96 protein-coding genes, 1 tRNA gene and 3 pseudogenes (2 of these 100 cut by a window edge) are annotated in these 115,343 nt (G+C 71.7%); 13 read left to right on the top strand and 87 right to left on the bottom strand.

From position 1 onward, the window contains the following. Positions 1 to 1,352, bottom strand: partial view of an excinuclease ABC subunit UvrB gene (uvrB, locus tag WFH25_RS00790; RefSeq protein ID WP_070419051.1) — the 5' portion only. Its footprint begins 721 nt before the window's first position; only the first 1,352 of its 2,073 coding nucleotides appear in the window; it begins with the start codon at positions 1,350 to 1,352; its stop codon lies beyond the left edge, outside the window. Positions 1,353 to 1,522: 170 nt separating this feature from the next. Between uvrB and WFH25_RS00795 the strand changes: the two genes are divergently transcribed. Further along, entirely contained in the window at positions 1,523 to 2,851 is a 1,329-nt protein-coding gene (locus WFH25_RS00795; protein ID WP_229084952.1) for an MFS transporter, read from the top strand. Between the two features lie 161 nt (positions 2,852 to 3,012). On the opposite strand, the gene WFH25_RS00800 is transcribed toward WFH25_RS00795, so the two are convergent. The 9 genes from WFH25_RS00800 to polA all read right to left on the bottom strand — a co-directional run bounded on the left by WFH25_RS00800 (position 3,013) and on the right by polA (position 16,054). Further along, positions 3,013 to 4,365 carry an acyltransferase gene (locus WFH25_RS00800; protein WP_336696510.1) on the bottom strand — a complete coding sequence of 451 codons (1,353 nt, stop codon included), beginning with the start codon at positions 4,363 to 4,365 and terminating at the stop codon, positions 3,013 to 3,015. Then, on the bottom strand, positions 4,362 to 5,858 hold the full coding sequence (locus WFH25_RS00805) for a class I adenylate-forming enzyme family protein (RefSeq protein ID WP_336696511.1): 1,497 nt from the start codon (positions 5,856 to 5,858) through the stop codon (positions 4,362 to 4,364). The genes WFH25_RS00800 and WFH25_RS00805 overlap by 4 nt, the downstream gene beginning before the upstream one ends. Positions 5,859 to 5,880: 22 nt before the next feature. Then, positions 5,881 to 6,912: a BPSS1187 family protein gene (locus WFH25_RS00810; protein ID WP_336696512.1), complete on the bottom strand. Its 1,032-nt coding sequence runs from the start codon at positions 6,910 to 6,912 to the stop codon at positions 5,881 to 5,883. After that, positions 6,909 to 7,511: a dephospho-CoA kinase gene (coaE, locus tag WFH25_RS00815; protein ID WP_336696513.1), complete on the bottom strand. Its 603-nt coding sequence runs from the start codon at positions 7,509 to 7,511 to the stop codon at positions 6,909 to 6,911. The genes WFH25_RS00810 and coaE overlap by 4 nt, the downstream gene beginning before the upstream one ends. A gap of 9 nt (positions 7,512 to 7,520) precedes the next feature. After that, positions 7,521 to 8,651 (bottom strand): acyltransferase family protein, encoded by a 1,131-nt coding sequence (locus WFH25_RS00820; RefSeq protein WP_336696515.1) that lies wholly within the window; start codon positions 8,649 to 8,651, stop codon positions 7,521 to 7,523. A 42-nt stretch (positions 8,652 to 8,693) separates the two neighbouring features. Next, a complete protein-coding gene (locus WFH25_RS00825; protein ID WP_336696516.1) occupies positions 8,694 to 9,791 on the bottom strand; it encodes an acyltransferase family protein in 1,098 nt (365 codons plus the stop codon). Positions 9,792 to 9,941: 150 nt separating this feature from the next. Then, positions 9,942 to 11,411 carry a 30S ribosomal protein S1 gene (gene rpsA, locus WFH25_RS00830; protein ID WP_070416219.1) on the bottom strand — a complete coding sequence of 490 codons (1,470 nt, stop codon included), beginning with the start codon at positions 11,409 to 11,411 and terminating at the stop codon, positions 9,942 to 9,944. A gap of 189 nt (positions 11,412 to 11,600) precedes the next feature. Continuing rightward, positions 11,601 to 13,280, bottom strand: a complete 1,680-nt coding sequence (locus WFH25_RS00835; RefSeq protein WP_336696517.1) for a DUF885 domain-containing protein — start codon at positions 13,278 to 13,280, stop codon at positions 11,601 to 11,603. 101 nt (positions 13,281 to 13,381) lie between these two features. After that, complete coding sequence (gene polA, locus WFH25_RS00840; protein ID WP_229084965.1) at positions 13,382 to 16,054, bottom strand: DNA polymerase I; 2,673 nt, start codon at positions 16,052 to 16,054, stop codon at positions 13,382 to 13,384. Positions 16,055 to 16,154: 100 nt separating this feature from the next. Between polA and WFH25_RS00845 the strand changes: the two genes are divergently transcribed. Then, positions 16,155 to 16,523, top strand: coding sequence for a PaaI family thioesterase (locus tag WFH25_RS00845; RefSeq protein WP_071296366.1), 369 nt, complete (start codon positions 16,155 to 16,157; stop codon positions 16,521 to 16,523). A 29-nt stretch (positions 16,524 to 16,552) separates the two neighbouring features. After that, complete coding sequence (locus tag WFH25_RS00850) at positions 16,553 to 16,936, top strand: VOC family protein (RefSeq protein ID WP_336696519.1); 384 nt, start codon at positions 16,553 to 16,555, stop codon at positions 16,934 to 16,936. Positions 16,937 to 16,940: 4 nt separating this feature from the next. Here WFH25_RS00850 and WFH25_RS00855 read toward each other — a convergent pair whose 3' ends face one another. The 5 genes from WFH25_RS00855 to WFH25_RS00875 form a co-directional block, all read right to left on the bottom strand. After that, a complete protein-coding gene (locus WFH25_RS00855) occupies positions 16,941 to 17,411 on the bottom strand; it encodes a GNAT family N-acetyltransferase (protein ID WP_336696521.1) in 471 nt (156 codons plus the stop codon). A 44-nt stretch (positions 17,412 to 17,455) separates the two neighbouring features. Continuing rightward, positions 17,456 to 18,061 carry an ANTAR domain-containing response regulator gene (locus tag WFH25_RS00860; protein WP_022905562.1) on the bottom strand — a complete coding sequence of 202 codons (606 nt, stop codon included), beginning with the start codon at positions 18,059 to 18,061 and terminating at the stop codon, positions 17,456 to 17,458. A gap of 58 nt (positions 18,062 to 18,119) precedes the next feature. After that, a tRNA-Leu gene (locus WFH25_RS00865) sits at positions 18,120 to 18,200 on the bottom strand. Between the two features lie 8 nt (positions 18,201 to 18,208). Then, positions 18,209 to 19,699: a HAMP domain-containing sensor histidine kinase gene (locus tag WFH25_RS00870; protein WP_336696523.1), complete on the bottom strand. Its 1,491-nt coding sequence runs from the start codon at positions 19,697 to 19,699 to the stop codon at positions 18,209 to 18,211. Continuing rightward, positions 19,699 to 20,382 (bottom strand): response regulator transcription factor, encoded by a 684-nt coding sequence (locus WFH25_RS00875; RefSeq protein WP_071296365.1) that lies wholly within the window; start codon positions 20,380 to 20,382, stop codon positions 19,699 to 19,701. Before WFH25_RS00875 ends, WFH25_RS00870 begins: the two co-directional genes overlap by 1 nt. 159 nt (positions 20,383 to 20,541) lie before the next feature. On the opposite strand from WFH25_RS00875, the gene WFH25_RS00880 reads away from it, so the two are divergent. Continuing rightward, a complete protein-coding gene (locus WFH25_RS00880; protein ID WP_336696524.1) occupies positions 20,542 to 20,997 on the top strand; it encodes a hypothetical protein in 456 nt (151 codons plus the stop codon). A gap of 86 nt (positions 20,998 to 21,083) precedes the next feature. On the opposite strand, the gene WFH25_RS00885 is transcribed toward WFH25_RS00880, so the two are convergent. Genes WFH25_RS00885 through exaC form a run of 3 tightly spaced genes read right to left on the bottom strand, consistent with a single transcriptional unit; the run spans position 21,084 to position 24,283 of the window. Then, positions 21,084 to 22,259: a GAF domain-containing protein gene (locus WFH25_RS00885; RefSeq protein ID WP_336696525.1), complete on the bottom strand. Its 1,176-nt coding sequence runs from the start codon at positions 22,257 to 22,259 to the stop codon at positions 21,084 to 21,086. Between the two features lie 45 nt (positions 22,260 to 22,304). After that, positions 22,305 to 22,742: a DUF779 domain-containing protein gene (locus WFH25_RS00890; protein WP_070416227.1), complete on the bottom strand. Its 438-nt coding sequence runs from the start codon at positions 22,740 to 22,742 to the stop codon at positions 22,305 to 22,307. Next, the gene (gene exaC / locus WFH25_RS00895; protein WP_071296289.1) at positions 22,742 to 24,283 is read right to left on the bottom strand and encodes an acetaldehyde dehydrogenase ExaC; all 1,542 of its coding nucleotides are present in this window, start codon (positions 24,281 to 24,283) and stop codon (positions 22,742 to 22,744) included. The genes WFH25_RS00890 and exaC overlap by 1 nt, the downstream gene beginning before the upstream one ends. Before the next feature lie 178 nt (positions 24,284 to 24,461). Here exaC and WFH25_RS00900 point away from each other — a divergent pair, with 178 nt between their 5' ends. Beyond that, a complete protein-coding gene (locus WFH25_RS00900; RefSeq protein ID WP_070416229.1) occupies positions 24,462 to 25,001 on the top strand; it encodes an HdeD family acid-resistance protein in 540 nt (179 codons plus the stop codon). A 22-nt stretch (positions 25,002 to 25,023) separates the two neighbouring features. On the opposite strand, the gene WFH25_RS00905 is transcribed toward WFH25_RS00900, so the two are convergent. The 17 genes and pseudogenes from WFH25_RS00905 to WFH25_RS00985 form a co-directional block, all read right to left on the bottom strand. Further along, positions 25,024 to 26,103, bottom strand: a complete 1,080-nt coding sequence (locus WFH25_RS00905; RefSeq protein ID WP_336696526.1) for a VIT1/CCC1 transporter family protein — start codon at positions 26,101 to 26,103, stop codon at positions 25,024 to 25,026. Positions 26,104 to 26,230: 127 nt separating this feature from the next. Beyond that, a complete protein-coding gene (gene pyk / locus WFH25_RS00910) occupies positions 26,231 to 27,676 on the bottom strand; it encodes a pyruvate kinase (RefSeq protein WP_070416231.1) in 1,446 nt (481 codons plus the stop codon). A 140-nt stretch (positions 27,677 to 27,816) separates the two neighbouring features. Continuing rightward, positions 27,817 to 29,274: a glutamate synthase subunit beta gene (locus WFH25_RS00915; RefSeq protein ID WP_092387017.1), complete on the bottom strand. Its 1,458-nt coding sequence runs from the start codon at positions 29,272 to 29,274 to the stop codon at positions 27,817 to 27,819. Then, positions 29,267 to 33,784, bottom strand: a complete 4,518-nt coding sequence (gene gltB / locus WFH25_RS00920; RefSeq protein WP_336696702.1) for a glutamate synthase large subunit — start codon at positions 33,782 to 33,784, stop codon at positions 29,267 to 29,269. Before gltB ends, WFH25_RS00915 begins: the two co-directional genes overlap by 8 nt. A gap of 287 nt (positions 33,785 to 34,071) precedes the next feature. Beyond that, complete coding sequence (lgt, locus tag WFH25_RS00925) at positions 34,072 to 35,070, bottom strand: prolipoprotein diacylglyceryl transferase (RefSeq protein WP_336696527.1); 999 nt, start codon at positions 35,068 to 35,070, stop codon at positions 34,072 to 34,074. 216 nt (positions 35,071 to 35,286) lie between these two features. Then, positions 35,287 to 36,081 carry a tryptophan synthase subunit alpha gene (gene trpA, locus WFH25_RS00930; RefSeq protein ID WP_070416233.1) on the bottom strand — a complete coding sequence of 265 codons (795 nt, stop codon included), beginning with the start codon at positions 36,079 to 36,081 and terminating at the stop codon, positions 35,287 to 35,289. After that, positions 36,078 to 37,292 (bottom strand): tryptophan synthase subunit beta, encoded by a 1,215-nt coding sequence (gene trpB, locus WFH25_RS00935; protein ID WP_261646525.1) that lies wholly within the window; start codon positions 37,290 to 37,292, stop codon positions 36,078 to 36,080. The genes trpA and trpB overlap by 4 nt, the downstream gene beginning before the upstream one ends. A gap of 56 nt (positions 37,293 to 37,348) precedes the next feature. After that, on the bottom strand, positions 37,349 to 38,134 hold the full coding sequence (gene trpC, locus WFH25_RS00940) for an indole-3-glycerol phosphate synthase TrpC (protein ID WP_336696703.1): 786 nt from the start codon (positions 38,132 to 38,134) through the stop codon (positions 37,349 to 37,351). A 16-nt stretch (positions 38,135 to 38,150) separates the two neighbouring features. Beyond that, positions 38,151 to 38,390, bottom strand: a complete 240-nt coding sequence (locus tag WFH25_RS00945) for an HGxxPAAW family protein (RefSeq protein WP_070416235.1) — start codon at positions 38,388 to 38,390, stop codon at positions 38,151 to 38,153. After that, a complete protein-coding gene (locus tag WFH25_RS00950) occupies positions 38,387 to 39,157 on the bottom strand; it encodes a Trp biosynthesis-associated membrane protein (RefSeq protein WP_336696528.1) in 771 nt (256 codons plus the stop codon). Before WFH25_RS00950 ends, WFH25_RS00945 begins: the two co-directional genes overlap by 4 nt. Further along, positions 39,154 to 40,698 (bottom strand): anthranilate synthase component I, encoded by a 1,545-nt coding sequence (locus WFH25_RS00955; protein WP_071296284.1) that lies wholly within the window; start codon positions 40,696 to 40,698, stop codon positions 39,154 to 39,156. Before WFH25_RS00955 ends, WFH25_RS00950 begins: the two co-directional genes overlap by 4 nt. A gap of 110 nt (positions 40,699 to 40,808) precedes the next feature. Then, positions 40,809 to 41,177 (bottom strand): annotated as a pseudogene (gene hisI, locus WFH25_RS00960) (phosphoribosyl-AMP cyclohydrolase); the annotation flags it as partial. A gap of 25 nt (positions 41,178 to 41,202) precedes the next feature. Then, on the bottom strand, positions 41,203 to 41,967 hold the full coding sequence (gene hisF / locus WFH25_RS00965) for an imidazole glycerol phosphate synthase subunit HisF (RefSeq protein WP_336696529.1): 765 nt from the start codon (positions 41,965 to 41,967) through the stop codon (positions 41,203 to 41,205). Continuing rightward, positions 41,964 to 42,803: an ATP phosphoribosyltransferase gene (gene hisG, locus WFH25_RS00970; RefSeq protein WP_022906699.1), complete on the bottom strand. Its 840-nt coding sequence runs from the start codon at positions 42,801 to 42,803 to the stop codon at positions 41,964 to 41,966. The genes hisF and hisG overlap by 4 nt, the downstream gene beginning before the upstream one ends. A gap of 45 nt (positions 42,804 to 42,848) precedes the next feature. Continuing rightward, complete coding sequence (locus WFH25_RS00975) at positions 42,849 to 43,112, bottom strand: phosphoribosyl-ATP diphosphatase (RefSeq protein ID WP_031259753.1); 264 nt, start codon at positions 43,110 to 43,112, stop codon at positions 42,849 to 42,851. A 101-nt stretch (positions 43,113 to 43,213) separates the two neighbouring features. After that, the gene (gene rpe / locus WFH25_RS00980) at positions 43,214 to 43,873 is read right to left on the bottom strand and encodes a ribulose-phosphate 3-epimerase (protein WP_070416239.1); all 660 of its coding nucleotides are present in this window, start codon (positions 43,871 to 43,873) and stop codon (positions 43,214 to 43,216) included. A gap of 47 nt (positions 43,874 to 43,920) precedes the next feature. Next, positions 43,921 to 44,523 carry a TetR/AcrR family transcriptional regulator gene (locus WFH25_RS00985; RefSeq protein ID WP_336696530.1) on the bottom strand — a complete coding sequence of 201 codons (603 nt, stop codon included), beginning with the start codon at positions 44,521 to 44,523 and terminating at the stop codon, positions 43,921 to 43,923. A 62-nt stretch (positions 44,524 to 44,585) separates the two neighbouring features. On the opposite strand from WFH25_RS00985, the gene WFH25_RS00990 reads away from it, so the two are divergent. Next, positions 44,586 to 45,239, top strand: a complete 654-nt coding sequence (locus tag WFH25_RS00990; RefSeq protein WP_336696531.1) for an NAD(P)-dependent oxidoreductase — start codon at positions 44,586 to 44,588, stop codon at positions 45,237 to 45,239. A gap of 28 nt (positions 45,240 to 45,267) precedes the next feature. On the opposite strand, the gene WFH25_RS00995 is transcribed toward WFH25_RS00990, so the two are convergent. Genes WFH25_RS00995 through WFH25_RS01005 form a run of 3 tightly spaced genes read right to left on the bottom strand, consistent with a single transcriptional unit; the run spans position 45,268 to position 50,748 of the window. Further along, a complete protein-coding gene (locus WFH25_RS00995) occupies positions 45,268 to 46,761 on the bottom strand; it encodes an RsmB/NOP family class I SAM-dependent RNA methyltransferase (protein WP_336696532.1) in 1,494 nt (497 codons plus the stop codon). After that, positions 46,758 to 47,693: a methionyl-tRNA formyltransferase gene (gene fmt, locus WFH25_RS01000; protein ID WP_336696533.1), complete on the bottom strand. Its 936-nt coding sequence runs from the start codon at positions 47,691 to 47,693 to the stop codon at positions 46,758 to 46,760. Before fmt ends, WFH25_RS00995 begins: the two co-directional genes overlap by 4 nt. 58 nt (positions 47,694 to 47,751) lie before the next feature. Further along, on the bottom strand, positions 47,752 to 50,748 hold the full coding sequence (locus WFH25_RS01005) for a hypothetical protein (RefSeq protein WP_336696534.1): 2,997 nt from the start codon (positions 50,746 to 50,748) through the stop codon (positions 47,752 to 47,754). A 54-nt stretch (positions 50,749 to 50,802) separates the two neighbouring features. Here WFH25_RS01005 and WFH25_RS01010 point away from each other — a divergent pair, with 54 nt between their 5' ends. After that, positions 50,803 to 51,261, top strand: coding sequence for a DUF4383 domain-containing protein (locus WFH25_RS01010; RefSeq protein WP_336696535.1), 459 nt, complete (start codon positions 50,803 to 50,805; stop codon positions 51,259 to 51,261). Here WFH25_RS01010 and WFH25_RS01015 read toward each other — a convergent pair. From WFH25_RS01015 to WFH25_RS01090, 16 genes and pseudogenes are all read right to left on the bottom strand, one after another. Next, positions 51,248 to 52,451, bottom strand: a pseudogene (locus WFH25_RS01015) (glycine C-acetyltransferase). The gene WFH25_RS01010 and the pseudogene WFH25_RS01015 overlap by 14 nt on opposite strands. Beyond that, the gene (tdh, locus tag WFH25_RS01020) at positions 52,451 to 53,500 is read right to left on the bottom strand and encodes an L-threonine 3-dehydrogenase (RefSeq protein WP_070419059.1); all 1,050 of its coding nucleotides are present in this window, start codon (positions 53,498 to 53,500) and stop codon (positions 52,451 to 52,453) included. The pseudogene WFH25_RS01015 and the gene tdh overlap by 1 nt, the downstream one beginning before the upstream one ends. Positions 53,501 to 53,873: 373 nt before the next feature. Then, complete coding sequence (locus WFH25_RS01025) at positions 53,874 to 55,856, bottom strand: primosomal protein N' (RefSeq protein WP_336696536.1); 1,983 nt, start codon at positions 55,854 to 55,856, stop codon at positions 53,874 to 53,876. A 9-nt stretch (positions 55,857 to 55,865) separates the two neighbouring features. Further along, a complete protein-coding gene (gene metK, locus WFH25_RS01030; RefSeq protein ID WP_070416247.1) occupies positions 55,866 to 57,080 on the bottom strand; it encodes a methionine adenosyltransferase in 1,215 nt (404 codons plus the stop codon). A 5-nt stretch (positions 57,081 to 57,085) separates the two neighbouring features. Next, positions 57,086 to 57,349, bottom strand: coding sequence for a DNA-directed RNA polymerase subunit omega (gene rpoZ, locus WFH25_RS01035; RefSeq protein WP_022906709.1), 264 nt, complete (start codon positions 57,347 to 57,349; stop codon positions 57,086 to 57,088). Positions 57,350 to 57,384: 35 nt separating this feature from the next. Continuing rightward, on the bottom strand, positions 57,385 to 58,299 hold the full coding sequence (gene gmk / locus WFH25_RS01040; protein ID WP_070416248.1) for a guanylate kinase: 915 nt from the start codon (positions 58,297 to 58,299) through the stop codon (positions 57,385 to 57,387). Next, positions 58,296 to 59,180: an orotidine-5'-phosphate decarboxylase gene (gene pyrF, locus WFH25_RS01045; RefSeq protein ID WP_336696537.1), complete on the bottom strand. Its 885-nt coding sequence runs from the start codon at positions 59,178 to 59,180 to the stop codon at positions 58,296 to 58,298. The genes gmk and pyrF overlap by 4 nt, the downstream gene beginning before the upstream one ends. Next, positions 59,177 to 62,455, bottom strand: coding sequence for a carbamoyl-phosphate synthase large subunit (carB, locus tag WFH25_RS01050; protein WP_336696538.1), 3,279 nt, complete (start codon positions 62,453 to 62,455; stop codon positions 59,177 to 59,179). The genes pyrF and carB overlap by 4 nt, the downstream gene beginning before the upstream one ends. Then, a complete protein-coding gene (carA, locus tag WFH25_RS01055) occupies positions 62,455 to 63,654 on the bottom strand; it encodes a glutamine-hydrolyzing carbamoyl-phosphate synthase small subunit (RefSeq protein ID WP_336696539.1) in 1,200 nt (399 codons plus the stop codon). Before carA ends, carB begins: the two co-directional genes overlap by 1 nt. Then, positions 63,654 to 64,196 carry a PH-like domain-containing protein gene (locus WFH25_RS01060; RefSeq protein WP_336696540.1) on the bottom strand — a complete coding sequence of 181 codons (543 nt, stop codon included), beginning with the start codon at positions 64,194 to 64,196 and terminating at the stop codon, positions 63,654 to 63,656. The genes carA and WFH25_RS01060 overlap by 1 nt, the downstream gene beginning before the upstream one ends. Next, positions 64,193 to 65,551, bottom strand: coding sequence for a dihydroorotase (locus WFH25_RS01065; protein WP_336696541.1), 1,359 nt, complete (start codon positions 65,549 to 65,551; stop codon positions 64,193 to 64,195). Before WFH25_RS01065 ends, WFH25_RS01060 begins: the two co-directional genes overlap by 4 nt. Beyond that, complete coding sequence (locus WFH25_RS01070) at positions 65,548 to 66,519, bottom strand: aspartate carbamoyltransferase catalytic subunit (RefSeq protein WP_071296272.1); 972 nt, start codon at positions 66,517 to 66,519, stop codon at positions 65,548 to 65,550. Before WFH25_RS01070 ends, WFH25_RS01065 begins: the two co-directional genes overlap by 4 nt. Further along, positions 66,516 to 67,160, bottom strand: coding sequence for a bifunctional pyr operon transcriptional regulator/uracil phosphoribosyltransferase PyrR (gene pyrR / locus WFH25_RS01075; RefSeq protein ID WP_336696542.1), 645 nt, complete (start codon positions 67,158 to 67,160; stop codon positions 66,516 to 66,518). Before pyrR ends, WFH25_RS01070 begins: the two co-directional genes overlap by 4 nt. A gap of 24 nt (positions 67,161 to 67,184) precedes the next feature. Then, complete coding sequence (gene nusB, locus WFH25_RS01080; RefSeq protein ID WP_336696543.1) at positions 67,185 to 67,661, bottom strand: transcription antitermination factor NusB; 477 nt, start codon at positions 67,659 to 67,661, stop codon at positions 67,185 to 67,187. A gap of 11 nt (positions 67,662 to 67,672) precedes the next feature. Further along, positions 67,673 to 68,236 (bottom strand): elongation factor P, encoded by a 564-nt coding sequence (efp, locus tag WFH25_RS01085; protein WP_022906721.1) that lies wholly within the window; start codon positions 68,234 to 68,236, stop codon positions 67,673 to 67,675. Positions 68,237 to 68,344: 108 nt separating this feature from the next. Continuing rightward, positions 68,345 to 70,036 carry an ABC1 kinase family protein gene (locus tag WFH25_RS01090; protein WP_336696544.1) on the bottom strand — a complete coding sequence of 564 codons (1,692 nt, stop codon included), beginning with the start codon at positions 70,034 to 70,036 and terminating at the stop codon, positions 68,345 to 68,347. A gap of 122 nt (positions 70,037 to 70,158) precedes the next feature. Between WFH25_RS01090 and WFH25_RS01095 the strand changes: the two genes are divergently transcribed. After that, positions 70,159 to 70,461: a hypothetical protein gene (locus tag WFH25_RS01095; RefSeq protein ID WP_092386990.1), complete on the top strand. Its 303-nt coding sequence runs from the start codon at positions 70,159 to 70,161 to the stop codon at positions 70,459 to 70,461. Continuing rightward, positions 70,461 to 70,640 (top strand): hypothetical protein, encoded by a 180-nt coding sequence (locus tag WFH25_RS01100; protein WP_071296268.1) that lies wholly within the window; start codon positions 70,461 to 70,463, stop codon positions 70,638 to 70,640. Before WFH25_RS01095 ends, WFH25_RS01100 begins: the two co-directional genes overlap by 1 nt. Position 70,641: 1 nt before the next feature. On the opposite strand, the gene aroB is transcribed toward WFH25_RS01100, so the two are convergent. The 9 genes from aroB to WFH25_RS01145 form a co-directional block, all read right to left on the bottom strand. Beyond that, positions 70,642 to 71,748 (bottom strand): 3-dehydroquinate synthase, encoded by a 1,107-nt coding sequence (gene aroB / locus WFH25_RS01105; RefSeq protein WP_336696545.1) that lies wholly within the window; start codon positions 71,746 to 71,748, stop codon positions 70,642 to 70,644. Next, positions 71,745 to 72,332, bottom strand: coding sequence for a shikimate kinase (locus WFH25_RS01110; protein WP_336696546.1), 588 nt, complete (start codon positions 72,330 to 72,332; stop codon positions 71,745 to 71,747). Before WFH25_RS01110 ends, aroB begins: the two co-directional genes overlap by 4 nt. Next, positions 72,329 to 73,549 carry a chorismate synthase gene (aroC, locus tag WFH25_RS01115; RefSeq protein WP_071296356.1) on the bottom strand — a complete coding sequence of 407 codons (1,221 nt, stop codon included), beginning with the start codon at positions 73,547 to 73,549 and terminating at the stop codon, positions 72,329 to 72,331. Before aroC ends, WFH25_RS01110 begins: the two co-directional genes overlap by 4 nt. 45 nt (positions 73,550 to 73,594) lie before the next feature. Next, positions 73,595 to 75,241 (bottom strand): endolytic transglycosylase MltG, encoded by a 1,647-nt coding sequence (mltG, locus tag WFH25_RS01120; RefSeq protein WP_336696547.1) that lies wholly within the window; start codon positions 75,239 to 75,241, stop codon positions 73,595 to 73,597. Positions 75,242 to 75,341: 100 nt separating this feature from the next. Then, positions 75,342 to 75,794, bottom strand: coding sequence for a Holliday junction resolvase RuvX (gene ruvX, locus WFH25_RS01125; RefSeq protein WP_092386988.1), 453 nt, complete (start codon positions 75,792 to 75,794; stop codon positions 75,342 to 75,344). Beyond that, on the bottom strand, positions 75,794 to 78,451 hold the full coding sequence (gene alaS, locus WFH25_RS01130; RefSeq protein ID WP_336696548.1) for an alanine--tRNA ligase: 2,658 nt from the start codon (positions 78,449 to 78,451) through the stop codon (positions 75,794 to 75,796). Before alaS ends, ruvX begins: the two co-directional genes overlap by 1 nt. Positions 78,452 to 78,495: 44 nt before the next feature. Next, a complete protein-coding gene (locus tag WFH25_RS01135) occupies positions 78,496 to 78,678 on the bottom strand; it encodes a hypothetical protein (RefSeq protein ID WP_070416260.1) in 183 nt (60 codons plus the stop codon). A gap of 130 nt (positions 78,679 to 78,808) precedes the next feature. Continuing rightward, positions 78,809 to 79,438, bottom strand: coding sequence for a 30S ribosomal protein S4 (gene rpsD / locus WFH25_RS01140; RefSeq protein WP_058726527.1), 630 nt, complete (start codon positions 79,436 to 79,438; stop codon positions 78,809 to 78,811). 241 nt (positions 79,439 to 79,679) lie between these two features. Continuing rightward, entirely contained in the window at positions 79,680 to 81,056 is a 1,377-nt protein-coding gene (locus WFH25_RS01145) for a replication-associated recombination protein A (RefSeq protein ID WP_031261054.1), read from the bottom strand. 128 nt (positions 81,057 to 81,184) lie between these two features. Between WFH25_RS01145 and WFH25_RS01150 the strand changes: the two genes are divergently transcribed. Beyond that, positions 81,185 to 82,000: a peptidylprolyl isomerase gene (locus WFH25_RS01150; RefSeq protein WP_336696549.1), complete on the top strand. Its 816-nt coding sequence runs from the start codon at positions 81,185 to 81,187 to the stop codon at positions 81,998 to 82,000. A 113-nt stretch (positions 82,001 to 82,113) separates the two neighbouring features. Then, complete coding sequence (locus tag WFH25_RS01155; protein ID WP_261647014.1) at positions 82,114 to 83,346, top strand: DUF349 domain-containing protein; 1,233 nt, start codon at positions 82,114 to 82,116, stop codon at positions 83,344 to 83,346. Positions 83,347 to 83,505: 159 nt separating this feature from the next. Here the strand turns inward: WFH25_RS01155 and WFH25_RS01160 are convergent, their stop codons facing one another. The 5 genes from WFH25_RS01160 to WFH25_RS01180 all read right to left on the bottom strand — a co-directional run bounded on the left by WFH25_RS01160 (position 83,506) and on the right by WFH25_RS01180 (position 86,778). Continuing rightward, entirely contained in the window at positions 83,506 to 84,468 is a 963-nt protein-coding gene (locus WFH25_RS01160; protein ID WP_336696550.1) for a bifunctional riboflavin kinase/FAD synthetase, read from the bottom strand. Positions 84,469 to 84,476: 8 nt separating this feature from the next. After that, a complete protein-coding gene (locus tag WFH25_RS01165; RefSeq protein ID WP_070416263.1) occupies positions 84,477 to 84,920 on the bottom strand; it encodes a hypothetical protein in 444 nt (147 codons plus the stop codon). A gap of 79 nt (positions 84,921 to 84,999) precedes the next feature. Continuing rightward, positions 85,000 to 85,365, bottom strand: a complete 366-nt coding sequence (locus tag WFH25_RS01170; RefSeq protein ID WP_261647015.1) for a hypothetical protein — start codon at positions 85,363 to 85,365, stop codon at positions 85,000 to 85,002. Beyond that, positions 85,362 to 86,303: a tRNA pseudouridine(55) synthase TruB gene (gene truB / locus WFH25_RS01175; protein ID WP_071296262.1), complete on the bottom strand. Its 942-nt coding sequence runs from the start codon at positions 86,301 to 86,303 to the stop codon at positions 85,362 to 85,364. Before truB ends, WFH25_RS01170 begins: the two co-directional genes overlap by 4 nt. 28 nt (positions 86,304 to 86,331) lie before the next feature. Continuing rightward, a complete protein-coding gene (locus tag WFH25_RS01180; RefSeq protein ID WP_092386977.1) occupies positions 86,332 to 86,778 on the bottom strand; it encodes a hypothetical protein in 447 nt (148 codons plus the stop codon). A gap of 52 nt (positions 86,779 to 86,830) precedes the next feature. On the opposite strand from WFH25_RS01180, the gene WFH25_RS01185 reads away from it, so the two are divergent. Continuing rightward, entirely contained in the window at positions 86,831 to 87,742 is a 912-nt protein-coding gene (locus WFH25_RS01185; RefSeq protein WP_229085017.1) for an A/G-specific adenine glycosylase, read from the top strand. Positions 87,743 to 87,751: 9 nt separating this feature from the next. Here WFH25_RS01185 and rbfA read toward each other — a convergent pair whose 3' ends face one another. From rbfA to WFH25_RS01245, 12 genes are all read right to left on the bottom strand, one after another. After that, positions 87,752 to 88,207, bottom strand: coding sequence for a 30S ribosome-binding factor RbfA (rbfA, locus tag WFH25_RS01190; RefSeq protein ID WP_071303737.1), 456 nt, complete (start codon positions 88,205 to 88,207; stop codon positions 87,752 to 87,754). A gap of 89 nt (positions 88,208 to 88,296) precedes the next feature. Next, positions 88,297 to 91,134: a translation initiation factor IF-2 gene (infB, locus tag WFH25_RS01195; protein WP_336696551.1), complete on the bottom strand. Its 2,838-nt coding sequence runs from the start codon at positions 91,132 to 91,134 to the stop codon at positions 88,297 to 88,299. A 75-nt stretch (positions 91,135 to 91,209) separates the two neighbouring features. After that, positions 91,210 to 91,527, bottom strand: a complete 318-nt coding sequence (locus WFH25_RS01200; protein WP_083294949.1) for a YlxR family protein — start codon at positions 91,525 to 91,527, stop codon at positions 91,210 to 91,212. A gap of 66 nt (positions 91,528 to 91,593) precedes the next feature. Continuing rightward, positions 91,594 to 92,589 (bottom strand): transcription termination factor NusA, encoded by a 996-nt coding sequence (gene nusA, locus WFH25_RS01205; protein ID WP_070416270.1) that lies wholly within the window; start codon positions 92,587 to 92,589, stop codon positions 91,594 to 91,596. Positions 92,590 to 92,747: 158 nt separating this feature from the next. Next, a complete protein-coding gene (locus WFH25_RS01210; protein ID WP_336696552.1) occupies positions 92,748 to 94,499 on the bottom strand; it encodes a proline--tRNA ligase in 1,752 nt (583 codons plus the stop codon). Positions 94,500 to 94,702: 203 nt separating this feature from the next. Further along, positions 94,703 to 95,833 (bottom strand): flavodoxin-dependent (E)-4-hydroxy-3-methylbut-2-enyl-diphosphate synthase, encoded by a 1,131-nt coding sequence (gene ispG / locus WFH25_RS01215; RefSeq protein ID WP_070419067.1) that lies wholly within the window; start codon positions 95,831 to 95,833, stop codon positions 94,703 to 94,705. A gap of 74 nt (positions 95,834 to 95,907) precedes the next feature. Next, positions 95,908 to 96,468: a cysteine hydrolase family protein gene (locus tag WFH25_RS01220; protein WP_070416272.1), complete on the bottom strand. Its 561-nt coding sequence runs from the start codon at positions 96,466 to 96,468 to the stop codon at positions 95,908 to 95,910. Further along, positions 96,465 to 97,910: a purine-cytosine permease family protein gene (locus WFH25_RS01225; RefSeq protein WP_336696553.1), complete on the bottom strand. Its 1,446-nt coding sequence runs from the start codon at positions 97,908 to 97,910 to the stop codon at positions 96,465 to 96,467. The genes WFH25_RS01220 and WFH25_RS01225 overlap by 4 nt, the downstream gene beginning before the upstream one ends. A gap of 35 nt (positions 97,911 to 97,945) precedes the next feature. Beyond that, positions 97,946 to 99,280, bottom strand: a complete 1,335-nt coding sequence (locus WFH25_RS01230; RefSeq protein ID WP_336696554.1) for a M50 family metallopeptidase — start codon at positions 99,278 to 99,280, stop codon at positions 97,946 to 97,948. 127 nt (positions 99,281 to 99,407) lie between these two features. Further along, positions 99,408 to 100,493, bottom strand: a complete 1,086-nt coding sequence (gene dxr / locus WFH25_RS01235; protein ID WP_336696555.1) for a 1-deoxy-D-xylulose-5-phosphate reductoisomerase — start codon at positions 100,491 to 100,493, stop codon at positions 99,408 to 99,410. Positions 100,494 to 100,495: 2 nt separating this feature from the next. Continuing rightward, the gene (locus WFH25_RS01240) at positions 100,496 to 101,467 is read right to left on the bottom strand and encodes an FKBP-type peptidyl-prolyl cis-trans isomerase (RefSeq protein WP_336696556.1); all 972 of its coding nucleotides are present in this window, start codon (positions 101,465 to 101,467) and stop codon (positions 100,496 to 100,498) included. 6 nt (positions 101,468 to 101,473) lie between these two features. Continuing rightward, positions 101,474 to 101,950 (bottom strand): OsmC family protein, encoded by a 477-nt coding sequence (locus tag WFH25_RS01245; protein WP_070419068.1) that lies wholly within the window; start codon positions 101,948 to 101,950, stop codon positions 101,474 to 101,476. Between the two features lie 33 nt (positions 101,951 to 101,983). On the opposite strand from WFH25_RS01245, the gene WFH25_RS01250 reads away from it, so the two are divergent. Continuing rightward, complete coding sequence (locus WFH25_RS01250) at positions 101,984 to 102,976, top strand: asparaginase (RefSeq protein WP_336696557.1); 993 nt, start codon at positions 101,984 to 101,986, stop codon at positions 102,974 to 102,976. A 32-nt stretch (positions 102,977 to 103,008) separates the two neighbouring features. On the opposite strand, the gene WFH25_RS01255 is transcribed toward WFH25_RS01250, so the two are convergent. From WFH25_RS01255 to WFH25_RS01280, 7 genes and pseudogenes are all read right to left on the bottom strand, one after another. Next, entirely contained in the window at positions 103,009 to 103,788 is a 780-nt protein-coding gene (locus WFH25_RS01255; protein WP_336696558.1) for a hypothetical protein, read from the bottom strand. Between the two features lie 98 nt (positions 103,789 to 103,886). After that, positions 103,887 to 105,671 (bottom strand): FHA domain-containing protein, encoded by a 1,785-nt coding sequence (locus WFH25_RS01260; RefSeq protein ID WP_336696559.1) that lies wholly within the window; start codon positions 105,669 to 105,671, stop codon positions 103,887 to 103,889. A 3-nt stretch (positions 105,672 to 105,674) separates the two neighbouring features. Beyond that, positions 105,675 to 105,743 (bottom strand): annotated as a pseudogene (locus tag WFH25_RS19340) (zinc-ribbon domain-containing protein); the annotation flags it as partial. Continuing rightward, positions 105,740 to 108,238, bottom strand: coding sequence for a transglutaminaseTgpA domain-containing protein (locus WFH25_RS01265; RefSeq protein WP_336696560.1), 2,499 nt, complete (start codon positions 108,236 to 108,238; stop codon positions 105,740 to 105,742). The gene WFH25_RS01265 and the pseudogene WFH25_RS19340, both read right to left, overlap by 4 nt. Beyond that, entirely contained in the window at positions 108,235 to 109,650 is a 1,416-nt protein-coding gene (locus WFH25_RS01270; RefSeq protein WP_336696561.1) for a DUF58 domain-containing protein, read from the bottom strand. The genes WFH25_RS01265 and WFH25_RS01270 overlap by 4 nt, the downstream gene beginning before the upstream one ends. Further along, the gene (locus WFH25_RS01275; protein ID WP_070416281.1) at positions 109,647 to 110,618 is read right to left on the bottom strand and encodes an AAA family ATPase; all 972 of its coding nucleotides are present in this window, start codon (positions 110,616 to 110,618) and stop codon (positions 109,647 to 109,649) included. The genes WFH25_RS01270 and WFH25_RS01275 overlap by 4 nt, the downstream gene beginning before the upstream one ends. 98 nt (positions 110,619 to 110,716) lie before the next feature. Beyond that, positions 110,717 to 115,343, bottom strand: the 3' portion of a protein-coding gene (locus WFH25_RS01280; RefSeq protein ID WP_336696562.1) for an Ig-like domain-containing protein. The gene runs 1,226 nt beyond the window's last position; 4,627 of the gene's 5,853 nt are visible here — the last part of the coding sequence; its start codon lies off the right edge, out of view; the stop codon is at positions 110,717 to 110,719.

Below are 115,343 nucleotides of genomic sequence, written 5' to 3' on the forward strand. Positions count from 1 at the left end.
CGCTCGTCCTTCTCGACGCGCTGGTTGATCTCCTCGAGCAGGTCGTCGATCTGGCCGTCACTCGGCTTCACGACGATCTCGGGGTCGACCAGGCCCGTCGGGCGGATGATCTGCTCGACGACGCTGTCGGTCACGCCGAGTTCGTACCGGCCCGGGGTCGCCGACAGGTAGACCTTCTGGCCGGAGCGCTCGAGGAACTCTTCCCAGGTGAGCGGTCGGTTGTCGAGGGCGCTCGGCAGCCGGAACCCGTGCTCGACCAGCGTGCGCTTGCGGGAGGCGTCCCCTTCGTACATCGCGCCGATCTGGGGCACGGTGACGTGCGACTCGTCGATCACGATGAGGAGGTCGTCCGGGAAGAAGTCGAGCAGGCAGTGCGGCGGTTCCCCCGCGGCACGGCCGTCCATGTGGCGCGAGTAGTTCTCGATGCCGGAGCAGAAGCCGATCTGCTCCATCATCTCGATGTCGAACGTGGTGCGCATCCGGAGCCGCTGGGCCTCGAGCAGCTTGCCCTGCCCCTCGAGCTCGGCCAGGCGCTCGGCGAGTTCGTCCTTGATCGTGGCGATCGCCCGGTGCATGACCTCGGTGTCGGCGACGTAGTGCGACGCCGGGAAGATCGACACGGCGGGCATGTCCTCGATCACGTTGCCGGTGAGCGGGTGCAGGTACGACAGCGCCTCGACCTCGTCGCCGAACATCTCGATGCGGATCGCGTGCTCTTCGTACATCGGGATGATCTCGAGTGTGTCGCCGCGGACCCGGAAGGTCCCTCGTGCGAAGTCGACGTCGTTCCGCTGGTACTGCATCGCGACGAACTTGCGGACGAGCTGGTCGCGGGAGATGGTCTGGCCGACGTGCAGCGCGACCGAGGCGTTCATGTACTGCTCCGGCGTCCCCAGTCCGTAGATGCAGGACACCGTCGAGACCACCACGACGTCGCGCCGGCTGAGCAGCGAGTTCGTCGTCGAGTGCCGGAGCCGCTCGACCTCGGCGTTGACCGAGGAGTCCTTCTCGATGAAGGTGTCCGTCTGCGGGACGTAGGCCTCGGGCTGGTAGTAGTCGTAGTACGAGACGAAGTACTCGACGGCGTTGTTCGGCAGCAGGCTCCGGAACTCGTTCGCGAGCTGGGCCGCCAGGGTCTTGTTGTGCGCGAGCACGAGCGTCGGCCGCTGCACCTGTTCGATGAGCCACGCCGTCGTCGCCGACTTGCCCGTACCGGTCGCACCGAGCAGCACGACGTCGGTCTCACCGGCGTTGATGCGACCGGCCAGTTCGGCGATCGCCGCGGGCTGGTCGCCGCTCGGCGAGTACTCGCTGATGACCTCGAACGGGCGGACCGCGCGCGTGGGCTCGATTGACACTGCCATGCCCACCACGGTAGTCGGCACCCCTGACACCGGAGCCGTCTGCTCGCCCTCGGCGTATCGTCCACGCCAAGCACGCTCCGAGACCGCTGATAGGGACCCGGCATAGCCTCCGATCCGTTCAGCAACCCGACTCGCTCTCACTCCCCGAAGAGGCCCCCATGACGACGGCGACCCCCGCCGCACCGACGAAGGGCACCCCGTTCCGCGGACGCATCCGCGGACGAGTGCTCATCCTGCTGTGCTGCATGTACGCGATCTCGTACATCGACCGCACCAACATCTCCACGGCGCTCCCCCACATCACCGAGGACTTCGGCTTCAACGAGACGACCGCCGGGCTCATCGTCTCCGCCTTCGCACTCCCCTACGCCCTGCTGCAGGTCTTCGGCGGCACGATCGCCGAGAAGTTCGGTCCCCGGAAGGCCCTGTTCGTCATCACCGTGATCTGGGGTGTCGCCACCCTGTGGACCGGGTTCTCGGTCGGCTTCTGGACGCTCTTCGCCGCCCGCGCGCTCCTCGGCCTGAGCGAGGCCGCCGCGTTCCCCGCCGCCACCCAGGCCATGAGCCGCTGGATCCCCCGCGACCGCAACGGCTTCGCACAGGGCGTCGTGCACTCCGCGGCGCGTCTCGGCAACGCCCTCGCACCGCTCCTCGTCGCCTGGGTCATCGGTGCGACCGGCAGCTGGCGGTGGGCCTTCTTCGCGACGGCCGTCCTGTCGATCGCGTGGGCGATCGTCTGGTTCGTCTGGTTCCGCGACAAGCCCGAGGACACCGCCGGCATCCAGCAGGTCGAGCTCGACGAGCTCCCGCCCGTCGAGACCCGCGCCACCCGGCCGCCCGTCCCGTGGCGCACGCTGGCCCGGCAGATCTCCCCGGTGACCTTCGTCGACTTCGGGTACGGCTGGGTGCTCTGGGTGTTCCTCACCTGGATCCCGACGTTCCTCAGCGACACCTACGGCCTGCCGATCAGCCAGTTCGCCCTCTTCACCACGCTCGTGCTCCTCGCCGGTGTCGTCGGCGACACCGTCGGCGGGATGCTCAGCGACCGGATCATCCACCGCGGCGGCGACAGCCGGAACGCCCGGAGGATCGTCCTCGTCATCGGCCTCGGTGGCTCCCTCGTCTGTCTCGTCCCCCTCGTGATCGGGCAGGGCCTGGTCGTCGCGACGATCTCGCTCGCCCTCTCGTTCTTCTTCCTGGAGCTCTGCAACGCCAACCTCTGGGCCATCCCGATGGACGTCGCCCCGCAGTGGTCCGGCACCGCGTCGGGGTTCATGAACACCGGCTTCGGCATCGCCGGCGTGATCTCGCCGATCGTGTTCGGCGCGCTGATCGACGCCTCCGGCTGGCAGCTGCCCTTCGCCCTCTCCTGCGTGCTGCTCGCCGCTGCGGCCGTGGTCGCGTGGTTCATGAAGCCGAAGCGGCTCACGATGACGGACGGCGTCCTCGAGATCGGCGTCCCGAAGGCCGAGCAGCACGCCGGCTGATCCGCGTCGCGACGACCGCTGCACGCTGCGGACGGGAGGCGCGGTGCCAGGCCGACCCGCGCCTCCCGTCCGACACTGCGCACGACGGGAGGCGCGGTGCCAGCCCGACCCGTGCCTCCAGTCCCCACGCGGTGCGGGCGACGCCCCATCGACGGACGCGCTCAGCGCGTCGACCGCGGCCCGACGTCGTCCGTCTCCCCCACGAGCGCATCGTCCGGCTCGACCGGCTCGACCGGCTCGACCCGCGGTTCCGGGGCGACCACCGGCAGGGCACCAGCACCCGCACCCCGAGCAGCCGCCTCCCGCTTCCGCGCCCGCGCCGCCCGCTGCCCACGCGACGACAACGACGGCCGCCCCGTGAGCGGCACGCTCAACGGCGTCCACCGGAACAGCTCCGTCACGGCCACCGACAGCACGAGCACGAGCACGTAGGTGACCAGCGTGAGCCAGGGCTGGGGCACGACCCGTTCGAGCCAGCTGTCGCCGTACAGCAGGATCCAGATCGCGAACGGGTGGCTGAGGAAGATGCCGAACGACCGGTCCGAGCCGTAATCGACGACGCGGGCGAGCGCGCTCCCGGGCCGGCGCCGATCCGCCCAGCGCGCGCCGATCGCCAGGAACCCGACGAACACGGCGCTGCTCCAGAGCACCTGGACGGGCTGCAGGGGCGTGCCGGCGGCGTAGAGCGACTGCCCGAGACCGACCTGCAGCCACCACACGCCGAGGGTGAGCGCGCCGACGCCCGCGAAGCCCCAGAGGACGGCGCGGCGGTGCACCCGGATGAACCGGAGGAAGGCATCCGCGTGGTCGGCGGCGATCGCACCGGAGACGATGAAGAACACGTACGAGAAGAAGAACTGCTTCTGGTAGCCGTGCATCCACGCGTCGCTGGCGGGGAAGTACTTGTACCCGGCGAAGACCACGAGCTGGAACACGAGCGTCACGGCGAGGACCGCGACGTGGTGGCCGCGCGTCCTCCGCACTAGCCACGCGATGACCGGCAGGAGCAGGTACACCTGCATCGTCACGAGCAGGAAGTAGAGGTGGTACCAGGAGACGCCGGTGACGATGCCCTCGGCGTAGGTGCGCACGAGGTCGGGCACGTCGCCCCGGCGAGTGGCGCTGAGGAGCCAGGACGACGCCACGTAGACGAGGGACCACGCCAGGTAGGGCACGCCGACGAGCAGGAAGCGCTTCGGCCAGAACTGGGCCATCGGCCGCGGTCGGAGCGTGTAGCTGTAGACGAGCACGAAGGCCGTCAGCGAGAAGAAGACCAGGCGGGTGAAGTGGAGCAGGCCGAGCAGGGCGTTCAGCGGGACGTCGTCGGCGGCGACCGTGTGGCTGGTGGTGTGCACGCCGATGACGCAGGCGAAGGTCAGGATGCGGAGGACGTCGACCTCGTAAAGGTGCCGCGGCTTCCCCTCGGCGGTGCGGGTCGGCGTCTGCACCCGACGGTCGGCAGCGCCGGCGGTGGGCGTGGCGGCGTCGGCGGTGGGCGTGGCGGCGTCGGTCACGGGTGTTCGGCCATCGTCCGCACCTTCGCCCGCTGCACCTTGCCGGTCGGCGCGCGCGGCAGGTCGGGCACGACGACGATCTCGACCGGACGGCGGAACCGTGTGAGGTGCGCCTCGGCCCGCGCGGTGAGGTCGGCGACCAGGGCCTCGGCGTCCACGGCCTCGTCCGGCTGCGGGATCACGTAGGCGATCGGCACCGCGCCGAGGACCTCGTGCGGCCGCCCGACGACCACGGCCTCGAGCACGCGGTCGTCGCCGAGCAGCACGTCCTCCACCTCGGAGGGGTACACCTTCTCGCCGCCCCGGTTGATGACGTCGTCCGAGCGACCGGCGAGCGACACCCAGCCGTCCGCCGAGACCGATCCGACGTCGCCCGTGCTCAACCAGCCGTCCGCGTCGAACCGCTCGGCTGCGCGACCGAAGAGGTAGCGGTGGACGATGCCCTCGCCGCGGATCCAGAGGGCACCGACCTCGTCGGTGGGCAGCACCGTGCCGTCCTCGCCCCGGACCTGCACCTCGGACCCGACCGGTACGCCGACGGTCCCGACGCGTGCGGGTGCACCGAGCGGCGTGGCGGTGATCTGCGATGCCCCCTCGGTCATCCCCCAGCTGACGACGAGCGGGATGTCGCCGAGCGCCTGCCGCACCGGATCGGGCAGCGGAGCGGAGGCGCTGCGGACGAACCGGAGCCCCTCGGGGAAGTCGAGCGGACCGGTCTTCGCGAGGACCGCGAGGATCGCCGGGACCGCGTTCAGCCAGGTGATCCGGCGCTCGGCGAGCAGCTCCCAGAAGCCGGTGCGACGGAACCGCCGGTCGAGCACGAGGGTCCCGCCGGCCACGAGGGTCGCGAGCAACCCGACGACCTCGGCGTTCACGTGGAAGAGCGGGAGGGAGTTGAACCCGCGGTCCTCCGGCGCGAGGCGGTTGTGCTGCGCCACGGCCCGGGCCACGAACAGCAGCTGCGACTCGGGCAGCTCGACGCCCTTCGGGGTGCCGGTGGAGCCGGAGGTGAAGAGCACGACGGACCCCTCGCCGGGGGCGTCCGGGTTCTCCGACGGCAGGTCGCCGTCGCGGACGGCTGCCGGGAGGAACGTGGCCGCGTCGATCCCGCTCGCCGGCGCCCCGGGGACGGTCGCGTCCACGGCGCGGTCCGACACCACGAGCGAGGCGCCGCCGATCAGGTCGGCGAGACGGCCGGGTTCCGAGGTCGGCTGTCCGGTGTCGACGGGGATCGCCCGCCGACCGGTCGCGAGGGCGGCGAGGTGCACGACCGCGAACGAGAGCGGGTCGGCGAGGTCGACCAGGACCGCCCCGGACGGCGCGACCCCGATCGCGTCGAAGGTCGACGACCACGCCGACACCGCGTCCTCGAGCGCACGGTAGGTCAGGACGCGGTCACTGCGCGCGTCCTCGAGGTAGCTGCGCTCCCCGTCCTGCGCCGCGCGGGCACGGATGGTCGAGCGCAGGTCGGGTCGTTCGCCTGCTTGCTGCACGGACTCAGAGTATTGCGGGATCCTATGACCGGTCCGAGGGGAAGCGGTGGAGCAGCCACTGCCAGAGCGCCTCCATCCGCGGGAGCCCGTCGCGGCCGATCGGGGTCGTGTCCTTGATCGTGCGCGAGTGCGACTCGGCCGGCGACCCCACCGCGATGTCGGTGAGGATCGCGTGCGGGTCCTCGTCGGGTCCGGGCGGCGCGGTGTCGGTCCGGAACGGCCCGTCGGGACCGTCGAGCCCGAGCACCTTCCAGGAGCCGCGGATCCGGGGGCCGAAGACGTCGCGCACGTCGTCGATCGCGTACATCCGGGCGACCGGTGTCCGCCCCGGGCGGTCCATCCAGGCCGCGTGCTCGCTGCCCAACGACTCGACGGGCGAGGAGAACATCAGCGCGCCCTGCACCGGCCGGATGTGCGCGATGTACGCAGCTTCTCCACCGCCCTGCGAGTGCCCGGCCACCACGATGTCGTGCCAGGCGATGTCCGAGTCGCCCTGGACGAACCGTCCCCACCCGCCGTCCGGGTCGTGGTCGTCGAGGTAGGCGATCGCGTCGCGGAACCGCGAGACGATCGAGCCGGCCGGCTGCACCGAGCTGAACCGTGACGGCCGGGTGCCGTCGAACCGGTTCCGCTGCACCTGCCCGTAGCAGTGCGGATCCGCCTCGCACGTCCCCGACAGCGTCTTGCCGAGGTTCCAGTAGTCGAGCCCGAGCACGTGGTACCCGTCGCGCAGCGCCGCGGACAGGAACAGCTGGTAGTCGGCGGGCCGGGCTCGGGTCGCCGGCAGGAACAGCAGCAGCGGGCCGCCGGAGTCGGTGCGTGCCGCGAAGTCGTCACGGTTCGGCTCGAGGCGCTGCCCGTTGATCGTGCCGAGGCGGAAGCGGTGGAACTCCCCCACCGGACCGTGCTCGTCGCCGCGCGGTCGGTCGGCTGCGGACACCCGGCCGTGCTCCGCCACCCGATCGCCACCGAGGACGTTCGCCGCGACGAGCGACGCGGCGCCGATCGCCACGAGGAGGACGGCCGCGAGGACCAGGAGCACCCGGTGCTTCATCGGCCGATGCGCTCCCAGACCTCGTCGGCGGATCGGATCGTGTCGGCGAGGGTGCCGGTGGCGTCGACCACGTGGTCGGCCAGCGCCAGTCGGTCGGCGTCGCTCGCCTGGGCGGCGACGCGGCGCTCGGCTTCGTCGCGGGGCATGCCGCGGTGCTCCACGAGCCGTTCGATCCGCTGGGCAGCGGGAGCATCGACCACCACGACCGCGTCGAACCGCAGCGGCCGGCTCCCCCGGGCTTCGGCGAGGAGCGGCACGTCGTAGACCACGACGGCGTCCGGGTCCGCTGCCTCGGCTGCGTCGAACGCCGCCTGGGCGAGACGCCAGACCTCGGGGTGGGTGATCCCCTCGAGGTCCTTCCGCGCCGCGGCGTCGGCGAACACGATCGCGCCGAGTGCCGGCCGGTCGAGCGAACCGTCGGGGGCGATGACGCCGGGGCCGAACCGCTCGGCGACCTGCGCGAGGCCCGGGCTGCCGGGAGCGACGGCGTCGCGCGCCAGCCGGTCGGCGTCCACCACGACCGCACCGTGCTCGGCCCAACGTCCGGAGACGGTGGACTTGCCCGCGGAGATGCCGCCCGTGAGACCGATGATGCGCACACCGACAGGCTACCGACCCGCACCGGCGAGACCCCCGACGACCGTGCTCGGCACCGGGTCGAGACGGTGCTGCGGGCGCCGACGCTTCCGTGGTCGTCCGGTCAGCACCCAACTGAGCGGCGTCCACCGGAGCGCACTGACGAGCAGGACGGTCACGACGACCGTGGCCGTCCACCCCACGACGATGCCGAGCTCGAGGCCCACCGCCGGGAGCACGCCCGCGGTGAGTTCGACGACCGCACGGAGGACGAGGGCGTGCGCGAGGTACAACCCGAACCCGAGGTCCTGCATCGACCGCCCGATCCGGGCGACGACGCCGGAGGTCGGGTTCGTGCGGGTGGCCACCACGCAGACGCACAGCGACAGCAGCGACACCGTGATCACCCACACCTGACGGAGGACCAGCGGGACGAGCTCGGCGCCGCCCGACAGCGCACCGGACCTCGACTGGAACGCGGCCACGGCGAAGCCGATGCCGACGACCCCGGCAGCCAGGCCGACGAGTGGGAGGGCGCGCACCGCCCACCGACGGGCCAGCGCGATCCTCGGTGCGAGCACGGCGGCGCCGACGATGTAGAGCGGGTACCCGAGGACCGTCTTGTAGAGCAGCGTCCGCCCGAGACCGCCGTGGTGCTCGGGCACGACCGTCGCGATCTGCGCGAGCACCGCGGCGAGGAGGAGCGGCAACACGAACCGTCCCGGCGTCCGGGCGAGCGCACGGATGATCGGCGCACCGATCGTCAGCTGCACCGTGACCAGGACGAAGTAGAGGTGCGGTGCGGCGCTGCCCGAGGCGAGGCGCCAGAGCAGCTCCCCGACCGATTCGTCCGGCAGCGCACCGACGACCGCGTCGACACCGACCGTGATGACCGACCACGCGACGAACGGCGTCAGGATCACCACCAACCGGCGCGAGAGCGAGGAGGACGACACCGACCGAGCGATGAGGACGACGGCGATCGTCACGAAGAGGTAGCGGCCGTTCGGGGCCAGAGCGAGCAGGGCGGACTGCAGCGTGCCGGGCGGGACGACGTCGGAGACTGCTTCGCCCGTGTGGTCGAACACGATGCAGGCGAACATGATCGCTCGCGCTGCGTTCAGGAAGGCGAGGCGAGCAGACTGCTGTTTCACACGTGGCATTCCACCGTTATACATGACGGCGCGCGCTCCTGCGAGCAGTCTTCATGCACGGGTGACGAACGCCGGCACCCGGGTCACGCGCCGTTGCATCGGCCGACCGGTCAGGCTCCAGCTCAACGGCGTCCGCCGGACGGCGACCACGAACCCGAGCGTCGCGACGACCACACCGACCGAGAGCACGAGGGTGAGCAGGGCGAACGGCACGGGTCCGGAGACCGGAGCGAGCGCGGTGGCCAGCCCGTGCAGGAACAGCTCGTGTGCGAGGAAGAGACCGTACCCGAGATCCTGCATGCGTTCGCCAGCACGCTTCGCCATCTCGGACCATCGCCCGGTCGACGCGACCAGCTGCATGCACGTCGCGACGACGGCGAGACCGAAGAGCACGTTCCACACGGACCGGAGCTCGCGGAGCAGGAGGTCGGTGCCGAAGGCCCCTGGATCCTCCGTCGAGGTCGCGATGCCGATGTACCCGGCACCGAACACCGCGAGCCCCACGATCAGGTGCACGACGTGCGCGCGGAACCACGTCGTCGCCAGCTCGAGGTTGGCCGCGAGGACCGCGCCGCCGATCACCCAGAGCGGGTACGCGACGCAGAGCCAGCCCACCGGGAAACCCGTCGGCGCAATCACCAGATCGAGTGCGACGACAGCGAGCTGCGCCACAGCGGCGAGCACGACGAGCACGGCCTGCGCGCGTCGCCCCAGGCGTGCGAGGAACTGGATGAGTGGCGCCAGGAGCGTCAACTGGATCGTGACGATCACGAAGTACAGGTGTGGCGCCGCCGAGCCGGTCAGGATCGACAGCACGACGCTACCGACCCCACCCACACCGGGACCGTTCGCCACGACCTCGACGCCGGTGTACAGCACAGACCAGACCAGGAACGGCCACGCGATGACGATCACACGCTTGACCGCCGACGACGATGACGCCGACCGCGCGATCAGGAACGCGGTGATGGTGATGAACAGGAAGCGCCCCTCCGGCGAGAGGGAGAGGACGACCTCGGCGAACGGGTCATCGGCCGTGCGCACTCGGGCGAACGCCTCGGCGTGGTTCCAGACCACCGTCAGGAACATGACGATGCGAAGTGGCGAGAGGAAGTGGACGCGCGGCTTGCTGCTCGTCGATGCACGCACGTCGCGCCCCCGTCACCGTCTGTGCGCATGGCACAACCCGTCAATGTACAGAATACAATATACCAAAGGTACGACGATGGTCCGGAACGGCCGGAAGCCCGGCACCCCTTCTCAGGGATGCCGGGCTTCCGGTACGGCTGCGCCGCTCGATCAGTTGGTCGAGCTGAGCTTCTCGCGGAGCGCTGCGAGCGAAGCGTCGTCGGCCAGGGTGCCCTGACCGTTCGACTCGGTCGCGAACGTCGAGGACGACGACGACGAAGCGGTCGCCGGGAGGTCGAAGCCACCCTGCGCCTCGTCGGCGATGGTCTTCGCGACCTGCGCCTTGTGGGCTTCCCAACGCGACTGGGCGGCAGCGTACTGACGCTCCCACTCCTCGCGCTGGGTGTCGAAGCCCTCGAGCCACTCGTTCGTCTCCGGGTCGAAGCCGTCCGGGTACTTGTAGTCGCCCTTGTCGTCGTACTCGGTCGGCATGCCGTAGAGCGCCGGGTCGAACTCGGAGCCTTCCGGGTCCACGCCCTCGTTCGCCTGCTTGAGGCTGAGCGAGATGCGACGACGGTCGAGGTCGATGTCGATGATCTTGACGAAGACCTCGTCGTTGACCGAGACGACCTGCTCGGCGAGCTCGACGTGCTTGTTCGAGAGCTCCGAGATGTGCACGAGGCCCTCGATGCCGTCGGCAACGCGGACGAAGGCACCGAACGGCACGAGCTTCGTGACCTTGCCCGGTGCGATCTGGCCGATCGCGTGGGTGCGGGCGAAGACCTGCCACGGGTCTTCCTGCGTGGCCTTGAGCGAGAGCGACACGCGCTCGCGGTCCAGGTCCACCTCGAGGATCTCGACGGTGACTTCCTGACCGACCTCGACGACCTCGCTGGCGTGCTCGATGTGCTTCCAGCTGAGCTCGGAGACGTGGACGAGACCGTCGACGCCGCCGAGGTCGACGAACGCACCGAAGTTGACGATCGACGACACGATGCCCTTGCGGACCTGGCCCTTGTGGAGGTTGTTGAGGAACGTGGTCCGGGACTCGGACTGCGTCTGCTCGAGCAGCGCGCGGCGCGAGAGGACGACGTTGTTCCGGTTCTTGTCGAGTTCGAGGATCTTCGCCTCGAGCTCCTGACCGAGGTACGGCGTGAGGTCGCGGACGCGACGCAGCTCGATGAGCGACGCCGGGAGGAAGCCGCGGAGGCCGATGTCGACGATCAGACCGCCCTTGACGACCTCGATGACCGTACCGGTCACGACGCCGTCGGACTCCTTGATCTTCTCGACGTCGCCCCAGGCGCGCTCGTACTGCGCACGCTTCTTCGACAGGATGAGGCGACCTTCCTTGTCCTCCTTCTGGAGAACCAGGGCCTCGACCTCGTCGCCGACCTCGACGACCTCGTTGGGGTCGACGTCGTGCTTGATGGAGAGTTCGCGCGAGGGGATGACACCCTCGGTCTTGTAACCGACGTCGAGGAGGACCTCGTCGCGGTCGATCTTCACGACGGTGCCGGAGATGAGGTCTCCGTCGTTGAAGAACTTCAGGGTCTTCTCGACCTCGGCCAGGAAGTCATCAGCCGAGCCGATGTCGTTGATGGCGACCTGCTTGGGAGCCTTGGTCGTGGTGGTTGTCATGTAGAGATTGCTCCGAACGGACATGAGTCGGGCCGAGACGGCGAGGGAGCGACCCCCTGGTCCGAACCGGATGCCGGTTCGAGCCGTCCTGGCGATGTGTTTGGTGAGCGCGGATTGCGCCGCACAAGTCTAACCGCAGCGAGCGAGCGCCCACAACCGGGCGTGTCGGATCGTGTCGGCCCCGATCGATCAGCCGAGCAGGGCGCTGCGGAGCGTGTCCAGACCGATGCTGCCGAGCGCGAGGGCCCGGTGGTGGAACGCCTTGAGGTCGAACGACGCACCCTCGCGGGCGGCCACCTCGTCGCGGATGGACTCCCAGACGCGCTGACCGACCTTGTACGACGGCGCCTGCCCGGGCCAGCCGAAGTAGCGCGCCACCTCGAACTGGACGAACTCGTCGGACATGTTCACGTTCTGGCGCATGAAGTCGAGGGCGTACTCCCACGTCCAGGCGCCACCGTCGGGGTTCGTCTTCTGCAGGTGGACGCCGATGTCGAGCACCACCCGGGCAGCACGCATGCGCTGCCCGTCGAGCATGCCGAGCCGGTCCCCGTCGTCGTCGAGGAAGCCGAGCTGCTCCATGAGGCGCTCGGCGTAGAGCGCCCAGCCCTCGACGTGCCCCGAGGACCCGGACAGCTGCCGACGCCAGGTGTTCAGCTCGCCGCGGTTGTAGACGCCCTGGCTGATCTGGAGGTGGTGGCCGGGGACACCCTCGTGGTAGACCGTCGTCTTCTCGCGCCAGGTGCCGAACTCGGTGACGCCCTGCGGCACGGACCACCACATGCGGCCGGCGCGCGAGAAGTCGTCGGACGGGCCGGTGTAGTAGATCCCGCCCTCTTGTGTGGGGGCGATCCGGCACTCGAGGCGCTTGATCGGGTCGGCGATGTCGAAGTACTTGCCGTCCATCGCCCGGATCGACTCGTCGCTCGTCTCCTGCATCCACCGCTGCAGGGCGTCGGTGCCGTGCAGCACCCGCGCCGGGTCGGCGTCGAGGACCTCGATCGCCCGGGCGACGCTCGCACCGGACTCGATGCGGTCGGCGATGCGCTCCTGCTCGTCACGCATCCGCGCGAGTTCCTCGATCCCCCACTGGTACGTCTCGTCGAGGTCGACGACCGCACCGAGGAACCGCCGGGAGTGCAGCTCGTACGCATCGCGCCCGACGGCGTCGACCGGCGTCGCGAGCGGCATCAGCTCGTGCTCGAGGAACTGCCCGAACGACCGGTACGCAGCAGCGGCGACCTCGGCCCCGCGGGCGAGCTCGGCCCGGAGCGGCTCGGGCACCGGACCACCGTCGTCGAACGCGGCGCCGTCGACCAGCTGCCGGAAGACGCCGTCCGCCGCACCGGTGCGGGTGGCCTGCTCGGCGATGAGCGCGACCTGGCGACGAGCGGGCGTGACGTCCTCGCGCGTTCCCTCGAGCAGGGTCTCGCGGATGCCCTCGATCGCGTCGGGGAGCGCGTGCAGCCGACTCGCGATGTCCTGCCAGTCGGACTCGGTCGCGGTCGGCATGAGGTCGAGGACGTCGCGCACGGACTGCGCCGGGCTGGCGATGACGTTGAGGTCGCGGAGGTGGAGCTTGCGGTCGAAGGACTCCTGGACGAGGTCGAGCTCGGCACCGAGGTCGGTCTTCGTCACCTCGTCGACGGCGTCCACCGCGTCGACGGCGTCCAGCGCACGCTTCGCGGCGCGCGCCGCGTCCGCCATGGCCGCCGCACCGGCGGGCGACGTGTCGCCGTACTCCCCCGTCCGCCCCGGGACGCCGATGTACGTGGCGACGGTCGGGTCGAGGTCGACGAGGGTGGACACCCAGTCCTCGGCGACGCGGTCGACGGCGGAGGGCTGGCGGACAGGACGGTCATCGGTCATGCTCACGACCCTATCCACGACCGCTCACGACGTGGGACCCGCGGGACTGGAGGCGCGGTGCGGGCCCGCACCGTGCCTCCAGTCCCGCGAGCGGTCGCGCCTCAGTGCGCAGCGGCTTCCCAGTTCGGGCCGACGCCCACGGACACGTCCAGCGGGACGGTCAGCTCGGCCGCGCCGCCCATGCGGGTGCGGAGGATCTCCTCGACCCGCTCCTGCTCGCCGGGCGCGACCTCGAGGATGAGCTCGTCGTGCACCTGCAGCAGCAGGTGCGACGCGAGCCCGCCGTCGCGGAGGTCGGCGGCGACGCCGAGCATCGCGATCTTCATGATGTCGGCCGCCGAGCCCTGGATCGGCGCGTTCAGCGCCGCGCGCTCGGCGTTCTCGCGGAGGACGCGGTTCGGGCTCTTCAGGTCGGGGAACGGGCGACGGCGGCCGAAGATGGTCTCGGTGTAGCCGTCCTCGCGCGCCTGCTCGACGACACCGCGCAGGTAGTCGCGCACCGCGCCGAACCGGGCGAAGTACTCGTTCATGAGGGTGCGCGCCTCGGACTGCTCGATGCGGAGCTGCTTCGACAGGCCGAACGGGCTGAGGCCGTAGGCGAGGCCGTACGACATCGCCTTGACCTTCGTGCGCATCTCGGGCGTGACGTCGGCCGGCTCGACCGAGAACACCCGGGCGCCGACGAACCGGTGCAGGTCCTCGCCCTCGTTGAAGGCCTGGATCAGACCCGGGTCACCGGACAGGTGCGCCATGATGCGCATCTCGATCTGCGAGTAGTCGGCCGTGATGAGCGTCGTGTAGGGCTCGGCGACGGCGAACGCCGACCGGACCCGGCGCCCCACCGCGGTCTTCACCGGGATGTTCTGCAGGTTCGGGTCGGTCGAGGAGATGCGGCCGGTGCTGCTGCCGGTCTGCTCGTACCGGGTGTGGATGCGTCCGTCGACGATCGCGGCGTCGAGCGTGTCCACGATCTGCCGGAGCTTCGTGGCGTCGCGGTGCTGGAGCAGCAGCCCGAGGAACGGGTGCGGGTGCTGTTCCTGCAGGTCGGCGAGGCTCGCGGCGTCGGTCGAGAACCCGGTCTTCGTCTTGCGGGTCTTCGGCATCGCGAGCTCGGTGAAGAGGACCTCTTGCAGCTGCTTCGGCGACCCGAGGTTCACCTCGTGCCCGATCTCGGCGAAGGCCTGCTGCGCGAGTTCGGCCGCGCGCTCCCCTAGGTCGTGCGACAGCCCGGTGAGCACCGGACGGTCGATCGCGACACCCGTGGTCTCCATGCCGGCGAGGACCGGGACGAGCGGGAGCTCGATGTCGTCGAGGACGGTGAGCGAGGACTCGTCGAGACGCGCACGCAGCGCGGTGGTGACCCGGAGCACGAACCACGCGTGCACGCCGACGTTCACCGGGTCGGTCTCGGGGACGAGCTGGTTCGGGTCGGCCGTGGGGAGCTCTTCGCCGAGTTCCTGGTAGACGAGGTCGGCGAGGGGCTGCCCCTGCTTGCCCGGCTGCGCGAGCCACCCGGTCAGGCGGGCGTCGCCGGCGATGCCGTTCACCTCGAAGCCGACCGTGGCGAGTGCCTTGATCGCGGTCTTGGCGTCGTGGAAGTGCTTCGGGGCGTCGGAGGCGAACCACGCCGACAGCTGCTCGTAGTCCTTCGCGCCGCTGCCGCCCGGGACGAGGACGGCGTCGTCGTGCGTGGCGATGCCGATCGCGCTGAGGCGGCCGTCGATGACCTCGACCGCGACGCCGTAGCCGTTCGCCGCCTCGGCCGCGTTGCGCCGCTCGAGCCAGTAGCCGAGCTCCTCGTCGATGAGGGTCTTGACCGCGGGCGGCGTCGGCGCACCGCTGTCGACCGAGCCCTCGACCGCGCTGGACTCCGACGGCTCGCCGGAGCCCGCGACCTTGAACACGCGGTCGAGCAGCGTGCGGAACTGCAGCTTCGCGAAGAGCTCGCGCACCGCGGCCTCGTCGAGGGGACGGAGTGCGACGTCAGCCGGCCCGACGGGCAGTTCCACGTCGTTCACGAGCCGGTTGAGCTTCCGGTTGCGGATCGCCCGGTCCTTCTGCTCGCGCAGGTTGTTGCCGACGACGCCCTTGATCTCGTCGGCGTGCTCGAGGACACCGTCGAGGGAGCCGTACGCCGTGATCCACTTCACCGCGGTCTTCTCGCCGACCTTGTCGATGCCGATGAGGTTGTCGCTGGTCTCGCCGACGAGCGCCGCGATGTCGGGGTACTGGTGCGGCTCGATGCCGTACCGCTCGTACACCTTGTCGCGGTCGTACCGGGTGAGCTCGGAGACGCCACGGACCGACGGGTACAGCAGCGTGACGTCGTCGTTCACGAGCTGGATCGAGTCACGGTCGCCGGACACCACGTAGACCTGGTAGCCCTGTTCGGAACCCTGGCGGGCGAAGGTGGCGAGGATGTCGTCGGCCTCGTAGTCCTCCTTCGTGACGGTGGTGATGCCCATCGCCTCGAGCGCCTGCTGGAGGAGCGGGATCTGGCCCTTGAACTCGGCCGGGGTCTCGGAGCGGGTGCCCTTGTAGTCCTCGTACTCACGCGTGCGGAACGAGAAGCGCGAGATGTCGAACGCGACCGCGAGGTGGGTCGGCTTCTCGCGCTGGAGGAGCATGAGCAGCATCGAGATGAAGCCGTGGATGGCGTTCGTGTGCTGCCCGTCACGGTTCACGAAACTGTCGACCGGCAGCGCGTAGAAGGCCCGGAAGGCGAGCGAGTGGCCGTCGATGACCATGAGGGTAGGCTTTGCGGAGTCCGACACCCGGACAGCCTACCGACGCCATCCGACACGGGAGTCCGCCAGCGTGACCGACCGAGCTGCCACCACCGGGACCGTCGACGAGCGCCTCGCCGACCGTGGGATGGGCGAGCTCGCCGAGAAGATGGGCATGGTCATCACGGAGCTCACGGCCGAGCGCGCGGTGGGCACGATCCCGGTCGAGGGCAACCGTCAGCCCGTCGGACTCCTGCACGGCGGCGCCTACGTCGTCCTGGCCGAGAGTCTCGGGTCGATGGCCGCGAACGTGCACGCCGGTCCCGGCCGGTACGCGGTCGGCATCGAGCTGAACGCCTCGCACTCCCGGAGCGCCACGAGCGGCCTGGTCACCGGTACCTGCACGGCACTGCACCTGGGCAACACGCTCACCACGCACGAGATCGTCCTCACCGACGACCAGGGGCGGCGCTGCTCCACCGTGCGCATCACCAACATGATCCGCGAAGCCCGCTGACCCCGGCGGGCGTCACGAAGGAGTGACCCGTGCCCGCCACCGACTGGAGGATCGAACTGATCCTCGTCCCCGTCAGCGACGTCGACCGATCCCGCGAGTTCTACGAACGGATCGGCTTCTCGATCGACCACGACCAGCGCGTCTCCGACGAGCTCCGCTTCGTGCAGGCCACCCCGCCCGGGTCCGCCTGCTCCATCGCGTTCGGCGAGGGCATCATGTCCCCGGACGTCGCCCCCGGTTCGCTCAAGTCGATCCAGGTCGTCGTCCCGGACGCCGACGAGGCACTCGCGCACCTGCAGGGGCTCGGCGTCGATGCGATCGGCGTGGACGAGATGGCGTGGGGACGGTTCGTCTTCTTCACCGATCCCGACCAGAACGCGTGGACGCTGCAGCAGCTCCCGGCGCGCGGATGACCGGTCAGTCCTCGGGCGGGCGCTGCAGCAGCAGTCGGGCGTCGCCGAACCCGAGGCGGCGGTAGAGCGTCTCGCCCTCGACGCTCGAGTGCACCGACGTCCGCTCCGCACCGAGCTCGTCGGCGGCGTCGAGCAACGCGGTCACGAGGCGCTTCGCGACGCCGGCGCCCCGCAGGTCGGGGTGGACGTAGACGGTCTGCACGTCCGCGGTCAGCCGTCGCCCGGGCCGGTCCGGCGTCGGGGGCCGTGCGACGAGCCCGAGCCACGCCATGCCGAGCACCCGGCCGTCGCGTTCAGCCACGACGCAGCGGTGCGTGTCGGTGTGGGCGGCGGCGAACGCCGACATCGCCTCGCGGTACTCGTCCGGGGTCACGGCCGGCGTCGCACCGCCTTCGTCGACGCTCCACCGCCATCGCAGGTCGGCCACCGCCGGCATGTCGTCGGGCCTGGAGGCACGGATCACCACGTCGTCCATGGCTCCACCCTGCCAGGTGGTCGGCCTGGCGCGCGCTCGGGTCGCTACTTCTTGGCGCTGAGCTGCTCGATGATCGCCTTGGCGACGTCGTGCATGGTCAGGCGGCGGTCCATCGAAGCCTTCTGGATCCAGCGGAACGCCTCGGGCTCGGTGAGGCCCATCTTCTCGTTGAGCAGGCCCTTGGCGCGGTCGACGAGCTTGCGGGTCTCGAAGCGCTCGACGAGGTCGGCGACCTCGGCCTCGAGCGTGATGATCTGCTGGTGCCGCGAGAGGGCGATCTCGATCGCGGGCAGGAGGTCGTTCGGCGTGAACGGCTTGACGACGTAGGCGAGGGCGCCGGCCTCGGTCGCACGCTCGACGAGGTCCTTCTGGCTGAACGCCGTGAGGAGGACCACGGGGGCGATGTGGTTCTTCGAGAGCTTCTCGGCGGCGGAGATGCCGTCGAGCTGCGGCATCTTGACGTCCATCACGACGAGGTCGGGACGGAGGTCGGTCGCGAGCTGCACGGCGGTCTCGCCGTCACCCGCTTCGCCCACGACGTCGAACCCGTTGTCGCGGAGGATCTCGACGATGTCGAGGCGGATGAGCGACTCGTCCTCGGCGACGACGACGCGACGGGGTGCTGTTGCAGTTGCTTCTGTGTCACTCACACCCAGAAGCCTACTAGACGTCGGAAGTCGCGTTCGTCAGGCGGAGAGTCCTGCGTTGTACGAGTGGCGGGACTCGAACCCGCACGCCGTGAAGCAGAGCATTTTGAGTGCCCCGTGTCTACCATTCCACCACACTCGCGTAGGGCATCAGGCTAGCAGGACGCCCGCTCGCGGACGTGCACCGGCCGGCTCCGTCGCGCTCGCGGGCAGGCGCACGTCGAACACCGCGCCGCCGAGCTCGCCGTCACCCCCGTGCGCGAGCGAACCGCCGTGCGCGACGGCGATCCCGCGCGCGATCGGCAGCCCGAGGCCGGCGCCGCCGGAGCGGGTGTCCCGAGCGTCCTCGAGCCGGACGAGTCGGTCGAACACGCGCTCGCGGTCGGCTGCCGGGATCCCGGGGCCGTCGTCCTCGACACGGAGCAACATGCCACCCGGTCCAGTGCTGAGCGCGAGCCGGACCGTGCCGGTGCCCCCGGTGGCCCTCGCGGCGTTGTCGACCAGGTTGCCGAGCACCTGGGCGAGCCGGTCCGGGTCCACGTCGGCGTCGACCGGGTGCTCGGGGACCTCGACGCCCAGCTCCACGCCGGGCAACCGGATGCGGAGCCGCTCGGCCTCGGTGTCGAGCCAGCCGACGAGGTCCGTCCGGCGCCGGTCGAGGGCGATCCCACGGTCCAGCCGCGCCATCGTCAGCATGTCGTCGACGAGCCGAGCCGCCCGGTCGGCCTGCCGCACGACGTGCACCGCGAGCAGCTCGTTCGTCTCCGGGTCGTCCGGGCCGTTGCGCACGAGGGTGTCCGCCGCGGCCCGGACACCGGCGACCGGCGTCCGCAGCTCGTGGGCGGCGTCCGACAGGAACGCGCGCACCCGTTCCTCGGCGGCGACGGCCTGCGCCTCCGCGCCCTCGACCGCGTCGAGCATCTCGTCGAGGGCGAGCGCCACCCGGCCGATCTCCGTGTCCGTGCGGGACGGCCGGAGTCGGCGTCCGCGGTCCCCCGCGGTGATGGACCGGGCGGCGGCGGTCATCTCGTCGAGCGGGCGCAGCGAGCGTCGGACGACGAGCACGACACCCACGACGGCGACGCCGAGGAAGGCGGCGGACGCACCGCCCATCACCCAGCCGAGCTGCGCCAGGGTCTCCTGCACGTCGCGCGTGCCGGCGGTCAGCGTGATGCGGGTGCCGTCCTCGAGGTCCGAGCGGAGGGTCAGCACACCGTCGTCCTCGTGCACCGACGACGACGTGATGGTGGCGCCGGCACTGTCGGACGAGCCGGTGGTCGACGGAGCCGCCGAGGACCGGGCCGCCGGTCCGGGCAGGCCTGTCGGGTCGGGTGGCCCCTTCCGCAACTGCTCGGGGCTGGGGCCGGCCTCGATCGCGGCGCCGTCGGGTTCGACGATCCGCACGGAGAGCCCCTGCGCCGACAACCGGTCGGCGAGGTCGCTCGCGTCGAGCACCCCGACGAGCGCGGCCGCAGCGGACGCCCGGTCACGCAGGCGGTCCTCGACCTGGGCGGTCAGTCGGGCGCCGAGGACGGCCTCGACCGCGACGACGAGGGCCGTCAGCAGGACCGCGAGGAGCACCAGGATCGCGACCACGGTCCGCAGCCGGAGCGAGGTGGTCCGTAGGCGTCCGTCGCGCATCACGCCGCGCCCCGGTCCACCGCGAGCCGGTACCCGAGGCCCCGGACGGTGTGCACGAGCCGCGGCCCGTGCGCCTCCATCTTCCGCCGCAGTGCGCTGAGGTGCACCTCGACCAGGTTGGGTGCGATGTCCTCGTAGCCCCAGACCTGGGTCGTGATCTGCCCCTTCGACACCGTCCGTCCGCGGCTCTCGGCGAGGAACCGGAGGAGTCGGAACTCGGTCGCGGTCAGGTCGAGCAGCACGCCGGCACGACGGACCGTGGAGCCGTCGGGGTCGAGCACGAGGTCGCCCACCTCGATCACGGACGGCACCCGTCCTCGGCGCCGGAGCACCGCCGTCACCCGGGCGACGAGTTCGGCCATCGCGAAGGGCTTCACGACGTAGTCGTCCGCCCCCTCGGCGAACCCGCGCAGTCGGTCGTCGAGCTCGTCCCGCGCGGTGGTCATCACGACGGCGGCGTCCGACCTGGCCCGGATGCGGGCGGCGAGCAGGATGCCGCTCGGCCCGGGGAGCATCCAGTCGAGCAGGACGAGGTCCGGGGCGGTGCGGTCGAGGTCGGCGGCGATGGAACGGCCGTCCGCGACCTCGGCGACGGAGAACCCCTCGGCGCGGAGGGTCGTCACGACGGCGGTGCGGAGGGAGTCGTCGTCCTCGACGACCAGGATGCGGGCGGGTGCGGTCACGGCGGACACCGTAGGTCGGCTCCGCCAGCACGGAGCATGGAACGGTCTGGAGAAACCCTGTGCTCCACGAATGCTTCAGTCCTGCTTCAGATTCGAACCCGAGCGTCGTCCTCGTCGGCGGACCGACCCGGTCGACCGACGGACGAACAGGAGAACACCATGGAGAACGAACAGGGCACGAAGCGTCGCCGGACCCTCCGCGCGGTCGGGATCGGATCCGCAGCGGCGGCCGTGCTGGTCCTCGGCGGGATCGGGGTGAGCGCAGCAGTGGCCGCCCCCGCCACGCCGAGCGCATCGGCGACCGGAGCCCCGTCCGGAGCACCGAGCGGCGCACCGACCGGCGCGCCCACGGACGGACCCGCCGCCGGGCCCGCCGGGAAGGGCGACTCGACGGGCACCGCCCCCGGCTGCGTCGCCGGCCCGCTCGCCGACGGGAAGGCGCCGACCCCGCCGAAGGACGGCACGGCTCCGACCCCGCCGAAGGACGGGAAGGCACCCAAGCCCCCGAAGGACGGCACGGCACCCACCCCGCCGAAGGACGGCGAGGCACCCACCCCGCCGGCCGCACCCGACGCGGGCGCCACCTCGACACCGGAGCCGACGACCGGGTCCTGACCACCCCGCACCCGCCGCGGGAGGCGCGCGCCGTCGGCCGACGGACCGACGTGTGCCGCGCCTCCCGAGCCGGCGGAGCCGTCCGCTCAGGGACGCTCGATCGCCTCGATCGCCGCCACCACGCCCGCCCGCCGCGGCGACCGACGCGGCAACGCCGCGAGCAGCGCCCGCAGCACCTGCTCGTCCGCCGCGCCGTCCGCGGTGCGTGCCCACGCCTGCAGCGCGTCCACCCCGCCGTCCTGGAGGAGCGACTCACGGAACCGGGACCGGACGCGGTCACGCAGGTCGTCGACCCCGGGCGACGCGGACCCCGGCAGGACCGGTCCGGTGTACCGGTCGACGGCCTGGAGGCGCGCCCCGCGGTCGAGCGCGGACAGGACCGTCTCGACGTCGGTCCGGATCCCCTCCAGGCGGTACGGCCTGGACGTCAGGCGCGCGTCGAGCGCGTGGTGGGCGAGGACACGGCGGAGCCGCACCACCTCGGCCCGCAGCGTCTGGACGGCCCGCGGGTCGCCGTAGACGGCGACCGCGAGGTCCGCGGCGGCCAGTCCCTGCGGGTTCGCGGCGAGCACCGCGAGGATCTCCGAGTGCCGCTCCGACAACGCGACCGACCGCGACCCGACGTGCAGCGTCGCGGTGTCGGACCCGAGCAGGGTGAGCTCGGCGGACGGGGCCGCAGCCGGACGGTGTGCGGTCCGGGCCGAGAGCGCCGCCAGTGCGAGTTCGGCCTCGGCCGCCGCGGCCGTCGCCGTCAGGAGCGGCAGCGTGTGGCGTTCGACGGCGCGGTCGTCGCCCGTGATGTCGAGCGCGCCGACCACCGTGCCCGCGGCGTCGCGGAGCGGGACCGCCGTGCAGGAGAACCCCTTCACGGCCGTCGCGTAGTGCTCCTCGGCGTGGATCTGCACGGCGCGTCCGAGCCGGAGCGCGGTCCCCGGAGCACTTGTCCCGGCGCGTTCCTCGGCCCAGTCGGCACCGGGGACGAACCCCATGCCCTCCGCGGCGCGCCGGGCGGATCGTGCGCCGTCCACCCAGACGAGCCGACCCGATGCGTCCGCGAGGGCGACGACGCACCCCGCCGACCGGACGTCGTCGAGCAGGAGCCGTCGGACGACCGGCAGCGCGGTGCCGAGCGGACCGGCGCGGCGCAGGGAGTCGAGTTCGTCCTCGCCGATCGAGGGCGTCGGCACGGTCTCGGGGTCGACGCGGGCGGAGCGGCGCCAGGACGCGGCGACGAGCGGGCGGAGACCGGACGGTTCGCGCATGCGCCCTCCTGTCCGGTCCCCGTCGCGTCGTCGCGAGCGGTGCGGTCAGCCTACGTCCGGCACCCCGCTCGGGCCAGGGCCGGCGCTGACCAGGCCGAGATCCGCGAGCTCGGCATCGTCCAGCATCCGGGAGCGGGTGAGGAACCGCTTGCCCTCCGGGACCTCGAGGGAGAAGCCCGCGCCACGACCGTCCACGACGTCGATCGTGAGGTGGGTGTACTTCCAGTACTCGAACTGCGACCGCGACATGTACACCTCGACGGGCGCGATGCCGTCGACCTCGAGCGCGCCGAGGAGCACGTCGCCCGAGCCGGTCATGAACATGCCGACGGGGTAGCACATCGGGCTGGAGCCGTCGCAGCACCCGCCCGACTGGTGGAACATGAGCGGGCCGTGCCGGGCGGCGAGGGAGCGCAGGAGCTCCCCCGCCGCCGGCGTCACCGCCACGCGGGCGGTGGCGGGCCGGTCGTCGGTGTCGGGCATCAGAAGAAGCCCATCGGGCCCTCGGCGTAGGACACCAGCAGGTTCTTCGTCTGCTGGTAGTGCTCCAGCATCATCTTGTGGTTCTCCCGTCCGATACCGGACTGCTTGTAGCCGCCGAACGCCGCTCCGGCGGGGTACTGGTGGTAGGTGTTCTCCCACACGCGCCCGGCCTGGATGTCACGGCCGGCGCGGTAGAGCGTGGTGGCCTCACGGCTCCACACCCCGGCGCCGAGGCCGTACAGCGTGTCGTTGGCGATCGAGATCGCGTCGTCGTAGCCGCTGAAGCTCGTCAGCGCGAGGACCGGGCCGAAGATCTCCTCCTGGAAGATCCGCATCGAGTTGTCCCCCTCGAACACCGTCGGCGTGACGTAGTACCCGCCGGACAGCTCCCCGCCGAGGTCCGCCCGCTCGCCACCGGTGAGGAGCTTCGCGCCCTCCTGCTTCCCGATGTCGATGTAGCTCAGGATCTTCTCGAGCTGGTCGTTCGACGCCTGCGCGCCGATCATCGTCGACAGGTCGAGCGGGTGCCCCTGCTTGACGGCGCGCACCCGGTCGAGGCCGTCCGCGACGAAGCCGTCGTAGATCTCCCGCGCCACGAGCGCCCGCGACGGGCAGGTGCAGACCTCGCCCTGGTTGAGGTTGAAGAACGCGAAGCCCTCGAGTGCCTTGTCGTAGAAGGCGTCCTGCTGCTGGGCGACGTCGGCGAAGAAGACGTTCGGGCTCTTGCCGCCGAGTTCGAGCGTCACGGGGATGAGGTTCTGCGACGCGTACTGCATGATGAGCCGGCCCGTGGTCGTCTCCCCCGTGAAGGCGACCTTGCGGATGTCCGGGTGCTGCGCGAGCGGTGCACCGACCTCGATGCCGAAGCCGTTCACGACGTTGAGGACACCGGCCGGGAGCAGGTCCCCGATCAGGTCGATGAGCACGTGGATGGACGCCGGCGTCTGCTCGGCCGGCTTCAGGACGACGCAGTTGCCCGCCGCCAGTGCCGGAGCGAGCTTCCACACCGCCATCAGGATGGGGAAGTTCCACGGGATGATCTGCCCGACGACGCCGAGCGGTTCGTGGAAGTGGTAGGCCACGGTGTCGTGGTCGATCTCCCCCGTCGAGCCCTCCTGCGCGCGGATCGCCCCGGCGAAGTAGCGGAAGTGGTCGATCGCCAGCGGGATGTCCGCGCCGATGGTCTCGCGGATGGGCTTGCCGTTCTCCCACGTCTCCGCGACCGCCAGGGCCTCGAGGTTCTGCTCCATCCGGTCCGCGATCCTGTTGAGGATGCCGGCGCGTTCGGCGACGCTCGTCCGACCCCAGGCCGGGAACGCCTTCCACGCGGCCTCGACCGCACGGTCGACGTCGGTGGAGTCGCCGCGGGCGATCTCGGTGAAGACCTTGCCGGTGACGGGGGTGGGGTTCTCGAAGTACTGTCCCCCGGCCGGCGGGACGTACGCGCCGCCGATGTAGTGGTCGTACCGGGAACGGTACGAGACGAGGGACCCCTCCTCGCCGGGTGCGGCGTAGGTGGATGGTGACGGTGCGATGGTCATGGTGGACACCTTTCGACGACTCTGTCGGGGCGCTGGGTCCGCGCCTGCCCGAACGCTACGGCGGCGCGGGTTGCATCCGGTTGCACCGCTCCGCGGCGCTTCGCCCTCCGCGCGACGAACCGACCGCTGCCGGCCGAGGTAGCGTCGGAGCGAGCAGACCTGACAGGGAGGAGTGCTCGTGGACTCTCGTGCCGTCCGCACGTTCCGCGTGTTCGTCATCGTCACCGCGGTCGTCGCCATCGCGCTCGGCATCGTCGCGATCGTCTGGCCACGGCCGTCGCTCGTCGTCGTCGCACTGCTGTTCGGCGTGTACCTCGTCGTGGCCGGCGCACTGCGGGTGTTCGCCGCGGTGCGGGGCCACGGCACGCCGCCGGTGTGGCGCTGGACCTCCGGCGTCGTCGGTGGCCTGGTCGGGGTCGCCGGACTCGTGACGCTGCTGGACCCCGCCGTCCCGCTCGTCGTCTACGCGGTGCTCGCCGGCGTCGGCTTCATCGTCGAGGGGATCGCGTCGTTGATCGGCGGCTTCGTGGGACACCCGGGGTCGTCGCGGGTCCCGTCGATCGTGAGCGGGGTGCTCTCGATCCTGGGCGGCGTGGTCGTGCTCGTCGCGCCGGGGCTCGCGCTGACCGTGTTCATGGTCTTCTCGGGCATCGCGCTCATCGTCGTCGGCGCCGCGGCCCTGCTGCTGCTCCCGCCCCGGGCGGCCGTCCGTCGCTAGCGGGGCCTCTACGGTCCTCGGGCTAGGCGCTGCCCGTCCCGAACAGCAGCCCGAGCCCGTAGGTGACCGCTGCCGCACCGAACCCGATCGCGAGCTGCCGGAGCGCCCGACGCAGGGGCGACGCACCGCTCAGCACGCCGACCACCGCGCCCGTGCCGAGCAGGGCGATCCCGACGAGGAGCGCCGCGACCGCGATCGCCGCCCATCCCTCGAGGCCGAACAGGTACGGGAGCACCGGGATGATCGCCCCCGACGCGAAGAAGCAGAAGCTCGAGACCGCCGCGCTCATGCCGTTGCCGATGGCCTCGTGGTCGTCCACCGGCGCCGTGCCCGTCACCGCGGCTCCGCCGAGGACGTCGTCGGCGTGCTGCTGGGCCTGGGCCTCGGACATGCCCCGAGCGCGGTACACGAGGGCGAGCTCGTTCGCGTCGACGTCGAGGTCCGCGACGGCCCGGCCGGCTTCGGGGTGCGGCGCCGATGCCGTGAGGAGCTCGCGCTGCGACCGCACCGAGACGTACTCCCCCGCCCCCATCGACAGCGCGCCGGCGAGGAGTCCCGCGATGCCGCTCAGGAGGACGAAGTGCCGGTCCGCCCCGGACGCGCTGACGCCGATGATGAGCGCCAGGTTCGACACGAGGCCGTCGTTCGCGCCGAACACCGCGGCTCGGAAGGTGCCGGACAGACGCATCCGCCCGCGGTTGGCGAGCCCGCGGACGACCTCGCCGTGGATCCGTTCGTCGGCCGCCATGCTCGCGGTCGCGTCGGCGTCGTCGGCGTACGGCGAGCGGTCCTCGGCGCGCTGCATGAGCGCGAGGACGAACACCGACCCGAACCGCTTCGCCAGCGACGCGAGCACCCGGGTGCGGAAGCTCCCGCGCTGCGGCCGCCCGACGTCGTCGCCGAGCAGGTCGAGCCAGTGCTGCTCGTGCCGCCCCTCGGCCTCGGCCAGGGCGGACAGGATCTCGCGTTCCTCACCGTGTCGCCGGGCGGCGAGGTTCCGGTAGACGGCGGCTTCCGCCCGTTCGTCCGCCAGGTAGCGGCGCCAGCGTCGGACGTCGGTGCGCTGGGCGGTGGGTCGGGACTGGAGGCTCACACCGGCCATCCTGCCCGCTCGCGCGACCGCGTGGTCACGCGGCCGCGGGGCGGAACGCGACAGGGCGCGGACCGGAGGCTGCGTGCGTCGCCGCACCGTGCCTCCCGTCCGCGCCCTGTCGGGACGCGACGCGACGTCAGTCGCGCACGTAGGCCGGAGCGGCCTCGGCGTGGGCGTCGCCCACGCGGTGCACGCGCAGGTCGTTCGTCGACCCCTCGATGCCGGGAGGGGAACCGGCCGTCACGATGACGCGGTCCCCGGGGGCGGCGAGGCCGTTCTCGAGGAGGACGTCGTCCACCTGCGAGAAGAGCTCGTCGGTGTGGGTCTTGCGCTCGACGAGGAACGAGCGGACACCCCACGTGAGGGCCATGCGGCGACGCGTCGCCTCGTTCGGGGTGAACGCGATGATCGGCAGACCGTGGCGCAGACGCGACATGCGGCGGGCCGAGTCGCCGGACTCGGTGAACACGCAGAGGTACGAGGCCTCGGTGAACTCCGCGATCTCGACCGCGGCGAGCGTGATCGCCCCGCCGAGGGTACGCGGCTTGGTGCCGAGCGGCGCGATGCGCTCGAGGCCGTGGTCCTCGGTGGACTCGACGATGCGGGCCATCGTGCGGACCGTCTGCACCGGGTACTCGCCGACGCTGGTCTCGCCCGAGAGCATGACCGCGTCCGCGCCGTCGAGCACGGCGTTCGCGACGTCGGAGGTCTCGGCGCGGGTCGGGATCGGCGACGAGATCATCGACTCGAGCATCTGGGTCGCGACGATGACCGGCTTCGCCATGCGGCGGGCGAGCTCGACGGCGCGCTTCTGCACGATCGGGACGGCCTCGAGCGGGAGCTCCACACCGAGGTCACCGCGGGCGACCATGATGCTGTCGAACGCGTCGATGATCTCCTCGAGCGCGTCGACGGCCTGCGGCTTCTCGATCTTCGCGATCACCGGGAGGCGCTTGCCCTCTTCGTCCATGATCTCGTGCGCACGCTCGACGTCGGCGGCGTTGCGCACGAACGACAGCGCGATGAGGTCGGCGCCCTGGCGGATGCCCCAGCGGAGGTCCGCCTCGTCCTTCTCGCTGAGCGCGGGGACGTTCACGGCGACGCCGGGCAGGTTGATGCCCTTGTTGTTCGAAACGGTGCCACCGACGACGACCTCGGTGCGGACGCGCACACCGTCGGTGTCGAGCACGCGGAGGCGGACCCGGCCGTCGTCGATGAGCAGCGGATCACCGGGCTTGACGTCCTGCGGGAGGCCCTTGAAGGTCGTGCCGCAGATCTCCTTCGAGCCGGGGACGTCCTCGGTGGTGATGGTGAACACGTCGCCGACCGCGAGGTCGTGCGGGCCGTCGGCGAACTTCGCGAGGCGGATCTTCGGACCCTGCAGGTCGACGAGGATCGCGACGGGCTTGCCGAGCTCCTCGGCGGCGCGACGGACGTTCTCGTAGTTGGCCTCGTGGACGCTGTAGTCACCGTGGCTGAGGTTGAGGCGGGCGACGTCGACGCCTGCCTCGATGATCTCCTTGACGGTCTCGTACTCCGACGTTGCCGGTCCGAGCGTCGAAACGATCTTTGCGCGTCTCAATGGATTCCTTCGTGGTGGTGGATGGTGCTTGGGTTTCCGCGCTGTGGGGCCGCGCGGAACGAAGCGAGGCCACCAGCACCCTATCGAGTGCCGGTGGCCTGTCGCTCACTGCTGGGTGGGCATCGGGTGGACGTCCATCGTCAGACCGAGATCGCCCGGTCGGTCGCCTTGACCGGAGCCGGGAGGATCGTCGAGCCCTCGAGGTACTCGTCGACCTTCGCGGCGGCGGCCCGGCCCTCGGCGATCGCCCACACGATGAGCGACTGCCCACGACCGGCGTCGCCCGCGACGAAGACGCCCGGCTCGTTGGTCGTGTAGTCGGCCTGGCGGGCGACGGCACCGGAGACCGTCACGGGCAGCCCGAGCTGCGGCGCCAGCGTGTCGGTCTCGGGACCGGTGAAGCCCATGGCGACGAGAACGAGGTCCGCGGGGATCTCGCGCTCGCTGCCGGCCTTCGGGACCCGGCGGCCGTCGAGGTACTCGGTCTCGGCGACGCGGAGCGCCCGGACCTCGCCGGCCTCGTTCGCGAGGAACTCGACGGTGGACGCGAGGTAGTGGCGTTCGCCGCCCTCTTCATGGGCGCTGGTGACCTCGAACACGGTCGGGAACATCGGCCACGGCTGCTCGGACGGACGCTCCAGCGGCGGCTGCTTGCCGATCGCGAGGTTCGTCACGCTGAGCGCACCCTGCCGGTGGGCGGTCCCGATGCAGTCCGCACCGGTGTCGCCGCCGCCGATGACGACGACGTGCTTGCCCTCGGCCGTGACCTGGTTGTCGACGGTCGTGCCGGCGTTCGCCTTGTTCTGCTGCACGAGGTAGTCCATCGCGAAGTGCACGCCGGCGAGGTCGCGCCCCGGGATCGGCAGGTCGCGCGGGACCGTGGCGCCGGTGGCGACGACGACCGCGTCGTACCGGGACTTCAGGTCGTCCCAGGTGATGTCGCGCCCGATCTCGACGCCCGCACGGAAGCGGGTGCCCTCGGCCTGCATCTGGGCGAGCCGCGCGTCGATCTGACGCTTCTCCATCTTGAAGTCCGGGATGCCGTAGCGGAGCAGACCACCGATGCGGTCGTCGCGCTCGTACACCGCGACGGTGTGGCCGGCGCGGGTCAGCTGCTGTGCGGCGGCGAGCCCGGCAGGACCGGACCCGACGACCGCGACGGTCTTGCCGGTCAGGCGCTCCGGCGGGTGGGGCGTGACCCAGCCGTTCTGGAACGCCTCGTCGATGATCGAGACCTCGACCTGCTTGATCGTCACCGGCGGCTGGTTGATGCCGAGCACGCAGGACGCCTCGCACGGAGCCGGGCAGAGCCGACCCGTGAACTCCGGGAAGTTGTTCGTCGCGTGGAGTCGCTCGATCGCCTGCCGGCCCTCGCCGCGCCAGGTGAGGTCGTTCCACTCGGGGATGAGGTTGCCGAGCGGGCACCCCTGGTGGCAGAACGGGACGCCGCAGTCCATGCAGCGTCCGGCCTGTCGCTTGAGCGCGCCGGACTCCTGCTGCTCGTAGACCTCTTTCCAGTCCATGAGCCGCACGGGTACGGGTCGTCGGGCCGGGAGCTCGCGCTCCTGGACCTTCAGGAATCCCTTGGGGTCAGCCACCGGTCACCTCCAGAATGCGGTTCCAGACGACGTCGCCGTCCGGGTCGAGGCCCTCGTCGACGGCCTGCTGTCGGGTCTCGAGCACGGCCGCGTAGTCCCGCGGCAGCACCTTGACGAAGTCGCTCAGGTCACCGGACTCGAGCAGTTCGCTCGCGAGGGTCGACCCGGTCTCGGCAGCGTGCCGCGCGAGCAGGTCGTTCACGATCTCGACGTCGGCGCTGTCGAGCGGCTCGAGCCGGAGTTCACCGGACGCGAGCGAGTCGGTGTTCACGTGCTCTTCCCGCAGGCCGCGGACGTACGCGGTCCCGCCGGACATGCCGGCACCGAGGTTCCGACCCGTCTCGCCGAGGATCAGGGCGAGCCCACCGGTCATGTACTCGAGCGCGTGGTCCCCCACGCCCTCGACGACGGCGGTCGCACCGGAGTTGCGCACCAGGAAGCGTTCGCCCACGATGCCGCGGATGAACATGCTGCCCTGGGTCGCGCCGTAGCCGATGACGTTGCCGGCGATGACGTTCTGCGCGGGGTCGAAGCCACTGCCCGCGTCGGGACGCACGACGATCTCGCCGCCGGACAGCCCCTTGCCGACGTAGTCGTTGCTGTCCCCGACCAGGCGGAGCGTGATGCCCGCCGGCAGGAACGCGCCGAGCGACTGCCCGGCGGAACCGCGCAACGTCACGTCGATCGACCCCGACGGCAGGCCGTTCTCGCCGTGGCGGAGCGTGACCTCGTGGCCGAGCATCGTGCCGACCGCGCGCTCCGTGTTCCGGATCGGCAGGTCGAGCGCGATCGTCCCGCCGTGCTCGAGGACGTCGGCCGTCTGCTGGATGAGCTGCACGTCGAAGTGCTGCTCCAGCTCGTGGTCCTGGTCGCGCTGGTGCCGGCGGGGTTCGTCGGCGTCGAACCGCGGTCCCTTGAGCACGGGCTCGAGGTCGAGGCCGGACGCCTTCCAGTGCTCGACCGCGCGGTCGACGTCGAGGGCGTCGGCGTGGCCGATCGCCTCTTCGAGGGACCGGAAGCCGAGCTCGGCGAGGAGCTCGCGGACCTCTTGCGCGATGAACTCGAAGAAGTTCACGACGAACTCCGGCTTGCCGCTGAATCGCTTGCGGAGCTCGGGGTTCTGGGTCGCGACGCCGACCGGGCACGTGTCGAGGTGGCACACCCGCATGAGGATGCAGCCCTCGACCACGAGCGGCGCGGTCGCGAAGCCGTACTCCTCGGCGCCGAGCAGCGCGGCCACGACGACGTCACGGCCGGTCTTCATCTGCCCGTCGACCTGCACGACGACGCGGTCGCGCATGCCGTTGAGCATGAGCGTCTGCTGCGTCTCGGCGAGGCCGATCTCCCACGGGGTGCCCGCGTGCTTGAGCGAGTTCAGCGGCGACGCACCGGTGCCGCCGTCGTGCCCGGAGACCAGGACGACGTCGGCGAGGGCCTTCGTCACACCGGCGGCCACGGCCCCGATGCCCGACTGGCTCACGAGCTTCACGTGGACGCGTGCGGACGGGTTCGCCCGCTTGACGTCGAAGATCAGCTGCTTGAGGTCCTCGATCGAGTAGATGTCGTGGTGCGGCGGCGGCGAGATCAGGCCGACACCCGCGGTCGCGTGCCGGGTGCGGGCCACCCACGGGTACACCTTGGTCGGGGGCAGCTGCCCGCCCTCGCCCGGCTTCGCACCCTGCGCCATCTTCAGCTGGATGTCGGTCGCGTGCGTCAGGTACATGCTCGTGACGCCGAACCGCCCGGACGCGACCTGCTTGATCGCGCTCCGACGCTCGGGGTCGAGCAGGCGGTCGACGTCCTCCCCGCCCTCGCCCGTGTTCGACCGGCCGCCGAGACGGTTCATCGCGATCGCGAGCGTCTCGTGGGCTTCCTTCGAGATGGAACCGTAGGACATCGCACCGGTGTTGAACCGCTTGACGATCGACTCGATCGGCTCGACCTCGTCCAGCGGGACCGGCTTGCGGGCACCCTGCGCGAAGCGGAAGAGGCCGCGGAGCGTCATCAGCTGCTCGGACTGGTCGTCGACCGCCTGCGAGTACTCGCGGAAGATGTCGTAGCGACGGGAGCGCGTCGCGTGCTGCAGCCGGAACACGGTGTCCGGGTTGAAGAGGTGCGGCGGGCCTTCGCGACGCCACTGGTACTCGCCGCCCGTCTGCAGGCGCTCGTGCGAGAGGACCGCGCCGTCCTGCGGGTACGCCTGGGCGTGCCGCTCGGCGTTCTCCTTCGCGATGACCTCGATGCCGACGCCGCCGAGGATCGACGAGGTCCCGGTGAAGTACCGGTCGACGAACTCCTGGCTGAGCCCGACGGCCTCGAACGCCTGCGCGCCGGCGTAGCTCGACACCGTCGAGATGCCCATCTTCGACATGATCTTCAGCACGCCCTTGCCGAGCGCCTTGATCACGTTCTTGACGGCCTGCTCCGGCGTGATGCCGCTGATCATGCCCTGGCGGACGAGGATCTCGCAGGTCTCCATCGCGAGGTACGGGTTGATCGCCGAGGCGCCGTAGCCGATGAGGGTCGCGACGTGGTGGACCTCGCGCACGTCACCGGCCTCGACGATGAGCCCGACCTTCATGCGCTGCTCGGTGCGGATGAGGTGGTGGTGCACGGCGGCGACCAGCAACAGGCTGGGCACCGGTGCCTGTTCGGCGTTGCCGTCGCGGTCGGACAGCACGATGAACTGCTTGCCGGCCTCGATCGCCGCGTCGACCTCGTCGCAGACCGCGGCGATGCGCTTCTGCATGGCCTTCTTGCCGGCGTCGACGCGGTACAGGCCCTTGATCGTCACGGTCAGGTGGCGACCGGACTCGGTCTCGAAGTGCTGGATCTTGGCGAGCTCGTCGTTGTCGATCACGGGGAAGTCGAGCGTGATCTGCTTCGCGTGCTCGGGACCGGCGCTCAGGAGGTTGCGCTCCGGCCCGAGACCCATGCCCATCGAGGTGATGACCTGCTCGCGGATCGAGTCGAGCGGCGGGTTCGTCACCTGGGCGAACTGCTGGGTGAAGTAGTCGAAGAGCAACCGGGGACGCTGGGACAGCACCGCGATCGGCGTGTCCGAGCCCATCGCACCGAGCGGCTCCGCTCCGGTCTGCGCCATCGGACGCAGCAGGATGCGGACCTCTTCCTCGGTGTAGCCGAAGGCGCGCTGGCGACGGGTCACCGACGCGGGCGTGTGCACGATGTGCTCGCGGTCCGGCAGGTCACCGAGGTTGATCCGGCCGCCGTCGAGCCACTCGCCCCACGGGCCGGACGTGGCCAGCTCGCGCTTGACCTCGTCGTCCTCGATGATGCGACCGGCCTCGGTGTCGACGAGGAACATCCGGCCGGGACGGAGCCGGCCCTTGCGCACGACCTTGTCGGCCGGCACGTCGATGACGCCCGTCTCGGAGCCCATGACGATCAGGCCGTCGTCGGTCACCAGGAAGCGACCGGGGCGCAGGCCGTTGCGGTCGAGGGTGGCGCCGACGAGCGTGCCGTCGGTGAACGTGATGGCTGCCGGGCCGTCCCACGGCTCCATGAGCATCGAGTGGTACTCGTAGAACGCCCGGAGCTCGGGGTCCATCCCGACCTGGTTCTCCCACGCTTCGGGGACCATCATCGACACCGCGTGCGGCAGCGACCGGCCGGTGAGCGTCAGGAGCTCGAGCACCTCGTCGAAGGACGCCGAGTCGCTGGCGCCCGGGCTGACGATCGGCAGCAGGGGCGCCATGTCGCCGAGCAGTTCGCTCTGCAGCTGCGACTGCCGGGCCCGCATCCAGTTGCGGTTGCCACGGACGGTGTTGATCTCACCGTTGTGCGCGAGCGTGCGGAACGGCTGCGCGAGCGGCCACGAGGGGAACGTGTTCGTGGAGTAGCGGGAGTGCACGATCGCGAGCTTCGACGCGAAGCGCTCGTCGCTGAGGTCCGGGTAGAACGGCTCGAGCTGGAGCGTCGTGACCATGCCCTTGTAGACCATGGTCCGGCTCGACAGCGACATGAAGTAGACCTCGGTGTCGTGCTCGGCACGCTTCCGGAGGCGGAAGGCCTGGCGGTCGAGCGCGACGCCGCTCCACGACGCGCCGTGCACGTCGTGCCGGATCGAGGCGACGAACAGCTGCTCGAACGCGGGCATCGCCGCTCGGGCCAGGGTGCCGAGGACCTCGGGTCGGACGGGGACCTCGCGCCAGCCGAGGACGCGCAGGCCCTCTTCACGCGCCAGTCGCTCGACGGCGCCCTTCACCGCGTGCCGGTCGTCCTCGTCGACGGGCAGGTACGCGGTACCGACCGCGTACTCCCCCGCTGCTGGGAGGTCGAAGGACACCTCGGCGCGGAAGAACTCGTCGGGCACCTGGCAGAGGATGCCCGCACCGTCGCCGGTCCCGGCGTCCGAACCGACCGCGCCCCGGTGTTCGAGGTTGCGCAGCGCACCGAGGGCTGCGTCGACGATGTCGTGCCCGGCCGTGCCGCGGAGCGTCGCGACCATCGCCAGGCCGCACGCGTCCTTCTCGTTCGCCGGGTCGTACATGCCCGTGGCGTCCGGGATCGCGGAGAACCGACGGTGCGGCGGCACGAGTGCCGCCGGGGACTGGGGTGGCTGGAGCGCCATGGGGAACCGTCCTCACGAGGAAGTGGAACAGGGACAGCGGTGGCCCGGTGGTGCGTTCCGCCCAGATGGGCGGGACTGGTGCCCGTGCCCGCCGTCAGTGAGTTGCCCTGGCGGCGTGCGAGGTGTCGGACCCGCTTGTGGTGGGTCCGGGAGGTGCTGCTGACACTCGTGACCGATCGGGATCGGTCACGCAGGAGGGGTGCTTCCTACGCGCGGCCAGCGGTGCTGCTGGTGACCGGATCGGAGTCGCTGACGGCCGCCGGAGCGTCGTCGTCGGACTCTGACCAGGTGTCGTCCGAGTCTACCCCGGACTTCGAGCGGGGCTCGCGACCGGGCAGGTACGGACTCGGCTCCTTGCCGAGGTGCCGCTTGGACTGGACGAGGAAGATGATGATGCCCAGCAGGATCGCCGCGAAGGACATCCACACGTTCGTCCGGATGCCGAAGAACGTCTCGCTCGTGTCGACGCGGATGGACTCGAGGACCGAGCGACCGATGCCGTACCAGATCAGGTAGAGCGACAGGACCTTGCCCCACTGCAGGCGGAACTTCTTGTCGAGCAGCAGGATCACGACGACGCCGACGACGTTCCAGATGATCTCGTAGAGGAACGTCGGGTGGAACAGCGTGCCCTCGGGCAGACCCTTCGGGAACGCCGCGTTCGACGACTCGATCTGCAGGCCCCACGGCAGGCTGGTCGGCATGCCGAAGAGCTCGTGGTTGAAGTAGTTGCCGAGGCGACCGAACGCCTGGGCGAGCAGCACGCCCGGGACGACGGCGTCGATGAACGCGGTGAACCGCAGGCCGACCTGGCGGCAGCCGATGTAGGCGCCGACCGAACCGAGGATGAGCGCGCCGAAGATGGCGAGGCCGCCCTCCCAGATGTAGAGGAAGGACAGCGGGTCGCGCCCGGGACCGAAGTAGTCGCTGACGTGGGTGAACACGTGGAACAGGCGACCGCCGATGATCCCGGCGGGGACGGCCCAGATCGCGATGTCGATGATGATCCAGCGCTCGACGCCGCGCGCGTTGAGCCGGCGGTTCGCGAGGATGACGGCGGCGACGATCCCGAGCAGGATGCAGATCGCGTAGGCGTGGATGCGGAAGTCGAGCGGCAGCGACCAACCGAACGCGTCGCGCAGCCAGGCGGTCAGGTCGAAGTACTGCCACGCGGTGCTCGGGCTCGGGATGCTCAGGAGGGGCATGGAGGTGCTGTCGCCTTTCGGTGCTGGCTGGGCGCGGTGCCGACGTGCCGTCGGCCCCGCTCACTGTAGCGCGGGAGGTGCGTGCGGCAGGAACCGAGGGCCCGGTCCTGTGGAAACTGTGACCGACGGGAGGCGCGGTGCGGGGCGGACGCGTCGCTCACCCGCACCGCGGTGCAGGTGGGCCGACGGAGTCGCCGGCACCGCGCCTCCTGGACGTCAGCGGCGCTGCGCGCCCGAGGTGAGGTCGGCTGCCCGGTCGGCCACGCCCTGCACGCCGAGGTCCGCGAGGGCCCGGACGAAGGCGGAGCCGATGATGGCGCCGTCGGCGTACTCGAGGACCTCGCCGACCTGCTCCGCCGTCGAGATGCCGAGACCGACGCACGTGCGCTCGACCCCGGCGTCACGGAGCCGCGACACGACGGTGCGGGCTGCGACGTCGACGCCCTCGCGCGCGCCGGTGACGCCCATCGTGGAGACGGCGTAGACGAACCCGCGACTCGACCGGACCGCCTGCTGCATGCGCGTGTCCGACGAGGACGGGGCCGCGAGGAACACCCGGTCCAGGCCGGTGCGCTCCGACTCGCGGATCCACTCGGCGCCCTCGTCGGGGATGAGGTCCGGCGTGATGAGCCCGGCGGCACCCGCGGCGACGAGGTCGTCGGCGAACCGCTCGACGCCGTACCGGAGCACCGGGTTCCAGTAGGTCATCACGAGCACGGGCACGTTCGCCCGCTCGGTGATCTGGTGCACGGCGTCGAAGACCTGCGCGACGCGGAAGCCGTTCGCCAGGCTCTCCTCTGCCGCCCGCTGGATGACCGGGCCGTCCATCACCGGGTCGGAGTACGGCAGGCCGAGCTCGATGACGTCGACGCCGTTCTCGGCCAGGGCCACGGCGGCGTCGACGCTCGTCTGCACGTCGGGGTAGCCGGCGGGCAGGTAGCCGACGACGGCGCCCGCGCGCTCGGCGTTGGCGGTGTCGATCGTCGTCGCGACCGTCTGGTTCGTGGTCACAGCTGCACCGCGTTCTCGTCGAGGATGCCGAAGTAGCGACTGGCGGACGCGACGTCCTTGTCACCCCGGCCGGACAGGTTGACGAGGATGACGCCCTCTGGACCGAGCTCCGTGCCGAGCTTGATCGCCCCGGCGAGGGCGTGCGACGACTCGATCGCCGGCAGGATGCCCTCGGTGCGGCTCAGCAGGCGGAAGGCCTCCATCGCCTCGTCGTCGGTGATCGGCTCGTACTTCGCACGCCCGATCGAGGCGAGGTAGGCGTGCTCCGGCCCGACGCTCGGGTAGTCGAGCCCGGCGGAGATGCTGTGGCTCTCGATCGTCTGGCCGTCCTCGTCCTGCATGAGGTAGGACTTCGTGCCCTGGAGGACGCCCTCGCGACCGAGCGTGATGCTCGCGGCGTGCCGACCGGTCTCGACGCCGTCGCCACCGGCCTCGAAGCCGTGCAGCGCGACGGATTCGTCGTCGAGGAACGCCTCGAAGATGCCCATGGCGTTCGAGCCGCCGCCGACGCACGCGGCGACCGCGTCGGGCAGGCGTCCGACCCGGTCGAGGACCTGTTGGCGGGCCTCTTCGCCGATGACCTTGTGGAACTCGCGCACCATCTCGGGGAACGGGTGCGGGCCGGCGACGGTGCCGAGCAGGTAGTGCGTGGAGTCGACGTTGGCGACCCAGTCGCGCAGGGCGTCGTTGATGGCGTCCTTCAACGTGCGGGAGCCGGTCTCGACCGGGATCACCTCGGCCCCGAGCAGGCGCATCCGGGCGACGTTCAACGCCTGGCGCTCGGTGTCGACGGCGCCCATGTAGACGACGCAGTCCATGCCGAACAGCGCCGCCGCGGTGGCCGTCGCGACGCCGTGCTGGCCGGCGCCGGTCTCGGCGATGAGGCGCGTCTTGCCGAGGCGCTTCGCCACGAGGGCCTGACCGAGCACGTTGTTGATCTTGTGCGAGCCGGTGTGGTTGAGGTCCTCGCGCTTGAGGATGATCCGGGCACCGCCGGCGTGCTTGGCGAACCGGGGCACCTCGGTGATGATCGAGGGTCGCCCGGTGTAGTCGCGCTGGAGCGTGTCGAGCTCGTCGCGGAAGGCCGGGTCCGCCCAGGCCTCGCGGAACGCCGCTTCGAGTTCGTCGAGCGCGAGGACGAGCGACTCGGGGACGAACCGCCCGCCGAAGTCGCCGAAGTACGGTCCGTGCAGGTCGCGGAGTGAGGTCACGATGGGTCTCCCGGGACACGCCCGGCGAACCGGGCTGGGATGGATGCTGTCGTCGGTCAGTCGCGGTCGGCGGCCGCGATGAACGACGCGAGTGTGGCAGCGGGGTCGTCGCCCGTCACGAGCGCCTCTCCCACCAGGACGACGTCGGCGCCGGCGGCACGGTAGTGCGCGACGTCGGCCGGACCGGCGACCGCGGACTCGGCGACGCGCACGACCCCGTCGGGGATGCGGTCGGCGAGCGATCCGAACAGGTCGCGGTCGAGCGAGAAGTCGGTCAGGTCGCGGGCGTTCACCCCGAGGATCCGGGCGCCGGCGTCGAGGCCGCGCGAGACCTCGTCCGCCGAGTGCGCCTCGACCAGGACGCGCATGCCGAGTTCTTCCGCCAGGGTGTGGAGCTCGACCAGCTGCTGCTGCTCGAGCGCCGCCACGATGAGCAGGACGACGTCGGCACCGGACGCCCGGGCCTCGATCACCTGGTACGGGTCGGCGATGAAGTCCTTGCGGAGGACGGGGACGCCCACCCGCGCCTTGACCGCTTCGAGGTCGGCGAGGCTGCCGAGGAACTTGCGCCCCTCGGTCAGGACGCTGATCGTCGAGGCACCGCCGCGCTCGTAGTCGGCGGCGAGGGACGCGGGGTCCTCGATCGGGGCCATGGACCCGCGGGACGGGCTGGCACGCTTGACCTCGGCGAGGATCTTCACCCGGTCGCCGGGGGCCAGGAACGTGAGGGCGTCGAGCGGGGACGCGACGCGGTCCAGGTCGCGTTCGACGTCCGCGTAGGGACGGTCGACGCGACGGGCCGCGGCGTCCCCGAGCGCGCCCGCGACGAGGGTCTCGAGCACGTTCGGCATGCCGGACCTACTCGGAGTGGTGCTTGGGGACGAACTTCGGGCCGTCGACGCCGTAGCCCGCCTTCTTCATGACGCCACCGACGATGAGGCCGATGAGCACCACGCCGGCGGAGGCCCAGACGCCCCACGGCTGGTCGAACCAGAAGAACAGCGTGCCGGCCGCGAATCCGATCAGCATGATCACGACGGCGGTCCAGGCTGCCGGCGAGTGGCCTTCGCCGAGTTCTGCGGGCTCAGTGTTGCTCACGGTGCTCCTCGTTCTGCTTCGACGCCGTCGTTCGACCGGCGTCCGTTCGATCCTACCGTGTCGTCCGGGGCCGCTCCGGCAGCGTCCGCGCTCGCGTCGTCGGGGCCCGCGGCTGCGCTGTCGGGGCCCGCGGCTGCGCTGTCGGGGCCTGCGACCGCGTCCGAGGTCGGGTCGACGCCGGCGCTCAGGTCGTCCCAGTCGACGACGGCGTCACGCTCGACCGGCGCCACCGCACGGGCATCCGCCGCCGCACCCGCGGTGGCCGCGCCGTACTTCCGGCTCGGCCCCGGCCAGGACCGCTGCACGACGAGCACGACGACCCCGAGGGCCACTGCGAGCACGCCGCCGACGATGCCGACGACCGGCCACGCCGACACGTCCACGCTCGACACGGCCCGGCGGACGGCGGACAGGTCCGCGACGCCCGCGACCTCGCCCACGGCGCCCTTCGCTGCGGCGACCGGGTCGGCCAGGGCGGTGATGCCGGACACCACCACGCCGACGCCGAGCAGGATCTCGACGGCGGCGAGCACGATCCGGACGACCCGACCGGCGATGGTCATCGCCAGGAAGAGCGCGAGGCTCGCGATCGCCAGGGCGGTGTACTGCGGGACCGCGGCCGCACCGTCGGCGTCCACCTTCGCGGCGACGGCAGCGCCCGCGTGGAGGTGGACCGTGAACCAGGTCTGCGTCCACGAGAGCATGATGATGCCCGCGACGGCGAGGCCGGCGACGACGACGAGCGGCCGGGAGCGGCGGGCCGTCACGAGTGCACCCCGCGCATCCGGTTGGCGGTCGCGATGGCACGCAGCGGTGCCGCGGCCTTGTTCACGGCCTCGATGTGCTCGGTCTCGGGGTCGGAGTCGGCCACGAGCCCTGCCCCGGCCTGCACGCGTGCCACACCGTCCTTGATGAGGGCGCTGCGGATCGCGATCGCGAGATCGGCGTCGCCGGCGAAGTCGAAGTACCCGACCACGCCCGCGTAGGCACCGCGCTTCGCGGGTTCGAGCTCGTCGATGATCTCGAGCGCCCGCGGCTTCGGCGCCCCGGAGAGGGTGCCGGCCGGGAAGGTCGCACGGAACACGTCGATCGCCGAGGCCCCGGGCCGCACGGCGCCCTCGACGCTCGACACCAGGTGCATGATGTGGCTGAACCGCTCGACCGTCATGAACTCGGTCACGGCGACCGTGCCCGGCTCGCAGACCTTCTGCAGGTCGTTGCGCGCCAGGTCGACGAGCATGAGGTGCTCGGCGCGCTCCTTCGGGTCCTCGAGCAGGTCCTCGCCGAGACGGACGTCCGCCTCGGGTGTGGCGCCGCGCGGACGCGACCCGGCGATCGGGTGGGTGATCGCTCGGCCGTCCTGCACCTTGACCAGGGCCTCGGGCGAGGCACCGACGATCCAAAAGCGCTCGTCCGCGGTGTCCGCCAGCGAGAGGAAGTACATGTACGGGCTCGGGTTGAGCGTCCGCAGCACGCGGTAGACGTCGAGGGGATCCGCGGTGACCTCGTGGTCGAACCGCTGCGAGATGACGACCTGGAAGACGTCCCCGTCGCGGATGAAGTCCTTCGACCGCTCGACGGCCGCCATGTAGTCCGCGGGGGTGGACCGGTGGGTCGGGGTCGGCTCGGCGATGTCGAACGCCTCGGCGACGGTCGCGGCGGAGGGCTGCACGAGGTCGGCCTGCATCCGGTCGAGTCGCGCCTGGGCGTCCGCCCACAGCGCCTCGGCGTCGTCGACACCGTCGTTCAGCACGCTGGCGACGAGCAGGACGAGCCCGGTGCGGTGGTCGAGCGCGGCGAGCTCGGACACGAACGCGAGGGCCTGCCCCGGCACGTCGAAGTCGGCCGGCGGCACGTTCGGCAGGTGCTCGAGCTGACGGACGGCCTCCCAGCCGATGAACCCGACGGTGCCACCGACGAGCGGCGGGGTGCCGGGGATCCGCGGGGTCGCCCAGCGCTCGTGCAGCCGCGCCAGGACCTCGAGCGGCTCGCCGTCGAGCGAGTCCACGGCGCGGGACGCCGGGATGCCGGTGTCGATCCACGCGGCACGGTCGCCGTCCTGGGTGAGGACGCCGAAGCTGCGCACCCCGACGAAGGACCAGCGCGACCAGAGGCCGCCCTGCCCGGCGGACTCGAGCAGGAAGGTACCGGGCCGGCCGTCGGCGAGCTTCCGGTAGACACCGACCGGCGTCTCACTGTCGGCGTAGAGCGCGCGCACGACGGGGACGACGCGGTGGGCGTCGAGCAGGGCGTCGAACTCCGGACGGGAGGTCGTGTGCGGCGTGTCGGAGAGCGTCGCGGTGCTCATCGGGTCTCCTCCACGGCCCCGCCGGCGAAAGCGGACGGCGCACCGGCGAGAGCGGACGGCGCACCGGCGAGAGCGGACGGCGCACCGGCGTGAGCGGACGCCGCGCCGTCGGGCGCGGACGCCAACACGGGCTCGAGGGGGTCGACGTCGAAGCAGCGGTGCGCACCGGTGTGGCACGCGGCGCCGACCTGTTCGACGGTCACGAGGAGCGTGTCCGCGTCGCAGTCGAACGCCGCCCCGCGCACGTACTGCGCGTGCCCCGAGGTGTCGCCCTTGCGCCAGTACTCGTTCCGGGACCGCGACCAGAAGGTCACCCGTCCCTCGGTCAGGGTGCGGCGCAGGGCTTCTCGGTCCATGTAGCCGAGCATGAGGACGTCCTTCGACGACTCCTCTTGCACGATGGCGGGGAGCAGCCCGTCCGCACCGAACCGCGCGCGGTCGAGGACCGCGTCCGTGCTGGTGCTGGTGCTGTCGGTCATGAGACTCCTAGCCTACGGCGGCGGGTCAGCGGACGGCGTGCCCGGTCGCGCGCAGCGCGGCCTTCACGTCACCGATGGTCATCTCGCCGCGGTGGAACACGCTGGCGGCGAGGACGGCATCCGCGCCCGCCTCGATCGCGGGGGCGAAGTGCTCGAGCCGACCCGCGCCTCCCGAAGCGATGACCGGGACCGACGCGACCGCGCGCACCGCTGCCACGAGCTCGACGTCGAATCCGTTCTTCGTGCCGTCCGCGTCGATCGAGTTGACGAGGAGCTCCCCCGCGCCGCGCTCGACGGCCTCGCGCGCCCAGGCGAGCGCGTCGAGGTCGGACTCGGTCCGACCGCCGTGGGTCGTCACGACGAAGCCCGACGGCATCCGGTCGGACCGCTTGATGTCCAGGGAGAGCACGACGGCCTGCGCGCCGAACCGGTCCGCGATCTCGCCGACGAGGTCCGGCCGCGCGATCGCCGCACTGTTCACGCCGATCTTGTCCGCGCCGCACTGCTGCAGCCGCGACACGTCGTCGACGCTCCGGACGCCGCCACCGACGGTGAGCGGGATGAACACCTGCTCGGCCGTGCGCGTCACCGTGTCGTACATCGTCGCGCGGTTCTCGACCGTGGCACCCACGTCGAGGAAGGTCAGCTCGTCCGCGCCCTGCTCGTAGTAGCGCGCGGCGAGCTCGACCGGGTCACCGGCGTCCTGCAGGTCCAGGAAGTTGACGCCCTTGACGACCCGGCCGCCCTTGACGTCCAGGCAGGGGACGACCCGGACGGAGACCCCGGTCACAGTCGTGCGGCGTGGATCGGGCTGACGAGGATGGCGCGCGCGCCGAGGTCGTACAGCGCGTCCATGATGAGGTTCGCGTCGTCGCGCGGGATCATCACGCGGACGGCCGACCAGTCGCGACCGTGCAGCGGCGAGACCGTCGGCGACTCGATGCCCGACGCGACGGCGGTCGCCTGCTCGAGGAGCCCGGTGGGGATGTCGTAGTCGAGCATCACGTAGCCGCGCGCGACGAGCACGCCCTGCAGTCGGCGCCGCAGGACGTCGATGCCGGGGATCGTCTCGTCGGTGGAGATGAGGAGCGCGGTCGACTCGAGGATGACCGGCCCGAAGATCTCGAGCCCGGCGGCCCGGAGCGTGCTGCCCGTCGAGACCACGTCGGCCACGGCGTCGGCGACACCGAGGCGCACGGCGCTCTCGACCGCGCCGTCGAGCTTGACGAGCGTCGCGGTGACGCCGTGCTTCGCGAGGAACTCCCCCACGAGTCCGGGGTAGCTCGTCGCCACCCGCACACCGTCGAGGTCCTGCAGCGTGCTGAACCGGCCGGGCGTACCGGCGAACCGGAACGTCGAGTCGGCGAACCCGAGCGCGTCGACCTCGTGCGCAGCGGAGCCGGAGTCGAGCAGCAGGTCACGGCCGGTGATGCCGACGTCGAGCGCGCCGGAACCCACGTACGTGGCGATGTCGCGCGGGCGGAGGAAGAAGAACTCGACGCCGTTGCGCTCGTCGAGCAGGTGGAGGGCCTTCGGGTCGCGGCGGCCGGCGTACCCGGCCTCGCGCAGCATGTCGGACGCGGTCTCGGACAGGGAGCCCTTGTTGGGCACGGCGATGCGGAGCATCAGGGGGTCTGCTTTCTGGTGGAGGGTCGGCGGCTGATCAGCGGATCAGAGATGTCGCCAGACGTCCGCCGGGGTGAGCCCCTTCGCCACCATGAGCACCTGCAGGTGGTACACGAGCTGCGAGATCTCCTCCGAGGTGCGCTCGTCGCCCTCGTACTCGGCCGCCATCCAGACCTCGGCCGCTTCTTCCACGATCTTCTTGCCGATCTGGTGCACGCCGGCGTCCAGTTCGGCGACGGTGCCGGAGCCCTCGGGGCGCGTGCGCGCCTTCTCGGTGAGCTCCTGGAACAGGTCGTCGAACGTCTTCACGCGCACCAGGCTACCGTCCCCCGCCGACACGGCCGACGTACCGTCCGGACGGGAGGCGCGGCTCGTGTCCGTCACGCCCGTCACCTCGGGCGCCGGTCCGGTCACGAGCGTGCTGCCGCGGCCGCCTCGCGCAGGTCCGCGATGCGCGCGGCCGGCTCGCCGCCGTAGACCGCGGAGCCCGCCACGAGGGTGTCGGCACCGCTGCGGACCGCCTCGGGCACCGTGTCGACCGCGATCCCGCCGTCGACCTCGAGCCAGACGTCGAGCCCCGAGGCGTCGACCGCCGCACGGGCGTCGGCGAGCTTCGGCATCACCGAGTGCATGAACGCCTGGCCGCCGAACCCGGGCTCGACCGTCATGAGCAGGATCATGTCGTAGGCGTCGAGGTGGTGGAGCACCTGGGTGATCGGGGTGCCGGGCTTCACCGCGACGGCTGCCCGGGCGCCGTTCGAGCGGATCGCCGCGGCGGTCGCCACCGGGTCGTCGGCGGCCTCGAAGTGGAAGGTCACGCTCGACGCACCCGTCTCGGCGTACTTCGGCGCCTCGGTGTCGGCGTTCGTGATCATGAGGTGGACGTCGAGCGGCACCGGGGAGACCTCCTGCAGGCGCTGCACGATCGGCAGGCCCAGCGTGAGGTTCGGCACGAAGTGGTTGTCCATCACGTCGACGTGCACCAGGTCGGCGGTCTCGATGCGGTGGAGCTCGCGTTCGAGGTTCGCGAAGTCGGCGGACAGGATGCTCGGCGAGATGCGGATCGTCACCCGTCGAGCCTACCGGGGTGCGTCCGTCAGCCCGCTCCGCACCGGCCTCAGCTCGCGCCGACCGCGCGGGAGCCGAGGTCCGAGCGGAGCATCGTCTCCAGCGCGGCGTCCACCAGCCGCTCCCCCTCGGCGCGGTCGATCCGACGCGAGACCACGAGCGCTGCGATCCCCTGCATGGTGGCGGCGAACAGGAGCTTGAACAGGTGCCGGGCGTCGCCGTCGCCGCCGTCCGCCAGCGCGCTCCCCATCGCGCCGTCGAGCACGGCGAACAGCGACGAGGCGGCGGCCTGCACCGCCTCGGCCCGGGTGGTCGTCTTCGCCTGGAACATCAGGTCCATCAGCGCGGCGTCGTCGATCGCGAAGTCGACGTACGCGAGGGCGACCCGGCGGAAGCGGTCGTCCAGGTCACCGGCCCCGGCCAGCGCTCGGCGCACCGCGGTGGCCAGCCGGTCGAAGCCGAGCTCGGCCACGGCGTCGAGGAGCGCCTGGCGATCGACGAAGTGGCTCCGTGGCGCTCCGTGGCTCACACCGGCACGGCGCGCGAGGTCACGCAGGGACAGCCCGTCGACACCGTCCTCGCGCAGGACCGTCACGGCCTCGTCGAGCAGGACGGCGCGGAGGTTCCCGTGGTGGAAGGGACGATCCGGCATGGCTCCACCTTACCGCGTGACTAGGCATTGCCTATTTTCTAGTCAGTGCCTAGATTGGGACCATGACATCGCAACAGCACCTGCTCGTCTTCGGCGCGACGGGCCAGACCGGCCAGCACTTCACACAGTTCGCCCTCGACGCCGGACACCGGGTGCGCGCCGTCGCCCGCACGCCGGCCAAGCTCACGATCCAGCACGACGACCTCGAGGTCGTACCGGGCTCCGTCCCCGACGACCTCGACCTCGACGCACTGCTGGACGGTGTGACCGCCGTCGTCGTGATGCTCGGGGACGTCGACGCGCAGCGTGACCGTCTGGTCAACACGCCCTTCGTCCGGGCGCTCGTACCGGCGATGCGTCGGAGCGGTGCCGCCCGCCTGCTCTACCAGGCGGGCGGGTTGAGCGCGCTTCCCGGCCGGCGGCTCGCACCGGTGCTGCGGCTCGTGCGGGCGACGCTCGCCCGCGCGTACCGCGGTCAGCACGCCGACAACGAGGCGGTGATGCGCTACCTCGACGCCGAGGCGCGGGACATCGCCTGGACGGTGCACCGGGCCGGCATCGGCTCGGACGGCCCCGCGAAGGGCGAGCTCCGCCGCTCGGCGCGGTGGATCAGCATCGCGACCTTCCGCGACTGCGCCGCGTACAACCTGCGGGCGCTGTTCGACGAGGACGCCGTGCACACCTGCGACGGGAGCGCGTACCGCCGGTCACGCTGAGCCGGCGGCCTGCTGCTGGGCTCTCGTGCTAAGCGACGCGCCGGAACAGCGCGATGAACATCGCGTCCGTCCCGATCCGGTGCGGCCAGAGCTGCACCGCGTCCCCGTCGGCCACCCGAGGGTCCCGCGCGGCCACGGACCGCACGACGGACGCGGTGTCGAGCTGCTCGAGCTCGCCACCGTGCCGCGCCATCAGGGCGTCGACCTGGCCGCGGGTCTCCGCCAGGTGCGGCGAGCACGTCACGTACGCGAGGGTCCCGCCCGGTGCGAGCACCCGCACGGCGGCGTCGAGCAGTTCGGCCTGCAGCGCGGCGAGCTCGGGGACGTCCTCGGGCTGCTTGCGCCACCGGGCCTCCGGACGACGCCGGAGCGCTCCGAGTCCGGTGCACGGCGCGTCGAGCAGGATCCGGTCGAACGTCACCCCGGCGCCGTCGCGACCGAAGCGCCGACCGTCGCCATCGACCACGGTCACGCCGTCGCCGGAGCCCGCGAGGGCCTTCCGCACGAGTCCGGCACGCGCCGGCACGAGTTCGTTGGCCACGAGGGTCGCCCCGCCCTGTGCGGCCTCGGCCGCGAGGAGCGCCGCCTTGCCACCGGGCCCGGCGCAGAGGTCGAGCCACCGCTCCCCCGGCCGGATCGCCGACGACCGGCTGAGCGCCAGTGCCGCGAGCTGGGAGCCCTCGTCCTGCACGCGGAGCCGTCCGGCGGTGACGCCCGGCACGCGGGCGGGGTCGCCGGAGATCCCGCGGATGCCGACGGGCGAGACCGGCAGGTCCGCCTCGGGGTCCGTGAGCGGCTCGGGAGGCGCGACCTGCGTCTCGTCGTCGGCGTCCGTCTCGTGTTCGGTCGCGGTCGCGGCGTGGGCCCGGGCAGCGGCGACGTCCTCGTCGGTGGCCAGCCCGGGCAGCGCGGCGAGCTGCACCCGGGGTGCGGCGTTGTCGGCCGCCAGGAGCGCGGCGAGCTCGTCCCGCGAGCGTTCGGCAGCGAGGGCGTCCCGCAGCGCGGACACCACCCACGTGGGGTGCGACCACCGGGTGGCGAGCAGTGCGTCCCCACCGCGGCCCTCGGTGATGAGCGCGTCCCACTCGTCGTCGGTCCGTGCGGCCACCTTGCGCAGCACGGCGTTGACGAAGCCGGTGGCACGGCGGGCACCGACCTCGCGGGCGAGCTCGACCGTGGCGTCGACGGCGGCGTGCGTCGGGGTGCGCATCCCGAGCAGCTGGTGGGCGCCGAGCCGGAGGACGTCGAGCACGTCGGACTCGACGTTGTCGATGCGACGACCGGAGGCGAGGGCGATGATCGCGTCGTACCGGCCGAGCATCCGGATCGACCCGTAGGTCAGCTCGGTGGCGAACCCGGCATCGCGCGCGGAGAGCCCGGCGCGGCGTATCCGGGTCGGGAGCAGGAGGTTGGCGTAGGCGTCGTCGACCTGGACCGCCCGCAGCACGTCGAAGGCGACACGGCGGGCGCTCGTCTGCCGCGGTCCGTGGTGCCGGCGCTGCCCGGTGCTCGCGGCGCTCACGCCAGGACCTTCCCGTCGAGGGAGCCGAGGCCCCGGGCCCAGGCGGCGGCGTCCATCGCCTTCTTGCCGGCGGGTTGCACCTCGGTGAGCACGAGCGGGTCGTCGGCGGTCCCGACGAGCAGCCGACCGCCCTGGACGCTGAGCGCACCGGGGGCGAGCGACGGGGCGGGGTCTGCCGCGCCTCCTGGCAGTCGGGTGCTGCGGAGCAGCTTGACGCGGGTCTCGCCGAGGTGGGCGTACGCGCCGGGCTCGGGCGTGACGCCGCGCAGGCGTGCGTGCACGACGGCGGCCGGCGCAGCGAAGTCGATGCGACCGTCGTCGATGGTCAGCTTCGGGGCGAGGGTGGGCTCGCCGGTCTGCTCCACGGCGACCGCGGTGCCCGCGGCGATGTCGTCGACGACGCGGACGACGGTCTCGGCGCCGGTCTCGGCCATCGCGGCGAGGACCTCGCCGGAGGTCGCCTCGGGGTCGATGTCGAACGGGTCGCTCGCGTACACCGGACCGGCGTCGAGCGCCTCGACGAGCTGGAACACCGTCGCGGCGGTGCGGGTGTCGCCGGCCATCACCGCGCGCTGGACGGGGGCGGCGCCGCGGTACTGCGGCAGGTCCGAGAAGTGCAGGTTCACCCAGCCGAGCCGCGGGGCGTCGAGCGCCGGGCGTCGGAGCAGGGCGCCGTACGCGACGATGACGCCGAGGTCGACCCCGAGGTCGGCGATGCGGGCGGTGACCTCGTCGTCGACCCGGGACGCCTCGATCACCGGGAGGCCGAGCTCCTGTGCGACCTGGGCGACGGGGGTCGGGGTGAGGACGCGCTTCCGGCCCTGTGGGGTCGCCGGACGGGTGAGCACCGCGGCGATCTCGTGCTCGGACGCCGCGAGGCGGCGGAGGGTGGGGACGGCCGCAGCGGGGCTGCCGGCGACGACGAGACGCATGGGTTCGATCCTCCCATGCTCCCCACGTGCTCCGTGTCCGACGGCAGCTCCGATCGTGTCAGGACCACTGGTCGCGGAGCACCGGCGCGGCCGTGGCGGCACCCGACGTCCGGCGGGCACGGACCAGCAGCACGAGCGACTCCGGCGAGTCGATCTCGTGCAGGCGGCACGGACCGACTCGGCGGCTCCAGTCGGCGGCGAACGCCTCGGCATCGGCACGGCGACGTCCCACGGCCGCCGGCACGGCGAAGTACCGGTCGCCCGGGGTGACCGCACGGGCCACGGCCAGGGCCACGACGAGCAACGGCGCCCGCCGCACGGTCGCGCGCTCGGTGCGGCTGACCTGCAGCAGGAAGCGCGGGGTCCGCACCGGGCCGAAGAACTCGGCGAGCGCGCCGGTGACGACGCGGCGGTCCTCGGGGCGTGCGCCGAGCACCTCCATCGTGAAGCTCTGCGGCACCTTCCCCGCCATCTGCGCGGTGACGCGGACGTCCCCCTCGCCGAACGCCGGGACCCGACCGGCCCGGTGCAGTGCGTCGACGACGACCCGGACGGCTCTGCGGTAGGCGCCGACGGTGCTGAACCGCTGGCGGAGGGCGAGGCCGAGCTGTCGGGCGACGGGCCAGACGAGCAGGACGGCGAGACCGATGACGACGAGGAGCCCGAGCACGCCGGGCACCGACCCGAGCCGCCAGAGGGCGACGATGCCCCGGGCGGACTCGGCGAGCAGCCAGAGGACCGCGCCGAGGACGACGGCGAGCACGAACTCCGCGGTCGGTCCGGTGCGGAACGGCTGCGTGCGTGGTTCCTCGACGACGGTCGCCGTGCTGTCGCGGTCGGCGTAGGGCTCGCCGACACGCCAGGCGGCCCAGCTGTCGGCCCGGGTGGGGAGTTCGGCGGCGATGGTCTCGTCGATGGCCCGGACGGTCTGCCGCACGTCCTTGGCGACGAGTCCGGCGAGCCGGCGGGCCTGTCCGTCGGTGAGCGCGATCGACGTGCCGCGGACCACCTGCGCAGCGTCCGAGCGGAGCAGTCCCCAGATCTGTTCGTGCTTCCGGCGCATCCGGGAGACGTCCGGGGCGGCGTCGAGCGGGACGTCGGCCGGGACGACGGCGGTGACGGTCCAGTTGTGGGCGACCTTGCGGGGCCACGCCGGGTCGAGGCGGAGCGTGCGACCGCGGAGCTGCTGGGTCGCCGACGAGGTCGCGACGGCGGTGAGGTCGATGAGGGTGTTCGCGGCGGGGCAGTCCCAGCCCTCGCCGAGGAGGCCACGGGTACCGACGACGAGTCGGGTGGTGCCGTCCGTGAGCAGGGCGGAGACGGCGGCCAGCACGGCGGCCGATCCGGCACCGGGGGTCTCGACGCTGAGCACGTGCGGGTCGTCGGGCGCCGGCTCCGTGCTGCAGGTCGTGCCGAGGCGCTGCTCGAGTGCGGGGAGCAGGATGTCGGCGTCCCGGGTGGCGATCCGGAGGTGGCGTGCGGTGACGAGCACGGGGCGCAGCGGCACGGGGTGGTCCTCCGTCGCGACCGTGCCGAAGGTCCGGAGTGCGCCCGCGGCGGGGACGGCGCTCCCCCGGGTGTTGCCGTGGGTGGCGTGGTCGGTCACGACGACGGCCCGGACCCGGTCGGCGGCGTCCTGGGAGAGTTCGAGGTGGAGCAGGTCGACGACGGCGCGGTCCTTCGCGGCGGACGATGCGAGCACGGTGTCGATCGGGTCTCGGCTCCGTCGGACGCCGCGGTCGGTCAGGGTGAAGCCGAAGTCCACGATCGAGCGCTTGATGCGCTGCCACTGCTCCGCACGGTCGGGGTCGGGCAGCAGTCGGTCGAGGGCGTAGCGGGCGAGGACCCGGATCCGCCCCTCCGCGTCGGGGGCGCGTCGGACGTCGTCGGGCAGGAGCGCGAGCAGTGGGTGGTCGGGGCGGAACTCGGCGAGGGTGCGTGCGGCGGCCTCGGCGACGGGGAAGTCGGCGGCGAAGGCTGCGGCGAGTCGTTCCTCGGCGGTGGCGGGCCGTGTGCCGGGGTCCGGTTCGGGGACCGGGCCGGTGCTTGTCTCCGGTTGCAGCGTCGTCTCGAGCCAGTCGATCCCGTCGGGTTCGGCGAGCGCGCCGCGGATCAGCGCGGCGAGTCGGCGTTCGTGGTCGCGCAGGAAGGCGAGCTCGTCCGGCGTCGGCTCGACGAACCAGACGTGGTCGCGGTAGGGCGCGAGGTTGCCCTCCTTCACGACGGCGGGTGTCGGCACTTCGTGGTCGACGTCGCCGAGCAGTGCGGTGTAGGTGTCGTGGGCGTCGCGGTCGTCGGTGGACGGCAGGGTCGCGGTCAGGCCGATGACGACCGGTTCGCGGCCGGACGCGCGGATGCGGCCGAGCAGGTAGGCGACCACCAGCGCCCAGTGGTCGAGGAGGTGGTGGCACTCGTCGAGGACGACGGTCTCGACGCCGTGTGCCACGAGCCGGTCGACGAGTGCGCGGGCGTTCGGGTGCAGGGCCTCGGCGAGGCGCTCGGGGTCCTCGCGCGCGAGCCGCTTCCGGATCGCGCGGGAACGGCGACGGACGCCCTTCCGGAACGCTGCCGGGTTGCTGGTGCGGAGGTCGTCGATCCACCGTGCCGCGGCCGCGTCGTCCCGTCCCCCGTCGACGAGTTCGCGACGCCAGTCCACGGTGGCGAGGTCGGTGAGCGGACTGCCGGTGTCGAGGACGGAGAGCATCTGGTAGGTCAGCGCGGTGAGGTCGCCGGGACGGTCCGGGTCCTCGGACACCGTCGCGTCGCCGTGCAGGGCCGACGCCGATCGGGCCCACTGCGAGCGGATGGTCGCGGTCGGCGCGAGCACGAGGGCGCGCGCACCGTGGCGTCCGGCGAGGAGCAGCCCGAGCAGGGTCTTGCCGGCACCCGGCGGCGCGACGACGTGGACGGGGTCGCCGGGTTCGACCGGCACCCGGTCGAGGACGTCGCGTTGGTACGTGCGCAGCGTGCCCTGGTAACGCCAGCTGGCGAGCGGGAGCGTGCGGGCCCCCGGGCGGTCGTTCGTGCGGTCGTTCGTGCGTTCCCCCGTCGTCACCGTCCGAGTCTCCCACGGGTACCGTCGCCAGCAGCCGAACGAGGAGGTTCCACCATGTCCGACGTCACCACGTCCACCAACCGCTACGCGGGCTCGAGCATCCAGGCGATCGCACTCGTCGTCGGGGTCGTCTTCCTGCTCGTCGGGATCGCCGGGTTCGTCCCCGGGCTGACGACGGGCGACCTCGGCGGGGCGGGGCACGGCTCGATGGCGATGCTGCTCGGACTGTTCCAGGTGTCGGTGCTCCACAACGTCGTGCACCTGCTGTTCGGGGTCGTCGGACTGCTCGCGGCGCGCTACGCCACCGGGTCTCGCATGTACCTCGTGATCGGTGGCGTCGTCTACTTCGTGCTGTGGGTGTACGGCCTGTTCACCGCCGGACACGACTTCGGGGCGAACTTCGTGCCGCTGAACTGGGCGGACAACTGGCTGCACCTGGTGCTCGCGGTCGGGATGGTGGCGCTCGGCGTGGTCTTCCCGCGCGAGCGCCACACCGCCGTCAGCGCGGGCTGACCGCGTCGCCGACCGGACCCGCGGCCGCTCGCGCCTCGGTGAAGGCCGTCACGCACCGCCGGACCTGCTCCTCGGTGTGCGCCGCCGAGAGCTGCACCCGGATCCGTGCCCGGCCCTTCGGGACCACCGGGTAGCTGAACGCCGTCACGTAGATCCCGCGCGCCTGCATCTCGTCGGCGATCCGTGCGGTCAGGGCCGCGTCGTGGAACATCACCGGGACGATCGGGTGCTCCCCCGGCAACAGCTCGAACCCGGCGTCGGTCATGAGCGACCGGAAGCGTGCCGCGTTCGCCCGCAGCCGCTCGCGCGTCGTCCGACCGCTCGATGAGGTCGAGCGCTGCGACCGTCCCCGCGGCGATCACCGGCGCGAGCGAGTTCGAGAACAGGTACGGACGGGACCGCTGCCGCAGCAGGTCGACGATCTCCTGGCGGCTGGCGACGTACCCGCCGCTCGCACCCCCGAGTGCCTTGCCGAACGTGCCCGTGTACACGTCGACCCGGTCCGCGACGCCGCACAGCTCGGGCGTCCCCCGGCCGTGCTCGCCGACGAACCCGACGGCGTGCGAGTCGTCGACGATGACGAGGGCGTCGTACCGGTCCGCGAGGTCGCAGATCTCGGCGAGCGGGGCGATCGAGCCGTCCATCGAGAAGACGCCGTCGGTGACGATCGCGCGGAACCGGGCGTCCCCGGCGGCGACGAGCTGCGCCTCGAGGTCCTGCACGTCGCGGTTGCGGTACCGGTACCGCTGCGCCTTCGACAGCCGCACGCCGTCGATGATCGAGGCGTGGTTCAGCTCGTCCGAGATGATCGCGTCCTCCGGCCCGAGGAGCACCTCGAACAGGCCGCCGTTCGCGTCGAAGCACGACGAGTACAGGATTGTGGCCTCGGTGCCGAGGAACGCCGACACGCGACGCTCGAGGTCGAGGTGGAGGTCCTGCGTGCCGCAGATGAACCGGACGCTCGCCATGCCGTAGCCCCACCGGTCGAGGGCGTCCTTCGCCGCGTCGACGAGATCGGTGGAGTCGGCCAGCCCGAGGTAGTTGTTCGCGCAGAAGTTCAGCAGCGGAGCACCGTCCGCCTCGATCGCCGCACGCTGCGGACCGGCGATGCCGCGCTCCCGCTTCGTGAGCCCGGCGGCCTCGATACCCGCCAGCTCGGCCGTCAGGTGGTCCTTGATCGCGCCGTACATCAGATCTCCGTCCAGTCGATGACGACCTTGCCGCCGTCCGCGCTCGCCGCCGCGGCGAACGCTGCCTCCCAGTCACGCGCCGCGAAGCGCCCCGAGACGATCGAGGCGATGCGGTCGCGCAGTACCTCGCTCGTCTGCAGCATCGAGCTCATGGTCTGCCACGTCTCGAACATCTCGCGGCCGTAGATGCCCTTGACCGTGAGCATGTGCGTCACGACCTTGCCCCAGTCGACCGCGATCTCGCCGGTCGGGAGTCCGAGCATGGCGATCCGCCCGCCGTGGTTCATGTTGTCGACCATCGCCGGGAGGGCGGTCGGGGCGCCGGACATCTCGAAGCCGACGTCGAACCCCTCGCGCATGCCGAGCTGCTCCTGCGCTGCCCGGATCGGGTCACCGGCGGCACCGACGTCGACGCCGAGGTCGGCGCCCATCGCCTCGGCCATCCGCAGTCGGTTCGCGCTGACGTCCGTGCCGACCACGAACCGGGCACCGGCGTGCCGAGCGACCGCGATCGCCATGAGGCCGATCGGCCCGCACCCGGTGACGAGCACGTCCTCGCCGACGACGGGGGACGCGAGCGCCGTGTGGACCGCGTTGCCGAGCGGGTCGAACAGGGCGCCGACCTCGGGGTCGACGTCGGCGTGGTGCACCCACACGTTCGCGCCGGGCAGCGTCAGGTACTCCGCGAAGGCGCCGTCCCGCTGCACGCCGAGGCCCTTCGTGCGGATGCACATCTGGCGTCGGCCGGCCCGGCAGTTCCGGCACGTGCCGCACACGATGTGACCCTCGCCGGAGACCCGGTCCCCCACCGCGACGTCGCGCACGGCGGAGCCCACCTCGACCACCTCGCCGAAGAACTCGTGTCCGGGGACCAGCGGGGCCGTGACCGCCGACGCCGCCCAGTCGTCCCACCGCCGGATGTGCAGGTCGGTCCCGCAGATCCCGGTGCGGAGGACCCGGATGAGGACCTCGTCCTCCGTCGGGACCGGTACCGGCCGCTCGGTCATGATCAGTCCCGGAGCAGCGTCCGGCTTGTACAGCGCCCTCATCGGCGTCATCCGCGTCACCTCGTCGTGCGTGATGTGTGTCGTCGGCGGCTCGTGACCGCCGTCGTCCACCCTGGCACAGGTCGCGCGCGCGGGCTGCGCATGTCGCATGCACGGCGTGGACACGGGCGCCCGGGCGGCCGGTGCGTGCGCATGCGTCGACAGAACACACGTCGATCGACGGGCGGAACGTCGGAACATGCGCACGCAGACGGTGCGTGCGCATGTGGCGACAGAACACGCGTCGATCGACGGGCGGAACGTCGGAACATGCGCACGCGGGCAACGCACGGCAGGCGGCACGCGGCAGGCGCCCTGGAGGCACGGCGCAGGTCCGGCGCGACGGCCCGCGCCCAGCAGCGCGCGGCCGGCCGGGTCAGACCTCGCTGAAGGGCTCCGCGTCGTCGAGCCGCACCCGGAGCGCCGGCGCCGCCCGACGCCGGTTCCCCCCGGGCAGCACCCGCCGCGTGGACGCACGCCGGATCACTTCGGCCTTGAGGGTCGCCGCCACCTCGGCACCGTGCGCGTACGGGAAGCGCACGATCGCACGGACGGTGCCCGGGAGCGCGTCGTCCTCGACCGGCACCGGACCGAGCACGGCGCCGACCGTGAGACCGTCGAGCGCCTCGACCGCGGCCGTCACCGCCTCGTCCGTGCCCGTCAGCGTCGCGACCCGCACGGCCGGTGGGAAGTGCAGCTCGCGGCGGTCGGCGAGCTCGTCGTGCGCCGGACCGTCGAGCCGCCACAGCGCCATGGCCGTCGCGAGCTTCCCGCCGATGCCGACGAGGTACGCCTCGGCGCCCGGGGCTCCCTTGGCGGCGGCGTTCGTCCAGAAGCGCAGGACGTCCTCCTGCACGCGGAGCCCCTCGCGCGCGAGCATGCGCTCCCCGTCGAGCAGGAGCACGCACGCGTACCCGCCCGGGACGCTCGGCTCGGCACCGCGTGTGGCGACCACGACCGAGGGGCGCGCCGGGACCTCGTCGAGCGGACGGGAGCCGTCGGCCACCACGATGCGCGTGCCCGGGAACGCCCGGCCGAGCTCGTCCGCGGTGCGCTGCGCCCCCTGCCCGACCGGCTTCACCGTGCCGTTGCCGCACGTCGGGCAGCGGAACCCGACCGCCAGCGCGCCGCAGAACCGGCACTGCGGCGTCGCACCCCGGTGCGGGCTGCCGAGCGGACCGCCGCAGATCCGGCAGTGCGCGCGCTCACCGCACTCGGCGCAGACGAGCCCGGTGCCGAACCCCGGACTGGCGACCTGCACGAGGACTGCTCCGTGCTGGCTGGCCTCGCGCGCGGCGCGCCACGCCGAGCTCGGGATGCGGGCCTGTGCCGCGTACCCCTCGGCACCGGTCTGCTGGACGGTCGGGATGACCTTGGGTGTCTTCACCCGGTACGGCGTGACCTCCTGCAGCCAGTGCAGCTCGACGAGCCGTTGCACGTCGGTGCTCCGGGCGTGCGACAGGAACAGCAGCGCGGCCCCGGACTGCGCGGCCCGGACGAGGGCGACGTCCCGGGTGTGCACGTACGGGGCACGCGGCTCGATGAACGAGGCGTCCCCGTCGTCCCACATGGCGATGAGTCCGAGCTCGGTCGCCGGCGCGTACACCGCCGTGCGGTTGCCGATCGCGACGACCGCGTGGGTCCTCGCCTGCAGCAGGGCCTTCGCCCGCTGCCCGTTCGTCTGCTTGGCGTCGAACCGGACGACCCGTTCCGGCGGCAGCACCGCGAGGAGTGCACGCTCGAGGTCGGTGACGTCGCGGAAGTCCGGCACGGCGATCACGGCCGACTGCTCCGCGGCGACCGTGTGCGCGGCCGCCTGGGCGAGCGTGGCGGCCCACCCGGGGACCCAGACCGGCGCGTCGGCGGCACCGAGCGCTGTCGGGTGGGGGACGGCGGCGACCGCAGCGCGACCGTGGTCGGCGACCAGCGCCTCCAGGACGCCGTCGGCGTAGCCGGTGACGGGCGGCGGCTCGACCGCCGGCGGCGACCACGCGGTGTCGCGGGCCAGCCAGGCCTTCTCGGCACGGACCTGGCGCGTCGGCACGGCGAGCCGGAGCACGTCGGACGCCACCCCCGCGGCACGGTCGGCCACGGCGCGCGCGAGCGACCAGATCTCCGGCGCGAGGACCGGCACCGGGGAGACGACCGTCTCGATGGCACTGAGCTCGCCCGGGTACTCACCCTCGGTGACGATCTCGACCACGTAGGCGTCGGACATGCGCGCACCGGTGCGGAGCGGCACCTTGACCCGCACCCCCGGCACGCAGTCGTCCTCGAGCCCGTCCGGCACCCGGTAGTCGAACAGACGGTCCAACTGCGGGAGCGGCGAGTCGAGGACGACGCGCGCGACGGTGGTCACGCCGAGGCCTCAGACGGCAGCGGCGACGAGTCCTGCGGCGGCGCGGAGTTCCTCGACGCGGTCGAGCTGCTCCCAGGTGAACCCGGGGAGCTCACGGCCGAAGTGCCCGTACGTCGCGGTCTTCGCGTAGATCGGACGGAGCAGGTCGAGGTCGCGGATGATCGCGGCCGGCCGGAGGTCGAAGACCTGCAGGATCGCGGCCTCGATCGTGGCGTCGTCGACGTGTCCGGTGCCGAACGACTCGACGTAGAGGCCGACGGGCTTCGCGCGGCCGATCGCGTAGGCGACCTGCACCTCGAGCCGGTCGGCGAGGCCCGCGGCGACCGCGTTCTTCGCGACCCAGCGCAGCGCGTAGGCGGCCGAGCGGTCGACCTTCGAGGGGTCCTTGCCGCTGAACGCACCGCCACCGTGGCGGGAGGCACCGCCGTAGGTGTCGACGATGACCTTGCGTCCGGTGAGGCCGGCGTCGCCCTGGGGGCCGCCGATCTCGAACCGGCCGGTCGGGTTCACGATGACGTCGACGTGCGACGAGTCGAGGTCGACCTGGGCGAGCACCGGACGGATCACGTGCTCGGTCACCGCGGCGGTGAGCTCGTCGAGCGTGACGGACGGCGAGTGCTGCGTGGAGAGCACGACGGTCTCGACGGTCTTCGGCACCACGCCGTCGTACCCGACCGTGACCTGGGTCTTGCCGTCGGGACGCAGGAACGACAGCTCGCCGGACTTGCGGACCGCGGCCAGCCGCTCGGCCAGGCGGTGCGCCAGCCAGATCGCGACCGGCATGTACTCGGGGGTCTCGTTCGTCGCGAAGCCGAACATGATGCCCTGGTCGCCGGCGCCCTGGCGGTCGAGCGGGTCCACGCCGGCGCCGGAGCGCGCGTCGAGGGACTCGTCGACACCCTGGGCGATGTCGGGCGACTGCGCACCGATCGAGACCTCGACGCCGCAGGTGTGGCCGTCGAAGGAGACCTCGGACGAGTTGTAGCCGATGCCCGTGATGACGTCACGGACGAGCTTCGGGATCTCGACGTAGCCCGAGGTCGTGACCTCGCCGGCGACGTGCACGAGTCCGGTGGTGACCATCGTCTCCACCGCGACGCGTGCGTGCGGGTCGACGGTCAACAGCGCGTCGAGGATCGTGTCCGAGATCTGGTCGCAGATCTTGTCGGGGTGCCCCTCCGTCACCGACTCGGACGTGAAGAGGCGCAGGCTGCTGCTCGTCACCGCGGTCAGTCGGTGGGCTGCTGCTGCTTGGTGACGGTGAGCTTGTCCTCGTTGATCTCGTGCAGTGCGACGGACAGCGGCTTGTCGTCGATCGTCGAGTCGACCAGCGGGCCGACGTTGTCGAACAGCGAACCCTCGTGCAGGTCGGCGTAGTAGTCGTTGATCTGTCGCGCGCGCTTCGAGGCGAAGATGACGAGCGCGTACTTCGACTCCACCTTGGCGAGCAGGTCGTCGATGGGCGGGTCGATGATGCCCTGGGGGTTGGCCATGGTGTCTCCAGTCGACGGAACGGGGGGACGCCCGGTCAGGGCGCAGTGAACAAGTCTACGACCTCACGCGCCGCGGTGCCGACATCGGAGTTCACGATGCGCACGTCGAACTCGTCCTGGGCGGCGAGTTCGACCTTGGCGGTGTCGAGCCGTCGTGCCTGTTCCTCGGCCGATTCGGTGCCCCGGCCGATCAGCCGGCGCACGAGTTCCTCCCACGACGGGGGCAGCAGGAAGACGAGCACCGCGTCGGGCATGGCGTCCCGGACCTGGCGTGCGCCCTGCAGGTCGATCTCGAGCATCACCTTGTCGCCGGCGTCGAGCGCGCGGTCGATCGGCGGCCGGGGCGTGCCGTACCGGTACGAGTTGTGGACGGTGGCCCACTCGAGGAGTTCGCGGTCGCGGATCATCCGGTCGAACTCGGCGTCGTCCACGAAGTAGTAGTGCACGCCGTCGACCTCGCCCGGACGGGGCTTGCGGGTCGTCGCCGAGACGCTGAGGTTGACGTCCGGGTACTGCTCGCGGATGTACGCGCTGACCGTGCCCTTGCCGACCGCGGTGGGGCCGGCGAGGACGACGAGCTTCGACGACCCGCGCTTGCGACCGCGGGCTGCGAGCCAGTCGGCGAGCTCCGACCGCTGCCGGGTGCCGAGGCCGCCGAGGCGCTTCGACGGCGCGATCCGCAGCTCGCCCATGATCGACTCCGCCCGTGCCGGTCCGATGCCGGGGAGGCTCGTGAGCAGGTCGCGCACCCGCAGGGACTTCTCGGCCGGTGCGTCGGCGTCCGACCAGGCGGTGCGGGCGACCTCGAGTGCGGAGCGCTCCCCCGACGCGACGGCGGCCTTGACCGCCGCCCGGGCACGACGGGCGGCCACCGCAGCGGCAGCCGCGGCGACCCGGTCGACCTCGGGTGGGTTCCGGTGTGCGGGCAGGCCGTCGCGGTCCGTCGTCATGCGGCGGCCCCCAGCGCGGCGCGGATCCGGTCCGCACGGTCGGTCACGAGGGCTGCGACGCCGTCGGGACCGTCGGTGAGCAGACCGCGCGACTCGCTGACGAGCACCTGTTCGGCGCGGGCGCCGTACAGCGCGCGGAGGTCCTCGATGCGGGCGCCCTGGGCACCGAAGCCCGGGGCGAGGATCGGCGAGGTGCCGATGGTGTCCGCGTCGATGCCGAAGTCGTCGAGGTCGAGGGTCGCGCCGAGCACGAGCCCGACGTCGCCGAGGGGCTGGTCGCCGCCTCTCCGGTTGTCGTCTGCCACGTCCAAGACGATACCGGCAGCGACGCTCCGCCCCGAACGAGGTCCCTCGGCGAGCACCGCGGTCTGCAGCACGCGCGCCTCGGGGTTGCTCGTGGCGGCGAGCACGAAGACCCCGGCACCGTTCCGGCGCGCCACGTCGACCGTCCCCGCGAGGGAGCCGTAGCCGAGGTACGGCGACACCGTCATGGCGTCGGCGGCGAACGGACCGTCGCGGTCCAGCCACGCGAGCGCGTAGTCGTCCCCCGTCGACCCGATGTCGCCGCGCTTGACGTCGGCGACGACCAGGAGGCCCGCATCGCGTGCCCGACGGATCGTCGTGTCGAGCGCACGGTAGCCCGCCACCCCAGCGGCCTCGAAGAACGCGATCTGCGGCTTCACGACCGCGGCGCGGCCGGCGGCCGCGTCGACCAGGGTCGCGCCGAACGCGGTCAGGCCCTGCTCGTCGCGGCCGAGCCCCCACGCCGCCAGGGTGGCGGCGTGGGGGTCGATGCCGACGCAGAGGGCGGAACGCGACCCGATGGCGGACGCGAGCCGGACGCCGAAGGAGGCCGCGCCTCCCGTGCCGGGGTCGCTCACCAGGTGGCGCGCTCGAGCGCGTAGTCCTGCAGGCTCCGCACGCTGTGCGGCGACCCGATCGTCTCGATCGCCGCGACCGCGGCCCCGAGCTGCGCGATGGTCGTGAACAGCGGCTTGTCCGCCGCGACCGTCGCCGCACGGATCTCGTACCCGTCCGCACGACCGGCGGCACCCGACGGCGTGTTGATGACGATGTCGACCTCGTTCCGGGCCAGCAGGTCGACGACGCTCTCGCCGCCCTCGCTGTACTTGCCGACGAGCGTGACCTCGATGCCGTTGCGGCGCAGGATCTCCGCCGTGCCCTCGGTCGCCGTGATCGTGAAGCCGAGCTGCTGCAGCCGGTGCACCGGGAGCACGATGGCGCGCTTGTCGGTGTCGGCGACGCTCACGAACACGGTGCCGCTCGTCGGCAGACCGCCGTACGCGGCTTCCTGCGACTTGAGGAACGCCCGCGGGAAGTCGCGGTCGATGCCCATGACCTCGCCGGTGGAGCGCATCTCCGGGCTGAGCACCGAGTCGACGACCTGGCCGTCGTGGGTGCGGAACCGGCGGAAGGGCAGCACGGCCTCCTTCACGGCGATCGGGGACTGGATCGGCACGAACGCGCCGTCACGGGCGGGCAGGAGCCCCTCGGCGACGAGCGTGTCGATCGTCGTGCCGGTCATGATCCGCGACGCGGCCTTGGCCAGCGGGATGCCGAGCGCCTTCGAGACGAACGGGACCGTGCGGCTGGCGCGCGGGTTCGCCTCGAGGACGTAGAGCACGCCCGCGCCGATGGCGAACTGCACGTTGAGCAGGCCCTGGACGCCGATGCCGCGCGCGATCTTCTCGGTCGCGTCGACGACGCCCTGGATCTCGGCACGGCCGAGGCCGACCGGCGGCAGGGTGCAGGCCGAGTCGCCGGAGTGGATGCCGGCCTCTTCGAGGTGCTCCATGATTCCGCCGATGTAGAGCCGCTCGCCGTCGAAGAGCGCGTCGACGTCGATCTCCACCGCGTCGTCGAGGAAGCGGTCGACCAGCAGCGGGAGCTCCGGGCCGATGATCGCCTGGTCGGCCATCCGGTCGAAGTAGTCCGCGAGCGACGGGGAGTCGTACAGGATCTCCATGCCGCGGCCGCCGAGCACGAAGGACGGGCGGACGAGGACGGGGTAGCCGATCTCCTCGGCCACCGCGGTCGCGCTGGCGAGGTCGTGGGCGGTGCCGTTCCGGGGCGCGAGCAGGCCCGCGCCGTCGAGGATGGCGGAGAACTGGCCGCGCTCCTCGGCGGAGTCGATCGCGCTCGGGCTGGTGCCGAGGATCGGGATGCCCGCCGCCTCGAGCGGCTTCGCGAGCCCGAGGGCCGTCTGGCCGCCGAGCTGCACGACCACGCCGACGAGCTCGCCGGACGCCGCCTCGGCCTCGATGACCTCGAGGACGTCCTCGGTGGTCAGCGGCTCGAAGTACAGGCGGTCCGAGGTGTCGTAGTCGGTCGAGACCGTCTCCGGGTTGCAGTTGATCATGATCGTCTCGAACCCGGCGGCGCTCAGCGCGAAGGACGCGTGCACGCAGGAGTAGTCGAACTCGACGCCCTGCCCGATGCGGTTCGGACCGGAGCCGAGGATGACGACCTTCTTGCGGTCGCTCGGGGCGACCTCGGTCTCGGCGTCGTACGACGAGTAGTGGTACGGCGTGAGGGCCGGGAACTCGCCGGCGCAGGTGTCGACGGTCTTGAACACCGGGCGGATGCCCTCGGCGTGACGGGCGTCACGGGCCTGCTGCTCGGTGATCCCGCGCAGCGACGCGATCTGCGCGTCGCTGAAGCCGTGCTCCTTGGCCCAGCGGAGGGTGTCGGCGTCGAGGGTCTCGGCGTTCTTGACCTCCAGAGCGACTTCGTTGATGAGGACGATCTGGTCGATGAACCACGGGTCGATCTTGGTGGCCTCGAAGACCTCGTCGGCGGTGGCGCCCGCGACGAGCGCCTGCTGCACGGTGACGATGCGACCGTCGGTCGGGATCGCCGACTTCTGCAGCAGGGCGTCCTTGTCGAGCTCGGCCGCCGGGGTGTCCCAGTCGAACGACGAGCCGCGCTTCTCGAGCGAGCGGAGCGACTTCTGCAGCGCCGTCGCGTAGTTGCGGCCGATGGCCATCGCCTCGCCGACGCTCTTCATCGTCGTGGTGAGCGTGGCGTCCGCCGCGGGGAACTTCTCGAACGCGAACCGCGGGGTCTTCACGACCACGTAGTCGAGCGTCGGCTCGAAGCTGGCCGGGGTGACGCGGGTGATGTCGTTCTCGATCTCGTCGAGGCGGTACCCGATCGCCAGCTTCGCGGCGATCTTCGCGATCGGGAAGCCGGTCGCCTTCGACGCGAGCGCCGAGGAGCGGGAGACGCGCGGGTTCATCTCGATGACGATGACGCGGCCGTTCGACGGGTCGACGGCGAACTGGATGTTGCAGCCGCCGGTGTCGACGCCGACGCGACGGATGATGTCGATGCCGATGTCGCGCATGTTCTGGTACTCGCGGTCGGTCAGCGTCAGCGCGGGGGCGACGGTGATCGAGTCGCCGGTGTGGACGCCCACGGGGTCGACGTTCTCGATCGAGCAGATCACGACGGTGTTGTCGTAGTTGTCGCGCATCAGCTCGAGCTCGTACTCCTTCCAGCCGAGGATCGACTCCTCGAGCAGGACCTCGGTCGTCGGGCTGGACTGCAGCCCGTCGCCGACGAAGCGGACGAGTTCTTCCTCGTTGTAGGCGAAGCCGGAGCCGAGGCCGCCCATCGTGAAGGACGGACGGACGACGAGCGGGTAGCCGAGGTCCTGCGCGTACTCCTTCGCCTCTTCCAAGGTGTGCGCGATGTGGCTGCGCGCGACGTCTGCACCGGACTCGAGGACGAGCTCCTTGAAGAGCTGGCGGTCCTCACCGCGCTGGATGGCGTCGACCTTCGCGCCGATCAGCTCGACGCCGTACTTGTCGAGGATGCCCTCGGCGTCGAGCTTGATCGCGGCGTTCAGGGCGGTCTGGCCGCCGAGGGTCGGCAGCACGGCGTCCGGCTGCTCGATCTTGATGATCTCCTCGAGCGACGCGCTCGTGATCGGCTCGATGTACGTCGCGTCGGCGAAGTCCGGGTCGGTCATGATCGTCGCCGGGTTCGGGTTGACGAGGATCACCCGGACGCCCTCGGCACGGAGGACGCGGCACGCCTGGGTGCCGGAGTAGTCGAACTCGGCGGCCTGCCCGATGACGATCGGGCCGGAGCCGATGACGAGGACGGAGTTGATGTCTGCGCGCTTCGGCATCAGTTGGCTTCCTTGGTGATGTCTGCTGCGGGGGTCGTGGCGTCGGCGGTCGCCGCGTCGAGCGGCTCCCCGTCGCGACGCTCGCGCACCAGGTCCGCGAACCGGTCGAAGAGGTACATGGAGTCGTGCGGGCCGGCCGCCGCCTCGGGGTGGTACTGCACGCTGAACGCGGGCAGGTCGAGCGCGCGGAGGCCCTCGACGACCTGGTCGTTCAGGGAGTAGTGCGAGACCTCGACGCGACCGAAGCCGGCCGGCGACTCGACGACCTCGCCGAGGGGCGCGTCGACCGCGAAGCCGTGGTTCTGGCTCGTGATCTCGACCTTGCCGGTCACGGTGTCGAGCACCGGCTGGTTGATGCCGCGGTGCCCGAACGGGAGCTTGTAGGTGCCGAACCCGAGGGCCCGTCCGAGCAGCTGGTTGCCGAAGCAGATGCCGAAGAACGGGCGCCCGGTCTTCAGGCTGCCCTGGAGCAGCTCGACCTGGGCGTCCGACGCGGCGGGGTCGCCGGGGCCGTTCGAGTAGAAGAGCGCGTCCGGCGCGAGGGCCTCGAGCTCGTCGGCGGTGATGTCCTGCGGCACGACGTGCACCTCGAACCCGCGCTCGGCGAGGTACCGCGTGGTCGAGGCCTTCACACCGAGGTCGAGCACGGCCAGCGTGCCGATCTGCTCGCCGACCGCGGGGACCACGTAGGTCTCGGGCGTCGACACGATCGCCGAGAAGCTCGCGCCCGCCATCGTGGCCTGCGCGCGGACCGCGTCGAGCTGCTCCGACTCGGACAGCGCGGCGTCGGCGCCGCTGAACACGCCGCCCTTCATCGCGCCCGCGTCGCGGATCCGGCGGGTCAGCGCCCGGGTGTCGATCCCGGAGATGCCGACGATGCCGTCGCGCACGAGGTGGTCGTCGAGCGACGCGTTCGCGCGGTGGTTCGACACGACGCGGCTGGGGTCGCGCACGACGTAGCCGGCGACCCAGATGCGACGGGACTCGGGGTCCTCGTCGTTCACACCCGTGTTGCCGATGTGCGGCGCGGTCTGCACCACGATCTGTCCGGCGTAGGAGGGGTCGGTGAGCGTCTCCTGGTACCCGGTCATGCCGGTCGCGAAGACCACCTCGCCGAGCGTGCGCCCGCGGGCGCCGTAGGCCCAGCCGTCGTACCGGGTGCCGTCCTCGAGGACCAGTACGGCCCGTTCGCGTGTCATCAGTTCGTCCCTTCGCCCGCGGTGTGCGGGTGTTCGTGCTTCGTCGACAGTCCCTGCAGGGCGGCCAGTGCTGCGCCGTCGCCCTCCGGGAACCGGAAGTAGGTGTCGAGGTCCGACGCACCTGCGGCGCCGGTCGCCGTCCATCGCAGACGGACCAGTCCCCCGGGCTCGACCACGCGGTCGATGGCCCACGTGGCGCGGTCGGCGCCGCGGACGGCGGAGGCTTCGATCCAGCGGTCCGGGGTGCCGGCGTGGTGGAGCACCACGCCGGTGTCGTGGACGGTCACGCCGCCGCGGCCCCGGAAGCCGAGTCCGCCAGCGGTGATCCGCTCGAGCGGTTGGTCGGCGCGGGTCGTCGCGACGGTGAAGCCGTCCCACGATCCGGCCGCCGGTCCGATGTCGGTCGGCACCGGGACGGGAGGCACGGATTCCGCCTGCTTCCTCGCCCGCGTCCGCCAGGTGCGTGCCATGGCGACGAACAGCGCGACGACGAGGGCGAGGATGATGCCCCCTTCGAGCCAGCGCAACGCGTCACCGCTCATGCCGTCAACTCCGCCCGCGCGGCGCGCGCGTGTCCGGCGACCGTCTCGGCGTCGACGAGCTCCCCCGCCAGGAGCGTCGGGTACCCGTGGTGGAAGGTCGCGACGACCCGGCCCGGGAGCCGCATGCCGAGGTACGGCGAGTTCTGCGACTGCCCGGCGAGGTCGGCGACGGAGAACTCGCGGACGGCCGCCGGGTCGTACAGGGTGATCTCGGCCGGTGCGCCCTCGGCGATCCGCTGCCCGTGCCCCTCGACCTGGCCGATGCGCGCGGGCGCCTCGGACAGGACGCGCGCGACGTCGGCCCAGTCGAGCCGGCCGTCGTCGACCACGGCGGCCTGCACGACGCTCAGCGCGGACTCGAGGCCGACCATGCCGTTCGCCGCCGCGGGCCACTCGCAGCACTTCGCCTCGGCGGTGTGCGGCGCGTGGTCGGTCGCGACGATGTCGATCGTGCCGTCGGCCAGGGCGGCCCGGAGCGCGTCGACGTCCTCGCGGGAGCGCAGCGGCGGGTTGACCTTGTACCGGGCGTCGTAGCCGGGAGCGCCGTCGTGCCCGGCGATGAGGTCCTCGGTCAGCACCAGGTGGTGCGGCGTGACCTCGGCGGTGACGTCGATGCCGCGGGACTTCGCCCAGCGGATCACCTCGACGCTGCCGGCGGTCGAGACGTGGCACACGTGCAGCCGGGCCCCGACGTGGTCGGCGAGCAGGACGTCGCGGGCGATGATCGCCTCTTCCGCGACCGCGGGCCAACCGGCGAGCCCGAGCTCCGACGACAGCCGACCCTCGTTCATCTGGGCGCCGATGGTCAGCCTCGGCTCCTGCGCGTGCTGCGCGAGCACCCCGCCGAAGCCCTTGATGTACTCGAGCGCCCGGCGCATGAGGAGCGGGTCGGACACGCACGAGCCGTCGTCCGAGAAGACCCGGACCTTCGCCCGGCTCGTCGCCATCGCCCCGATCTCGGACAGGTGGGTGCCCTGGAGTCCCTGGGAGACCGCGCCGATCGGGCGCACCGTGACGTACCCGGCGTCGTCGCCGAGCGCCTGCACCTGCTCGACCACCCCGGCGGTGTCCGCCACCGGCGACGAGTTCGCCATCGCGTTGACGGCGGTGAAGCCGCCTGCGGCCGCGGCACGCGAGCCGGTGAGGACCGTCTCCGACTCCTCGAAGCCGGGCTCGCGCAGGTGGGTGTGGAGGTCCACGAGACCGGGGAGGGCGATCAGACCGTCCGCGTCGACGACCGTGGCGCCGGCCGCGTCGAGACCGGAGCCGACCGCGGTGATGCGCCGCGCCTCCAGGCGGATGTCGGCACGCGTGCCGTCGACCAGCTGCGCGCCGCGGATGAGGTGGGCGGTCATGCGACGGTCTCCTTCGTTGCTGCGGTCGCTTCGGACCCGGTCAGGGCCAGGTAGAGCACGGCCATCCGGACCGACACGCCGTTCTCGACCTGCTCGACGACCGTCGAGCGGGGGTCGTCGGCGGCGACGCCGGCGATCTCGAGCCCGCGGTTCATCGGGCCCGGGTGCATGATCAGCGTGCGCTCGTCGAGCCGGGCGAACCGGCTCGCCGTGAGGCCCCAGTGCCGGGTGTACTCGCGCGGGTTCGGGAAGAACGCGTCGTTCATCCGCTCCTGCTGGATGCGCAGGGTCATCACGACGTCCGGGTCCTCGGCGAGGGCGACGTCGAGGTCGTGGTGCACCGCGGCGCCGAACGGCGTGCTCGCGACCGGGAGCAGGGTCGGCGGCGCGGCGAACGTGACGCTCGCGCCGAGGGTCTGCAGGAGCCAGGCGTTGCTCCGGGCGACCCGGCTGTGCAGCACGTCGCCGACGATGAGCACCCGGACGCCGTCGAGGGCCTGGCCCCGACTGCCGGCACCGTGCAGGCGCCGGCGCATCGTGAACGCGTCGAGCAGGGCCTGCGTGGGGTGCTCGTGCGTGCCGTCGCCGGCGTTGACGACCGGGACGTCGATCCAGTCGGCGTCGGCGAGGACCCGCGGCGCACCGGACGCGCCGTGGCGCATCACGATGCCGTCGATGCCCATCGCGCCGAGGGTCTGCACGGTGTCCTTGAGGGACTCGCCCTTGGAGACGCTCGAGCCCTTCGCCGCGAAGTTGAGGACGTCGGCGGAGAGGCGCTTGGCGGCCGCCTCGAACGAGATCCGGGTGCGCGTGGAGTCCTCGAAGAAGAGGTTCACGACGGTCTTGCCGCGCAGCGCGGGGAGCTTGCGGACCTCGCGCGTGTTGACCTCGGCCATCTCCTCGGCGACGTCGAGGATGTGGATCGCCTCGGCGCGGGAGAGGTCGGCGGTGGAGAGGAGGTGCTTCACGCTGCACCCCCGTCGCCCTGCTCGATGACGACCTCGTCGGCGCCGTCGGTCTCGGTCAGCCGGAGCGTCACCCGCTCGTCGGAGGCCGTCGGCAGGTTCTTGCCGACGTGGTCCGCGCGGATCGGGAGCTCACGGTGTCCCCGGTCGACGAGCACGGCGAGCCGGACCGCGCGCGGGCGACCGATGCCCTGGAGCGCGTCGAGCGCCGCCCGGACCGTGCGACCGGAGTACAGGACGTCGTCGACGAGGACCACGACCTTGCCGTCGATGCCGCTCGCCGGGATGGTCGTCCGGTGCGGCGCGCGACCGATGCCGTGGCCGAGGTCGTCGCGGTGCATCGTGACGTCGAGCGTGCCGACGCGGTGCGACCTGCCCGCGTCCGCGCCGGTCGCTGCCGGTTCGCTCGTCCACTCGGGCTCGATGTCCGCCCACTCGGGCTCGATGTCCGCCAGGATGCGGTCGAGCCGCTCGGCCAGGACGGCACCCCGCGTCGGGATGCCCAGGAGCATGAGGTCCGAGGCACCGTGGTTGGCCTCGAGGATCTCGTGCGCGATGCGTGTCAGAGCACGCGTGATGTCGGAGTGCTGCAGGACCGTTCTGGTGCCCACGCCGACCTCCTTCCCCGCCTCACCGGACGGCATTAAAGGATGCTGACGTGGTCAACCCTACCGGGACTCCTGGTCCTCTGCGACCGTCCGACCGGACGGTGCACCGCTCGACTTCTCGCCCGGCGCGCGACCGCCGGCGACGGCCCCGAGCACACCGTTGACGAACCCGGCGGACTCCTCCGTCGAGAGCGACTGGGCCAGCTCGACCGCCTCGGCGATCGCGACCGCGTCGGGGACCTCGGGGTTGAACCGGAGCTCCCAGACGCCCATGCGCAGGATGCAGCGGTCGAGGACCGGCATGCGGGCGATGGACCAGCCCTGGGCGTGCTCGACGATCACGGCGTCGATCTCGTGGCGGGCGTCGTCGACACCCGTGACGATCTGGCGGGCGTAGTCCCAGCTGGAGGCACGCTCCGGCTGGTCGAGGTGCCGGACGGTCTCGGTCGCGAGGACGTCCGCGATCGGGAGCCCACGAACCTCGGCCACGTACAGCATGTCGAGGGCGCGCTTGCGGGCCTTCGAACGAGCACTCATACGGGCGTCGCCTAGGAGTTGACGCGGCCGAGGAAGCTGCCGTCGCGCGTGTCGATCTTCACCGTGGTGCCGCTCTCGAGGTAGAGCGGGACCTGGATGCGGTGGCCGGTCGCGATGATCGTCGCGTCCTTCGTGCCACCGGACGAGCGGTCGCCCTGCAGGCCGGGCTCGGTCTCGACCTCGGTCACGATCGACGTCGGGAGCTCGACGTAGAGCGGGTTGCCCTCGTTCATCGCGATGGTGACCATCGCGGACTCGAGCAGGTAGTTCTTCGCGTCGCCGACGACCGTCGCCGAGACCGGGATCTGGTCGTAGGTGTCGGTGTCCATGAACACGTAGGAGTCGCCGTCCTCGTAGAGGAACTGGTAGTCACGGCGGTCGACCGTCGCGGTGTCGATCTTCGCGCCCGCGTTGAAGGTGCGGTCGACGACCTTGCCCGACACGACGTTCTTCAGCTTGGTGCGGACGAACGCGCCGCCCTTGCCCGGCTTGACGTGCTGGAACTCGACGACCGACCAGAGCTGCCCGTCGATGATGAGAACGGCGCCGTTCTTGATGTCAGTGGTACTGGCCATGAGTCTTCGATGTCCCGTTCGATCGTGTTGTGAAGGTCTGCGGACCGCGCTGGGTCCCGGACGAGTGTAGCGGACGGGTCGTGGCGTCCCCGCGCACTGCTTGTGCGGTCATTCCCGTCGTCGCGCGCGGATCGCGTCGACCGCCGCCCAGGCGAGCAGCACCACCGCCGCTCCCCCGAGCAGCGCACCGGCCACCCCGGTCGAGATGACCGCCGTCGGCCGGGCCGGCAGCGCGAGGTACACGATCGACAGGATGCCGGCCCCGGCGCCGAGCAGCACGAGCAGCACCCGCCGGACCACCCCGTTCAGCGTCCGTCGGTCCCGCCGGTCCGCGAACAGCCGGATGTTGACCGACAGCTTGCCGGTCTCGATCGCCTCGCCGATGCGGTCCACCCGGCGCGGCAGCCGGCGTGCGGCCGTCACCGCGCCGAACAGCTCGCGCACCGCCACGTCCCGGAGCTTGCCCGGTCGCAGCTGGTCGCGGATCTGCTCCGAGGCGAGTCCGCGTGACTCCTCGAGCAGGTCGAACGAGGGGGCGAGCGTGCGCAGCGTCCCCTCGAAGATCGCCAGGGCGCGCGCGGCGGCGACGAAGTCCGGTGGCGCCTTCAACCGGTACCGCCCGAACACCGCGACGGCGTCGTCCACCGTCTCGACGCCGATCCGGGCACCCGGACCGAGCTCGTCCGCGACGAAGCGCGCGATGTCCCGGCGGAAGTCGGGTTCGTCCTGGGCGTCCCGGACCGGTGCCATCCGGAGCACCGCGTCGGCGATCCGCGACGTGTCGTCCTGGATGTACGCGGCGAGCAGCTCCTGCACGATGTCCCGCAGGCCGGGGTCGAGCCTGCCCACCGATCCGAAGTCGATGAGCGCCGGCCGGCCGTCGGGCAGCAGCAGGACGTTCCCGGGGTGGAGGTCACCGTGGTACACCCCGTCGAAGACGACCTGCCGGAGGAACGCCCGGAGGATCGACCGCATCGGCTGGTCGAGGTCGCGGTCGCTCCGCTCGGCCCGGATCGCGCTGAGGGTGTCCCCCTCGAGGAACTCCATCACGAGCACGCGCCGGCCGGAGAGTTCCGGGTACGGGTCCGGGAAGCGCACCTCGTCGGGGCGGGCGCTCCGGCGCTGGGCAGCCCGCAGTGCCTCGAGGTTCCGGAGCTCCGAGCTGAAGTCGACCTGCCGCACGAGGTCGTCGGCGTACTGCTGGGCCACGTCCTGCACGCCGACCTGACGGGCCTCGACGGACCAGCGCGCCATGAACCGCACGACGCGGAGGGCGATGTCGACGTCGCGCCGCACGGCCTGGTCGATGCCGGGCCGCTGCACCTTGACGGCGACGCTCGTGCCGTCGGCGAGACGGGCGCGGTGGACCTGTGCGATCGACGCCGCGGCCACCGGGACCGGGTCGAAGGCCGCGAAGACCTCGTCCACGGGGGCGCCGAGTTCGCGTTCGAGCAGCGCTGCGACCTCGGCCGCGGGTGCCGGGGACACGTTCCGCTGCAGGTGCGCGAGCCCCTCGGTCCACTCCTCGGGGAGCAGGTCGTCGCGGGTGGAGAGGAGCTGTCCCATCTTCACGAACCCACCGCCGGCCTCCTCGAGCGCACGGCGGAGGTGCTCGGCCTGGCTGCGGCGGAGGTCCGAGGTCGCCGGGTCGTGCGAGAAGTCCAGGCGCCGGAACGGGACGAGGCCGTGCCGGCGTGCGATCGACAGCAGCTCGGTGAACCGGCGGGCACGGGACCGGACGGTCCCGGGGTCGGTCGCGTCCGGTGTGGACAGGTCGCTCAGGCGTGGCGGGGTGGGCACGGTTCCAGTCTGCTCCCCCGCCCTGCGTGGTCGGTTCCTCCACAGCCTGGAGGCGCGGCTCGCCGTCCCCAGGTCGGCCGACGCCCGTCCTGCGGCCGCCTCCACTGCGTCAGGCTGCGGTCATGGAGACAGCACTCGTCACGGCGCTCATCGCCGCTGCCGCGGCGATCGTGGCCGCCGTCGTCAGCTGGTTCGGCGCGTTCCAGAACCGTCGGACGGCCGATCGCGACCACGCCTGGGATCGATTCACCTGGTCCGTTTCGCAACACCAGAGTGATCAGACATACGACATTTCGACAACTGTGCTCCGGGGACTCGCCGACGTATCGTGGTGGTCCAAGGCGGACCGGCGGCTCGCAGACCGCGCGTTGCGCCGCCGCGTCCCTCGGAGCAGGCCGACCGTCGACACGAAGGAGCCGGAGTGATGCCGATCTTCAGACGCCTCCCGGATGCGCTCGACCCCGACCGCGACGACGACGCGTACTGGGCATGGGAGAACGGAGCGACCATCGCCGAGTTCCACGAGTGGAAGCGGACGGATGTCCTCACCGTCTCGATGCGGGTGAAGTGGTGGTGGCGACGGACCCGCCGCGTCCTCCGCTGAGCTAGACCCCGACCTCCTGGTAGGCGGTGAAGAGCAGGTGGTCCTCGGGTCCCTCGAGCGTGACCGGCTTGCCGACGCCGTCGAGAATGATGAACCGGAGCATGCCGGCGCGGGCCTTCTTGTCACGACGCATCGTGGCGAGGAGCCCCTCCCAGCGGCCGATGCCGTAGGTCGTCGGCAGCTCGAGCGACTCGAGGATCGCACGGTGCCGGTCCACCGTGGCGTCGTCGAGGTGTCCGGTGAGGCGCGCGAGCTCGGCGGCGAAGACCATCCCGACCGCGACGGCCGCTCCGTGTCGCCACTGGTACCGCTCGGCGTGCTCGATGGCGTGCCCGAGGGTGTGCCCGTAGTTCAGGATCTCGCGGCGGCCCTGCTCGGTGAAGTCGTCCGAGACGACCTGCGCCTTGAGCTCGATCGCGAGCTCGACGACGCGACGGAACTCCGGCGTGGTCGGGTCGGTGACGCGGTCGACGTCGGCCTCGATGATGTCGAGGATCTCCGGGACGGCGATGAAGCCGGCCTTCACGATCTCGGCGAAGCCCGTGAGGATCTCGTTGCGGGGCAGCGTGGCGACGAGGTCGATGTCGGCGACGACCGCGCGGGGCGGGTAGAAGGCGCCGACGAGGTTCTTGCCCTCGTTGGTGTTGATGCCGGTCTTGCCGCCGACGCTGGCGTCCACCATGCCGAGGACGCTCGTGGGGATCGCGACGTACGGCACCCCGCGCAGCCAGGTCGCCGCGACGAACCCGGCGAGGTCGGTCACGGCACCGCCGCCGAGGCCGATGACGGCGTCGGTGCGGGTGAAGTCGGACTGCCCCATGATCTGCCAGCAGAACGCGGCGACCTCGACGCGCTTGGCGCCCTCGGCGTCCGGGACCTCGGCGATGAGGGCCTCGAGGCCGGCGTCGACGAGCAGGTCGCGCAGCGCGTTCGCCCGGGCGCCGAGCGTCGGGGCGTGCACGATGAGGACCTTGGCGACGCGGGGCCCGAGGAGCGCCGGCACCGAGCCGAGCAGGCCGTTGCCGACGGCCACGACGTAGCCGTCCGCGCCGCCGACGCGGATCTCGGTGGTGCCGTCGGGGAGGACGGACTGGGTCGGGTCGGTCACGCTGTTCCTTCGTTCGTGGGTGCACCGGTGCGGACCGGAGGGGTTCCGTCGCGCAGCCACGCGACGACGTCGTCGACGACGCGCGACATCGGCCGGCGCGAGGTGTCGAACACCGCGTGCGCGAGCTCGGCGTAGGTCGCCGCCCGCGCGTCCATGATCGTCTGCCACGCGTCGATGCCGCCGCTCGCCAGGAGCGGGCGGTCGCTGCCGGCGATCCGGTCGGCGACGGCCTCGGGCGAGACGGTCAGCAGGACGATGCGCGCCCCGGCCAAGGCCTCGCGCGTGGCGACGTGGGTGACAGCCCCACCGCCGACGGCGATGACGCCACCGGTCGACAGCGCTGCCCGGACGGCTGCCGCCTCGAGTTCACGGAAGGCGGCCTCGCCACGGTCCGCGAAGATCCCGGGGATCGGACCGTGCTCGCGGACGATCACCCGGTCGGTGTCGGTGAACGGGACGCCGAGCGCCTTCGCCACGCGCTTGCCGACGCTGGACTTGCCGGCGCCCATCGGCCCGATGATGACGACCGGGGCTGCGGGACCGGCCGACGGCGACGCCGCCGTCGGCTCGGGTGTGTGCGTCACCAGGCCGAGGAGTGCTCGGCGGCCTCGGTGCTGCGGGTGCGCAGCGTCTCCGGGATCGACGCGAGGTACGCGTCGAGGTTCCGCTTCGTCTCGACGACGTTGTCGCCACCGAACTTCTCGAGCACGGCGTCGGCGAGGACGAGCGCGACCATGGCCTCGGCCACGACACCGGCAGCCGGCACGGCACAGACGTCGGAGCGCTGGTGGTGCGCCGAGGCGTCCTCCCCCGTGGCGACGTCGATGGTGTGCAGCGCGTGCGGGACGGTCGCGATCGGCTTCATGCCGGCGCGGACGCGCAGCACGGTGCCCGTGGACATGCCTCCCTCGGTGCCGCCGGCGCGGTCGGACGTGCGGTAGATCTCGCCGTCTTCGCGGAACAGCTCGTCGTGCGCCTCGGACCCGCGGCGGGCAGCGGTCGCGAAGCCGTCGCCGACCTCGACGCCCTTGATCGCCTGGATGCCCATGATCGCCGCGGCGAGGCGGGCGTCGAGCCGGCGGTCCCACTGCACGTGCGATCCGAGTCCGGGCGGGACGCCGTAGAACAGCACCTCGACGACGCCGCCGAGGGTGTCGCCGTCCTTCTTCGCGGCTTCGACCTCGGTCACCATGCGAGCGGAGGTCTCGGCGTCGAAGCACCGCAGCTGGTCGTCGTCGAGGCGGTCGACGTCGTCCGGCAGGGGCAGCGCGGTGCCGTCGGGGACGCGGACGGTGCCGACCTGCAGCGTGTGCGCGACCGATCGGATGCCGAGCTCGGCCAGGAAGGACTTCGCGACGGCGCCGAGCGCGACCCGGGCCGCGGTCTCGCGAGCGCTCGCGCGTTCGAGGATCGGGCGGGCCTCGTCGAAGCCGTACTTCTGCATGCCGACGAGGTCGGCGTGGCCGGGACGCGGGCGGGTGAGCGGGGCGCTCCGACCACGGGAGAGGTCGGTCTGCTCGACGGGCTCGGGGTTCATGACCTCGACCCACTTCGGCCACTCGGTGTTGCCGATGCGGATCGCGATCGGGCTGCCGAGGGAGTAGCCGTGCCGGACGCCGCCGGAGACGTGCAGTTCGTCCTGCTCGAACTTCATGCGGGAGCCGCGGCCGTAGCCGAGCTTGCGTCGCGCGAGATCGGTACGGATGGACTCGAACGACACCGGGACACCCGCGGGCAGGCCCTCGAGCATCGCGATCAGTTCGGGTCCGTGGGACTCACCAGCAGTCAACCAACGAAGCATGGTGTCCATCTTCCCACAGCCCGGGCCCCGTGCGACGCCGCTCGACTACTGGTAGTCGGGGTGTGCCCGGAGCCACGCCTGGAACTGGTCGACGGCGACGAGGTGCTGCGCGTACGTGTCGGAGAACACCGTCTCGCCGGTCTCGAGGTTCACCGTCACGAAGTACAGCCACTTCCCCTGCGCCATGTTCGTGACGGCCTTGATCGCGATGTCGCCGGGGTTCGAGATCGGCGCCGGCGGCAGGCCGTCGTGCACGTAGGTGTTGTACTTGTTCGACGCGTCCTTGCGCTCGGCGTCGGTCGTCGTCACCCGGTGGGTGTTGCCCGTGCCGTAGGCGACCGTCGCGTCGGACTGCAGCGGCATGTCGATGTCGAGCCGGTTCTGGAACACCCGCGCGACCTTCGGGTAGTCGGCGGCGAGGCCGGCCTCCTTCTGCACGAGCGAGGCGAAGACGATCACGCGCTCCTGGTCGGCCTCGGCCACGCCTGCCGCCGAGAGGTGCTCCTTCATCGTGTCGACCATCGACTTGAAGTACTCCGTCGCGCTCCACCCCGGGTTGATCGGGTAGGTCGCAGGGAACAGCCAGCCCTCGAGCGTGGTCGTGTTCGCCGGCAGGTCGTACGCGGAGAGGTCCTTCGCCGCGGCGGAGACCTCGGCGGCGGAGAGCCCCGCCTTCGAGACCATGCCGGCCTCGATGTCCTTGAGCGCCGTGCCCTCGGGGATCACGATCGAGGCCTGGACGCGGTTGTCCTTGTCCTGCAGCGCCGCGAGGGCCGCCTTCGAGCTCATCTTCTTCTTGAGCGCGTACGACCCCGGCTGGAACTGGACGTCCGGCGAGGCGAGCAGGAGCTTGTAGAAGACCTTCGAGTCCTTCACGACACCGCTGCGCTGCAGGGTCGCGGCGACGTTCTCGCCGATGTCGCCCTGCTTGATGGTGATCGTCACCTTGCTGGTGCCGTCGCCGGAGTAGTCATCGGGCTCCTGCGAACCGCTGATGGCAGCGACGAGCTGCTGGACCTTGGGAGCCGCGAAGGAGTACGCGGACACCCCGACCGCGAGGACCACCGCGACGATGACGATGCCCGCGATGAGCGGGCCGCGACGACGCTTCGGACGCGGCTCACGCGGGCCGCGTGGCGACCTGGAGGCGCCCCCACGTCCAACGCGACCGCCGCGTCCACCGTCTCCCGCGCCTCCGGGGCCGCTGCCGGGCTGGTCGGGACCACCTGCGCCGGCACCCGCGCCGGCGGCCGTGGCCGCGCCGGCGTCACCGCCGCGTGCCGCGGCACGCGCGTCGTCGTCGACGTGGAGTTCGCCGGTGAGGAGCGCGTGCACGTCCGGGTGCAGCTCGTCGGGTGACGACGCCACCGGGGAGACCGCCGCGGTGGCGCGACGGTCGTCGTCGGCCCGGCCGAGGTCGGGACGGTCGGTGCTCGACCCGGCCGCGTCGGTGGTGGCCGGGCTCGCGTCCGCGGGGCCCGCGTCGGCGCGCGCCCGCGCGGCTTCGGCGGCGCGTGCTTCGCGTCGGGACATCGGTCGACCGGTCGCGTCCGGGGCGCCGTTGCGCGCACCGGTGGTCTCGCCCGCGTCACCGCGTGCGTCGGGGGTCTCCGCACGGTCGGAAGTCGTCTTCCGCCGCTCGGCGTCGTTGCCGGGCGCGATGATCGCGTTCCAGTCCAGGTCGTCTGCCAACGGTCCTCGGGTCTCTCGGTCGGGAACTCCGCCTGGGCTCGGGGTGCTGGGCGACGGTGTGGCAGCCGCGTTCAGGCGAGCACTGCGGTGGTCCGCAGTTTCAGGGGAGCGTGGCCCCGGGTGGGGCACTGGCCGCACGCTCGTGGTCGAGCGCGTGTTGCAGAATGATAACAGCGGCCGCTTGGTCGATCACGGCGCGGGACTTCTTCGTGTTCTTGCCGGCCTGGTGCAGGCCGCGCTGGGCCGTCACGGTCGAGAGTCGTTCGTCGACCAGGCGCACCGGACGGTGTTCCGCCAGGCGCCCGGCGAACTCCCGGGCGTCCGCCGTGGACGGGGTGTCTCCGCCCGACATCGAGAGCGGCAGCCCGACGACGATCTCGAGGACGTCGTACTCCTCCGCGATCTCGAGGATCCGCCGGACGTCCGTGGCGTCGTGCCGGGCGACGGTCTCGACGGGCGTCGCGAGGAGCCCGTCACGGTCGCACACGGCGACCCCGATCCGGGCGCGGCCGACGTCGACACCGAGCCGGCGCCCGGAACGGATCGCCACGATCAGGCCGCGAGCCGGTCGGTGACCGCGCGGAGGGCCGCCGGGAGCGCGGACGCGTCGGTGCCACCGCCCTGCGCGAGGTCCGGCTTGCCGCCGCCACCACCACCGAGGACGCCGGCGGCCTCCTTCGCGAGCGGTCCCGCCTGCACACCGGCGGCGCGGGCGGCGTCGTTCGTCGCGACGATGACCACCGGCTTGTCGTTGATGACCGCGCCGAGCACCACGACGGCGGCACCGTCGCCGAGCTGGCTGCGGACACCGGTCGCGAGCGCGCGGAGGTCGTCACCGGACTGGAGTCCCTGGACGGACTCGGCCACGACGGTCGTCGCGCCCACCGTCGTCGCCTGGCGTGCGATCGCCGGGACGCGCTGCTGGAGGTTGGCGGACTCGAACTCGGCGACGCGCTTCTGCGCCGTCCGCAGGTCCTCCATCAGGGACTGCACGCGGGTCGGCAGGTCCTCTCGGGGGGCCTTGAGCGCGCTCGACAGCTGGGACACGATGGTCCGCTCGACGGCGAGGTCGCGGAAGCCCTCGAGCCCGACGAGCGCCTCGACGCGGCGGTTGGTCGAACCGACGCTCGACTCCCCCACGAGGTTGACGAGCCCGACCTGGGCGCTGGACGCCACGTGCGTGCCACCGCAGAGCTCACGGGACCACGGGCCGCCGATGTCGACCATGCGGACCTCGGAGCCGTACTTCTCGCCGAACAGCGCCTGCGCGCCGAGCGACTTGGCCTCGTCGAGCGGGAGCACGCGCGTCGAGACCTCGAGGTCGGAGCGGATCGCGTTGTTCACGACCTCCTCGATCTCGGAACGGGTCTCGAGCGAGACCGGCTGCGACCACGAGAAGTCGAGCCGCATGTAGCCCGACTTGTTGTACGAACCGGCCTGGAGCGCCTCCGGGCCGAGGATGTCGCGCAGTGCGGCGTTCACGAGGTGCGTCGCCGAGTGCGCCTGGGTCGCACCGCGGCGGTACTCGGCGTCGACCACGGTCGTCGCCGGCGCACCGACACCGACCTCGCCCGAGCGCACCTGGACCGTGTGGCTCCACAGACCGGCGACGGGACGCTGGACGTCGAGCACCTCGAGGTCGAAGCCGTTGCCGACGATCGAGCCCTGGTCGGCGTCCTGACCACCGGACTCGGCGTAGAGGGAGGTCTGGCCGAGGATGACCTCGGCGATGTCGCCCGCGACCGCACGGTCGACGCTCACGCCGCCCACGATGATGCCGAGGATGTTCGTCTCGGCCTCGAGCGCGTCGTAGCCGAGGAAGACGGTCTCGCCCTTCGCCCGGAACGCGCTGTAGACGCTGAGGTCGGCGAGTGCGGTCTTCTTGCTCTTGGCGTCCGCCTTCGCCCGCGCCCGCTGCTCGGACATCAGGGTCTCGAACGCGGACCGGTCGACCTGGACGCCGGCTTCCTCAGCCATCTCCATCGTGAGGTCGATCGGGAAGCCGAAGGTGTCGTGCAGGAGGAACGCCGTGTCCCCGCCGATCGAGGGCGCGCCGTCCTGCTTCGCGCGCTCGACCGCGACGTCGAGGATCGTCGTGCCCTGCGCGAGCGTGCGGAGGAAGGTCTCCTCTTCCGCGTAGGCGATGCGCGCGATGCGGTCGTAGTCGCTGCCGACGTCGGGGTAGGCGTCGCGCATGGCGTCGCGCGACGCGGGGAAGAGCCGGGGGAAGGTCGCGCCCTCGACGCCGAGCAGGCGCATCGCGCGCACGGTGCGGCGGAGCAGGCGGCGGAGGATGTAGCCGCGGCCCTCGTTCGACGGGGAGACGCCGTCGGCGATGAGCATGAGCGCCGACCTGACGTGGTCCGCGATGACGCGCATGAGGACGTCGTCCTCGTGCACGGCGCCGTACCGACGACCGGAGATCGCCGCCGCCTCGTCGAGGACCGGGCGCACCTGGTCGATCTCGTACATGTTGTCGACGCCCTGCTTGATGAAGGCGACGCGCTCGAGCCCCATGCCCGTGTCGATGTTCTTGTTCGGCAGCTCGCCCGTGATCTCGAAGTCGTACTTCGAACGGACGTCGGCGATCTGGTACTGCATGAACACGAGGTTCCAGATCTCGACGTAGCGGTCGTCGTCGGTCGCCGGACCGCCGTCGATGCCGTACTCCGGACCGCGGTCGAAGAAGATCTCGGAGCAGGGGCCCGCCGGCCCGGGCTGCCCGGTCGACCAGTAGTTGGTGTCCTTGCCGAGCCGCTGGATCCGCTCGTCGGGGAGCGAGGAGTGCTGCTTCCAGAAGGCGATCGCCTCGTCGTCGTCCTCGTACACGGTGACCCAGAGGTCGTCGGGCGAGAAGCCGAGCCCACCGTCCGGCTCGGGCGTCGTCAGGAACTGCCAGGCGTACTCGATCGCCTGCTCCTTGAAGTAGTCGCCGAACGAGAAGTTGCCGTTCATCTGGAAGAACGTGCCGTGCCGCGGGGTCTTGCCGACCTCTTCGATGTCGTTCGTGCGGATGCACTTCTGGACACTCGTGGCGCGGGGGTACGGCGCGGGGACGAGCCCGGTCAGGTACGGGATGAACGGCACCATGCCGGCGACCGTGAACAGGAGCGAAGGGTCGTCCGAGACGAGCGAGGCGGACGGGACGACGGTGTGGCCGCGGTCACCGAAGAACTGGAGCCAACGGCGGCGGATCTCTGCGGTCTGCATGGTGCTTCCTGGTTTCAGGTCGTGTGCGTGGGAGGGGTCGTCGGTCAGACGTCGGTGCGGAGCTCGGCCTCGCGAGAGCGGTAGCCCTCGGCGACGGCACCACGGAAGGCTTCCGCGCGAGCGTTCACGTCGGCGAAGAACCGCGCGCCACCGGGGGTGTTCGCGACCTTGTGCGCGACGGCGAACCCGATGACGACGCCGACGGCGACGAAGAACAGCTGCTTCACGGTGCCTCTCCCTCTTGTGCACGCGAGCGGTGCGTGCCCAGACGATCTTACCGACGACACCGGCCACCGACGCCGAACGGCGGGCCGCCCTCGTGAGAGGACGACCCGCCGTTCGGGTGTGATCAGTGGATCAGCGAGCTGCGTAGTACTCGACGACGAGCTGCACTTCACAGGTCACGGGGACCTCGGCGCGCTTCGGGCGACGGACCAGGCGGGCCTGGAGCTTGTCGATCTCGACCTCGAGGTAGCCCGGGACCTTCGGCAGGACTTCCTGGTGCCCACCGGCGGCGGCGACCTGGAAGGGCTCGAGGGACTCGGAGCGCTGCTTCACGTGGATGAGCTGCCCCTCCTTCACGCGGAAGGACGGACGGTCGACGAGCTTGCCGTCGACCAGGATGTGACGGTGCACGATCAGCTGACGGGCCTGCGCGGTGGTGCGGGCGAAGCCGGCACGGAGCACGAGGGCGTCGAGGCGCTGCTCGAGGAGCTCGACCAGGTTCTCACCGGTCAGGCCCTTCGTCTTGCGGGCCTCTTCGAAGACGATGCGGAGCTGCTTCTCGCGGATGCCGTACTGGGCGCGCAGACGCTGCTTCTCACGGAGGCGGACGGCGTAGTCGCTGTCCGCACGACGGCGGGTGCGGCCGTGCTCACCGGGGCCGTAGGGGCGCTTCTCGAGGTAACGGGCCGCCTTCGGCGTCAGCGGGATGCCGAGCGCGCGCGAGAGGCGGGTCTTGCTGCGGGTACGTGACTTGGTAGACACAGGGTCCTTTTCTCTGTCTGAACTGAATGACTCGAGGGGATCGGTCCGACCGTGGGCAACGAGACACACAGAAGGGATCGGTCCCGACGACGGGATCCAGAGGGATGAGCCTGTGGGATCGGACGGCTACAGTCCGAACCTCTGCCCCCGTACCACCGGAGTGGCACTCTGTCCTCGACGCAGCCGTGCTCGAGGACCAGGACGTAGGCCCGGCAATGCTAGCAGGAACTCGGGGCGGCCACTACTCGCCGCGGGTGATCTTCCGGAGGCGCTCGAGTCGCGGCCCGACCTCGCGCTCGAAGCCGTTCGCCGTCGGGGTGTAGTACTCGGTGCCCTCGAGCGCGTCGGGCAGGTACTGCTGCTCGGCGACACCGTGCTCGGCGTCGTGCGAGTAGACGTAGCCCTTGCCGTGGCCGAGCCGCTTCGCGCCGGGGTAGTGGGCGTCGCGGAGGTGCATCGGCACGACCCCGAGCCGCCCGGCCTTGACGTCGGCGATCGCAGCGTTCACCCCGTTGTAGGCCGCGTTCGACTTGGGCGCGGTCGCCAGGTAGACGACCGCCTCGGCCAGGGGGATCCGGCCCTCGGGCATGCCGATGAGCTGGACCGCCTGTGCGGCCGCGACGGCGATGGGCAGGGCCTGCGGATCGGCCATGCCGATGTCCTCGGACGCCGAGATGATGATGCGACGGGCGATGAACCGCGGGTCCTCGCCCGCCTCGATCATGCGCGCCAGGTAGTGGAGTGCGGCGTCGACGTCGCTCCCCCGGACCGACTTGATGAACGCGCTGATGACGTCGTAGTGCTCGTCGCCCTGGCGGTCGTAGCGGAGCAGTGCCCGGTCGACCGCTGCGGCGACGGTGTCGGCGTCGACGACCGGGACGGTGTCGACACCGTCGAGGGTCCCGTCCGCGTCGTCGTCGGCCTGCGCTGCGACGGCCGAGGACGCCGCGGCCTCGAGCGCGGTGAGAGCCCGACGGGCGTCGCCCGAGGACAGCCGCACGATGGCGCTGCGGGCCTCGTCGCCGAGGACGACCGATCCGCCGAGGCCCCGCGGGTCCTCGACCGCGCGGTCGACGAGCATGCCGAGGTCCTCGTCGGTGAGGGGCTTGAGCGTGAGCAGCAGGGAGCGGGACAGCAGCGGCGAGATGACCGAGAACGACGGGTTCTCGGTCGTCGCCGCGATGAGGATGACCCAACCGTTCTCGACGCCGGGCAGCAGGGCGTCCTGCTGGGCCTTGCTGAAGCGGTGGATCTCGTCGAGGAAGAGGACCGTGGTCGATCCGTAGAGGTCGCGGTGCGTGAGCGCCTTCTCCATGACCTCGCGCACGTCCTTCACGCCGGCGGTCACGGCCGACAGCTCGACGAACTCGCGACCGGACTGCCGCGCGATCGCCTGCGCCAGGGTCGTCTTGCCGGTGCCGGGCGGTCCCCACAGGATCACCGAGACGCCGCCGGGGTTCTCGCGCGTGCCCGTCGCGAGCTGCACGAGGGGGCTGCCGCGGCCGAGCAGGTGCTGCTGGCCGGCGACCTCGTCGAGGCTGGTCGGCCGCATCCGCACCGCGAGCGGGACGGACCCCTGCGCCAGCCCGGCGCGACCGCCGGTGGTGGGCGCACGCATGCCCGAACGGTCCGCTGCCATGGGACCAATCGTAGGCCGACCCACCGACAGGGGCGTGCCTCCAGGCCTCCGACAGGGCCGTTTACAGTACGCTCGTCGCACACTCGACGAGAGGTACGACCAGCACCGTGGCACCGAAGAACCAGGCGCGTGACAACCGGGAGGCGCGCGAGCGCCTCCGCCTCTACACGGCACGGCAGGGCCTGCACGAACGGCAGCGGCGTCGCCGGGTGCGGGACAACGTCGTCGGCGCCGGTGTCCTCGTCCTCGTCACGGCGTTGGCGACCGGTTCGCAGCTCGCCTTCGCCGGGTCGCAGGGCGGCGGGGCGGACGCGAGCGCGAGTGCCTCCGCGACCGCGACGCCGACCCCGTCCGCGAGTGCCACCGCCGCGAACACGGGTGACGTCCCGAGCAAGTCCATCGCGAAGGACTCCACCTGGACCGGGTCGCTCACCCTCAACAAGGACGTGAAGCTCGGCATCGAGCTGGACGGCGAGAAGGCGCCCCAGGCCGCGAGCGTCGAGATCAAGCTCATCCAGGAGCAGTTCTACAACGGCACCACCTGCCACCGACTCGCCGACAGCACCGGGTTCGAGTTCCTGCAGTGCGGCTCCGCGAACGGCGACGGCACGGGTGACGCCGGCTTCCAGTACGGCCCGCTCGAGAACGTCCCGAGCGACGGCAAGTACACCAAGGGGACCATCGCGATCGCCCGCAGCTCGTCGGCGTACTCGCAGACCACGCAGTTCTTCATCGTCTACGGCGACACCACGCTGGACGGCTCCACCGGCGGCTACACCGTCGTCGGGAAGGTCACCAGCGGCCTCGACGAACTCGAGTCGAAGATCACGTCGAAGGGCATCGCCTCCGCCGGCAGCGACGGCACCGGCGAGCCGAAGGTGGCGACCAAGATCACCGGCGCGACGATCGAGCAGGAGAAGTAGTCCACAGGCGCGCCGACCCGGCGGGTCGCAGATGCTCTCCGTGCAATAGGCTGACGACCTGACCGTGCCGACGGCGACGTCGGTGATGCACGACCACGATCGAGGCGAGACCTGTGGGACCTGACGAAGCAACGACCTGGGGGCGGGTCGACGAGAACGGGACGGTGTACGTCCGGTACGAGGACACCGAGAAAGCCGTCGGTGAGTACCCGGACGCGACACCCGACGAAGCCCTCGCCTACTTCGCGCGGAAGTACGCCGACCTCGAGGGGCAGGTGAAGATCGCCGAGCAGCGCGTCCAGCGTGGTGCCTCGGCGAACGACGTCGCCCGCACGGTGGAGCACCTGCAGGCCCTCGTGGCCGAGGCCCGGGTCGTCGGTGACCTCAAGTCGCTCGAGACCCGCGTCGCCGCCCTGACCGAGCAGCTCGGCTCCCTGACGAAGGAGCAGGCCGAGCAGGCACAGCAGGCCCTCGCGGACGCCCTGGCGCACCGCACCGCCCTGGTGGAAGAAGCCGAGGCCCTCGCCGCGGTCGACCCGGCACGGGCGCAGTGGAAGCAGATCACCGCGCAGCTCGACGACGTCTTCGCGCGGTGGCAGCAGCACCAGCACGACGGCCCGCGCATCCCCAAGAACGAGGCGAACGAGCTCTGGAAGCGTTTCCGCGCGGCCCGCTCGACCGTCGACCAGCACCGTCGCGCGTTCTACTCCGAGCTCGACGCGCAGCACCGCGACGCCCGCAACCGCAAGCAGGAGCTCGTCCAGCAGGCCGAGGCGCTCGCTCCCCGCGGGTCCGACGCGATCCCGGCGTACCGCGAACTGCTCGACGACTGGAAGGGCGCTGGGCGGGCCGGCAAGCGGCACGACGACGCACTCTGGGCGCGCTTCAAGGCCGCGGGTGACGTGCTGTTCGAGCAGCGCCACGCCGAAGCCGCCGCCGAGAACGTCGAGTACTCGGCCAACCTCGAAGCGAAGCAGGCGCTCCTGACCGAGGCCGAGCCGCTCCTGAAGGTCACCGACCGGGCAGCCGCACGCAAGACCCTCACGGGCATCCAGCGCCGGTGGGACGAGATCGGCAAGGTCCCCCGCGGTGACGTCCGGCGCATCGAGGACCGTCTCCGCGCGGTCGAGGACCACGTGCGCAGCCTCGAGGACGAGCACTGGAAGGCGTCCGACCCGGAGCGCAAGGCCCGTCAGTCCGGTCTCGCGAGCCAGCTCGAGGACGCGATCGGCAAGCTCGAAGCGGAGCTCGCCGATGCCCAGGCCTCGGGCGACGCCCGCAAGATCAAGGACGCGCAGGAAGCGCTCGACGCCCGCAAGATCTGGCTCGACGCCCTCGGCGGCTGATCGGCCCGTACGACGAAGCCCCCGCGACCGTTCGGTCGCGGGGGCTTCGTCGTACGGTCGCAGGGCTTGGGGGACGTCCGCAGTGTGCGAGGTCCCGCGCACCGTGGGACGCGGATGCCCTCGCACCGAGGCCGGAACCTCGCACACTGCGACAACGGGTCAGACGACGGCGGGGAGCCCCAGCAGCGTCCGGATGTCGCGGTCGTCCTGCCGCATCTGCTCGGCGAGCTCGTCCATCGAGTCGAACTTCACCATGCCCCGCACGTACGAGACGAACAGCACCGAGATCGTGTCGCCGTAGAGGTCGATGTCCACGTCGAGCAGGTGCGCCTCGATCTGCTTCGCCGGCACGCCCTCGAACGTCGGGTTGTTGCCGACCGAGACGGCAGCCGGGTACACCGTGCCGTCGTGCAGGACCCGTGCGGCGTAGACGCCGTCGGCGGGGACGAAGCCCTCGGACGCCGGGTCGAGGTTCGCCGTCGGGTAGCCCATCGCCCGACCGCGCTCGTTCCCGTGCACGACGACGCTCCGCACCGCGTGTTCACGACCGAGCAGGCGTGCGGCCTCGGCGACGCGGCCGTCCCCGAGGAGCTCGCGGATCCACGTCGAGGACACCCGTCGCTCGCCGTCCGGCCGGACGTCGTCGACCAGGTCGACGTCGTCGATGAGCTCGACGGTGAAGCCGTGCTGCTCCCCCAGCGCGCGCAGGAGGGCGACGTCGCCGGCGCCCTTCGCCCCGAACCGGAAGTCGCTGCCGACGAACACGAGCTGGGCGTGCAGGGTGTCGACGAGGATCTCGGACACGAAGGCCTCTGGCGCCTTCGACTGGAGCTCGTGGTCGAACCGGAGCAGCAGGGTGGCGTCGACCCCGACGTCGTCGAGCAGCTCGCGCCGCTGGGCGATGCTCGTCAGGGCGGGCGGAACCTTGTCCGGGTCGATCACGTCGAGCGGGTGGCGGTCGAACGTCACGACCGTGGACACGAGGCCGTGCTCGCGCGCCGCACGCTCGAGGTGCGCGATGACCGCACGGTGCCCGACGTGGACCCCGTCGAACTTCCCGATGGTGACCGCGCTCGGCCCGAAGCCCTGCGCCACGTCGGCGGTGTCGTCGTAGTACTGCACGTCGGTCCCTACTCGCCGGCCGGTACGGCGGACGGGGTCGTCTCGGTCGCGGTGGCGGTGCGGTGGTGCTTGCGGAGCCACCAGAGTCCGGCCACCGGCAGCACCAGCGGCGCGAAGGCGTAACCCATGCCGTAGTACGACCAGATGGTGTCGTCGGGGAACAGCTGCCGGTCGAAGAGCGACAGCGTGCCGATCACGAGCACGCCGGTCATCTCGAAGACGATCGTGACGCAGGCCACGCGGTACCAGAACCGACCCGGCACGATGAGCGCGATCATCGCGACGATGTACACGACCGCGGCGACGGCGCTGAGGGTGTACGCGAACGGTGCGAACGAGAACTTCTCGATGATCTGCACGACGCTGCGTCCCGTCGCTGCCAGCGCGAGGATGCCGTAGACGGCGATGAGGACGCGGCCGATGCCGGTCGCGAGGGAGGATCTGGTCGCCATTGCACCGATTCTACCGACGGCGGGCGGCCACGATGACGCACCACGACGAACGCGCAGTCGCCGGGGGCACGCGAGCGGGTCAGTTCAGGGCGAACCAGATCTGGTACATCCGGTAGACCATCACCGCGACCGTGAACGCACCGGCCCCGAGGACCACCGTGCTCCACTTCGTCCGGTCGATGAGCGCCCAGACGATGGTCGCCGGCGGGACGAGGAGCACCGAGACCGCGTACACGCCGAACTCGAGCGCGTTGCCGACCGGCGGGCTGCCCGTGGCCGGCAGGACGAGGGAGATCACACCCTGGGCGAGGAGCAGCAGCTCGATGAGCGCGAGCGACCCGACCGTGTAGTCGTTCGGCTTCCAGCCGATGAACCCCATGACGACCGCGAAGAGCCCGGCGAGCACGGCGATGACGAGCTGCACCCACATGAACCACTCGATCACGCGCCCACCCCCGATGCCGTCGGGAAGTTGGTGATGACGCGCAGCAGTCCGCGACGCACCGAGACGAGCCCGACGAGCCGGTCCCCCTCGGTGGCGACGGCCGCGACCGGGCCGTCGGTGTCGGGGTGGTCCGCCGCGACGCGCTTGCCGTCGGCGAGGTCCTTCGCCGCGGCCGGGTCGAGCGGCACGGACGGGAACAGGGTGCGGGCGACGTCGACCGGTCGGGCGAGTGCGGCCCGGACGTCGACGGACTCGTCCTCGAGGTCGATCGCGTCGTCGACGCTGAAGGGGCCGACTTCGGTGCGGCGGAGCGCGGTGAGGTGAGCGCCGGTGCCGAGTGCGGCGCCGACGTCACGGGCCAGCGCGCGCACGTAGGTGCCGGACGAGCACGACACGACGACGTCGAGGTCGATCACGGCCACGTCCTCGCCGTCGACGGAGACGACGCGGTCGCCCCGGCCGGTGACGTCGAACCGCGACACCGTCACGGTCCGGGACTGCAGGACGACCGCTTCACCCTTGCGCGCGAGGTCGTAGGCGCGGCGGCCGTCGACCTTGATGGCGCTGACGGTCGACGGCACCTGCGAGATCTGTCCGCGCTGCGCGGCGACGGCCCGCTCGACCGCGGCCTCGGACACGTCCGCCGAGGACGTGCCCACGGCTGCGGTGGGGGTCCCGTCGGCGTCGTCCGAGTCGGTCGAGACCCCGAGACGGATCGTGGCGGTGTAGGTCTTGCCGAGCCCGACGAGGTGCGTCAGGAGCCGGGTCGACGGGCCGATCCCGAGCAGGAGCAGGCCGGTCGCCATCGGGTCGAGCGTGCCGGCGTGGCCGACCTTCTTCAGACCCAGCCGACGTCGGGCGATGGAGACGACCCGGTGGCTGGAGATCCCCTGCGGCTTGTCGACGAGGAGGATGCCGTCGGGCGCGGTTTCGAGCACCAGAGGAGATTACCAGCGCTCCGGCGACTCAGCAGGCGTCGTTCCACTCGCGACGCGGGTGCTCGGGGTCGGTGACGTCCAACACCGCGGACGCGGCGATCTTGACGTCCGCGCGGCGCTCGAGGCGCCCGGACTCCTGCTCCACCCACAGCGACCAACGCCAGAGTCGGTGGGCACCGTGTGCCAGCACCCCGTGTCCGTGCACCACGAGGATGCCGGGGCCCTCGCCGGTGGACCGGAACGGCGCGACGAGGTCGGCCCGCAACGCGTCGACGTCGCTCGACGGTGCGGCGGCGGCCATCGCGGACACCCCGTGCTGCTGGAAGCCGTCGACGAGCCCGGAGGCCACGCGTTCGAGGTCGACGCCGTCCTGTCCGTCGATGCCGACGACCGTCCGGTTCGTGCCGACCTGCGCGATCACCTCGGCCGCGATCGCGGCCATGGTGTCGGTCTCCTGGGGTGCCCAACGTGCCATGCACCCACCGTAGGCTGTCGTGGTGAACGCGAGTCGTGCCTCCAGTCCGAATGTGGACAACCCGACCCGTCCACAGGACGCGACCCGACGAACGGACATCGCGACGCCGCTCATCGCGTGGTTCCGCGCCGAGGCGCGCGACCTGCCGTGGCGGCGTCCCGGGTTCCCCGCGTGGGGCACGCTGGTCAGCGAGATCATGCTGCAGCAGACCCAGGTCGCGCGCGTCGTCCCCCGCCTGGAGGCGTGGCTCACCCGCTGGCCGACGCCTGCGGACCTCGCGGCCTCACCCCCGGCGGACGCGGTGCGTGCCTGGGACCGGCTCGGCTACCCGAGACGGGCGCTCGCGCTGCACGCGGCCGCGACGGCGATCGCCGAGCAGCACGACAACGTGGTGCCCCGGGACGTGGACGCGCTGCTCGCGCTGCCCGGGATCGGGGACTACACGGCCAGAGCGGTCGCCGTGTTCGCGTACGGCGACCGGCACCCGGTCGTCGACGTGAACGTCCGGCGCGTCCTCGCCCGCGCCCTGCTCGGCCAGGGCGAACCGGGCCCGGCGAAGGCGAAGCAGGACCTCCCGCTGATGGAGTCGGTGCTGCCGGACGACCGTGACGACGCCGCAGCGACGAACGCCGCGGTGATGGAGCTCGGTGCGCTCGTCTGCGTCGCCCGCTCCCCCGCGTGCGACGCGTGCCCGATCGCCGACCGCTGCGCGTGGCGGGCCGCCGGCTACCCGGAGCACGAGGGCCCACGCGCGCCGAAGCAGGCGAAGTTCGCCGGCAGCGACCGGCAGGTGCGCGGGCTCATCATGGCGGAGCTCCGCGCGAGCGACGTCCCCGTCACGCGCGACGAGATCGAACCGGTGTGGCCCGACGCCGAGCAGCGGGACCGGGCGCTCGCGTCGCTCCTGCGCGACGGACTGGCCGTCGGGGACGACGCGAGCGGCTACCGGCTGCCAGAGGGCTGATCGGACGGGTCAGGCGCGCGCCGCGTCGGCGTCGTCCTCGTCCTCGTCCTCGTCGTGCTTGTACGGGTCGGCGTCGCCGGCGTAGGTCGCGCCGGCCGCGGCTGCGCGGACCTGCTCGTCGCGCACCTGGGCCTGCACGAGCAGGTCCTCCATGTGCGCCGAGGTCTCCGGCAGGGCGTCGGCGATGAACTCGAGCGACGGGGTCAGACGAGCGGTGATGTTCTTGCCGACCTCGGACCGGAGCATCCCGGTCGCGGCCTTGAGCGCCGCGGCGGAGTCGGCACGCTCCTCGTCGGTGCCGTACACGGTGTAGAAGATCGACGCGTGCTGCAGGTCACCGGTCACACGGACGTCGGTGATCGTCACGAACCCGAGTCGCGGGTCGCGAAGGCCCTTGTCGAGTCGGCGTGCGACGACTTCCTTGATGCGGTCCGCCATCTTGCGTGCGCGCTGCGGATCGGCCATGGGTGCCTCCTGTGGAGATGTCTTGCTCTGGAACGGGGCTGGGCCCCGACCTCCCGTGAAGGAAGCCGGGGCCCAGGGTAGTCACGCGATCAGTCGCGCGGCTTCTCGACGAGCTCGGTGGTCTCGATCTCGTCGCCGATCTGGATGTCGTTGAACTTGCCCAGACCGATACCGGCTTCGAAGTCCGTGCGGACCTCGGTCACGTCGTCCTTGAAGCGACGCAGCGACTCGATGGCCAGACCATCGGCGAGCACCACGCCTTCGCGGATGACGCGCGCCTTGGCGTTGCGCGTGATCGTGCCGGAGCGGACGATGACACCCGCGATGTTGCCGAACTTCGAGGAGCGGAACACCTCGCGGATCTCGGCGACACCCGACTGGACCTCTTCGTACTCGGGCTTGAGCATGCCCTTGAGGGACTGCTCGATGTCCTCGAGTGCGTTGTAGATGACCGAGTAGAAGCGCACGTCGATGCCTTCGCGCGCTGCACGCTCGCGGGCCTTGACGTCCGGGCGGACGTTGAAGCCGACGACGATCGCGTTGTCGATCGTGGCCAGGTCGATGTCCGACTCCGTGATCGCACCGACGCCGCGGTGCAGGATCCGGAGCTGGACGCTGTCGTCGACCTCGATGTCCAGGAGCGACTGCTCGAGTGCCTCGACGGCACCGGAGACGTCACCCTTGATGATGAGGTTGAGCGAGTCGACCTTGCCCTCTTCGAGTGCACGGGTGAAGTCCTCGAGCGAGATGCGCTTGCGGGCCTTGGCCAGCTGGGCGTTGCGCTCGGCGGCTTCACGCTTCTCGGCGATCTGACGTGCCGTGCGGTCCTCTTCGGTGACGAGGAACGTGTCACCGGCGCGGGGCACCGAGGACAGACCCTGCACCTGGACCGGGCGGCTCGGCGTCGCGGCCTTGACCGCCACGCCGTTCTCGTCGGTCATCGCACGGACGCGGCCGTAGGCCGTCCCCGCCACGATGGCGTCGCCGACGTGCAGTGTGCCGGATTGGATGAGCACGGTCGCAACCGAACCACGGCCCTTGTCGAGGCGTGCTTCGATCGCCACACCGCGGGCGTCCTTGTCGGGGTTCGCACGCAGGTCGAGACCGGCGTCGGCCGTGAGCAGCACGGCGTCCAGGAGGTCCTGGATGCCGATGTTCTGACGAGCCGACACGTCGACGAACATGACGTCGCCGCCGTACTCCTCAGCCACCAGGTTGTACTCGGTGAGCTGCTGGCGGACCTTGGCCGGGTTCGCGCCTTCCTTGTCGATCTTGTTCACCGCGACCACGATCGGCACACCGGCCGACTGCGCGTGGTTCAGTGCCTCGATCGTCTGGGGCATGATGCCGTCGTCCGCCGCGACCACGAGGATCGCGATGTCCGTCACCTGGGCACCACGGGCACGCATGGCCGTGAAGGCCTCGTGACCCGGGGTGTCGATGAAGGTGATCGGGCGCTCGATGCCCTCGTGCTCGGTGACGATCTGGTACGCACCGATGTGCTGGGTGATGCCACCGGCTTCACCCTCGACGACCTTCGAGTTGCGGATCGCGTCGAGCAGGCGGGTCTTGCCGTGGTCGACGTGACCCATGACGGTGACCACCGGGGGCCGCTGCTGCAGCACCGAGTCGTCCTCGTCGTCCAGCTCGGCTTCGAGGTCGATGTCGAAGCCCTCGAGGAGCTCCTTGTCCTCGTCTTCCGGCGAGACGATCTGGATCTTGTAGCCCAGCTCCTCGCCGAGGACCTCGAACGTGGCCTCGTCCAGCGACTCGGTCGCGGTCGCCATCTCACCGAGGTGGAACAGCACCGTCACCAGGTTGCCGGGGCTCGCGTCGATCTTGTCGGCGAAGTCCGAGATGCTCGCACCGCGACGCAGACGGACGACCGTGTTGCCGTCGCCACGAGGGACCTGCACACCGCCGAGCGACGGCGCCTGCCGCATCTCGTACTCGGCGCGCTTCGTCCGCTTCGACTTGCGGGCACGGCTCTTGCCGCCACCGCGACCGAACGCACCAGCGGTACCGCCACCGGGGCCACGACCGCGGCCACCGCCACCGGCGGGACGCGGGCCGCTGAAGGCCGGACGCGGGAAGCCGCCACCGGCACCACCGGCACCGCCCGGACGACCACCGGGGCCGCCACGACCGCCGCCACCCTGCCCCGGGCGCTGCCCGAAGCCGTTCGGACGGCCTGCCTGGCCGGGACCACCGGGACGCGGAGCACCCGGACGGGGAGCACCCGGACGCGGCGGGGCCGGACGCGGGATGCCGTTGCCGCCACCGGCGCCGGCGGCGGGGCGCTGGCCCATGCCCTGGTTGGACGAGTACGGGTTGTTGCCCGGACGCGGCGGGCGCGAGCCCATGCCCTGGCTCGACGCGTAGGGGTTGTTGCCGGGGCGTGCGCCCGGCTTCGGGCCACCCGGCTTGGGGCCGGCTGCGGCACCGGGCTTCGGAGCGCCGCCGGGCTTGACGGCGTCGTCCTTCGGCTCGGCTGCTGCGTCGGGGCCGGCGTCGCCGGACTTCTCGGCAGCGGCGGCCTTGCGAGCGGCCTCGGCCTCGGCCTGTCGCTGGGCGACGGACTTCGGGGCGGCCGGGGTCGGCACGTCGGCGGCGGGCGCCTGCACCTCGGGCTCGGGCTCGGGGGTGGGTGCCGGACGGGCCGGACCCGGGCGGGGGCCGCCGGGCTTCGGTGCGCCCGACTTCGGCGCCGCGGTCTTGGCCGGCGCGCTCGGGGTCTGTGCCGCAGCGGGCTTCGACGCCGAGGCGCCGTCAGCCTGCAGCGCAGCACGGAGCTTGCGCGCGACGGGGGGTTCGACACTGGAGCTCGGGCCCTTGACGAACTCGCCGAGTTCCTTGAGCTTCTCCATTGCGGTCTTGCTGTCGACACCGAGTTCGGATGCGATCTCGTGTACGCGTGGTTTTGCCACTGTTCTCCTTCACGGGTCCCACCCCGTGCAAGGGGCAGGACTCAATGGATGACGGGTCTCATTTCGAGCCGCTCATCAGTTGTCCATAAGCCGTTCAGCCTGTTCTGTCATGTCCTGGTCGCGTGCCTGTGGTTCGGGGCGCCGGAGCGCTTCGAGGTAGTCACGCACCGCGGACGTGTCCGGTTCATGATCGAGCCGGAGCGCCCGGCGGTACGCCTTGCGCTTGACGGCCTGATCATGTGCTTCGACGGTCGGGGTGAGCCACGCTCCCCGCCCCGGCATGACTGCCTTCGGGTCCGCCACGACACGACCGTCGCTCAGGGCGACGACACGGAGGAGGGAGGACCGGGGAGCACGACGGCGACTGCCGATGCATGTTCTGACGGGAACCACCTTACTCCTCCCTCTCGACGACCGCGATCCGGCACGCCCGGACCGGACGTGCCACGAGCGAAACCGTCAGTCCTCGCCGTCCAGGATCGAGTCCGGCTGGATGTCGATCCGGGCGCCCGTGAGCTTCGCGGCGAGGCGGGCGTTCTGCCCTTCCTTGCCGATCGCGAGCGACAGCTGGTAGTCCGGCACGAGGGCGCGGACGGCCTTCGTCGAGGCGTCGAGCACGAAGGCACTCGTCACCTTGGCCGGCGACAGGGCGCTGGCGACGAACGAGGCCAGGTCGGACGAGTAGTCGACGATGTCGATCTTCTCGGCGCCGAGCTCCGTCGTCACGGCGCGGACGCGGGCACCGAGCTCGCCGATGCACGCACCCTTCGCGTTCACGCCGGGCTCGTTCGCCTTGACGGCGATCTTCGTGCGGTGGCCGGCCTCGCGCGCGAGGGAGGTGATCTCCACGACGCCGGACGCGATCTCCGGGACCTCGAGCGCGAACAGCTTGCGGACCAGGCCGGGGTGGGTGCGCGAGACCGTGATCTGCGGGCCCTTCATGCCGCGGCCGACGCTCGTCACGTAGACGCGCAGCCGTGCACCGTGCTTGTAGTCCTCGCCGGGCACCTGCTCCTCCGGCGGCAGGATCGCCTCGACCGTGCCGAGGTCGACGTGCACCATCTTCGGGTTCGGGCCCTGCTGGACGATGCCCGCGACGATGTCGCCTTCCTTGCCGCGGAACTCACCGAGGATCTTGTCGTCGCCGATGTCGCGCAGGCGCTGGTTGATGACCTGCTTGGCGGCGAACGCGGCGATGCGACCGAAGTCGCTGGGCTGGTCGACGGCCTCGCCGATCACGGTGCCCTCGTCATCGCGCTCGGGCACGTAGACCGAGACCTCGCCCGACTTGCGGTCGAGCTCGACGCGGACGTCCGCGTCGACGGGCTCCTCGTTCTCGGTGCGGTGCTTCTGGTACGCCGTCAGGATGGCCTGTTCGATGATCTGGACGAGTTCGTCGAACGGGATCTCCCGCTCACGCTCCATGAGTCGCAGGACTGCGAGATCGATCTTCACCGAGGGCCTCCGTATTCAGATGAGTCGCTCCCGCGGATGGAACCGCGCGGAAGTCGGCGACCAGACTACCGCACTGCGGATCGCGGACCCGGCCGGACGACGGACGGGAGGGACGGTGCCAGCTGGCACCGTCCCTCCCGTCATGCGGACCCGCGCGGCTAGATCGCGCGGACCGCCTCGAGCAGCTCGGCGACCGGCACGTCGCGGCGTTCGCCGCTCGCCCGGTTCCACAGCTCGACGACGCCGTCGGCGGCGCCGCGGCCGGCGACGACGACGATCGGCATGCCGAGGAGCTCGGCGTCGCGCAGCTTCACCCCGGGCGAGACCTTCGGACGGTCGTCGTAGAGGACCTCGAACCGCTCACCCTCGAGCTCGGCGACGATCGACGTGGCCAGGTCGTAGGCGACCTCGTCCTTGCCGGTCGCGACGACGTGCACGTCGAACGGTGCGACGTTCTTCGGCCAGGCGAGGCCCTTCTCGTCGTTGTGCGCTTCGGCAAGGATCGCGAGGATGCGCGTCACGCCGATGCCGTACGAGCCCATCGTGACCGTGGCGAGCTTGCCGTTCTCGTCCTGCACCTTGAGGCCGAGCGCCTCGGCGTACTTGCGGCCGAGCTGGAAGACGTGGCCGATCTCCATGCCGCGCGCGGTCTCGAGCGGACCGGAGCCGTCGGGGGCCGGGTCGCCGGCGCGGACGTCGGACACCTCGGCGACGCCGTCGGCCACGAAGTCACGACCGGCGACGAGGCCGGAGACGTGCACGCCGCGCTCGTTCGCGCCCGTGATCCACGCGGTGCCGTCGACCACGCGGGGGTCGACGAAGTAGCGGATGCCCGTCGTGCTCTCGGCGCCGAGGACCTGCGGGCCGATGTAGCCCTTGACCAGGCCCGTGTGCTTGCGGAAGTCGTCGTCACCGGCGGGCTCGACCTCGGCCGGGGCGAAGGCCACCTCGGCGCGCTTCAGGTCGACGTCACGGTCACCGGGGAGCCCGACGACGACGATCTCGCGCGTGCCGTCGAGGTGCGTCAGGGCGAGCACGACGTTCTTCAGCGTGTCGGCGGCCGTCCAGGGGGCGCCGTCGCGCGGTGCGATCTCGTTCGCGTGCGCCACGAGCGTCTCGATCGTCGGGGTGTCCGACGCGGGCAGGAGCACGGGTTCGGGCTGTCCCTCGATCGGCAGGACGTCCGGCACCGGGGTGACGTAGGCCTCGACGTTGGCCGCGTAGCCGCCAGCACTGCGGACGAAGGTGTCCTCGCCGACGCCGATCGGGTGCAGGAACTCCTCGGACTTCGACCCGCCCATCGCGCCGGCGTCCGCCTTGACGATGACGTACTCGAGGCCGAGTCGGGCGAAGATCTTCTCGTAGGCGTCGCGCATGACCTGGTAGCTGCGCTCGAGGCCCTCGTCGGTGAGGTCGAACGAGTACGCGTCCTTCATGGTGAACTCGCGGCCGCGCAGGAGTCCGGCGCGGGGGCGTGCCTCGTCGCGGTACTTGTCCTGGATCTGGAACAGCGTGACGGGGAGGTCCTTGTACGAGCCGTACAGGTCCTTCACCAGGAGCGCGAACATCTCCTCGTGCGTGGGCGCGAGCAGGTAGTCGGCGCCCTTGCGGTCCTGCAGGCGGAACATGCCGTCGCCGTACTCGGTCCAGCGGTTCGTCGCCTCGTACGGCTCGCGCGGCAGGAGCGCCGGGAGCAGGACCTCCTGCGCGCCGGCGGCGACCATCTCGTCGCGGATGATCGCCTCGATGCGGGCGCGGACCTTCAGACCGAGCGGCAACCACGCGAAGATCCCCGGGGACTGGCGACGGACGTAGCCGGCGCGGACGAGGAGCTTCGCGCTCGTCACCTCGGCGTCGGAGGGGTCGTCGCGGAGCGTACGGAGGAACAGATGCGAAAGCCGTGTGACCACGGGGCAAGCCTAGCGGCGCGTGGGAGTGGGTGCGGCGGGCGTCTGCGGTCGGGAGGCGCGGTGCGGGCTGGCACCGTGCCTCCCGTCCTGCGTTCGGTCCGGTGTGCGGCACTTCGTGAGCAGAAGAGGTCGGGTGCGTTCGCGCGACCCGACCTCTTCTGCTCACGAAAGCGCTGCGCGCGCCCGCGCGCGCCCGCGCGCGCCTACGACGTGACGACGAGCGGCTTGCCGGTGCCGGCCGCCGGCCCCATCTCGTCGGCGAGACGGTTCGCCTCGGTGATCAAGGTCTCGACGATCTCGGCTTCCGGGACCGTCTTGATGACCTCGCCCTTGACGAAGATCTGCCCCTTGCCGTTGCCGGACGCGACGCCGAGGTCGGCCTCACGCGCCTCGCCCGGGCCGTTCACGACACAGCCCATGACGGCGACGCGGAGCGGCACGGTCATGCCCTCGAGCCCCTTCGTCACGTCGTTCGCCAGCTGGTAGACGTCGACCTGGGCCCGGCCGCAGCTGGGGCACGAGACGATCTCGAGCTTGCGCTCGCGGAGGTTGAGTGACTGCAGGATCTGCAGGCCGACCTTGACCTCTTGCGCAGGCGGGGCGGAGAGGGACACGCGGATGGTGTCGCCGATGCCCTCGGCCAGCAGGATGCCGAACGCCGTGGCGCTCTTGATGGTGCCCTGGAACTCAGGGCCGGCCTCGGTCACGCCGAGGTGCAGCGGCCAGTCCCCCGCCGCTGCGAGCTGCCGGTAGGCCTTCACCATGACGATCGGGTCGTTGTGCTTGACCGAGATCTTGAAGTCGTGGAAGTCGTGCTCCTCGAACAGGGAGGCTTCCCACACGGCGGACTCGACGAGCGCCTCGGGCGTGGCCTTGCCGTACTTCTGCAGCAGGCTCGGCTCGAGGGAACCGGCGTTGACGCCGATGCGGAGTGAGACGCCGGCGTCCTTCGCGGCCTTGGCGATGGCGCCGACCTGGTCGTCGAACTTCCGGATGTTGCCCGGGTTCACACGGACCGCGGCGCACCCGGCGTCGATGGCCTGGAAGACGTACTTCGGCTGGAAGTGGATGTCGGCGATGACCGGGATCTGCGACTTCTTCGCGATGATCGGCAGCGCGTCGGCGTCGTCCTGGCTCGGCACCGCCACGCGGACGATGTCGCAACCGGACGCCGTGAGCTCGGCGATCTGCTGGAGGGTCGCGTTGATGTTCGTCGTCGGCGTCGTGGTCATCGACTGGACGGACACCGGCGCATCGCCGCCCACGAGCACCTTGCCGACCCGGATCTGCCGGGACTTGCGGCGCGGGCTCAGGGTTTCGGGGACTTTCGGCAGACCGAGGTTCACTGCAGGCACGAGGTGCACTCTACGCGCTCCCGGTGACGCCCAGCCCCGCGCACGCGTGATGCTCAGACGACGGTGATCAGCGGCGCGTAGAGCCGCATCGCCGCGAGGGCGCGCTCGTGGTCCTCGTCGCTCGCGCCGGCGCACGCGTCCGCCACGACGGTCACCGTCGCGCCGGCGTCCGCGGCCGCCAGCGCGGTCGACAGGACGCAGCAGTCGGTGGACACCCCGACCAGGACGAGGTGCGGGTGGTCGCCGGTGACGGCCTGGAGGCGCGTCCCCCACTTGCCGAAGGTCGTCTCGGTGACGACGGGGTCGCGTCGGTCCGCCGCGGCCGTCGCGAACGGTTCGGTCAGGTCCCAGAGCGGGTCGGTATCCGGCACGAGCGCGAACGACCAGTCCCGGTAGTAGGGCACCCAGGCACCCCGCGGGTGCTCCGGAGCGACGAAGCGGGTGAACACCGTGCGGCCGGTGAACCGCGGGAGCAGGCGCTCGATCCCGGCGGCGGCGTGGTCGAAGCGCCCGGTGGCCCAGGGGCTCTCGCCCGTAAAGACCTCCTGCATGTCGACGACGACGAGCCACGCGTCCTCCGGTACCCCGGCGACGGCGGCCTCGACCGCGCTCATGCCTGCTCCTGCTGGCGGACCGAGCCGCGGGCGAACAGCAGGGTGCCGAGGAACCCGACGACGAGCGCCACGAGCACCCCGAGGTTCGCGTACGCCCAAGCGCCGGTTCGCCCGCCGAGGCCGAACGGCTCGAGCAGGTACCCCTGCCAGTTGAGCCAGGACGGCACGCCGTACGTGTTCGTCACCAGGCCCCAGCCGAGCGCGGTCCCCACGACGACGAGGCCGACGGCGAGCCAGCGCACGTCGCCGTACCGGCCACGGCGGTCCTCGAGCTCCCGCTCGGCGTACGGCGCCCGGCGGATCACGACGTCGGCGACGAAGATCCCGCACCACGCGGCGATCGGCACGCCGAGCGTCACGAGGAACGCCTGGAACGGCTGGATGAACGAGTCGGCGAAGAACACCACGTAGACGGCGCCCGCCACCATGAACACGCCGTCGACCCCGGCTGCGACGGGCCTCGGGATGCGGATGCCGGCGCTCAGCAGGGCCAGTCCGGAGCTGTAGATGTCGAGCACCGCACCGCCGACGAGCCCGAGCACCGCGACGAGGGCGAACGGGATGAGGAACCACACCGGCAGCACGGTCGTCAGCGCACCGATCGGGTCGGCGGCGATCGCCGTGTTGAGGTCCTTCGACGAGCCGGCGAGCAGGACGCCGAGCACGACGAGCACGATCGGCGCGAGCGCCCCGCCGAACGTGGTCCACCAGACGACCCCGCGGGTCGAGGCCGACCGTGGCAGGTAGCGCGAGTAGTCCGCGGCGGCGTTCACCCAGCCGAGGCCGAACCCGGTCATCACGAGCACGAGGGCGCCGACGACGTTCTGGGCGCTCCCGGCCGGCAGCGCGGCGATCGCACCGAGGTCGATCGAGGGCAGCGCGAGCACCACGTAGACGATCGTCAGAACCGCGGTGATGACCGTGATCCACGTCTGCAGTCGCATGATCACGTCGAACCCGGCGATGCCCGCACCGACCACGAGTGCGGCGACGACCACGAGTGCGACGAGCTTCGTCAGGACACCGCCGTCCCACCCGAGCTCCCGGAACACCGTCGACGTGGCCAGGACCGCCGCCGACGCGAGCGCGGTCTCCCACCCGACGGTGAGGATCCAGCTGAGGAACGCCGGCAGCCGGTTCCCCCGGACGCCGAACGCCGCGCGGCCGAGCACCATCGTCGGTGCCGAGCCCCGTTTGCCGGCGATGGCGACGATCCCGCACAGCAGGAACGAGAACGCGACCCCGATGACGGAGACGATCGTGGCCTGCCAGAAGGAGATGCCGAACCCGAGGACGAACGAGCCGTACGACAGGCCGAGCACCGAGATGTTCGCGGCGAACCACGGCCAGAAGAGGTCCCTCGGACGTCCCTTCCGGTCGGACTCGGCGATGACGTCGGTGCCCTGCCGCTCGACCGTGCGGACTTCCGGAGCTGTGCTCATGTGCGAAAGCGTAGTGCGCGGCCGAGACCTCGTCGCTACCCGAACAGGTTCACGGGGCGCACGATGTCGGCGTAGATGAGCAGGGCGCTCATGCCGGCGAGCAGGACCACGACGACCATCGTCAGCGGCATCGTCTTCGCGAGGTCGATCGGCCCCGGGTCCGCCTTGCCGACCAGCGTGAAGGAGCGGCGCTTCACGGCCTCCCACAGGGCGCCGGCGATGTGGCCGCCGTCCAGCGGCAGGAGCGGCACCATGTTCAGGACGAACAGGCCGATGTTCAGCGAGGCGAGCAGCCCGAGGATCGTGTACGCCTTGTCGACCACCGGCACGCCGCTCATCGACGAGACCTCGCCGATCGCGCGGCCGACGCCGACGACCGACACCGGGCTGTCCTGCGACCGCTCCTGCGAGCCGAACGCCGCGTTCCACACCGCGACGAGCCGCTGCGGCAGGTCGATGATGAGGTGCGCCGACGCCGAGATCTGCGCCCCGGTGGCCGGCAGCACCGCGGCCGGCGACTGCCGCACGAGCGACTGGCCGATGCTCACGCCGACGACGCCGACCTGCTGCGTCTTCGTGCTGCCGTCGTCGTTCTTCGCGACCGTGCCGTCGGCGGTGTAGACGTCCCGCGTGGCGGTCGTCGGCGTGATGTGCAGCGTCTTCTCGGCGCCGTCGCGGGACACCACGACGGTGACGTCCTCGCCGGCGGACCGCTGGAAGACCTCGGAGACCTGGGCGATCGTCGGGTCCTCCTTCCCGTCGACCGAGAGCACGACGTCGCCCGACCGGATGCCGGCCTGCTTCGCCGGCGAGACGGCGTCCCCGGAGGTGCACGTCGTCGCCTGGCTCGTCGGCAGCACGCAGTCGACGCTCGACGTGAACGTGGTCGTCGGCGCACCGAACCCGACGAGGAGCACCCCGAACAGCACGATGCCGATCACGAGGTTCATCGCCGGACCAGCGACCATCACGATGATCCGCTTCCACGGGGTCAACCGGTAGAACGCACGCGAGTCGTCGCCGCCGGAGTCCGCGATCTGCTCGGCGCTCGCCTGCCGTGCGTCCTGCACGAAGGCGCCGTACATGCCCGTGTTCGTGATCGCACTCGGTCGCCCGGACGCCCGCGGCTTGAGCATGCCGACCATCGAGATGTAGCCGCCGAGCAGGATCGGGCGGATGCCGTACTCGGTCTCGCCCCGCCTGAACGACCAGATCGCCTTGCCGAAGCCCAGCGAGTACTGGGTCACCTTGACGTTGAACAGCTTCGCGAAGGACAGGTGCCCCAGCTCGTGGAGTCCGATCGAGACCAGCAGGCCGATGATGAAGACGACCACGCCGAGGACGAAGAGCAGGACGGTTTCGACGGTCACCGGGAAAGGGTACGGGACGGTTCCCATGACCGAGCCGAGCGCACCCTGGGAGGTGCGCCGCGCCTCCTGGACCGCCCGGTCCGTCTGCTCCCGCAGCCGTGCTGACGGACGGGAGGCGCGACTCGCCTCAGCGGGAGAGCATGCGGTCGGCCGCGGTGCGCGCCCAGCGCTCCGCTGCCAGCACGCCCTCGAGGGAGGGCTCCCCCGCCGTGTGCTCGTCGACCACGCGCTCGACCGTGTCGACGATGTCGAGGAACCCGATCGCTCCCGCGTGGAACGCGGCCACGGCCTGCTCGTTCGCCGCGTTGAACACGGCCGGGAACGTCCCCCCGAGCTGCCCGACGCGCTTCGCGAGGGCGACCGCACCGAAGGCCTCGTCGTCGAGGGGCTCGAACGTCCAGGTGCTCGCCGACGTCCAGTCGAGCGGCACCCCGACGCCCGGGACCCGGTCGGGCCACGCGAGACCGAGGGCGATGGGCAGCCGCATGTCCGGCGGCGACGCCTGTGCGATCGTCGAGCCGTCGACGAACTCGACCATCGAGTGCACGATCGACTGCGCGTGCACCGTCACGTCGATGCGGTCGTAGGGGACGCCGAAGAGCAGGTGGGCCTCGATGACCTCGAGCCCCTTGTTGACGAGCGTCGCGGAGTTCGTCGTGACCACGAGGCCCATGTCCCACGTCGGGTGCGCGAGCGCCTCGGCCGGGGTGACGTCCGTGAGGTCCGCGCGCGATCGCCCGCGGAACGGGCCGCCGCTCGCGGTGAGCACGAGCCGGCGGACCTCGTCCGTCGTGCCGGAGCGGAGCGCCTGGGCGATGGCGGAGTGCTCGCTGTCGACCGGGACGATCTGGCCGGGTGCCGCGGCGGCCTGCACGAGCGGGCCGCCCACGATGAGGCTCTCCTTGTTCGCCAACGCCAGCGTGGCGCCGGACTCGAGCGCGGCCAGGGTGGGGCCGAGGCCGACCGACCCGGTGATGCCGTTGAGGACGACGTCGGCCTCGACGCTGCGGACCAGGCGTTCGGTGTCCGCGGCGCCGAAGGCGGTGTCACGGACGCCGAAGCGTTCGGCCTGCTCGGCGACCACGGCGCGGTTGCTGCCGGCGGTGAGGCCGACGACCTCGAAGCGGTCGGGGTTGCGGGCGACGACGTCGAGTGCCTGGGTGCCGATCGAGCCGGTGCTGCCCAGGATCGCGATGCGCCGCTTCTGGCGCACGGTCAGCCCTTGGCGAGGATGTCGACGACGAAGACGAGCGTGGCGTTCTTCGGGATGCCCGAGCCCTCCTGCGGGTTCGCGCCGTAGCCGTCCTCCGGCGTGACGACGATGAGGACCTGCGAGCCGACCTTCTGGCCGACGAGACCGGTCACGAAGCCCTTGATGAGCGAGCCCTCGGAGATGGTGAAGGTCGTCGGGACGCCCTTCGACCACGAGGAGTCGAACTCCTTGCCGGTGTCGTAGACGACGCCCTTGTACTGCACGAGCGCGGTGTCGCCGTCGGCGATGACGTCGCCGGTGCCCTGCTTGATGACCTCGGGCGTGGTCTTCGACGGTGCCGCGACGCCCTTGGGGATCGTGATCTCCGGCTCGCCGTCCGCCTTGTCCTGCACGGTCGGGAGCTTCGGGTCCTGCTGCTGGGCCTTCCCGGTGGCCTTCGTCGGGGTCTGCGCCACGACGTCGGCGACGACGACGATCTCGCCGCCGGTGTTGAAGCCGAGCGCCGACGACTGACCGACCGCCGCGATGCGGTCACCGACCTTCGAGCACGCCAGGAGGGCGCCGAAGCCCGAACCGCCCACCGAGAGGACCTGCGGGTTGCCCTGGTCGAAGCCGACCGTGCCGAGCTTCTTCGCGTCCGACGCCTGGTACACGCTGTACGAGACCTGCGCGTAGTCGCCCTCGTCCAGCGAGGCACCCTTGCCGCGCACGACCGTGCTCGCCTGGGGCTTGCTCGCGGTGAGGCCGCCCGTGAACTTCACCGTCGGTGCCGTGCTGCCGCCGAACGCACCGGACACCGTGATCGCCTTCGACGCCGAACCCGGGTCGGGGCAGGACGTGATCGCCGCGGCGGTCGCGCTCGACGACGCACTCGGGGTGGCGGTCGAGTCGCTCGACCCGGATCCGGAGCACGCGGCGAGTCCCAGCACGACGGCGGGGACGAGGGCGATCGGGAGGAGACGCAGACGCTTCACGAGGACCTAGTCTGCCGCACGGACCTTGGTGTGCGGGACGTGGTGCACAGGAAAGGCCACCGAGCGTGCGATGAAGCAGAGGCTGTTCGCGGTGGCGTGGGCGGCCTCGGCGTCGGCGACGCGGTCCGCCTCGAGGATGGTGACCACCGGGTGCAGCGTCGCCTCGGTGAGCTCCCCGGAGCCGTCGCGGTTGAGGTTGAGGCTGGCCGTGGCGCGGTCCTCGTAGTCGACGACGGTGAAGCCCTCGGTCACGGCGACGTGGAGGTAGCTCAGCATGTGGCACTGGGCGAGGGACGCGACGACGAGCTCCTCGGGGTTCCAGCGGTCGCGGTCCCCGCGGAACGTCGGGTCGGCGGAGCCCTCGATGCCGTGCTTGCCCGCGGCGCGGACGTCGTGGTCGCGCCCGTAGTCGCGGTAGCCGCTCGTTCCGGTGCCGCGGTCGCCGGTCCAGTGGACGGAGACCTCGTAGGAGTGGTCGGACACGGTGGGCTCCTCGAAGATCAGTACGATTGCGGCATGACGGTGCTCTCCGACGTCCACACTGACCGCCATCCTCTCACCGCCGAGGGGTCGGTCGAACTGGCGGTCCTCGACCGCAACGGGTTCGACGAGAGCCGACACATCGGTGCCGGGGTCGTCGTCGCCGCGGACGGCACCGTGATCGACGCCGTCGGTGACGTGCAGGCCAGCGTCTACCCCCGCTCCACGATGAAGCCCTTCCAGGCGCTCGCGGTCCGCCGTGCCGGAGCCGTGTTCTCCGACGAGGAGCTCGTCCTCACCACCGCGAGCCACGCCGGCACCCCCGCGCACCAGGCCATCGCGCTGCACATGCTCGAGTCGTACGACCACGTCGAGTCGGACCTCGGCTGCCCGCCGGACATGCCGTTCGACCGCGCCACCGCCCGGACCATGACCGAGCCGAGGCGCCTCGCGATGAACTGCTCCGGCAAGCACGCGGGCATGCTCGCGGCGTGCCGGGTGAACGGCTGGGACGAGGAGACCTACCTCGAGATGGCGCACCCGCTGCAGCAGCGCGTCCGCGAGACCGTCGAGGAGTTCACCCACGAGACCGTCGACGTCGTCGGGACCGACGGGTGCGGGGCCCCGGTGTTCCCCCTGACGCTTGCCGGACTCGCCCGGGGCTTCGCCGGTGTCGTCGCGCGGGCCGAGTCCGACACGGCAGCGCTCACCGACGCGGTGCTCGACCACCCGTGGGCCATCGACGGCATCGGACGGGCGAACACGGTGACGATCGAGCGACTCCGGGTGCTGGCGAAGCTCGGCGCCGAGGGCGTCATGGTGATGGGGCTGCCCGGTGGTGCAGCGGTCGCGGTCAAGACCCTCGACGGCGCGCAGCGGTCCGGGACGCTCGCGGCCCTCACGCTGCTCGAGCGCAACGGCATCGTGGACGCGGCGGGGGTCGCGGACGTCATGGCTGCCACGGGCGAGCAGGTGCTCGGCGGCGGGGTGCCGGTGGGGACGCTGCGGGCTGGGTCCGGGCTGCGCTGAGGGCGGGTTCGCGAGGTGGCCCTGTGCCGGGGTCATCCGGGTTCGTCCTGCAGTTGCGGCAGCGCCGGTGCTACGGGAGTACCCCGCCGTTCGTGCGGGTGTCGGACGGTGCATCCGTGGCGGGTGACCTCGACGGCGACGTCCCAGTGCCGGGGCAGGACGCTGAGGCCGGGTACGAGGACCACGGTCGTGCGGGTCGGCGGGCACGCCCGGTGCGGGCGCTCGGGGTTCGCTGCGTGGGCTGGGCCGTTCGGGCTCCCTGCGCGGGCCGGGCGGTCGACCACGACCGCGGCCGTGCCGGAGGGCATCGCCGGGCAGTGATCGGCCCCCGCAGCCACCACCGCGCTCGCTTCGGGACCGCACGCGGCTCGGACCTCGTCGTCCGGACCGGCCGCGGCGCGGACCTGTGCCGCGACGGCCCGGAACACCGCCAGCGCGAGCATGCCGGACCCGATCACGACGATGTGGGGCCGCGACCGGTCGTCGACGGAGAGCTCGCGGCCGTTCGACGCCGTGCCGAGGACGATGGGCCGCCGGTGCGTCCCCGTCCCGACGGTCTCGTCCTCGGCCCCCGGCTGTCCGGACGACGGCGGCACCCGGACCGCCATGTCCGCCACGTCCGCCCCGCACTCGGCGCCGCGGGAGCGACGGACCCTGGTCGCGCGGACCACGAGGACGTCGAGCACCGCGCAACACCCCGCCGCTGCGAGGAGCACGGCGCGCGACGGCCACTCGACCGGCACGACGAGCCCCACCACGAGCAGCACCACCGCTGCGCCGACCAGGGTGCAGCGGGCGGTGAAGGCGGTCATACCTCCAGCGCACCACACGACCCCGGGGCCACCGACGCTCAGCCACCGAACTGTGGAGAGCGCTGACGGTCACACCGCTGTGGAGGACTCCCCCGCCGTCACTGCACGAGGAAGAACTGCTCCCCGATGTCCACCCGCGCGCCGCGCTCGACTCGGTACCGGCGGCCCGGCTCGCAGCGACGGATCGACCCGTCGATGTGCCGGACGACGGTCCCGTTGCCCGAGAACCGGTCGGACACCCACATGTCGTCGCCGTCGCGCCCCAGCTCGAGGTGGGTCTTCGACACGGACTTGCCCGGGTCGTGGACGGTCAGCAGGTCGTCGAACCGCTCTCCGGGCTGGGGGCGCGGGAGTCGCCCGACGAGGCCGGTGCCGTGCACGCCGAAGCGCTCCCCGGTGCTGAAGTGCAGCACGAAGGGCGCATGGGTCGGGGTCGCGGAGACGATGCGGGTCTCGTCGACGTCGTCCTCGAGGTCGCCGTCGGCGCTCGTCGGAGCGTCGATCACCGACGGTGCCGGGCGCGCGGCGTCGTCCGCCCCGGGCAGCGGCGGCAGCGGCGCGGCCATCGGTACTCCGATCGCGCCGCTGTCCTGCGCGGAGGGTGCGGAGGACGGGACGGTCGCGGAACCGGGAGCGGGCGGGACGAAGGGTGTGCCGACGGCTGGTGACTCGGGCTCCGGGGCCGCGTGCAGACCGCGCGGTCGGAGCGGGGTGTCGCCGGCGGGCGCACCGTCGCCGCCACCGTTCACCCACGAGGGGAGGACACCGGCGGAGCCCCCGTCGCCGTCGTCGGCGACCGCAGGCTCCGGCAGCGCATCGCCGTCACGCACGACGTCCGGAGCAGCGTCGTCCGACACCTCGGCGACGTCGTCGTCGGTGAGCTCGTCGTCCGGAGCGTCCGCCGCGTCGTCCGGAGCGTCAACCGCTTCGTCGGGAGTCTCGGCGGCGTCGTCCGCCGCCCAGTCGGGTCGGTCCATCGGGAGCGGCACGATGGGTCCGGTGAACGCCGCGGTCACGGCGGGCCGCACGGCGCCGCACTCGGCACAGAAGATGTCGTCGGGCTCGAGACGGTGCCCGCACACGTGGCACGTCGTCGCCTGCGAGCCCGGAGTGACCAGCGGCGCCGGGCGCGGCGGGCGTCGGTCGACCAAGGGCTCGACGACCGCGGTGTCACCGGGCTGCGGCGGAGAGACGACCGCGTCCGGGGCACCGGCGGTGCCGGGAGTCGCGTCCGCGGCGTCCGCAGCGGAGTCGTTGGCGGCCGTGGATCGTCCGACCCACCACGAGGGCCCGGACGGCGCCGTTGCAGCGGCCTGCTCTGCTGGCGGTGCCCAGCGCTGGGCAGCTGGGCGCTCGGCGATGCGGGTGACCTCGGGGTCCTCCCCCTCTGGCGAAGCGGAGGCCGAGACGGCGTTCGGGTCCGCCGCGTCGGCGTCGGACGGGTACGCGTCCGGGTCGAGCGGCGGCTCGGGCGGCTGCGGGGTGAACGGCACCTCCGGCGCACGCGGAGCGATCGGCTCGCCGGGCTGCGAGGGCTCCGACGGCTCCGACGGACGGGCGGGCTCCGACGGGCCGACCCCGCCCGGCTGCTGCCCGGACCAGTCGGTCAGCCCGGAACCGCTCCCGTGCACGTGGCTCGGTGCCGTCCGGGGCGTGAAGTCGTCGGGACGCTCGACCGGCACGGCCGCCGGCTGCTGCTCGCCACCACGGTCCGCACCCGTCAGCCAGGCACGGGTCGCGGGGTCGAGGGTCGATTCGGGCAGCCAGGCCTCAGCCGCGGGGTCCTGACGGCGTCCGTGCAGCTCCGGCTGCCGGAGCGGCGGCGGCGGTGCCTGCTCGACGGGGGGCGTCGCGACCGGGCGCCGACTCGCCGCAGCGGTCACGGCGCGTCCGCACTCACCGCAGAAGATGGCTCCGTCCGGGAGCGTCGATCCGCAGTGTTCGCATCTGATCACGTGTTCCGCCTGTCCTCACTCGGCCGTCCACGACGCTCGCCGGCCTGCACGCCATCGTAGTCGCGCCCCCCAGCGGCTCCCTGGCCACCTGTGGAGCGTCGGCCCCGGGCGGTCACCGCGGAGGCGACCGATGCCCGCGCAGACCGCGAGGCGTCGACGACGCGGAGCGAGCGCAGCGACACCGCCGCGCGGATCCGTTCCTTGCGGGTCCGACCGGCCCGCAGGCTCGTGATCGCGTCGTCCGTCGCCGACCACATCCGGTCGGCAGCGGTGCCGTCGGCCTCGCTCGGCCCGAAGACGGACCGGTCGGCCAACGCCGCGAGTCCGGTGCCACCCTCCCCCGGAGCTCCCACGACGGCCTCGCGGCGGGTCGCCGCCCGCGCGACGTCGTGACCCCGGTCGACCAGGGCGTCGCGGTACTCGTCCCACGCCCCGACGATCCGGGCGCGTGGCGTCGGGGCACGGCGACGGCGACGGCGACGGATCCGCTTGAGCAGCACGATGATGCCGAACGGCAGCAGCACGAGCGCGGCGAGCCCCAGCACCCCGAGCGCCCACGGCAGCACGGCGAGCAGGATCTGCAACCAGAGCGGCTGCACCGGCGGCGTGTTGCGGTCGCTCTGCGGCGGCGCCTGCTGCGACTGGTCCTGCTGCTCCGCCGGGGGCGGCGGCACGACCGTCTCCGGGCGCGTGACCGGCTGCGGCGTCTGCTGCTGCTCGTCCGGGATCTCACGGACGGCGGGGTTCGGGTCGATCATGACCCACCCCCACTGCGCCGTGTCGACCTCCACCCGCGCGGTGACGTCGGACCCGCGGAACGTCGTCGTCCCGCCCGAGGTCGCGCTCCGGCCCGCTCCGCCGCCTGCGTCGCCGCCGGCGGTGAACCCCATGACCACGCGCGCCGGGAAGCCGAGCTGGTCCGCCATCAGCGCCGCCGCGGCGGCGTACTGCTCCTGGTCGCCGATCATCAGCGGCGACGTCAGGAGTTCCTGGATGCGATCGGCACCGTGCCCGGAACGACTCGCTCGGTCGTCGCCGACGCCGTGGCTGACGTACCCGTTGCGCTTGAGCGCCTGCACCATCGCCACGAGCTTCGCACCGTCGGTGTCGGCATCGCCGGAGTAGGCGTCCACGGTGTCCCGCACCGCGTCGGGGACCGACCGCGGCGTCGGCACCGAGGCGCTCCCCGGGCGTGCGGACGCGAGCTGCTCGTCCGTCGGTTGGTCCGGCACGACGGCGGTCAGGTCGTATCGGGTGCCGTCACCGACGCCACCGACGACCGCTCCGGTCGCGGTGGAGCCGTTGTAGAAGAACGCGCCGCGCTCCTGCTCGGCCTCGGACCCGGTGAACTCGACCCGTTCGAGGTCGCCCACCGTCGGCAGCCACACCCCGCTGTACCCGTCGACCCGGACACCGACGCGCACGGTCGTCCCCTCGACGCCCCGGACGTCGACCGAGGTCGGGACGCGCTCGAAGGTCCCGGACGCCGTCGATCCGTCCGACCCACCGACGCGGTAGACGACCCCGTCGTAGGTGTCGAGCGTCGCGATCCGGACGAACCCGTTCTCCGGCAGCCCCGTGACCGTGAGCTGCGGCGTGTTCGACTCGGTGTCCTCCTCGTAGGCGCGGAAGCCGCTGAGCGGACTGACGTAGTCCCGCGGGTCGAACGGCTTCACCACGTCGGTCCGGGCGACGGTCCGGCCGACGGACGGCGGAGCGACGAGCCCCAGTCCGGTCGCGACGACCGCCGCGGCGACGATGGTCCCAGTCCCGACGAGCGCCGGCCGGATCACCGAACGCGCCACCGGCACGCGGGACCCGATGGTCGTCGCGACGGCCACGGCACGCCGTGCGTGCCGCACCGTCAGCGCCCACACCAGCGCGATCCCGGTGAGCGCGACGGCCGTCACGATCGACGTGTCGAGCCGACCGGGTCCGACGACCACACCGGCCGCGAAGACCACCAGCGCCGGGATGCTGGCGAGTTCCTGCCTGGAGGCGCGGGTCGCCACGCTCACGCCGGTCACCGTGGCGACGAGCAACGTCGCGAAGTACGGCACGAGCAACGACTCGTAGGAGCCGACCGGCAGGCTGATGGTCACCAACTGCTTCCAGCCGAGGGCGACGCCGGCGAACAGGTCGACGAGTCCCTGGCCGGTCGGCAGGATCCCGTTCGCCTCGCCCGGCACCGCTGCCGGCACGCCGGTGAGCGCGAACGCTGCGACCGTGGCGACGGCGACGACCGCGGTGGGCAGCCGGAACACCGTGCCCAGGAGCGCGACGAGCGTGCCGAACACCACCGCGGTGACGGCGGCGACGATCATCGCGTCGTCCCGGTAGACCGGCCACCAGGCGACGCTCGCGACGGCGAGGACCAGCCACACCGCGAGCGTGCCACCCACCAGCCGGAAGGGCGAGAGGCGGCGAGCGACACGCCGGGCATCGCGCCGGACCGTCTTCCGTGCCCGGGTGTCCGGGCCCGCTGCGACGCTCATGCGGCCGACGCCGATCGGTGCAGCGCGTGGCGGAGGTCGTCGAGGTAGCCGATCGTCATCACCGTCAGGCCCGCCACACGCAGGAACCGGGGCTGGGCCTCGGGCTCGCAGATCACCGCGACGACCTCGACGCCGACCGGGAACCGCGTCGCGGCCAATCGCAGCGCCGGCAACTCGACCGTCGAGCCGACCACCATGAAGGCCACGGAGATGCCCGCGGTGTCGGTGCCGACGATGCGCGCGACCTCGGCGATCGGCAGGCAGGCGTCGGCGAGTCCGACGGACGCGAAGTCGTCGAGCAGGCGGGTGGGCGTCACGGTGGGCAGCGGGTGCACGGCGTACACGGGGCGCTTGGCGAACTCCGGCGTCCGCTCCGACACCACCACGGTGACCTCGCGGCCGTCGCGGATCGCGCGTGCGCCGAGCGACGCCGCTGCGCTCACCGCGAGCTCGAACTCCTCGTCGTCGGCGAACTCGGCACGCGAGAGGCCGAGGGCGACCACGAGGTGCGACCGGCGGGTGTCCTCGAACTGGCGCACCATCAGCGCACCGGACTTCGCCGTGGACTTCCAGTGGATCGTGCGGGGGTCGTCACCGGGCATGTACTCCCGGATGGCGTGGAAGGCGATGTCGGACGGCGACAGGTCGGTCGTCGCCTGCCCCTCGAGGTCCCGCACCAGGCCGGTGCTCGTCGACGGGATCGCGATCGTCCGCGGGTGCACGATGACCTGCTCCCGGGCCGTCCAGACGATCTCGCGCCGGACCAGGCCGACCGGGTCCGCTCGCACACCGGTCACCGGACCGACGTCGAGCACGCCGCGCCGGACCGTCGGCACCGGGACCTCGCGCTCGAACGTGCCGCGCGGGCCGATCGACGGGATCGCCACGTCCACCAGCCCGGACCCGACCGGCACCTCGACCGTCGTCGGGACCGAGGGGAACCGCACCGGGTTCTCCGCCGTGACCACCACGCCGGCGGCATCGCCCACCGCCACCCGGTGCTGCGGCAGGCGCATCCGGATCACGAGCCGCGAACGACCGATGAGCGCGACCGCAGCGACGACCACGAGGAGCGCCCCCGCGAAGCCCACGACGACGACCTCGCGCAGGCCGAACCGGTAGCCGAGCACGAACGCGACCAGCGTGAGCGCCGCGACCGTCCACCCGAGGCCGGTGACCACGGACGAGACCTCTGCCCACCCACGCTTGACGAGCCTCCAGGCCGTCGACCAGGCCCTGGCGAGACCGACGACCGCGTCCGCTGCCACGCCGTCCCGGTCGCCCACCAGGCGCGTCCGGACGTTCGTGAGGCCGGCGACCGTCCCGGTGCGCTCGTAGGCCGTCGAGCCGCGACGCGACCGCGTCGAGGACGGACGGCGCGAGCGCGTCGAGACGGGCCGGCGGTCGGTCACGACCCGGCCCGGTCCGCCGGCGGCGGGGTCTCGACCAGCAGCTGTGCGATGACGCTCGTGGCGCTGACGCCGTCGAACTCCGCCTCGGCGTCGAGGACCAGGCGGTGCGCGAGGATCGGCACCGCGAGTGCCTTCACGTCGTCCGGCGTGACGTAGTGGCGACCGGCCAACGCCGCGAAGACGCGGGAGGCGCGCATGAGGCCCATCGCACCGCGGACGCTGACGCCGAGCCGGACCTCGCTCGCCGAGCGGGTCGCGTCGACCAGTCGGGCCACGTAGTCGGCGATCACCGGGTCGACGTGGACCGAGCGCGCCAGCGTCGCCATCTCGGTGATCGTCGCCGCGGGCACGACACTCGCGAGCGGCACCGAACTCGACGGCGCCGACGACGTCTCGAGGATCTTCACCGTCGCGGCGTGGTCCGGGTACCCGATCGACGCCTTCATGAGGAAGCGGTCGAGCTGGGCTTCCGGCAGGCGGTAGGTGCCGGCCTGCTCGACGGGGTTCTGGGTCGCGATCACCATGAACGGCGCCGCGAGTCGGTGGTTCACGCCGTCGACCGTGACGGCGGACTCCTCCATCGCCTCGAGCAGGGCCGACTGGGTCTTCGGGCTCGCACGGTTGATCTCGTCAGCCAGCACGATGTTCGAGAAGATCGGGCCCCGGTGGAAGTCGAACTCCTGGGTCTTCTGGTCGTAGACGCTGATGCCCGTGATGTCGCCCGGCAGCAGGTCCGGCGTGAACTGGATGCGGTTCGTCGAGCCCTGCACGCTCTGGGCCATCGCCCGCGCCAGGCTCGTCTTGCCCGTGCCGGGGACGTCCTCGAGCAGCAGGTGCCCCTCGCTGAGCATCGCCGTGACCGCGAGGCGGATCACGAACGTCTTCCCGAGGAGCACCTGCTCGACGTTGGTCACGATGCGGCCTGCGACGTCGGCGAACCAGGTGGCCTGCTCCGGGGTCATGCTCATGCGGTGTCGTTCCTCGTTCTCGGGGATGGTCAGTTGCCGTCGGGGGAAGTGATCGGGCGAGCGCTACTGGGCAGCGTAGGGCGTGTGCCGTGAGTTGCTCAGTTGCCCGCCGCGTTTCCGGAGTCAGCGGGCGCCGGAGCGACGGCCGCCAACGGTGAGTAGTCGCCGTTCGTCGTCAGCGTCCCGTTGTCGTTGAAGGTCACCTCTGCGCGGACTCGGACCGACTTCGCGGTGAAGAGCAGATCGTCCGGCGGCTGTGGAGCGGCAGCACCCGCGTCCCACGAGTCCGTCTGCGGGAAGCCGCTGCCGTCGTCCGTCGAGTACCAGTAGGCGGTGTAGCGCACGGACACCGCTGAGGACGTCGGCCCGCTCACCGTGATCGGCTTGGTCAGCTGTGCGCTCGTCACCGAGGACGTCGCGTCGAGCGCGGCGATGTTCGCGGTGTACGAGGAGCCGTCGTCCGTCGTGCAGAAGTTCGAGCCGGGGCTCCCGCACGCGCGCAGTGTCATCGCGACCGCGACGTTCCGGGCGCCGTCACCGGGCACCCCGCTCCACCGTTGCCCGGGCTGCAGCGTGATGGGAGCGCCGCCCACTTCCAGCTGGTAATGGTCGACCGGGGTCGTCGGAGCGGCGACGACCACGTCCGGGGTCGAGGAGCTGTTCGACGTGAGGAAGACCGCAGGGGTCGAGGTACCCGAAGGACGTTCGTACGTCTGGGTGGTCGTCGTCTGCGCGTTGCAGAAGTAGCCGTTCCAGACGGTCACCGAGTAGGTCGCCGTGCCGCCGCCGACGCCGGAGTCACTGGCGGGACTCGTCTGACCGAGCGAGCCTCGGGCGGTGCAGTCGCTCTGCGCGCCCCGGAACGCGTTGTAGGAGCCGCTCGTCCCGCCGGCGAGGTCGGCGGCGCTCCACGTGACGGTGACCGACGACTTGCCGTCCCGGTCCGGGTTCTTCCCCGCCACGGCGGAGACGTTGGTCGGTTTGCCCGGCACGCCCACGGCGGAGCCGGTCGCCGACGCCGAGTTCCACTGCACCACGGTCCCGTTGCGGTCGGCGCCGTTCCGGGCGGACACCGTCACCGTGTACTGCGCCCCGCTCTGCGCCCCCGTGAAGGACGTGTTCGTGGCCGTGCCCGTGCTGCGGGTCGTCGACAGGTCCGGCCCGTCGATCGAGACGACGTAGTTGTCCACGGCGCTGCCGTTGTTCGGCGCCGCGACCGCGTTCCAGGTCACGTCGAGCTGGTTCGGCGTGCTCTTGCTCGGGGTCACGCTGATGCCGGTGGGCGGCGCCGGGACGAAGTCGGCGCTGATCGGCGCGGAGTTCGCGGAGGCGGCCGAGTCACCGACGGCGTTCGTGGCCACGACGGAGAACTGGTACGAGCCCTTCGGGTCGAGCCCCTTGATCGTGCAGACCGTCGCCGTACCGCAGTCCTTCGACACCCCGTTCGTACCCTGCAGGCGGTACCCGGTGATGGGCGAGTTGTTCGCCTGCGGCGTCGACCACGTCAGGGTCGCCTGCCCGCCTTCGTACGATCCGGTGCGGGTGGGCGCACCGGGCGCGTCCGGGACGTCCTGCACCGAGATCGTCACGTCGCCCCACACGTACCGGTCCGGATCGTCAGTGGCGTCGGCGACCTGGTACTGCAGGTGCGTGTCGACGGGCTTCGCACTGTCGGAGACACTGACCTGCAGCCGCGACTTGTCGGCGCTCGGCGTGACGGTCACGCCGCCGGGAAGCCCGCCGCCGAGGCCGCGGATGTTCACGACGCGCAACCGCTGGCCGGGGAACGGGTTCGTCGGCTGGTCGTTGGCGAGGACGTCGATCGTGGTCGTCTGGCCACGCTTCGTGACCGACTTGTCCGCCCCCGGCTGCACGAGCGGCCGCGTCGAGGCGACGACGTCGACGCTCACGACCCCGGACCGGCCGGCGTTGGCGTCGTCGGCGACCCCGATGCCGATCGAGGCGGTCGTGTTCTTCTTCGCGGTGTCGGCGACCTTGATCGTCAGGTTCTGCCCGCTGATCGTGGCGGTGGTGCCGTCGCTCGGCTTGCTGACGACGGAGTACTTGAGCTCGGGGAGGTCCTGCGGGTACGGGTAGTCGGTCAGCTTGCTGAGGTCGATCACGCGCGACTCCCCCGGCTGCATGTCGACGGCGGAGCCGGTGAACGCCGGCGGCTGGTTGGACCGGGGCGTGACCTTGACCGGCAGCACGAGCGTCGCGACGCGTCCCTTGCCGCCGTTGGCGTTCGAGCCGTCGGTGACCTCGAACGAGATGGAGGCGTTCCCGTAGTAGAGCTTCGACGAGGTGAACTGCAGCGTCGAGGAGTCGACGACGAGGCTCTGCCCGTTCGCGTGCGTCGCCTTCACCGTGCCGCGGTCGGTGATCTTCGCGGTCTGCCCGTTCGCGGTGACCACGTACTTCGACAGCGGGATCCGGACCGTCGCCTCACTCTTCACCGTGATGGCACCGGCGGTCCGGTTGACCTGCGGCAGGGCGTCGTCGAAGCCGGGCACGTGGATGAACCCGTAGGAGACGATGTCCGGGTGGTCGACGCGGGCGACCGAGAACGGGATCACCTGCGAGTCGTCGGAGAGCCGGACGACGATGCGCCCGTCGTCGGTGGTGCGGGCGTTGTCGCCGTAGCCGTCGACGACACCGACCTTCAGGTCGGCCGTGGTCCCCTCGGCGAAGAAGACGTTCTCGAGGACGTCGACCGTGACGCTCTGCCGGTGCAGGATGTCCTGCAGGTCGAGCGTGGTGTCGTCGACCTCGGGCCGCAGCGGCTGGGCGTCGGGGTCGACCGTGACGGTGAGGAAGGCCGTGCTCGCCCCGCCGTTCTCGTTCGTCACCGTGTACAGCACCGCGTAGTCGCCGTCCTTCGCGGTCTTCGGCGGTGTGACCCGGATCTGCTGCTTCTGCAGGATCTTGGCGGAGACCGACTCGGCGGTGGGCTCGGCCTTCGTGACGGTGAGCTGGCCACCCTCGGGATCGGAGTCGTTCTGCAGGACGCGGACGGTCACCGAGCCGCCGGGCCGGATGGTCACGTGGTCGGCTTCGGCGACGGGGTTCGACGCCTGTTCCGCGCGGGGTGCGATGCCGACGCGCACGGTGCCGGTCGCACGGGCGCCGAGCGCGTCGACGACCGTGTACGTGAACTCGTCGGTGCCGGCCGAGTAGTCGCCGGCCTCGTACGTCAGCGAGTCGGACGACACGTCGGCGACGGAGCCCTTGTCGGGGTTCGACGCGACACCGACGAGCTGCACCGAGTCACCGTCGGGGTCGATCCCGTTCAACGGGATGGACACCCGGACGGACTGCCCGGCGACGACCCGCGCGGTCACCGTCTGCGGGACGGGCGGGTTGTTCGTCGCGGCGTCCTGCTCGCGCACCGAGATCGAGACGGTCGCGTCGGCGTACTGGCCGTCGGGCCCGGCGACCCGGTACACGGCGGTGTAGTTGCCCGGAGTCTTCGGGGCGAGGTACCGCAGGTGGTCGCCCGAGACGAACAGCAGGCCACCGTCGCCGGGGACGTTCTGCACGAGGTCGGGCTGCAGCGTGAGCGGCTCCCCCTCGGGCTGGGTGTCGTTGTCGAGCACGTCGATGTTCGCCACGTCGCCGACCCGCACGGTCGCGGTGTCCGGCTGCGCCACGGGCGGCTGGATCCGGTCCGGCTTCGGGATCTCGACGACCGTGATCGTGCCGGTTGCCGAGGCGAGTCCGTTCGTCTCGGTGTAGCCGAAGGAGACCGGACCGTCGAGCGGCGCGGTGAGCGTGACCCGGACGGTGTGCTGGTCGAGGATGCTCGCCTCGACCCCGGATCCACGGCCCGGACCGTCGAGCGCGGTCACGAGCAGCACGCCGCCGGCCGGGTCGATGTCGGTGGCGGTGACGTCGGTGTCCTTCGTCGACAGGGTGTTGACGAACACGGTCTTCGGCGTCGTGATCGGCGCGGTCGAGGCGTCCGGCGGGGCGAGGATCGTGACGCGCACGATGCCGCTCGTCGTCTTCGTGCCGTCGGTCACGGTGTACTCGAGCTGGTGGTCCCCCGCGCCGGCGCCCTGCACGCGGAACGTGCCGGAGTCGTAGCTCGGGGTGACGGTGAGGCCGGTCGACGACGACACGCTCGTGAGCGTGACGGTGCCGTTCCCGCCGCGGACGTGGTCGAGGGGGTCCACCGTGAACGCCTTGCCCGCGTACCCCTGCACGGGGAACGGGTCGGCGTAGAGCGGCACGCTGCCCTGCTTCGCCACGTGGACCGTGACCGAGCCCCGACCGTCCGCACGCCCGTCGCTCACGACGAGCTGCACGGCACGGTCGCCGGTCCGCGCGCTCGCGTTCCGGTAGTCGAGCAGCCCGTCGGGTGTCGTCGACACGCGGTCGCCGTCGGCCGCGGTCGCCGACTTGAGGTACACCGGGTCGCCGTCGGGGTCGACCCAGTCGCCGAGCACGTTCGAGACGACGTGCCCGTTCTGCACGACGTCGGCCGAGGTGTCGCGGACCTGTCGGGGCGGGTCGTTCTCGGAGTCGGGGCGGACGGTCACCCGGACGGTGGCGGTGTCCGACCCGCCGTTGCCGTCCGTGATCGTGTACGGGAAGGAGACGATCCCGGTGGCGCGGCCGGACAGCGTGATCTGCAGGCGCTGGCCGTCGCCGACGATCGCCACGTCGCCGACGGCGTCGTCGATCTTCCCGACCTCGCTCACGACGATCGGGTCGCCGTTCGGG

It is taken from the genome of Curtobacterium sp. USHLN213 (genome assembly GCF_037144815.1).
GTDB lineage: Bacteria > Actinomycetota > Actinomycetes > Actinomycetales > Microbacteriaceae > Curtobacterium.

Excerpts from the sequence above, each read along its gene's own strand:
- WFH25_RS00835 (WP_336696517.1), bottom strand. The coding sequence starts at position 13,280 with ATGACCGATGACCGTCCTGTCCGCCAGCCCTCCGCCGTCGACCGCGTC.
- WFH25_RS01255 (WP_336696558.1), bottom strand. The coding sequence starts at position 103,788 with ATGACCGCCTTCACCGCCCGCTGCACCCTGGTCGGCGCAGCGGTGGTG.
- WFH25_RS01225 (WP_336696553.1), bottom strand. The coding sequence starts at position 97,910 with ATGAGCACAGCTCCGGAAGTCCGCACGGTCGAGCGGCAGGGCACCGAC.
- fmt (WP_336696533.1), bottom strand. The coding sequence starts at position 47,693 with ATGCGTCTCGTCGTCGCCGGCAGCCCCGCTGCGGCCGTCCCCACCCTC.
- gmk (WP_070416248.1), bottom strand. The coding sequence starts at position 58,299 with ATGACGACGGACCGCGACGGCCTGCCCGCACACCGGAACCCACCCGAG.
- gltB (WP_336696702.1), bottom strand. The coding sequence starts at position 33,784 with ATGTACGACCCGGCGAACGAGAAGGACGCGTGCGGCCTGGCGATGGTC.
- alaS (WP_336696548.1), bottom strand. The coding sequence starts at position 78,451 with ATGCAGACCGCAGAGATCCGCCGCCGTTGGCTCCAGTTCTTCGGTGAC.
- WFH25_RS00885 (WP_336696525.1), bottom strand. The coding sequence starts at position 22,259 with ATGCGCGAACCGTCCGGTCTCCGCCCGCTCGTCGCCGCGTCCTGGCGC.
- aroC (WP_071296356.1), bottom strand. The coding sequence starts at position 73,549 with ATGCTTCGTTGGTTGACTGCTGGTGAGTCCCACGGACCCGAACTGATC.
- rpsA (WP_070416219.1), bottom strand. The coding sequence starts at position 11,411 with ATGACAACCACCACGACCAAGGCTCCCAAGCAGGTCGCCATCAACGAC.
- WFH25_RS00855 (WP_336696521.1), bottom strand. The coding sequence starts at position 17,411 with ATGGACGACGTGGTGATCCGTGCCTCCAGGCCCGACGACATGCCGGCG.
- WFH25_RS01220 (WP_070416272.1), bottom strand. The coding sequence starts at position 96,468 with ATGAGCGCGGTCGAGGCCGCCGTCGCCGGGGTACCGGAGGACGCGTGG.
- lgt (WP_336696527.1), bottom strand. The coding sequence starts at position 35,070 with ATGCCCCTCCTGAGCATCCCGAGCCCGAGCACCGCGTGGCAGTACTTC.
- WFH25_RS00870 (WP_336696523.1), bottom strand. The coding sequence starts at position 19,699 with ATGCGCGACGGACGCCTACGGACCACCTCGCTCCGGCTGCGGACCGTG.
- rbfA (WP_071303737.1), bottom strand. The coding sequence starts at position 88,207 with ATGGCCGATCCGCAGCGCGCACGCAAGATGGCGGACCGCATCAAGGAA.
- WFH25_RS01265 (WP_336696560.1), bottom strand. The coding sequence starts at position 108,238 with ATGAGCGTCGCAGCGGGCCCGGACACCCGGGCACGGAAGACGGTCCGG.
- pyrR (WP_336696542.1), bottom strand. The coding sequence starts at position 67,160 with ATGCCGTCCGGTGAGGCGGGGAAGGAGGTCGGCGTGGGCACCAGAACG.
- exaC (WP_071296289.1), bottom strand. The coding sequence starts at position 24,283 with ATGACCATCGCACCGTCACCATCCACCTACGCCGCACCCGGCGAGGAG.
- efp (WP_022906721.1), bottom strand. The coding sequence starts at position 68,236 with ATGGCCAGTACCACTGACATCAAGAACGGCGCCGTTCTCATCATCGAC.
- WFH25_RS01100 (WP_071296268.1), top strand. The coding sequence starts at position 70,461 with ATGCCGATCTTCAGACGCCTCCCGGATGCGCTCGACCCCGACCGCGAC.
- WFH25_RS00820 (WP_336696515.1), bottom strand. The coding sequence starts at position 8,651 with ATGCCACGTGTGAAACAGCAGTCTGCTCGCCTCGCCTTCCTGAACGCA.
- WFH25_RS01010 (WP_336696535.1), top strand. The coding sequence starts at position 50,803 with ATGTCCGACGTCACCACGTCCACCAACCGCTACGCGGGCTCGAGCATC.
- WFH25_RS00905 (WP_336696526.1), bottom strand. The coding sequence starts at position 26,103 with ATGGCCGGTGTGAGCCTCCAGTCCCGACCCACCGCCCAGCGCACCGAC.
- WFH25_RS00795 (WP_229084952.1), top strand. The coding sequence starts at position 1,523 with ATGACGACGGCGACCCCCGCCGCACCGACGAAGGGCACCCCGTTCCGC.
- WFH25_RS01060 (WP_336696540.1), bottom strand. The coding sequence starts at position 64,196 with ATGAGCGGTGACGCGTTGCGCTGGCTCGAAGGGGGCATCATCCTCGCC.
- WFH25_RS00880 (WP_336696524.1), top strand. The coding sequence starts at position 20,542 with ATGGAGAACGAACAGGGCACGAAGCGTCGCCGGACCCTCCGCGCGGTC.
- WFH25_RS00990 (WP_336696531.1), top strand. The coding sequence starts at position 44,586 with ATGACATCGCAACAGCACCTGCTCGTCTTCGGCGCGACGGGCCAGACC.
- carA (WP_336696539.1), bottom strand. The coding sequence starts at position 63,654 with ATGACACGCGAACGGGCCGTACTGGTCCTCGAGGACGGCACCCGGTAC.
- WFH25_RS00845 (WP_071296366.1), top strand. The coding sequence starts at position 16,155 with ATGGGCGAGCTCGCCGAGAAGATGGGCATGGTCATCACGGAGCTCACG.
- WFH25_RS00955 (WP_071296284.1), bottom strand. The coding sequence starts at position 40,698 with ATGAGCACCGCGACGCTCTCCGACACGCCGCACACGACCTCCCGTCCG.
- WFH25_RS00890 (WP_070416227.1), bottom strand. The coding sequence starts at position 22,742 with ATGCCCGACACCGACGACCGGCCCGCCACCGCCCGCGTGGCGGTGACG.
- WFH25_RS01180 (WP_092386977.1), bottom strand. The coding sequence starts at position 86,778 with ATGGCACGTTGGGCACCCCAGGAGACCGACACCATGGCCGCGATCGCG.
- WFH25_RS01250 (WP_336696557.1), top strand. The coding sequence starts at position 101,984 with ATGACGGTGCTCTCCGACGTCCACACTGACCGCCATCCTCTCACCGCC.
- rpoZ (WP_022906709.1), bottom strand. The coding sequence starts at position 57,349 with ATGGCCAACCCCCAGGGCATCATCGACCCGCCCATCGACGACCTGCTC.
- WFH25_RS01065 (WP_336696541.1), bottom strand. The coding sequence starts at position 65,551 with ATGACCGCCCACCTCATCCGCGGCGCGCAGCTGGTCGACGGCACGCGT.
- nusB (WP_336696543.1), bottom strand. The coding sequence starts at position 67,661 with ATGAGTGCTCGTTCGAAGGCCCGCAAGCGCGCCCTCGACATGCTGTAC.
- WFH25_RS01095 (WP_092386990.1), top strand. The coding sequence starts at position 70,159 with ATGGAGACAGCACTCGTCACGGCGCTCATCGCCGCTGCCGCGGCGATC.
- WFH25_RS01275 (WP_070416281.1), bottom strand. The coding sequence starts at position 110,618 with ATGAGCATGACCCCGGAGCAGGCCACCTGGTTCGCCGACGTCGCAGGC.
- WFH25_RS00985 (WP_336696530.1), bottom strand. The coding sequence starts at position 44,523 with ATGCCGGATCGTCCCTTCCACCACGGGAACCTCCGCGCCGTCCTGCTC.
- carB (WP_336696538.1), bottom strand. The coding sequence starts at position 62,455 with ATGCCGAAGCGCGCAGACATCAACTCCGTCCTCGTCATCGGCTCCGGC.
- WFH25_RS01165 (WP_070416263.1), bottom strand. The coding sequence starts at position 84,920 with ATGGCGACCAGATCCTCCCTCGCGACCGGCATCGGCCGCGTCCTCATC.
- tdh (WP_070419059.1), bottom strand. The coding sequence starts at position 53,500 with ATGAGGGCGCTGTACAAGCCGGACGCTGCTCCGGGACTGATCATGACC.
- hisG (WP_022906699.1), bottom strand. The coding sequence starts at position 42,803 with ATGCTCCGCATCGCCGTGCCCAACAAGGGCTCCCTGTCCGAGACCGCG.
- WFH25_RS00810 (WP_336696512.1), bottom strand. The coding sequence starts at position 6,912 with ATGAAGCACCGGGTGCTCCTGGTCCTCGCGGCCGTCCTCCTCGTGGCG.
- WFH25_RS01145 (WP_031261054.1), bottom strand. The coding sequence starts at position 81,056 with ATGCGTGCGCCCACCACCGGCGGTCGCGCCGGGCTGGCGCAGGGGTCC.